Source organism: Mycobacterium genavense ATCC 51234 (genome assembly GCF_000526915.1).
Classification (GTDB): Bacteria; Actinomycetota; Actinomycetes; order Mycobacteriales; family Mycobacteriaceae; genus Mycobacterium; species Mycobacterium genavense.
The window spans coordinates 1-115,343 of sequence record NZ_JAGZ01000004.1 but is presented as its reverse complement, the minus strand read 5'-3'; the positions used below and the strand labels follow the sequence as shown (position 1 = coordinate 115,343).

74 protein-coding genes and 31 pseudogenes (1 of these 105 running past the window's edge) are annotated in these 115,343 nt (G+C 67.6%); 50 read left to right on the top strand and 55 right to left on the bottom strand.

Translation table 11 applies throughout. The annotated features are described in order from the left end of the window. From T428_RS27235 to T428_RS0110845, 5 genes and pseudogenes are all read left to right on the top strand, one after another. A pseudogene (locus tag T428_RS27235) lies at window positions 1–958 on the top strand (nitrate/nitrite transporter); it begins 451 nt to the left of the window's first position. A gap of 279 nt (window positions 959–1,237) precedes the next feature. After that, window positions 1,238–2,635, top strand: a complete 1,398-nt coding sequence (locus T428_RS0110865) for a nitrate/nitrite transporter (RefSeq protein ID WP_025736501.1) — start codon at window positions 1,238–1,240, stop codon at window positions 2,633–2,635. Window positions 2,636–2,712: 77 nt separating this feature from the next. Then, window positions 2,713–3,858, top strand: coding sequence for a uroporphyrinogen-III synthase (locus tag T428_RS0110860; protein ID WP_025736500.1), 1,146 nt, complete (start codon window positions 2,713–2,715; stop codon window positions 3,856–3,858). Beyond that, window positions 3,855–4,588, top strand: a pseudogene (locus T428_RS27230) (sirohydrochlorin chelatase). Before T428_RS0110860 ends, T428_RS27230 begins: the two are co-directional and overlap by 4 nt. Window positions 4,589–4,610: 22 nt before the next feature. Next, window positions 4,611–5,060, top strand: a complete 450-nt coding sequence (locus T428_RS0110845) for a TetR/AcrR family transcriptional regulator (protein ID WP_025736497.1) — start codon at window positions 4,611–4,613, stop codon at window positions 5,058–5,060. On the opposite strand, the pseudogene nirD reads toward T428_RS0110845, so the two are convergent. Beyond that, a pseudogene (nirD, locus tag T428_RS31940) lies at window positions 5,057–5,412 on the bottom strand (nitrite reductase small subunit NirD). The gene T428_RS0110845 and the pseudogene nirD overlap by 4 nt on opposite strands. Before the next feature lie 14 nt (window positions 5,413–5,426). Next, window positions 5,427–7,991, bottom strand: a pseudogene (gene nirB / locus T428_RS27225) (nitrite reductase large subunit NirB). A 225-nt stretch (window positions 7,992–8,216) separates the two neighbouring features. Between nirB and T428_RS0110825 the strand changes: the two are divergent. Then, window positions 8,217–8,657 (top strand): Hsp20 family protein, encoded by a 441-nt coding sequence (locus tag T428_RS0110825; protein ID WP_025736496.1) that lies wholly within the window; start codon window positions 8,217–8,219, stop codon window positions 8,655–8,657. 71 nt (window positions 8,658–8,728) lie between these two features. On the opposite strand, the gene T428_RS0110820 is transcribed toward T428_RS0110825, so the two are convergent. After that, window positions 8,729–9,259: a DUF302 domain-containing protein gene (locus T428_RS0110820; protein WP_025736495.1), complete on the bottom strand. Its 531-nt coding sequence runs from the start codon at window positions 9,257–9,259 to the stop codon at window positions 8,729–8,731. 97 nt (window positions 9,260–9,356) lie between these two features. On the opposite strand from T428_RS0110820, the gene T428_RS27220 reads away from it, so the two are divergent. After that, window positions 9,357–9,851, top strand: a complete 495-nt coding sequence (locus T428_RS27220) for a winged helix-turn-helix transcriptional regulator (RefSeq protein WP_036467788.1) — start codon at window positions 9,357–9,359, stop codon at window positions 9,849–9,851. Here T428_RS27220 and T428_RS27215 read toward each other — a convergent pair. Beyond that, window positions 9,848–10,608 (bottom strand): annotated as a pseudogene (locus T428_RS27215) (isocitrate lyase/PEP mutase family protein). The gene T428_RS27220 and the pseudogene T428_RS27215 sit on opposite strands and share 4 nt — an antisense overlap. A 112-nt stretch (window positions 10,609–10,720) precedes the next feature. On the opposite strand from T428_RS27215, the gene T428_RS0110805 reads away from it, so the two are divergent. From T428_RS0110805 to T428_RS0110790, 4 genes are all read left to right on the top strand, one after another. Then, window positions 10,721–11,017: a hypothetical protein gene (locus T428_RS0110805; RefSeq protein WP_025736494.1), complete on the top strand. Its 297-nt coding sequence runs from the start codon at window positions 10,721–10,723 to the stop codon at window positions 11,015–11,017. 79 nt (window positions 11,018–11,096) lie between these two features. Beyond that, complete coding sequence (locus T428_RS0110800; RefSeq protein WP_025736493.1) at window positions 11,097–11,924, top strand: membrane protein; 828 nt, start codon at window positions 11,097–11,099, stop codon at window positions 11,922–11,924. 40 nt (window positions 11,925–11,964) lie between these two features. Further along, complete coding sequence (locus T428_RS0110795) at window positions 11,965–13,881, top strand: fumarate reductase/succinate dehydrogenase flavoprotein subunit (RefSeq protein WP_025736492.1); 1,917 nt, start codon at window positions 11,965–11,967, stop codon at window positions 13,879–13,881. Further along, window positions 13,881–14,627, top strand: coding sequence for a succinate dehydrogenase/fumarate reductase iron-sulfur subunit (locus tag T428_RS0110790; RefSeq protein ID WP_025736491.1), 747 nt, complete (start codon window positions 13,881–13,883; stop codon window positions 14,625–14,627). Before T428_RS0110795 ends, T428_RS0110790 begins: the two co-directional genes overlap by 1 nt. A gap of 103 nt (window positions 14,628–14,730) precedes the next feature. Here T428_RS0110790 and T428_RS0110785 read toward each other — a convergent pair whose 3' ends face one another. Next, entirely contained in the window at window positions 14,731–15,222 is a 492-nt protein-coding gene (locus T428_RS0110785) for a flavin reductase family protein (RefSeq protein ID WP_025736490.1), read from the bottom strand. Continuing rightward, window positions 15,219–16,265 (bottom strand): annotated as a pseudogene (locus T428_RS27210) (isopenicillin N synthase family dioxygenase). The gene T428_RS0110785 and the pseudogene T428_RS27210 overlap by 4 nt, the downstream one beginning before the upstream one ends. 230 nt (window positions 16,266–16,495) lie before the next feature. Here T428_RS27210 and T428_RS0110775 point away from each other — a divergent pair. Continuing rightward, window positions 16,496–18,331: an acyl-CoA dehydrogenase gene (locus T428_RS0110775; protein WP_025736489.1), complete on the top strand. Its 1,836-nt coding sequence runs from the start codon at window positions 16,496–16,498 to the stop codon at window positions 18,329–18,331. A gap of 298 nt (window positions 18,332–18,629) precedes the next feature. On the opposite strand, the pseudogene T428_RS27205 reads toward T428_RS0110775, so the two are convergent. Further along, a pseudogene (locus T428_RS27205) lies at window positions 18,630–19,974 on the bottom strand (acetyl-CoA C-acetyltransferase). A gap of 129 nt (window positions 19,975–20,103) precedes the next feature. Here T428_RS27205 and T428_RS27200 point away from each other — a divergent pair. Together T428_RS27200 and T428_RS27195 are read left to right on the top strand one after the other, a co-directional pair. After that, window positions 20,104–21,462: pseudogene (locus tag T428_RS27200) on the top strand (3-oxoacyl-ACP reductase). Window positions 21,463–21,485: 23 nt separating this feature from the next. Then, window positions 21,486–22,328, top strand: a pseudogene (locus T428_RS27195) (MaoC/PaaZ C-terminal domain-containing protein); the annotation flags it as partial. An 8-nt stretch (window positions 22,329–22,336) separates the two neighbouring features. On the opposite strand, the pseudogene T428_RS27190 reads toward T428_RS27195, so the two are convergent. The 3 genes and pseudogenes from T428_RS27190 to T428_RS0110740 all read right to left on the bottom strand — a co-directional run bounded on the left by T428_RS27190 (window position 22,337) and on the right by T428_RS0110740 (window position 25,455). Further along, a pseudogene (locus T428_RS27190) lies at window positions 22,337–23,601 on the bottom strand (chloride channel protein). Window positions 23,602–23,619: 18 nt separating this feature from the next. Further along, complete coding sequence (locus T428_RS0110745; RefSeq protein WP_025736484.1) at window positions 23,620–24,249, bottom strand: TetR/AcrR family transcriptional regulator; 630 nt, start codon at window positions 24,247–24,249, stop codon at window positions 23,620–23,622. Between the two features lie 66 nt (window positions 24,250–24,315). Further along, window positions 24,316–25,455: a glycoside hydrolase family 3 N-terminal domain-containing protein gene (locus T428_RS0110740; protein ID WP_025736483.1), complete on the bottom strand. Its 1,140-nt coding sequence runs from the start codon at window positions 25,453–25,455 to the stop codon at window positions 24,316–24,318. A gap of 143 nt (window positions 25,456–25,598) precedes the next feature. Between T428_RS0110740 and T428_RS31935 the strand changes: the two genes are divergently transcribed. The 3 genes and pseudogenes from T428_RS31935 to T428_RS27185 all read left to right on the top strand — a co-directional run bounded on the left by T428_RS31935 (window position 25,599) and on the right by T428_RS27185 (window position 31,619). After that, window positions 25,599–25,772: a DUF2613 domain-containing protein gene (locus tag T428_RS31935; RefSeq protein ID WP_065443914.1), complete on the top strand. Its 174-nt coding sequence runs from the start codon at window positions 25,599–25,601 to the stop codon at window positions 25,770–25,772. Window positions 25,773–25,884: 112 nt separating this feature from the next. Then, the gene (locus T428_RS0110730) at window positions 25,885–30,105 is read left to right on the top strand and encodes a DUF3367 domain-containing protein (RefSeq protein ID WP_025736482.1); all 4,221 of its coding nucleotides are present in this window, start codon (window positions 25,885–25,887) and stop codon (window positions 30,103–30,105) included. 64 nt (window positions 30,106–30,169) lie between these two features. After that, window positions 30,170–31,619, top strand: a pseudogene (locus T428_RS27185) (lipase maturation factor family protein). On the opposite strand, the gene T428_RS0110720 reads toward T428_RS27185, so the two are convergent. Beyond that, window positions 31,616–32,083, bottom strand: coding sequence for a PaaI family thioesterase (locus T428_RS0110720; protein ID WP_025736481.1), 468 nt, complete (start codon window positions 32,081–32,083; stop codon window positions 31,616–31,618). The pseudogene T428_RS27185 and the gene T428_RS0110720 overlap by 4 nt on opposite strands. 147 nt (window positions 32,084–32,230) lie before the next feature. Between T428_RS0110720 and T428_RS27180 the strand changes: the two are divergent. Further along, window positions 32,231–33,172 (top strand): annotated as a pseudogene (locus T428_RS27180) (R2-like ligand-binding oxidase). A 5-nt stretch (window positions 33,173–33,177) separates the two neighbouring features. Here T428_RS27180 and T428_RS0110710 read toward each other — a convergent pair. The 3 genes and pseudogenes from T428_RS0110710 to T428_RS27170 form a co-directional block, all read right to left on the bottom strand. After that, a complete protein-coding gene (locus T428_RS0110710) occupies window positions 33,178–34,332 on the bottom strand; it encodes an NAD-dependent formate dehydrogenase (RefSeq protein ID WP_025736480.1) in 1,155 nt (384 codons plus the stop codon). A 95-nt stretch (window positions 34,333–34,427) separates the two neighbouring features. Continuing rightward, window positions 34,428–35,356 (bottom strand): annotated as a pseudogene (locus tag T428_RS27175) (LysR family transcriptional regulator). Between the two features lie 5 nt (window positions 35,357–35,361). Beyond that, window positions 35,362–37,001 (bottom strand): annotated as a pseudogene (locus T428_RS27170) (acetolactate synthase large subunit). An 81-nt stretch (window positions 37,002–37,082) separates the two neighbouring features. Between T428_RS27170 and T428_RS0110695 the strand changes: the two are divergent. After that, entirely contained in the window at window positions 37,083–38,501 is a 1,419-nt protein-coding gene (locus tag T428_RS0110695) for an NADP-dependent succinic semialdehyde dehydrogenase (protein WP_025736479.1), read from the top strand. Here the strand turns inward: T428_RS0110695 and T428_RS27165 are convergent. The 4 genes and pseudogenes from T428_RS27165 to T428_RS0110675 form a co-directional block, all read right to left on the bottom strand. Continuing rightward, window positions 38,460–39,434, bottom strand: a pseudogene (locus tag T428_RS27165) (R2-like ligand-binding oxidase). The gene T428_RS0110695 and the pseudogene T428_RS27165 overlap by 42 nt on opposite strands. Window positions 39,435–39,453: 19 nt before the next feature. After that, window positions 39,454–40,143, bottom strand: coding sequence for a TetR/AcrR family transcriptional regulator (locus T428_RS0110685; RefSeq protein WP_025736478.1), 690 nt, complete (start codon window positions 40,141–40,143; stop codon window positions 39,454–39,456). A gap of 152 nt (window positions 40,144–40,295) precedes the next feature. Then, window positions 40,296–42,003, bottom strand: a pseudogene (locus T428_RS27160) (acyl-CoA dehydrogenase family protein). A gap of 62 nt (window positions 42,004–42,065) precedes the next feature. Then, complete coding sequence (locus tag T428_RS0110675; RefSeq protein WP_025736477.1) at window positions 42,066–42,962, bottom strand: hypothetical protein; 897 nt, start codon at window positions 42,960–42,962, stop codon at window positions 42,066–42,068. 310 nt (window positions 42,963–43,272) lie between these two features. On the opposite strand from T428_RS0110675, the gene T428_RS33565 reads away from it, so the two are divergent. The 10 genes and pseudogenes from T428_RS33565 to T428_RS34405 all read left to right on the top strand — a co-directional run bounded on the left by T428_RS33565 (window position 43,273) and on the right by T428_RS34405 (window position 51,039). Next, a complete protein-coding gene (locus T428_RS33565) occupies window positions 43,273–43,455 on the top strand; it encodes a hypothetical protein (RefSeq protein WP_211243931.1) in 183 nt (60 codons plus the stop codon). Further along, a complete protein-coding gene (locus T428_RS27155) occupies window positions 43,456–44,514 on the top strand; it encodes an aminotransferase class I/II-fold pyridoxal phosphate-dependent enzyme (protein ID WP_211243943.1) in 1,059 nt (352 codons plus the stop codon). Window positions 44,515–44,516: 2 nt separating this feature from the next. Beyond that, window positions 44,517–45,407 carry an HpcH/HpaI aldolase/citrate lyase family protein gene (locus T428_RS27150; RefSeq protein ID WP_051465207.1) on the top strand — a complete coding sequence of 297 codons (891 nt, stop codon included), beginning with the start codon at window positions 44,517–44,519 and terminating at the stop codon, window positions 45,405–45,407. A gap of 26 nt (window positions 45,408–45,433) precedes the next feature. Further along, the gene (locus tag T428_RS27145) at window positions 45,434–45,958 is read left to right on the top strand and encodes a MaoC/PaaZ C-terminal domain-containing protein (RefSeq protein ID WP_036467783.1); all 525 of its coding nucleotides are present in this window, start codon (window positions 45,434–45,436) and stop codon (window positions 45,956–45,958) included. Window positions 45,959–45,975: 17 nt separating this feature from the next. Beyond that, window positions 45,976–46,098, top strand: coding sequence for a hypothetical protein (locus T428_RS35385; protein ID WP_281173775.1), 123 nt, complete (start codon window positions 45,976–45,978; stop codon window positions 46,096–46,098). Continuing rightward, window positions 46,099–47,244, top strand: coding sequence for an ATP-grasp domain-containing protein (locus tag T428_RS27140; RefSeq protein ID WP_211243930.1), 1,146 nt, complete (start codon window positions 46,099–46,101; stop codon window positions 47,242–47,244). 27 nt (window positions 47,245–47,271) lie between these two features. Continuing rightward, complete coding sequence (locus tag T428_RS0110650; protein ID WP_025736476.1) at window positions 47,272–47,970, top strand: class I SAM-dependent methyltransferase; 699 nt, start codon at window positions 47,272–47,274, stop codon at window positions 47,968–47,970. A gap of 60 nt (window positions 47,971–48,030) precedes the next feature. Next, complete coding sequence (locus tag T428_RS0110645; protein WP_025736475.1) at window positions 48,031–49,008, top strand: phosphotriesterase family protein; 978 nt, start codon at window positions 48,031–48,033, stop codon at window positions 49,006–49,008. Next, a pseudogene (locus tag T428_RS27135) lies at window positions 49,009–50,505 on the top strand (AMP-binding protein); the annotation flags it as partial. Continuing rightward, window positions 50,479–51,039, top strand: coding sequence for a YbjN domain-containing protein (locus tag T428_RS34405; RefSeq protein ID WP_342666204.1), 561 nt, complete (start codon window positions 50,479–50,481; stop codon window positions 51,037–51,039). The pseudogene T428_RS27135 and the gene T428_RS34405, both read left to right, overlap by 27 nt. Here the strand turns inward: T428_RS34405 and T428_RS0110635 are convergent. After that, the gene (locus T428_RS0110635; RefSeq protein ID WP_084298727.1) at window positions 51,036–52,130 is read right to left on the bottom strand and encodes an acyltransferase family protein; all 1,095 of its coding nucleotides are present in this window, start codon (window positions 52,128–52,130) and stop codon (window positions 51,036–51,038) included. The two genes, T428_RS34405 and T428_RS0110635, sit on opposite strands and share 4 nt — an antisense overlap. A gap of 152 nt (window positions 52,131–52,282) precedes the next feature. On the opposite strand from T428_RS0110635, the gene pgfA reads away from it, so the two are divergent. Further along, entirely contained in the window at window positions 52,283–53,560 is a 1,278-nt protein-coding gene (gene pgfA / locus T428_RS0110630; protein WP_169733647.1) for a cell envelope lipid trafficking protein PgfA, read from the top strand. Window positions 53,561–53,578: 18 nt separating this feature from the next. Continuing rightward, a complete protein-coding gene (locus T428_RS0110625) occupies window positions 53,579–55,330 on the top strand; it encodes an MmpA family trehalose lipid delivery protein (RefSeq protein WP_025736471.1) in 1,752 nt (583 codons plus the stop codon). An 87-nt stretch (window positions 55,331–55,417) separates the two neighbouring features. On the opposite strand, the gene T428_RS0110620 is transcribed toward T428_RS0110625, so the two are convergent. Next, on the bottom strand, window positions 55,418–56,572 hold the full coding sequence (locus tag T428_RS0110620; protein ID WP_025736470.1) for a glycosyltransferase family 4 protein: 1,155 nt from the start codon (window positions 56,570–56,572) through the stop codon (window positions 55,418–55,420). Window positions 56,573–56,613: 41 nt separating this feature from the next. Here T428_RS0110620 and T428_RS0110615 point away from each other — a divergent pair, with 41 nt between their 5' ends. The 3 genes from T428_RS0110615 (at window position 56,614) to T428_RS0110605 (ending at window position 60,113) form a co-directional block, all read left to right on the top strand. Then, window positions 56,614–57,378, top strand: a complete 765-nt coding sequence (locus tag T428_RS0110615) for a class I SAM-dependent methyltransferase (RefSeq protein ID WP_025736469.1) — start codon at window positions 56,614–56,616, stop codon at window positions 57,376–57,378. A gap of 41 nt (window positions 57,379–57,419) precedes the next feature. Further along, window positions 57,420–58,889 (top strand): aldehyde dehydrogenase, encoded by a 1,470-nt coding sequence (locus T428_RS0110610; protein ID WP_025736468.1) that lies wholly within the window; start codon window positions 57,420–57,422, stop codon window positions 58,887–58,889. Window positions 58,890–59,477: 588 nt separating this feature from the next. Next, the gene (locus T428_RS0110605; RefSeq protein ID WP_425412022.1) at window positions 59,478–60,113 is read left to right on the top strand and encodes a TetR/AcrR family transcriptional regulator; all 636 of its coding nucleotides are present in this window, start codon (window positions 59,478–59,480) and stop codon (window positions 60,111–60,113) included. Here T428_RS0110605 and T428_RS0110600 read toward each other — a convergent pair. From T428_RS0110600 to T428_RS0110565, 9 genes and pseudogenes are all read right to left on the bottom strand, one after another. Beyond that, on the bottom strand, window positions 60,110–60,406 hold the full coding sequence (locus tag T428_RS0110600) for a hypothetical protein (protein ID WP_025736466.1): 297 nt from the start codon (window positions 60,404–60,406) through the stop codon (window positions 60,110–60,112). The genes T428_RS0110605 and T428_RS0110600 overlap by 4 nt on opposite strands. A gap of 17 nt (window positions 60,407–60,423) precedes the next feature. Further along, window positions 60,424–61,929 (bottom strand): class I adenylate-forming enzyme family protein, encoded by a 1,506-nt coding sequence (locus T428_RS0110595; protein WP_025736465.1) that lies wholly within the window; start codon window positions 61,927–61,929, stop codon window positions 60,424–60,426. Window positions 61,930–61,998: 69 nt separating this feature from the next. Next, window positions 61,999–62,778: a crotonase/enoyl-CoA hydratase family protein gene (locus T428_RS0110590; RefSeq protein WP_025736464.1), complete on the bottom strand. Its 780-nt coding sequence runs from the start codon at window positions 62,776–62,778 to the stop codon at window positions 61,999–62,001. 132 nt (window positions 62,779–62,910) lie between these two features. Then, window positions 62,911–63,396, bottom strand: coding sequence for a WS/DGAT domain-containing protein (locus T428_RS34400; RefSeq protein ID WP_245604878.1), 486 nt, complete (start codon window positions 63,394–63,396; stop codon window positions 62,911–62,913). A gap of 195 nt (window positions 63,397–63,591) precedes the next feature. Next, window positions 63,592–64,258, bottom strand: a pseudogene (locus T428_RS34395) (wax ester/triacylglycerol synthase domain-containing protein); the annotation flags it as partial. Window positions 64,259–64,360: 102 nt separating this feature from the next. Continuing rightward, complete coding sequence (locus T428_RS0110580; protein ID WP_025736463.1) at window positions 64,361–65,566, bottom strand: alpha/beta hydrolase; 1,206 nt, start codon at window positions 65,564–65,566, stop codon at window positions 64,361–64,363. 140 nt (window positions 65,567–65,706) lie between these two features. Then, window positions 65,707–66,186: pseudogene (locus tag T428_RS27125) on the bottom strand (hypothetical protein); the annotation flags it as partial. 1 nt (window position 66,187) lies between these two features. Then, window positions 66,188–67,437, bottom strand: a pseudogene (locus tag T428_RS34390) (molybdopterin-dependent oxidoreductase). Beyond that, on the bottom strand, window positions 67,434–68,090 hold the full coding sequence (locus T428_RS0110565) for a class I SAM-dependent methyltransferase (RefSeq protein ID WP_025736462.1): 657 nt from the start codon (window positions 68,088–68,090) through the stop codon (window positions 67,434–67,436). The pseudogene T428_RS34390 and the gene T428_RS0110565 overlap by 4 nt, the downstream one beginning before the upstream one ends. A gap of 177 nt (window positions 68,091–68,267) precedes the next feature. On the opposite strand from T428_RS0110565, the pseudogene T428_RS0110560 reads away from it, so the two are divergent. Continuing rightward, window positions 68,268–68,582: pseudogene (locus T428_RS0110560) on the top strand (alpha/beta hydrolase fold domain-containing protein); the annotation flags it as partial. A 59-nt stretch (window positions 68,583–68,641) separates the two neighbouring features. On the opposite strand, the pseudogene T428_RS27115 reads toward T428_RS0110560, so the two are convergent. The 3 genes and pseudogenes from T428_RS27115 to T428_RS0110545 form a co-directional block, all read right to left on the bottom strand. Beyond that, window positions 68,642–69,879: pseudogene (locus tag T428_RS27115) on the bottom strand (amidohydrolase family protein). Continuing rightward, window positions 69,873–71,041: pseudogene (locus T428_RS27110) on the bottom strand (CoA transferase). Before T428_RS27110 ends, T428_RS27115 begins: the two co-directional pseudogenes overlap by 7 nt. An 11-nt stretch (window positions 71,042–71,052) precedes the next feature. After that, on the bottom strand, window positions 71,053–72,057 hold the full coding sequence (locus tag T428_RS0110545; RefSeq protein ID WP_025736460.1) for a MaoC family dehydratase: 1,005 nt from the start codon (window positions 72,055–72,057) through the stop codon (window positions 71,053–71,055). Window positions 72,058–72,143: 86 nt separating this feature from the next. Here T428_RS0110545 and T428_RS27105 point away from each other — a divergent pair. Together T428_RS27105 and T428_RS0110535 are read left to right on the top strand one after the other, a co-directional pair. Beyond that, window positions 72,144–73,269: pseudogene (locus tag T428_RS27105) on the top strand (acyl-CoA dehydrogenase family protein). Between the two features lie 105 nt (window positions 73,270–73,374). Further along, window positions 73,375–73,785 (top strand): CD225/dispanin family protein, encoded by a 411-nt coding sequence (locus T428_RS0110535; protein WP_025736459.1) that lies wholly within the window; start codon window positions 73,375–73,377, stop codon window positions 73,783–73,785. Here T428_RS0110535 and T428_RS0110530 read toward each other — a convergent pair. The 7 genes from T428_RS0110530 to T428_RS0110500 form a co-directional block, all read right to left on the bottom strand. After that, a complete protein-coding gene (locus tag T428_RS0110530) occupies window positions 73,779–74,744 on the bottom strand; it encodes an enoyl-CoA hydratase/isomerase family protein (RefSeq protein WP_025736458.1) in 966 nt (321 codons plus the stop codon). The genes T428_RS0110535 and T428_RS0110530 overlap by 7 nt on opposite strands. Before the next feature lie 3 nt (window positions 74,745–74,747). Continuing rightward, entirely contained in the window at window positions 74,748–76,265 is a 1,518-nt protein-coding gene (fadD4, locus tag T428_RS0110525; protein ID WP_025736457.1) for a fatty-acid--CoA ligase FadD4, read from the bottom strand. After that, window positions 76,186–77,391 (bottom strand): alpha/beta fold hydrolase, encoded by a 1,206-nt coding sequence (locus T428_RS27100; protein WP_051465206.1) that lies wholly within the window; start codon window positions 77,389–77,391, stop codon window positions 76,186–76,188. The genes fadD4 and T428_RS27100 overlap by 80 nt, the downstream gene beginning before the upstream one ends. A gap of 56 nt (window positions 77,392–77,447) precedes the next feature. Then, entirely contained in the window at window positions 77,448–77,738 is a 291-nt protein-coding gene (locus T428_RS0110515; protein ID WP_025736456.1) for a hypothetical protein, read from the bottom strand. Window positions 77,739–77,878: 140 nt separating this feature from the next. Beyond that, on the bottom strand, window positions 77,879–79,705 hold the full coding sequence (locus T428_RS0110510; protein WP_025736455.1) for a phosphoenolpyruvate carboxykinase (GTP): 1,827 nt from the start codon (window positions 79,703–79,705) through the stop codon (window positions 77,879–77,881). Window positions 79,706–79,883: 178 nt separating this feature from the next. Then, a complete protein-coding gene (locus tag T428_RS0110505) occupies window positions 79,884–81,422 on the bottom strand; it encodes a DUF805 domain-containing protein (RefSeq protein WP_025736453.1) in 1,539 nt (512 codons plus the stop codon). Further along, the gene (locus tag T428_RS0110500) at window positions 81,419–82,453 is read right to left on the bottom strand and encodes a hypothetical protein (RefSeq protein WP_025736452.1); all 1,035 of its coding nucleotides are present in this window, start codon (window positions 82,451–82,453) and stop codon (window positions 81,419–81,421) included. The genes T428_RS0110505 and T428_RS0110500 overlap by 4 nt, the downstream gene beginning before the upstream one ends. Window positions 82,454–82,675: 222 nt before the next feature. Here T428_RS0110500 and trmB point away from each other — a divergent pair, with 222 nt between their 5' ends. From trmB to mmpL3, 3 genes are read left to right on the top strand one after another with little or no spacing between them, the layout of a single operon-like run. Beyond that, window positions 82,676–83,494 (top strand): tRNA (guanosine(46)-N7)-methyltransferase TrmB, encoded by an 819-nt coding sequence (trmB, locus tag T428_RS0110495; RefSeq protein ID WP_025736451.1) that lies wholly within the window; start codon window positions 82,676–82,678, stop codon window positions 83,492–83,494. A gap of 2 nt (window positions 83,495–83,496) precedes the next feature. Continuing rightward, a complete protein-coding gene (locus T428_RS0110490; RefSeq protein ID WP_025736450.1) occupies window positions 83,497–84,216 on the top strand; it encodes a PIN domain-containing protein in 720 nt (239 codons plus the stop codon). A 52-nt stretch (window positions 84,217–84,268) separates the two neighbouring features. Next, complete coding sequence (mmpL3, locus tag T428_RS0110485; protein WP_025736449.1) at window positions 84,269–87,100, top strand: trehalose monomycolate exporter MmpL3; 2,832 nt, start codon at window positions 84,269–84,271, stop codon at window positions 87,098–87,100. A 9-nt stretch (window positions 87,101–87,109) separates the two neighbouring features. Here mmpL3 and T428_RS0110480 read toward each other — a convergent pair whose 3' ends face one another. Further along, window positions 87,110–88,240: an AI-2E family transporter gene (locus T428_RS0110480; RefSeq protein ID WP_025736448.1), complete on the bottom strand. Its 1,131-nt coding sequence runs from the start codon at window positions 88,238–88,240 to the stop codon at window positions 87,110–87,112. A gap of 121 nt (window positions 88,241–88,361) precedes the next feature. On the opposite strand from T428_RS0110480, the gene T428_RS0110475 reads away from it, so the two are divergent. Beyond that, a complete protein-coding gene (locus T428_RS0110475; protein WP_025736447.1) occupies window positions 88,362–89,573 on the top strand; it encodes a lysylphosphatidylglycerol synthase transmembrane domain-containing protein in 1,212 nt (403 codons plus the stop codon). Between the two features lie 8 nt (window positions 89,574–89,581). Here the strand turns inward: T428_RS0110475 and T428_RS0110470 are convergent, their stop codons facing one another. After that, a complete protein-coding gene (locus T428_RS0110470) occupies window positions 89,582–90,079 on the bottom strand; it encodes a hemophore (RefSeq protein ID WP_025736446.1) in 498 nt (165 codons plus the stop codon). Window positions 90,080–90,409: 330 nt separating this feature from the next. Between T428_RS0110470 and T428_RS0110465 the strand changes: the two genes are divergently transcribed. Together T428_RS0110465 and T428_RS0110460 are read left to right on the top strand one after the other, a co-directional pair. Further along, window positions 90,410–93,436, top strand: coding sequence for an MMPL family transporter (locus T428_RS0110465; protein ID WP_025736445.1), 3,027 nt, complete (start codon window positions 90,410–90,412; stop codon window positions 93,434–93,436). Beyond that, complete coding sequence (locus T428_RS0110460) at window positions 93,433–93,936, top strand: hypothetical protein (protein WP_025736444.1); 504 nt, start codon at window positions 93,433–93,435, stop codon at window positions 93,934–93,936. Before T428_RS0110465 ends, T428_RS0110460 begins: the two co-directional genes overlap by 4 nt. A 4-nt stretch (window positions 93,937–93,940) precedes the next feature. Here the strand turns inward: T428_RS0110460 and T428_RS0110455 are convergent, their stop codons facing one another. Both T428_RS0110455 and T428_RS0110450 read right to left on the bottom strand, forming a co-directional pair. Further along, window positions 93,941–94,630, bottom strand: a complete 690-nt coding sequence (locus T428_RS0110455; RefSeq protein ID WP_025736443.1) for a hypothetical protein — start codon at window positions 94,628–94,630, stop codon at window positions 93,941–93,943. After that, entirely contained in the window at window positions 94,627–95,280 is a 654-nt protein-coding gene (locus T428_RS0110450) for a hypothetical protein (RefSeq protein ID WP_025736442.1), read from the bottom strand. Before T428_RS0110450 ends, T428_RS0110455 begins: the two co-directional genes overlap by 4 nt. Before the next feature lie 77 nt (window positions 95,281–95,357). On the opposite strand from T428_RS0110450, the pseudogene T428_RS27095 reads away from it, so the two are divergent. After that, window positions 95,358–97,207 (top strand): annotated as a pseudogene (locus T428_RS27095) (M13 family metallopeptidase). Here T428_RS27095 and T428_RS27090 read toward each other — a convergent pair. The 5 genes and pseudogenes from T428_RS27090 to ricR form a co-directional block, all read right to left on the bottom strand. After that, window positions 97,191–98,975 (bottom strand): annotated as a pseudogene (locus T428_RS27090) (molybdopterin-dependent oxidoreductase). The pseudogenes T428_RS27095 and T428_RS27090 overlap by 17 nt on opposite strands. Window positions 98,976–98,994: 19 nt before the next feature. Next, on the bottom strand, window positions 98,995–99,573 hold the full coding sequence (locus T428_RS27085; RefSeq protein WP_036467855.1) for a TetR/AcrR family transcriptional regulator: 579 nt from the start codon (window positions 99,571–99,573) through the stop codon (window positions 98,995–98,997). A 201-nt stretch (window positions 99,574–99,774) separates the two neighbouring features. Further along, a complete protein-coding gene (locus tag T428_RS0110430) occupies window positions 99,775–100,803 on the bottom strand; it encodes a L,D-transpeptidase (RefSeq protein ID WP_025736441.1) in 1,029 nt (342 codons plus the stop codon). Between the two features lie 117 nt (window positions 100,804–100,920). Further along, the gene (locus T428_RS0110425) at window positions 100,921–102,159 is read right to left on the bottom strand and encodes an MFS transporter (protein ID WP_025736440.1); all 1,239 of its coding nucleotides are present in this window, start codon (window positions 102,157–102,159) and stop codon (window positions 100,921–100,923) included. Between the two features lie 140 nt (window positions 102,160–102,299). Then, window positions 102,300–102,590, bottom strand: coding sequence for a copper-sensing transcriptional repressor RicR (gene ricR, locus T428_RS0110420; RefSeq protein ID WP_025736439.1), 291 nt, complete (start codon window positions 102,588–102,590; stop codon window positions 102,300–102,302). Window positions 102,591–102,689: 99 nt separating this feature from the next. Between ricR and ilvD the strand changes: the two genes are divergently transcribed. Continuing rightward, complete coding sequence (gene ilvD, locus T428_RS0110415) at window positions 102,690–104,402, top strand: dihydroxy-acid dehydratase (protein WP_025736438.1); 1,713 nt, start codon at window positions 102,690–102,692, stop codon at window positions 104,400–104,402. Window positions 104,403–104,498: 96 nt separating this feature from the next. On the opposite strand, the gene T428_RS0110410 is transcribed toward ilvD, so the two are convergent. Together T428_RS0110410 and T428_RS0110405 are read right to left on the bottom strand one after the other, a co-directional pair. Further along, window positions 104,499–104,939, bottom strand: coding sequence for an SPW repeat protein (locus tag T428_RS0110410; RefSeq protein ID WP_025736437.1), 441 nt, complete (start codon window positions 104,937–104,939; stop codon window positions 104,499–104,501). 136 nt (window positions 104,940–105,075) lie between these two features. Then, window positions 105,076–105,740: pseudogene (locus T428_RS0110405) on the bottom strand (O-methyltransferase). 207 nt (window positions 105,741–105,947) lie between these two features. Here T428_RS0110405 and mymT point away from each other — a divergent pair. Then, window positions 105,948–106,094 carry a copper-binding metallothionein MymT gene (gene mymT, locus T428_RS34385; RefSeq protein ID WP_084298726.1) on the top strand — a complete coding sequence of 49 codons (147 nt, stop codon included), beginning with the start codon at window positions 105,948–105,950 and terminating at the stop codon, window positions 106,092–106,094. Between the two features lie 32 nt (window positions 106,095–106,126). Here mymT and T428_RS27080 read toward each other — a convergent pair. From T428_RS27080 to T428_RS0110385, 4 genes and pseudogenes are all read right to left on the bottom strand, one after another. Next, window positions 106,127–108,180: pseudogene (locus T428_RS27080) on the bottom strand (glycoside hydrolase family 3 protein). A 119-nt stretch (window positions 108,181–108,299) separates the two neighbouring features. Then, window positions 108,300–108,809, bottom strand: a pseudogene (locus tag T428_RS0110395) (TIGR04338 family metallohydrolase); the annotation flags it as partial. Further along, a complete protein-coding gene (locus T428_RS0110390) occupies window positions 108,806–109,555 on the bottom strand; it encodes a DUF2786 domain-containing protein (RefSeq protein WP_025736434.1) in 750 nt (249 codons plus the stop codon). The pseudogene T428_RS0110395 and the gene T428_RS0110390, both read right to left, overlap by 4 nt. Window positions 109,556–109,597: 42 nt before the next feature. Then, window positions 109,598–110,383: an alpha/beta hydrolase gene (locus T428_RS0110385; protein ID WP_425412028.1), complete on the bottom strand. Its 786-nt coding sequence runs from the start codon at window positions 110,381–110,383 to the stop codon at window positions 109,598–109,600. Window position 110,384: 1 nt separating this feature from the next. Between T428_RS0110385 and T428_RS27075 the strand changes: the two are divergent. Both T428_RS27075 and T428_RS27070 read left to right on the top strand, forming a co-directional pair. Next, window positions 110,385–111,514: pseudogene (locus T428_RS27075) on the top strand (sigma-70 family RNA polymerase sigma factor). A gap of 36 nt (window positions 111,515–111,550) precedes the next feature. Then, a pseudogene (locus T428_RS27070) lies at window positions 111,551–112,960 on the top strand (alpha/beta hydrolase domain-containing protein). Here the strand turns inward: T428_RS27070 and T428_RS0110370 are convergent. Further along, window positions 112,939–113,820, bottom strand: coding sequence for a LysR family transcriptional regulator (locus T428_RS0110370; RefSeq protein ID WP_025736432.1), 882 nt, complete (start codon window positions 113,818–113,820; stop codon window positions 112,939–112,941). The pseudogene T428_RS27070 and the gene T428_RS0110370 overlap by 22 nt on opposite strands. A gap of 155 nt (window positions 113,821–113,975) precedes the next feature. Here T428_RS0110370 and T428_RS0110365 point away from each other — a divergent pair, with 155 nt between their 5' ends. Beyond that, window positions 113,976–114,944, top strand: coding sequence for a DMT family transporter (locus tag T428_RS0110365; protein WP_025736431.1), 969 nt, complete (start codon window positions 113,976–113,978; stop codon window positions 114,942–114,944). Window positions 114,945–115,011: 67 nt separating this feature from the next. Next, the coding region (locus tag T428_RS27065; protein ID WP_156942924.1) for a DUF222 domain-containing protein at window positions 115,012–115,343 on the top strand (332 nt) is incomplete at its 3' end.

The following is a 115,343-nucleotide window of genomic DNA, read 5'->3' as shown; positions in this document are numbered from 1 at the left end:
GCAACGCCTGAAGGGCTGGGCGTTGGCAATCAACGCCGGCGGCGGCAACCTCGGTGTGCCGATGGTTCAGCTGGTCGGCCTGCTGGTGATCGCGGCCGCCGGAAACCGCCAGCCATACTGGGTGTGCGCCATTTACCTTGTGCTGCTTACCATTGCCGGCATCGGCGCCGCGCTGTACATGGACAATCTGGCGCACTACCGCATCGATACGTCCACCATGCGGGCGGTGCTGTCCGAGCCACACACCTGGGTGATCACACTGCTCTACATCGGCACGTTCGGCTCGTTCATCGGCTTCTCGTTCGCGTTCGGCCAGGTACTGCAGATGAACTTCGCCGCCAGCGGCGAGAACGCCGCGCAGGCTTTTCTGCATGCCGCCCAAATCGCTTTCCTGGGGCCGCTTTTGGGATCGGTCACGCGGGTGTACGGCGGCAGGCTCGCCGACCGCATCGGGGGCGGCAGGGTCACGCTGGCCGTCTTCTGCTCGATGATCTTGGCCGGCGGAATACTGGTTGGCGCAAGTACTTTCGGTAGCCACGGCGCGGGCCGGACTTCTAATTCCACGATGGTCGGATTTGTGATCGGCTTCGTGGCGCTGTTCATTCTGTCCGGCATCGGCAATGGTTCGGTGTACAAGATGATCCCGTCGATCTTCGAGGCGCGTAGTCATTCGCTGCAGATGGGCGAGACCGAGCGCCGGCAGTGGTCGCGCTCGATGTCTGGTGCACTGATCGGGCTCGCCGGAGCGGTCGGCGCGCTCGGCGGCGTCGGCGTCAATCTCGCACTGCGGCAGTCGTACCTGCACAGCGACACCGCCACATCGGCGTTCTGGGCCTTCACGCTGTGCTATGTGGCGGCCTCGGCACTGACCTGGGCGGTCTACGTCCGTCGTCCGCTCGAGGTGATGGCACTGGAGGCGGGCGCGGCCACATCGGGTGTCGGGCTGGCCACCGTCTAGCCGCGGTATACGCCCCATGGCGCACGGGCGCGCCGCCAATATCGACTCAGCGATTTGCCAGATAACTGGGATTCAACTTACAGCCGATATTGACCCGAATGAGTTGACGCAAATCGGGTCCGAATGTGAGCATCGGAACCAAGGCAGGGCATACCTCATCAATTCGGGGCGTCCCCACGGGCATTGATGCCAGACTCACCACAGCTCTTCCCAGTAATGGGTTGAACTGCTTGGCGCCCACACGATTTCGACCACTCATTGACGAAAGGCGCAGATCGCATGGGCCGCAACCACCAGATCACCGATTGGAATCCCGAGGACACCGAGGCCTGGGCGGCCGGCAACGACAAAATTGCTCGCCGCAATCTGCTGTGCACGATGGCGGGTGATCATGTCGCCTTCTCGATCTGGACCCTGTGGTCGGTGCTGGTGCTGTTCATGCCGATGTCGGTCTACGGTTTCCACGCCAGCGACAAGTTGCTCCTCGGTGCCGTTGCCACGCTGGTCGGCGGGTGCGTGCGCATCCCCTACACGTTGGGTATCGCCAGGTTCCGCGGCCGCAACTGGACCGTGTTGTCCGCGTTCGTGCTGCTGATCCCGACCGGCGGCACGATCGTGCTGCTGGCCAATCCCGGGCTGCCGCTGTGGCCGTATGTGGTGTGCGCGGCGCTGACCGGCCTGGGCGGCGGCAACTACGCGGCATCGCTGGCCAACGTCAACGCGTTCTACCCGCAGCGGCTCAAGGGCACCGCGCTGGCGATCAACGCCGGCGTCGGCAACCTTGGTGTCGCGGCGATCCAATTGGTCGGCCTGCTGGTGCTGGCCACCGCCGGTCACCAGGCTCCCTATTGGGTGTGCGCGGTCTACCTGGTGTTGCTGACCGCGGTCGGAATCGCCGCGGCGCTGTTCATGGACAACCTGGACCACGGCGTCGAGCCCGCCCACATCCGCTCGATCCTGTTCGATCGCGACACCTGGGCGATCTCGCTGCTCTACATCTGCACGTTCGGCTCCTGGATCGGGTTTTCCTTCGCCTTCGGTCAGGTGCTGCAGGTCAACTTCGGGGCCAACGGCGAAAGCGCCGCGCACGCGTCGCTGCACGCGGCCCAAATCGCCTTCGTCGGGCCGCTATTGGGCTCGCTGGCGCGGATCTACGGCGGCCGGCTGGCCGACCGCCGCGGCGGGAGTCACGTCACGTTGGACGTGTTGGTGGGCATGATCGCCGGCGCCGGCTTGCTGGTGGGCATCAGCACCGTCGAGGACCACAGCGGCAGCACGTCGTCGGGCGCGGTGGTCGGCTACGTGATCGGGTTCATCGTGCTGTTCGTGCTGTCGGGAATGGGCAATGGCTCGGTGTTCAAACTGATTCCGTCGGTGTTCGAGGCCCGCAGTCGCTCGCTGGACGGCAGCGAAGCGCAGCGCCGGCAGTGGTCGCGGGCGAAATCCGGCTCGCTGATCGGCGTCTGCTCGGCGGTCGGCGCGCTCGGCGGCGTCGGAATCAATTTGGCGCTGCGCGAGTCTTACCTGCGCAGCGGCACCGAGACGGCGGCGTATTGGGTGTTTCTGATTTCTTACATCGCGGCGGCGTTCCTGACGTGGACGAGGTACCTGCGCCGTCCCATATCTGCGCAGGATGTGCCGGATTCAGTGCTCACAGCGGAGCCGGCGCAGGTGTGACGATCACCGCAACGTGGGCAATGCGTCAGCAATCGTCAGGTAACGCCGCGGAAACGTCGCGGGCATACACAGGTCGTATGGATCAGCCCGACTCAGCACCGCTAACCGGTTACCGGGTAGCGGTCACGTCGTCGCGCCGGTCCGAGGAGTTGTGCGCGTTGCTGAGTCGTCAGGGCGCCGAGGTCTCCAGCGCGGCCGCGATCAACATGATCGCGCTGCCCGAAGATGAAGAACTGCACAGCAATACCGAAGGCGTGATCGCCAATCCGCCCGACATTCTGGTAGCCCACACCGGCATCGGGTTCCGCGGCTGGGTGGCCGCGGCCGAGGGCTGGGGATTGTCCAATCAGCTCATCGAGTCGCTGTCTAAGGCGCGAGTCCTGGCGCGCGGGCCGAAGGTGACGGAGGCGCTCCGCGCGGCCGGTCTGCACGAAGAATGGTCGCCGAAATCCGAATCCTCCCAAGAGTTGCTCAGGTACCTACTCGAGTCGGGGGTGGCCGGCGCGCGGATCGCGGTCCAATTGCACGGCGCCGCCGACGCCTGGGACCCGTTCCCGGAATTCATCGGGGGGTTGCGCGCCGCCGGTGCCGAGGTGGTGCCCATCCGGGTGTATCGATGGAAGTCGACCGCGATCGGCGGCAACTTCGATCAACTGGTCACCGGGATCGCGCGGCGCCAGTTCGACGCCGTCAGCTTCACCTCGGCGCCTGCCGCGGCGGCGGTTCTCGAGCGCAGCCGCGACTTGAATATCGAGGATCAGGTGATCGAGGCGATGCGCACCGACGTGCACGCGATGTGCGTCGGCCCGGTGACGGCCCAGCCGTTGCACCGCAAGGGTATTCCGACGTCGGCACCCGAGCGGATGCGGCTGGGAGCGTTGGCCCGCCACATCGCCGAAAAGCTGCCGGTGCTCGGATCGGCCAATGTGACGGCTGCCGGCCACGCGATCGAGATCCGCGGAAATCGCGTACTGGTCGACGGTTTGGTCCAGTCGCTGTCCGGGTCCGGGATGGCGGAACTGCGCGCGCTGGCGCAACGCCCGGGCGACGTCGTGGCCCGCGGCGAATTGCTGCAAGTCCTGCCCGGCAACAGCAACGATCCACATGCGGTCGACACCGCGGTGCTGCGACTGCGAACAGCGTTGGGCGACACGAACATTATCGCGACGGTCGTCAAGCGCGGTTACCGGCTCGCGATCGACGAACCGGTGGGAACGCCATGAGCCTCATCCTTGCCGCACACGGCACCCGCCGGCCGGGCGGTGTCGCGATGATCGGCGACCTGGCCGCGCAGGTCGGTAGGCAGCTGGGCCGCACCGTGCGGCTCGCCTTCGTCGACGTGTTGGGCCCCACCCCCAGCGAGGTGCTCGCCGACGTCGGGGGCGGGCCGTCCTGGTGCCCGCGTTCTTGTCGCGCGGCTATCACGTCCGCTCCGACGTGCCCGCCCACGTCGCGGCCAGCGGGCATCCCGATGTCATCGTCACGCCAGCACTGGGCCCCGACGGTGAAATCGCTCGGATCGTGGCCGACCAATTGCTGACATCCGGTTGGCGACACGGTGATTCGGTGATCCTCGGGGCGGCGGGAACGTCGGATCCCATCGCCCGCGCGGATTTGCACACCACCGCGACGCTGTAGTCGGCGCTGATCGGATCGCGAGTCACCCTGGGATTTGCGGCCATTGGCGATCCGCAGATCGCCCAGGTCGTCGAGATGGCGCGGGCCGGTGGTGCGCGCCGCGTCGCGATCGCGTCCTATCTGCTCGCCGACGGACTGTTCCAGGAGATACTCCGCAACTGCGGTGCCGATGTGGTCAGCCGGCCGCTGGGCACCCATCCGCGGTTGGCCCGCCTGATCGCGAACCGATTCCGCAGGGCGGTGCCGGTGGCGACCCGGCATCCGGTGCGCAATTACCGGCTGGGCGCGTCGACGCGCGCGATGCTTGATCTTTGATCCCGCGGGCGATCCTGGCATCATGCCCAGTCGCGACGAGCCATCGCGGGGGCTCTTCGACCCGGTCGCGAAGATGCTGCGGTTGTCATTCGGCACACCGGAATTCATCGACCGAATCATCACCGGCAGGGTCAACCAGGTCGGCCGCCGAACGCTCTATTTGCTGATCACGACGTGGGATGCGGCCGGCGGCGGCCCGTTCGCGGCCAGCGCGATCGCGTCCACCGGGATGGCCAAGACCGCCGTGGTTGTGCAAAGCATGTTCATCGGACCGGTTTTCGGCCCGTTGCTGAAAATGCTCGGCGCCGACAAGGCCGCCGTGCGCGCGTCGTTGTGCGCCTCGCAGCTGGTCGGCCTCGGCATCATGCGCTACGGGGTGCGCTCCGAGCCGCTGCACTCGATGCCGGTCGACGCCCTCGTCGACGCGATCGGCCCGACGATGCAGCGCTACCTGGTCGGCGACATCGGCTAGCCGGCCAATCGCGCGATCTGGATCTTTCCGTCGTCGGTGATGCGCACCTGGTACACGGCACCGAAACCCGCGGATCGTCCAGGCACAGACCGTCTTCCAGCGCGAAAGCCTGCTTGAGGATCGGTGATTGGACCGTCGCGCGGCCGCCGCGGTCACCGACGATGCCGCGCGAGATCACGGCCGCGCCGGAGAACGGGTCGACATTGCCGACCGCGTGCACCGACCCGTCGTCGAGGCGGAACAGCGCCGCCTGTGAACCGTCGTCGAGCAGCACGCCGACGCCGCGACCCGGGATGAGGTGGTCGTAACGGCACGCGGTGGTCCAGACCTGGATGTCGTTGAGAATTGTCACGCTGCCTCCTGAACTCACGAACGGACTCGCGGCATGCCAATGGACACAGGGATTTTGCGTCCGGCATGCTCGGTGAATTGGACTGTCGAATCGATTTCGTCGGGTGCGTTGACGAAGGAGACAAACCGCGAGAGCTTGTCCGGATCTTCGAGCACGCCCTTCCACTCGCACTGGTAGTTCTGCACGTGCCGCTGCATCGCGGCCTCAAATTCCTCGGCCAGCCCCAGGGAGTCCTCGCACACGACCTCACGCACGTGATCGAGGCCGCCGTCCAAGGATTCGACCCACGGCGCGGTGCGCTGCAGCCGGTCGGCGGTGCGGATGTAGTACATCAGGAACCGGTCGATGTAGCGGACCAGCGTCTCGGTGTCGAGGTCGCTGGCCAGCAGCTGGGCATGCTTGGGAGTCATGCCGCCGTTGCCGCCGACGTAGAGTTTCCAGCCCTTTTCGGTGGCGATGACGCCGACATCTTTGCCGCGCGCCTCGGCGCACTCCCGCGCGCAGGCCGAGACGCCCATCTTGATCTTGTGCGGGGCCCGCAGGCCGCGGTAGCGCAGCTCCAGATCGATGGCCAGCTGCACCGAATCCTGCTGGCCGTAGCGGCACCGGTCGGTGCCGACGCAGCTCTTCACCGTGCGCAAGGCCTTGCTGTAGGCGTGGCCGGATTCCATACCGCCGTCCACCAGCCGCTTCCAGATCTGTGGCAGCTGGTCCACCCGGGCGCCGAACAAGTCGATCCGCTGCCCGCCGGTGATCTTCGTGTAAAGCGCGAAGTCCTGGGCGATCTGACCGATCAGGATCAGGTGCTCGGGCTTGATGTCGCCGCCCGGCACCCGCGGCACCACGGAGTAGCTGCCGTTCTTCTGGATGTTGGCCAGGAAGTGGTCGTTGGAATCCTGCAGCGAGGCCTGCTCGCCGTCGAGGATGTGGTCCGAACCGTTCGAGGCTAGGATCGACGCGACCACGGGTTTGCAGATGTCGCAACCCTTTCCGCGGCCGAAGCGCTCCAGCAGACCGGAGAAGGTGCGGATCTCGGTGGCCGAGATGATCTCGAAGAGCTCCGCACGCGACTGGCTGAAGTGCTCGCACAACGCCTTGGACTGCGCGACGCCCTCAGCCTCCAGCAGCTGCTTGAGCAGCGGCACGCACGAACCACACGACGTGCCGGCCGTGGTGCACGACTTCAGCGACGCAACGTCACTGCAACCGTCGGCGATCGCGCACTTCAGATCGGCCTTGCTGACGTTGTTGCAGGAGCAGATCTGCGCCGCATCCGGAAGCGCGCCGACACCCAACGCCGAACCGCCGCGGGAGCCCTCCGGGGTGATCAGCGCGAGTGGGTCGCCCGGCAGCTCGCTGCCGACCATCGGCCGCAGCACCGTAGCTGGATGCGTCACCCACCAGCACCCCGCCGAGCAGGGTCTTGGCGTCGTCGGAGAGCACCAGCTTGGCGTAGGTGCGGTTCACCGCGTCGTTGATGGCGACCTCGAGGCAGTTCTCGGTAGCGCCCATCGCGTCGCCGAAGCTGGCGACGTCGACGCTCAGCAGCTTGAGCTTGGTGGACAGGTCGGCTTTGGGGAACTCCGCAGCACCACCGAGCAGCCGGTCCACCACGACCTCCGCGGACGTGTAGCCCGGTCCCACTAGGCCGTAGCAGCGCCCGTCGATCGCGGCGACCTCGCCGATCGCGTAGATGTCCGGATCGCTTGTGCGGCAAGACAAGTCGGTGAGCACTCCGCCGCGCTCGGCGAGTTTGAGCCCGGCCGCCGCGGCCAGCTCGTCGCGCGGCCGCACACCCGCCGCAAAGATCACCGGACCGGCCTCGATCACCTCGCCGTCGGTCAACCGCACCCGCGTGGCCACCGAACCGTCCGCACGCGGGACGGATTCGATCGACTCGGTGCCCGTGCCGACGTGTACGGCAATCCCGAGCTCGGTGATCATCCGGGCCAGCAGCCCGCCGCCGGCCTCGTCGATCTGTCGGGCCATCAGGCGCGGCATCATCTCAATGACGTGTGTTTCCAACCCAAACTGGCGCAAAGCGTTGGCGGCTTCCAGTCCCAGCAGGCCGCCGCCGATCACCACACCGGCGGCATTGTGACCGTCGTCACGGGCGAGCTCGGCGGCGGCGCGGATCGCGTCGAGGTCGTCCAGCGTGCGGTAGACGTGGCAGGCGGGCAGGTCGTGTCCGGGCACCGGGGGGGCACGAAGGCATAGGACCCGGTGGCCAGGATCAGCACGTCGTAGCCGTGCCGTGCGCCGTCCGCGGTCACCACCGACTTTGTCGCACGGTCGATTTCGGTGACTCGCGCGTTCAGCAGCAGCCGCACCCGATCGTCGCCGGGGTAGTCGTTGCCGGGCAGTGCCAGCAGGCTGCGGTCCCAGCTCTCGGTGTACGAGGTCAGTCCGACGCGGTCGTAGGCGGCGTCGGCCTCTTCGGCCAAAACGGTGATGCGCCAAGCCCCGTCGGTGTCGCGGGCGCGCAGCGCCTCGACGAAACGGTGGCCCACCATGCCGTGCCCGACCACAACCAAGTGACGGGCAGCACACTGCGTGCGCGGGTCCGGGGCTGAGGTCATGCCATGAGATTAGGGGGCAGAAATTACGGAAAATTCGCCGAATGTATCGCTCGTATGACGTGGGTCTCACACCTCACAACTTCCTGTGTGATGTGTGTTCGCTCCGAGCGAACAGGTAGGTGGAACTTTAGCGGGGTCAACTCAAGTTTGTCTGTGTAGCCGGCCGGCAAGGCGCCGGTCACAGCAAACTCACAATCAAACTCAAGGAAGCAAAGAGGAGACGACATGAGCAATCGCGCAGTGTGGTCGCGCCCGGCCTGGGACCCCGACCGGTGGTTGCGCGACTTTTTCGGCCCCGCCGCGATCACGGACTGGTACAAGCCGGCTACCAGCGGTTTCAACCCCGCGGCTGAGATCGTCAAGGACGGCGACGACGCAGTGGTGCGTCTGGAACTGCCCGGCGTCGATGTCGAGAAGGACGTCAACGTCGAGATCGACAAGGGTTACCTGGTAATCCACGGCGAACACCGCGACGAGCACGCGGAGGAGTCCGACGGCCGTATTTTGCGGGAAATCCGCTATGGATCGTTCAGTCAGTCGTTCCAGCTGCCCACGCACGTCACCGGCGAGGCCATCAAGGCTTCCTACGACGCCGGCGTGTTGACCGTGCGGGTCACCGGCGCGTACGCCGGAAGCCAGCCGCAGCGCATCGCGAGCACAAAGTAGGTCGCGGCGGATTCGACGTCGAGTTGTTGGGCAAATCGCAGGGAGGTGCCCAACAGCTCGACGTTCGGGTTTTACCGGGAGAACGCCGGCTCGGCCTCAATTCCGATGACCCGCAACAGGTTTACTACCTTGCGATCCAGGCTCTGGCCGACTTCTGCCACGTCGGTGATGCCCAGGCTGGCGAACGCGGGGCCGGGCTGGTCCATCGAAAACACCGCATTGCCTTCGGCGTCGGCGTGGATCAGTAGCCGTAATGGCGCGTACAGCAGGGCTTTCGGGTCGTGGCGGAACATCGTCTCGGCGATCGTGTGGTTGCCGAGCAGATACTCCACCGCTTTGGTGGTGTGGCCGGCCACGCTGAAGAACGGCAGCGCGTCGATCTTCGTGTAGACCATCAGGCCGTGCGGTGCGTTGGTCTCCGCGACAGCCAAAACCTCGTCCCAGCTGCCGCCGCGTTCGACGATCTCCTGCCCCGCCGCCCGGTCGACCGGCGGGGCCGCCTTCTCGAACGCGGCGATGAAGTCGTCGAACTTCACGCCGGTGGCAATGTCGATCCGATTCATGGTGTGCGCCACCACGCTGACTTCGGTGCTTTTTGTCATGACATTCCTCAAGATTCGCTAATGGTTCGGTGAACGAACTTACGAATTTCGAGTATACGGTTCGGTGAATGAACCGGCAAGGAGTAGCATCGGCGGCATGGCCCTCCCCCGCGAATATCCGGACGAGAACTGCCCGATCGCTCGGTCCCTGGAGATCGTCGGCGAACGCTGGACATTGCTGATCGTGCGCGACGCCTTCCATGGGGTGCGGCGGTTCAGCGACTTTCGCAACCACCTCGGCATCCCCAAAGCCGTTCTGTCCGAACGGCTTACCTTTTTGGTCGGCGAAGGCGTGCTGACCAAGAACGGCGCGGAATACGAGCTGACCGCCAAGGGCAAGCAGCTGTGGCCGATGGTGTGGTCGATGATCGCCTGGGGCAGCGAACACCTGCTGGACATGCCCACCCGGACCTACCGCCACGCGGAGTGCGGCGGCGCAATCGGGCCGGATCGCCGCTGCGCCGGCTGCGATCGGGTTCCCGACGTCGCCGAGCTGATCGCGCATCCGCCGCGTCGGCCTCACGATGCCAACCGCGACGATCCGGTCAGCCGGGCGCTGCGCCGGCCGCACCGAATGCTGGAACCGATCTAGGCCCAGCGGTCCAGCAGCTCCCTGGCCCGGCCGGCCAGCGCAGATTGCAGGAACGGGCCGAAGCTGATCCGGGCGACACCCAGCGGGCCGAATGACGACGGGTCGTCCCGGTCCGGCAGCGCGATCGCATTGACCGGCAGCAGTAGCTCAGTTGCCAAGCGCCGCAACGTCTCCGGATCGTGGCGCCCCACCGGGTAGAGCACATCGGCGCCCGCGTCGGCCGCCTCGATCAAGCGCGCGATGGCCCGCTCGACGCGGTCCGAATCGTCCCCGTCGTTGCGCAGAAACAGATCGGTACGGGCGTTGATCACGACGCGCACCCCGGCCGCATCGGCGGCCGACCGCAGCGCGCCCACCAATTCGGCGTGCTCGCGGGCGGACCGCAGCCGCTTGCGCTCGGCGTGCACGGTGTCATCGATGTTGAGCCCGAAGGCACCCACGCTCAGCAGGCCGTCGATCAGCCGCTGGGCCGGCTGGCCGTACCCGGACTCGACGTCCACCGACACCGGAACGTTGACCGCCGCGGTGATCTGGGCGACCCGCGCGAGTACGTCGTCGAACGACATGCCCTCGCCGTCGGGTTTGCCAATCGAGTCGGCCAGCGGATGGCTGCCCACCGTCAAGGCGGCGAATCCCGCCGCGGTGGCGATGCGTGCCGACCAGGCATCCCATACGGTCGGAAGCACCACGGGTTGCCCGGCTGATGCAATTCCAGCAGCGTGGCCGCGCGCTGGGCAGCGGTGGTCTGAGGGGGCATGGGTGTTTGCTCCGCAATCTGGCCGAGTCATCTGTCCGACGTCGGTCCTGCGCGGCAGATAGTATCAAAAGTCATACTGTGATCCTTGACACCCTCAGCCCTAGGAGATCTGTTGTCCACCACGACTGAACTCGCCGAACTGCACGATCTGATCGGCGGTCTGCGGCGGTGCGTGAGCTCCTTGAAGTCGCGCTACGGCGACAACCCGGCGCTGCGGCGCATCATGATCGACGCCGACCGGATCATCAGCGATGTCGATTTACTCGACACAGATGTTTCGGAATTGGACTTGGCGCGAGCAACCGTCCAGCACTCCGGCGAGAAGATCACCATTCCCGACACCGAGTACGACACCGATTTCTGGCGCGATGTCGACGACGAGGGTGTCGGGGGTCACAATCGCTCTTGATATTCCAAGCACCCGTTAAAGCGGAGGGCATGGTCTTGTACCCTTCGACCAACAGCCCTGTTCGAAGAGGAACATTTGTATGAGCGCACCAACGGCGAACCGTCCTGCGTCCGGCATCTTTTCACCGACGCGCGCTCAAATTCCGCAGCGCACACTACGTACCGACCGGTGGTGGATGTCGTCGTTGCGCATCGACCTGGGCTTCGCAGCATTCGTCATCTACGCGACGGTTCGGGCGTTCCAGCAGGATTACTTCTATGTCCCCAAGTACCACTACCTGACGCCGTTCTACTCGCCCTGCGTCAGCAAGGCGTGCGGGCAGGCCAGCGAGTTCTGGCCGCAGATCCTGCCGGACCTGTGGTGGTTGCCGTACGCGGCGCTGACGCTGCCGTTCCTGCTGCTGTTCCGCCTGACCTGTTACTACTACCGCGGCGCCTACTACCGCACGGTGTGGCAGTCGCCCACCTCCTGTGCGGTGGCCGAGCCCCGCGTCCACTACAGTGGCGAAACCAAGTTCCCACTGATCGTCCAGAACACCCACCGGTATTTCTTCTACATCGCCGCCATCATCTCGGTGATCAACACCTACGACGCGATCATCGCCTTCCATTCCGACAAGGGCCCCGGAGGATTCGGTTTCGGCCTGGGCAATCTGATCCTTCTGGGCAACGTGGTCATGCTGTGGATCTACACGCTGTCCTGCCACTCGTGCCGGCACGTGACCGGCGGGCGGCTCAAGCACTTCTCCAAAAACCCTGTGCGGTACTGGATCTGGGAAAAAGTCAGCGTCATCAACACCCGGCACAAGCTGTACGCGTGGATCACACTGGGCACGCTGATGGTCACGGACTTCTACATCGCACTGGTCGCCAGCGGCACCATCGGTGACCTGAGATTTGTTGGCTGATAGGCCGTTTCGCGGAAATCGGAAAGTTGAGTGAGGTTCCATGACTGAGGTCGAACGGCACTCCTACGACGTGGTCGTGATCGGTGCCGGCGGCGCGGGCTTGCGCGCGGTCATCGAAGCGCAGGAACGCGATCTCAAGGTCGCGGTGGTGACCAAGTCGCTGTTCGGCAAGGCCCACACGGTGATGGCCGAGGGTGGCTGCGCCGCGTCGATGGGTAATGCCAACCCGAAGGACAACTGGAAGACCCACTTCGGCGACACCATGCGCGGGGGCAAGTTCCTGAACAACTGGCGGATGGCCGAACTGCACGCCAAGGAGGCACCCGACCGGGTCTGGGAGCTGGAAACCTACGGCGCACTGTTCGACCGCCTCAAGGACGGCAAGATCAGCCAGCGCAACTTCGGCGGTCACACCTACCCGCGGCTGGCGCACGTCGGTGACCGCACCGGTCTGGAGCTGATCCGCACCATGCAGCAGAAGGTCGTCTCGCTGCAGCAGGAGGACTACGCCGAGTTCGGCGACTACGAGGCGCGGATCAAGGTGTTCGCCGAGTGCGCGATCACCGAACTGCTCAAAGATGGCGACCGGATCGCCGGCGCGTTCGGCTACTGGCGCCAGAGCGGAAAGTTCGTCGTCTTCGACGCACCCGCGGTGGTGCTGGCCACCGGCGGAATCGGCAAGTCCTTCAAGGTCACGTCGAACTCCTGGGAGTACACCGGCGACGGCCACGCGCTGGCGCTACGGGCCGGCGCGACGCTGATCAACATGGAATTCGTCCAGTTCCACCCGACGGGCATGGTGTGGCCGCCGAGCGTGAAGGGGATCCTGGTCACCGAGGGCGTGCGCGGCGACGGCGGGGTGCTGAAGAACTCCCACGGCAATCGCTTCATGTTCGACTACATCCCCCCGGTGTTCGAAGGCCAGTACGCCGAGACCGAGCAAGAAGCCGACCAATGGCTCAAGGACAACGACTCGGCGCGGCGCACTCCGGACCTGCTGCCCCGCGACGAGGTCGCCCGCGCGATCAACAACGAGGTCAAGTCCGGTCGCGGCAGCCCGCACGGCGGTGTCTACCTGGACATCGCCTCGCGGTTGACGCCCGACGAGATCAAGGGGCGGCTGCCGTCGATGCACCACCAGTTCATGGAGCTGGCCGGTGTCGACATCACCAAGGAGCCAATGGAAGTCGGACCGACCTGTCACTACGTGATGGGCGGTGTCGAGGTCGACCCCGACACCGGCGCGGCCACCGTCGCCGGCCTGTTCGCCGCCGGCGAATCCTCGGGCGGCATGCACGGCTCCAACCGTCTGGGCGGGAACTCGCTGAGCGACCTGTTGGTCTTCGGCCGGCGTGCCGGACTCGGCGCCGCCGACTACGTGCGCGCCCTGTCCAGTCGCCCCACCGTCAGCGACGAAGCGATCGAGGCCGCGGCGAAGCGAGCGCTGAGCCCCTTCGAAGCACCGACCAACGGTGCCGCCGCGGAGAACCCGTACACGCTGCAGCTCGAACTGCAGCAGTCGATGAACGACCTGGTCGGCATCATCCGCAAGGCGGAGGAGATCTCCGAGGCGCTGGAGCGGCTCGCCACGTTCCGCGAGCGGTTCAAGCACATCCACGTCGAGGGGAGCCGGGAGTACAACCCCGGCTGGAACCTGGCCATCGATCTGCGCAACATGCTGCTGGTCAGCGAATGCGTGGCCAAGGCCGCACTGATGCGCACCGAGAGCCGTGGCGGCCACACCCGCGACGACCACCCGGGCATGGACGCCTCCTGGCGCAAGGTGCTGCTGGTGTGCCGCGCGGCCGGCGGCGACGAGGCGATTCCCGAGATCACCGTCACCCCCGAAGACCAGGTGCCGATGCGGCCCGACCTCTTGGAGCTCTTTGAGATCTCCGAGCTGGAGAAGTACTTCACCGATGAAGAGCTGGCCGACCACCCAGGACGGAGAGGCTAATGAGCTACCACGCGACGATGCGGGTGTGGCGCGGCGACGATGTCGGCGGCGCCCTGCAGGACTTCACGGTCGAGGTCAACGAGGGCGAGGTGGTGCTCGACATCATCCATCGCCTGCAACAGACCCACACACCCGACCTCGCGGTGCGGTGGAACTGCAAGGCGGGCAAGTGCGGATCTTGCTCGGCCGAGATCAACGGTATGCCGAAATTGATGTGCATGACCCGGATGTCCACGTTCGCCGAGGACGAGGTCGTGACGGTGACGCCGCTGCGCACCTTCCCGGTGATTCGCGATCTGGTCACCGACGTCTCGTTCAACTACGAAAAGGCCCGGGAGATCCCGTCTTTCGCGCCGCCCAAGAATTTGCAGCCCAACGAGTACCGGATGGCGCAGGTCGACGTGCAGCGCTCGCAGGAGTTCCGCAAGTGCATCGAGTGCTTCCTGTGCAACAACGTCTGCCACGTGATCCGCGACCACGAGGACAACAAGAAGGCCTTCGCCGGGCCTCGCTTCCTGATGCGGGCCGCCGAGCTGGAGATGCATCCGCTGGACACGCTGGACCGGCGGGACATGGCCCAGGAGGACTTCGGCCTGGGCTACTGCAACATCACCAAGTGCTGCACCGAGGTCTGCCCGGAGCACATCAAGATCACCGACAACGCGCTGATCCCGATGAAAGAGCGGGTGGCCGACCGTAAGTACGACCCGGTCGTCTGGCTGGTCAACAAGCTGTTCCGGCGCTAGACGCCGCTTGGCCTTCGCGTTGTCGCCGAACGTGCTCTGGTGGCGAGATTTTGGCCGATTTTGCGCCATGAGAGCACGTTCGGCGCGAGTGGACGCGCGGAAATCAGTGCGGAGTTAGGCGACGAAATGCGCTGCGGTGGAAGACAATCGGTGCCACATCGGCGTCCACCGTCACCTCATTGACCCGCAATACGACGATCACGTGGTCCCCGGCCGGGATCGTCTGCTCGATCGCGCTCTCCAGCCACAGGCCGGTGCCCTTGATGAAGACAGCGCCGGACTCGGAGGACACCGTCTCCAGGCCGGCGAACCGATCACCGGTCTTGGCGGCCAGGGTCTTGGCGGCCTCGTCGTGCGCCTCGCCGAGCACGCTGATGCCCAGCATCGGCAAATCCTTGAGCTTGGGCCAGGTGGTCGACGTGTTCTGCACGCAGAACGACACCAGCGGCGGCTCCAACGAGACGGGGACAAAGGTGCTGGCGGCCAGCCCTACCCGAACGCCGGCAACCTCGGCGGCGATCGCCACCACGCCGGACGGAAATTGGCCGAAAGCCTCACGCAGTGAGATCGGAGTCAGCTTGTTCGATGCATTCACTGGACTTCATTCGCCCCTTGAGCCGACGACGGATTCGCGCATTCGACCCTACCTGGCGAGTATCCGTGCGCGACGGCCACATCCGGGTGCGCACGCAGCCTGCTCTTCCAGGCGTTGCGACCGTAGACAGCAAAGATCGGATCCGACGGGTTCGCGGTCGGCGTCCAGGTCTTATCGGTGCGCGCCGCGAGTTCGGCAGGTAGCGACAGCACCGGCAGCTGCGCGTCGAGACGGGGATTGAAGAAGAACGGCACCGAAATCCGCTCGGCGACCCCGCCGTGCAGGTTCACCCGGTGTTCGGTGGCGCGCAAACAGCCGCCGGTGGCGACCTCGAGCAGCTCGCCGATGTTGACGATGACCGCCCCGTCCAGCGGCGCGACGTCGACCCAGCATTGCGAGTCGTCCCAGCCGGCCTCGCCGCGCCGGCGCACCTGCAGGCCGCGGCTGCCCGGCTCGGCCAGCAGCAGCGTCAGCACGCCCGAGTCCCGGTGCGCGCCCACGCCCTGTGGGCTGGCCGCGCGGGCGGGATAGCGGATGATCTTGATCAGGGTGGCCGGCGTCTCGGCGAAGGCGTCGTCGAATACGTCCGGCGGGCTGCCCAGCGACGCCGCCTAGTGCCCCAGCAGCGTGCGGGCCACCCGAGACAGCGCGGCATCCCACTCGGCGATGATCGCCGGCAACTCGGGCAGCGCCGCCGGCCACTGGTTGGGACCCTGCAGCCAGAGGTAGTCGGGCCGGTCCGACCCGCCCACCGGCGGACGTTCGGGCCCGATATCGATCTGCTCGCGCCAATCCACCTCGCCCAGCGTCAGTTCACCGCCCAGCCGGGTGTAGCCGCGGAAATGCGGGCTGCGCACCATCGCCACGGCGTCCTTGTCGGACTGGGGCAGCGCGAAGAACGCGCGGGCCACCTCGAGCACCCGCGTCACCAGCTCACGCGGCACGCCGTGGCCGGTCAGGTAGAAGAAACCCGCCTAGTGTGCGGCCGCGCGGAGGCTCGTGCGTAACGCCCCGACATCGGTCGTCAGGTCCACCACGGGCAGCGCCGTGAGGATCTTCACACGGGTCACGGTTCCATTATCGGCGCAGGTAGAACGCCTGTCGAAAGCGTCAACCAGGCCTTCCCAACCGGTTGGTTAATTAGGCAATGAAATCTAGCTCACAAGAACTTGCGTTCGCGTAACGGGCCGATATAGCTTTGGCGGTGTTACTGGTGGGTAACTTAGCCCAAGTACCCAACCACATCGTGGCATTCTCAACGAGGAGGAGAATAGTGAGCCACTACAAGAGCAATGTCCGCGACCAGGTATTCAACCTGTTCGAGGTGTTGGGCGTCGACGGGGCGTTAGGGCAGGGCGCATTCAGCGACCTTGACGCCGACACCGCCCACGAAATGCTTACCGAAATGAGCCGGCTGGCCGAGGGGCCGGTCGCCGAATCGTTCGTCGACGGCGACCGCAATCCGCCGGTGTTCGACCCGCAGACCCATTCCGTGACCCTGCCCGAGTCCTTCAAGAAGTCGGTTCGCGCCGTCCAAGAGGCCGGCTGGGACAAGGCCGGCATCGACGAGGTGCTGGGCGGCATGCCGATGCCCAAGGCATTGGTGTGGGCACTGCACGAGCACATCCTCGGCGCCAACCCGGCGGTGTGGATGTACGCCGGCGGCGCCGGATTCGCCAACATCATCTATCACCTCGGTACCGAGGAGCAGAAGAAGTGGGCCGTGCTCTGCGCGGAGCGCGGGTGGGGCGCGACCATGGTGCTGACCGAGCCGGACGCCGGCTCCGACGTCGGCGCCGGCCGCACCAAGGCGATCCAGCAGGACGACGGTTCCTGGCACATCGAGGGCGTCAAGCGGTTCATTACCTCCGCCGACTCCGACGACCTGTTCGAGAACATCGTGCACCTGGTGCTGGCCCGCCCCGAGGGCGCCGGCCCCGGCACCAAGGGTCTGTCGCTGTTCATTGTGCCGAAGTTCCTGTTCGACCACGAGACCGGCGAGCCGGGTGAGCGCAACGGCGTGTTCGTCACCAACGTCGAGCACAAGATGGGTCTGAAGGTCTCGGCGACGTGTGAGTTGTCGTTCGGTCAGCACGACGTGCCCGCCAAGGGGTGGCTGGTCGGCGAGGTGCACAACGGGATCGCCCAGATGTTCGAGGTCATCGAGATGGCCCGGATGATGGTCGGCACCAAGGCGATTGCCACGCTGTCGACCGGTTACCTGAACGCGTTGGAGTACGCCAAGTCCCGCGTGCAGGGCGCCGACATGACCCAGATGACCGACAAGACCGCACCGCGGGTGACCATCACGCACCACCCGGACGTGCGCCGGTCGCTGATGACCCAGAAGGCCTACGCCGAGGGTCTGCGCGCGCTGTACCTGTTCACCGCGACCTATCAGGACGCGGCCGTCGCCGAGGCGCTGCACGGGGTGGACGCCGACCTGGCGGTCAGGGTCAACGACCTGATGCTGCCGGTGGTCAAGGGGGTAGGTTCCGAGCAGGCCTACGCCAAGCTGACGGAGAGCCTCCAGACGTTCGGTGGGTCCGGATTCTTGCAAGACTACCCGATCGAGCAGTACATCCGCGACGCCAAGATCGACTCGCTGTACGAAGGCACCACGGCCATCCAGGCGCAGGACTTCTTCTTCCGCAAGATCGTCCGCGACAAGGGTGTGGCGCTGGCACACGTGTCGGAGCAGATCCAGAAGTTCGTCGACGCCGAGACCGGCAACGGCCGGTTGAAGAGCGAGCGCGAGCTGCTGGCCAAGGCCCTCGAGGACGTCCAGGCGATGGCGGCCACGATGACCGGCTACCTGATGGCCGCCCAGGAGGACGTCTCCAGCCTCTACAAGGTGGGCCTGGGCTCGGTGCGCTTCCTGATAAGCGTCGGCGACCTGGTCATTGGCTGGCTGCTGCAGCGTCAGGCCGCGGTGGCCGTGCAGGCGCTCGACGCCGGCGCCAGTGGCGCCGAGCGGTCCTTCTACGAGGGCAAGATCGCGGTGGCGTCGTTCTTCGCGAAGAACTTCCTGCCGCTGTTGGCCGGCACCCGCGAGGTCATCGAGACGCTGGACAACGACCTCATGGAGCTCGACGAGGCGGCCTTCTAACCGGCTCGGCTGCGCACGCAAAATCCCCCGCTTCCACGCTGAAGCGGGGGATTTTGGGTCTTGGCGCCGGTGGACGAAAAAGACCGCCGCTGGATCCCCTCAAACCAGCGGCGGCCCTTTTCGTACGCCCGTCTTTTCGTACCGGCGCTCGTCTCGGGGATGACCCGTGTTGCCGTCGGGGTCGGGGGGTCAGACCACAACACGGAACCATCCGGAGACCGGTTACCCATCCCTTGCCGCCGTTAACCGGCTGTGACGAACCTCATTGTCGACCGGCGTGTAGCGACCCAGCTGCAGGTCAGGCCTCCAAAATTGCGGCTACGCCCTGTCCGCCGGCGGCGCAGATCGAGATCAGCGCGCGCCGGACCCCCACCCTTGCGCTCCGCCTTCTTCTCGGCCAGCTGTTTGGCGGCCTGGGCCAGAATCCGCCCGCCGGTGGCCGCAAGCGGGTGGCCGGCGGCCAGTGAGGAGCCGTTGACGTTGAGTTTGGACCGGTCGATCGACCCGAGGGCGGCGTCCAGGCCCAGCCGCTCCTTGCAGTACTCGTCGGACTCCCACGCCTGTAGATGCGCCAGCACCACCGACGCGAAGGCCTCGTGGATTTCGTAGAAGTCGAAGTCCTGCAGGCTCAGCCCGTTGCGGGCCAGCAGCCGGGGCACCGCGTACGTTGGCGCCATCAGCAGCCCGTCCCGCCCGTTGACGTAGTCGACCGCGGCGGTCTCCGCGTCCACCAGGTAGGCCAGCGGGGGCAACGAGTGCTCGGCGGCCCACTCTTCGCTGGCCAGCAGGGCGACCGAGGCGCCGTCGGTCAACGGTGTCGAATTGCCCGCCGTCATCGTCGCGTCGCCGGCCTTCACCCCGAACACCGGACGCAGCGTGGCGAGCTTCTCGGTGCTGGCTTCGGCCCGCAGATTGTCGTCGCGGTACAACCCCAGGAAGGGTGTGACGAGGTCGTCGAAGAAACCCCGGTCGTAGGCGGCGGCCATGTTGCGGTGGCTGGCGACCGCCAGCTCGTCCTGGTCGACCCGCTTGATACCCATCTGCTTGGCGGTGATGGCGGCATGCTCGCCCATCGACAGCCCGGTGCGCGGCTCGCTGTTGGCCGGAATTTCGATGCCCAGGGTGGCGGGCAGCATGCCCACCAGCTTCAACCGTTCCAGATTGGATTTGGAGCGGCGCAATTTCAGCAGCTGGCGGCGCAGGTTGTCACCCAGGCCGATCGGTGGGTCGGACGTGGTGTCCACCCCGCCGGCGGCGGCGACGTCGTAACGGCCCGACGCGATGCCGTCGGCCGCTGCGATCGCCGCCTGCAGGCCGGTGCCGCAAGCCTGCTGAATGTCGAATGCCGTTGTGTACGAAGACAATTCGGAGCCCAGTACACATTCACGCATCAGGTTGAAGTCGCGGCTGTGCTTGAGCACGGCGCCGCCGACGACCACCCCGAGTCGCTGCCCGCCCAGCCCGAACCGGTCCACCAGCCCACCCAGGGCCGCGGTGAACATGTCCTGGTTGGACGCTTCGGCGTAGGCGCCCTCCGACCGCGCGAACGGGATGCGATTGCCGCCCAGCACGGCGACCCGACGCCGGGACTTCAGACTCGTCTGAGCAGCTTGATCACTTGGCTGCGAACTTGCAGGGGCCATCTTCATCTCGGATTTTCAGTTTGGGGGATTGACCGTTGGGACCCATACTACCCACGGTTCTTACTCTGCAGTAAGTTCGTCCCCGATACGGTCGGTTCGTACGGCACTCAAGAAACGGAAGGCAGCTCAGTGGCTCCCAATCGTTCGTCCGATCTGTTCTCGCAACGTGTCAACAGTGGCCCCGGATCCTTTGTCGCAAAGCAACTTGGTATTCCGCAACCTGAGAACCTGCGCCGCTACTCCGCCGCAGACCCACCGCTGTCCGGGTCCCTGCTGATCGGGGGTGACGGCAGGATCGTCGAGCCGATGCGGGCGGCGCTGGACAACGACTACGACCTCGTCGGCAACAATCTGGCGGCCGCTGGGCCGACCGATTCGGCGGCCTAGTTTTCGACGCCACCGGCATCACGGCGCCCAGTGGGCTGCGGGCGCTGCACGATTTCTTCACCCCTGCTGCGTAACTTGGGCCACTGCGCGCGCGTCGTCGTGGTCGGCACCACACCCGATGCCGCGGGCAGCACCGACGAACGGATTGCGCAGCGCGCGCTGGAGGATTTCACCCGCTCGCTGGGCAAGGAGCTGCGCCACGGCTCGACCGTGGCGCTGGTGTACCTGTCGCCGGAGGCCAAACCGGCCGCCACCGGCTTGGAATCGACGCTGCGCTTTATCCTTTCGGCCAAATCGGCCTACGTCGACGGCCAAGTGTTCTACCTGGGCGCCGACGACTCCACCCCGCCCGCGGACTGGGACCGCCCGCTGGATGGCAAGGTCGCGATCGTGACCGGCGCCGCCCGCGGCATCGGCGCGACGATCGCCGAAGTGTTCGCCCGCGACGGCGCGCGTTATCGCGATCGACGTGGAGTCGGCCGCCGAGACGCTGGCCGAAACCGCGAGCCGGGTGGGCGGCACGGCGCTGTGGCTCGACGTCACCGCCGAGGATGCCGTCGACAAGATCACCGAGCACCTGCGCGACCACTACGCCGGACACGCCGACGTGTTGGTCAACAACGCCGGCATCACCCGCGACAAGCTGCTGGCCAACATGGACGATGCCCGCTGGGACGCCGTGCTGGCCGTCAATCTGCTTGCCCCGCAACGACTTACCGAAGGACTAATCGGAAACGGCAGCATCGGCGAAGGTGGCCGGGTGATCGGTCTGTCGTCGATGGCCGGTATCGCCGGCAACCGCGGGCAGACCAACTACGCCACCACCAAGGCCGGGATGATCGGCCTCACCCAGGCGCTGGCGCCGAAACTGTACGAGAAGGGCATCACGATCAACGCGGTGGCGCCGGATTCATCGAAACCCAGATGACGGCGGCGATCCCGCTGGCCACCCGCGAGGTGGGCCGCCGGATGAACTCGCTGCTGCAGGGCGGGCAACCGGTCGACGTCGCCGAGACGATCGCCTATTTCGCCAGCCCGGCGTCAAACGCGGTGACCGGAAACGTAATTCGCGTCTGCGGCCAGGCCATGCTGGGCGCCTAGGCACTGCACCGAAGGAGAACTCGATGAATCAACCAAACGATCTGCGCAACATGTTGCGGGCGGCGGCCGGGGCGCTGCCCGTGGTGTCGCGGACGGATCAGTTGCCCAGCCGCACGGTGACCGTCGAGGAACTGCCGATCGACCAGACGAACGTGGCCGAGTACGCCGCGATCACCGGCCTCCGCTACGGCAACACCGTGCCGCTCACCTACCCGTTCGCGCTGACCTTCCCGGCACTGATGTCGTTGGTGACGGGGTTCGATTTCCCTTTCGCCGCAATGGGTTCGGTGCACACCGAGAACCACATCACCCAATACCGCCCAATCGCGGTCACCGACACCGTCGGGGTGCGGGTGCACGCCGAGAACCTGCGCGAGCACCGCAAGGGCCTGCTGGTCGACCTGGTGACCGAGGTCAGCGTCGGCAACGACGTCGCATGGCACCAGGTGACGACCTTCCTCCATCAGCAGCGCACCAGCTTGTCCGACGAACCCAAACCTCCGCCGCAAAAGCAGCCGAAGCTGCCGCCACCCCCCGCGGTGCTGCGCATCACCCCCGGCCAGATCCACCGCTATGCCGTCATCGGCGGCGATCACAACCCGATCCATACCAACCCGATCACCGCCAAGCTGTTCGGCTTTCCGACCGTGATTGCGCATGGAATGTTCACTGCCGCAGCGGTATTGGCTAACATCGAAGCCCGGATCCCCGGGGCGGCCCGATACTCGGTGCGGTTCGGCAAGCCGGTGCTCCTGCCCGCGACCGCGGGCCTCTACATCGACGAAGACGACCAGGGCGGCTGGGAGCTTACGCTGCGCAATATCGCCAAGGGCTATCCGCATCTGACCGGCAGCGTCCGGCCGCTGCAGCAGGCTCAGCCCGCGCGTTCTGCCTGCTTCTGCGCGCCCACGCTCAGCAGCCTTTTCAGCCCGTGCGCAGCGGTCGAGGTGAGCAGGAAAACCCCGAACAGCCACAGCGGTGGTCGGGCGAGCTCCCAGACGAAGATCGCGGCCCAGATCGGCGAACCCTGGGTGACCGCGAGCACCCCGGCCGCGCCGGTCAGCGCGACGGCCGGCACGTGCAGGTGTATCCCCGCAATCCAGTTGATCGTCAGCACCAGCACGGCCCCGGCCGCCGCGCCGGTCGTCAGCGCCGGTGTGAGCATGCCGCCGGCGCGCAGGAACAGGGCGGTCAGCAGCGGCTTCAACAGCAGGATCGCGGTCGCCGCGGTCAGCGTCAGCCCGCTGGCCAGGCTGACCGTCAGGATCCTGCGGCCGTTGCCGGGCAATTCGGGCAACCAATGCGAGCAGATGCCCATCGCCAGCCCGGTGGCGGCCAGCGCGGGTATCAGCACCCAGCTGCGGATCTGGCGGGCGGGGCGCGCCGCAGCCATCAGTCGGTTGAACGCCAGCCCCACCGCCAGCGCGATCGGGGCGATGACCAGACCGTGCGCGGTCAGCAGATACCTGGACTCCCCGATCGGCCAATGCAGGTTGGGCTGATCGCGGGTGATCGCCGAACCGATCGCGACGGCCAGGCTGGAGGTGAGAAACGCCGCGCCCAGCGCCCGGGGATGCCAGGTGTTGAGCATGATCCGCGCCGAGAACAGCGCGCCGGCCAGCGGCACGGCGTATACCGCGCCCAGCCCGGCCCCGGTCGCGCAGGCCAGCAGGATCTCGCGGTCGCGAGTCGACAGCCGCCGCAGCCAGCCGGTCGCGAAATCGCTTAACGCCGCGGCGAATTGGCGTGGGGCGCCCTCCCGCCCCAGGGATGCCCCCGAGCCGACCAGCAGCGCCTGCAGCATGGCGTCAATGCTCCAGGACAGCCGCGGTATTCGTTCGTGGCGGGCGATGGTTTCGGCCAGCGGCGGCACCTCGGCAGCATCCACCCGCCCAGCCCGGCCAGCGCCGCGCCGACCATCGGCCCCAACACCTCGCGCACCGGGCTGCCGGCGCTGAGCACGGCCGGCAGCGTGCCGAAACTGTAGTTGAAAATCGTGCCGAAACTGTAGTTGAAAATCAGGTGCGGAACGAATCGCAACACGAACGTCGTCGACAACCCGGCGACCCCGGCCAGCAGCCCCACAATGACGGCGGCACAGAAAAAGTCGACATTGCGGCCCGATGTGGAGGCGGGCACGCGGGGCACTGCACGAATCTAGCCCGCGGTACGCGTGGATGCGCTGGCTTCCTGATCCACCGGCACGCCCCGCAGGCCGTGCCAGAACAGGTCGATCATCAGCTCGGCGGCCTCGTCGACGTCGATGTCACCGGTGGACAGCCGGTTGGCCATCGCCTCGCCGGCACCCACCAGCGCGACGGCCATCATCTGATGCTCGGCGTCGGTCCGCGGTGTCCGGCTGTTTTCCCGAACCAGGCCGGCCACCAGCTCGATTATCTGCTCGCGTCCCTCGCGCACGGTGTGGGCGAACGCCTGCGAGCTGATGGCCTGGGTGTACATCACGATCCAGGACGCCCAGTTGGCATCGATGTAGCGCAGGAACGACCCGATGGTGTTGCGCAGCAAGTCCCTAGGGCTTTGGGTGAAGTCGATATCGGCGCGCACCGCGTCGATGAAGCGGGTCATCTCGCGGTTCAGGCAGGCGCCGAACAGGTCCTCCTTGGAGCCGTAGTAGAGGTACAGCATCGGCTTGGAGATCTCCGCCGCGGCGGCGATGGTGTCCATCGACGTCTCGTGGTAGCCGTTGACCGAGAACATCTGCACTGCGGCGTCGAGCATCTGCTGTTCCCGGACAGCGCGCGGAAGCCGCTTGGTGCCACCTGCCATCGCTGCGCCCCTTCAAGCCCGTCGGGCCGTGTCAATCTGACTCCAGGGTAACGATCGAGCGGACGATCAGTGTCCACACGCCCGGGCGGGTCCCTTCATCGCCGCCACCCGCAGCAGCGATTGATCCACCGCCGGCAATGCCAATTCGCCTGCGGATACCGCCTTTTCGAGGCGGTCGAGGACCGCTGGGACCTCGTCGGTGATGACCCACAGCGCGACGTCGACGCCCGCCTGCAAACTGCGTAGCGCCCCCTCGGCAACACCGAATCGATCCGAGATCGCGGCCATGCTGGACAGGTCGTCGCTGAACACCGGGCCGTTGAATGGCGGGGCCCCGTATCCGATGCCGTCACGCAGCAATTGCACCGCGGGCCGGCTCAGGCTGGCCGGGTCGTCGCCGGTCAGCCCGGGAACCTGCAGGTGGCCGACCATGACGGCGACCGGTGTCGCGGTGATCAGCGTCCGGTACGGCAGCAGGTCGCTGGTCTGCAGGTCCGCCAGCGGCGGCGTGAAGACGCCGCCCTTGTGCGAGTCGCCGGACCCGTGCCCGTGGCCGGGGAAGTGTTTGAGCACCGGCAGCACGCCGGCGTCGCGCAGTCCCTGTGCGTAGGCCCCGGCGTAAGCGGTGACGACGGCCGGGTCGTTGCTGAACGAGCGGTCGCCGATCACGGCGTCGTCCGGTTCGTCGGAGACGTCGACCACCGGCGCGAAGTCGACGGTGATGCCCAAGTCGTGCATCTTCTTGCCGCGCTGGGCCGCCAGCTCGTGGACCTGGTCGGGAGTTTGGCTCCGGGCCAGCTCGCGGGCCGAGGGGGCCGTGCCGATCAGCGATTTCAGCCGGGACACCCGGCCGCCTTCCTCGTCGACGCTGACCGCCAGCGGCAGCGGCCCCGCGGCGCCCGCTATCTCGGTCAGCGGTCCACCGAAGATGCCCAGGTCCGTCCAGCTGCCGATGAAGATGCCGCCGACGTGGTAGCCGTTGACCACGGCGCGGGCGTCGTCGGCGTTCTTCACGCCCACCATCAGCAGCTGGGCCAGCTTGTCGCGGGTCGACAGCTTGGCGGTGGGGTCGCCGCAGACCGGAGGCGCCGGCGGTGCGGCGACCACCTTGCTGGTCGTGGTCGCCGGCGGCCGGGCGGCGTCGTGGCCACATGCGACCAACAACGCCGAGGCGGCCAGCGCGGCCAGAATGCGCGGAAAAGGCATCGGGACATGGTGTCACGACGGGTCTGCGCGGCGGTGCGGGGACCGCCACCCTGCTGCGACTCACGTCCGCGGACCGTGCCGGCCGTTCTGCTAGGTTGACCTTTGGATAGTCCCCGCGACGACCGCAAAACCCGAGGAGACCGATGAACCGCATCATTGCGCCCGCCGCCGCCAGCGTGGTGGTGGGTCTGTTGCTGGGCGCGGCCGCGATCTTCGGAATCACCCTGATGGTGCAACAGGACACGAAGCCGCCACTACCCGGGGGCGATCCGCAGTCGTCAGTGCTCAACCGGGTCGAATACGGCAACCGTAGCTAGCGGCGATCGCGAACGCGGCATAGCCGGGCGCAGCGGGTCGTCAGTACCGGAACAAGCCGCGCGCAGCGGGTCGCCGCCAGCGGGCTCAGCGACCGGCCTTTCCGTCACTGCGCTGTCACGCCGCTGGCTTGTGCTGGTTGGCGCGATCTCACTGGCGCTGACGTTCGCACAGTCCCCGGGACAGGTGTCCCCCGACACCAAGCTCGATCTGACCGCCAACCCGCTGCGCTTTCTGGCCCGCGCGACCAACCTGTGGAACAGCGAGCTGCCGTTCGGCCAGACGCAGAATCAGGCCTACGGCTACCTGTTTCCGCACGGCACCTTCTTCGCGATCGGCCACCTGCTCGGGGCGCCCGGCTGGATGACCCAGCGGCTGTGGTGGGCGTTGCTGCTGACGGTCGGCTTCTGGGGCTTGCTGCGCGTCGCCGAGACGCTGGGGATCGGCAGCCCGACGTCACGGCTGATCGGTGCGGCGGCGTTTGCGTTGAGCCCGCGGGTGCTGACTACGCTCGGGTCCATCTCGTCGGAAACCTTGCCGATCATGCTGGCGCCATGGGTGCTGTTGCCGACGATCCTGGCGTTACGCGGCACGTCGGGGCGGTCGGTGCGAGCGCTGGCCGGCCAGGCCGGGCTGGCGGTCGCGCTGATGGGCGCGGTCAATGCCATCGCCACGCTGGCCGGTTGCCTGCCGGCGGTGATCTGGTGGGCCTGTCATCGGCCGAACCGGGTGTGGTGGCGCTACACCGGGTGGTGGTCGCTGAGCTTCGTACTGGCGACGGCGTGGTGGGTCGTGGCGCTTCTGTTGCTGCGCGACGTCAGTCCTCCGTTTATGGACTTCATCGAATCCTCGGGGGTGACGACGCAGTGGTCGTCGCTGGTCGAGATGCTGCGCGGCACCGACAGCTGGACCCCGTTCGTGGCGCCGACCGCGACCGCGGGCGCGCCGCTGGTCACCGGTTCGGCCGCCATCCTGGCCACCTGCCTGGTCGCCGCGGCCGGGCTGGCGGGGCTGGCCGGCCCGGCGATGCCGGCCCGCGGACGGCTGGTGACGATGCTGCTGGTCGGGGTGGTGCTGATGGCCGTGGGCTATAGCGGCGGGCTCGGGTCGCCGCTGGCACACCAGGTGCAGCTGTTCCTGGACGCCGCGGGCGCACCGCTGCGCAACGTACACAAGCTGGAGTCGGTCATCCGGATTCCGATCGTGCTGGGCGTGGCGGCGCTGCTGAGCCGGGTGCCGCTGCCGGGCAGCGTGCCGCGGGCGCGGTGGCTGAGTGCGCTGGCCCACCCCGAACGCGACAAGCGGGTCGCCGTAGCTGTGGTGGTGCTGACCGCGCTGATGGTCGGCACCTCGCTGGCGTGGACCGCGCGGCTCACCCCGCCGGGCACGTTCCGCGCCATCCCCCGCTACTGGCACGACGCCGCCGATTGGCTGACCGCGCATAACACCGGCACGCCGAGCCCCGGCCGGGTGCTGGTGGTCCCGGGGGCACCGTTCGCGACCCAGACGTGGGGCACCACCCACGACGAACCGCTGCAGGTGCTCGGCGGTAGCCCGTGGGGCGTGCGCGACTCGATCCCGTTGACCCCGCCGCAGACCATTCGGGCGCTGGATTCGGTGCAGCGCTTGTTCGCCGCGGGCCTGCCCTCGGCCGGGCTGGCTGATACCCTTGCCCGCCAAGGTATTTCGTACGTGGTGGTGCGAAACGACCTGGATCCCGACTCGTCGCGTTCGGCGCGCCCGATCCTGGTGCACCGCGCCATCGAGGGATCGCCGGGCTTGCAGAAGGTGGCACAGTTCGGCGAACCGGTAGGGCCCGGCACGCTGCCCGGGTTCGTCGCCGACAGTGGGCTGCGCCCACGCTATCCGGCCTTGGAAATTTTTCGAGTGATCTACCGCGTGACCGCGCCCGGCAATCCAGGTGCGCCCTATTTCGCCGACCTGGACGGGTTGGCCCGCGTCGACGGCGGGCCGGAAGTGCTGCTGCGTCTGGACGAACGGCGCCGGCTGCTGGGCCAGCCGCCGGCGGGTCCGGTGCTGCTGACCGCCGACGCTCGACGTGCCGGGCTGTCGGCACCCGTCGTGACCGTGACGGACACCCCGACCGCGCGGGAGACCGACTACGGCCGCGTCGACGAGCACTCGTCGGCGATCCGCGCCGACGGCGACACTCGGCACACCTTCAACCGGGTCCCCGATTACCCGGTCCCCGGCGCCGATCTGGTGTACGGCGGCTGGAACGGCGGGCGGATCACCGTGTCCAGTTCGTCGTCGGATTCGACCGCGATGCCCGACGTCGCCCCGGCGACCTCGGCCGCCGCGGCGATCGACGGCGATCCGGCGACGGCGTGGGTGACCAACGCGCTGCAAGCCGCCGTCGGGCAGTGGCTGCAGGTCACCTTCGACCACCCGGTGACCAACGCGGCAATCACCCTGACACCCAGCGCGACGGCCGTCGGCTCGCAGGTCCGCCGCATCGTCATCGATACCGCCACCGGCAGCACCACGCTGCGCTTCGACCAGCCGGGCAAGCCGCTCACCGCGGCGCTGCCCTACGGCGAAACCCCGTGGGTGCGCATCACCGCCGCCGGCACCGACGACGGATCCAGCGGCGTGCAGTTCGGCGTCACCGACCTGTCGATCACCCAGTACGACGCCTCCGGTTTCGCGCACCCGGTCGACCTGCGGCACACCGTGCGGGTGCCCGGGCCGCCGCCGGGCTCGGCGATCGCGGGCTGGGATTTGGGTTCGGAGCTGCTCGGCCGGCCCGGCTGTGCGGCGGCGACCGACAGCGTGCACTGCGCGCCGTCGATGGCGCTGGCCCCGGAGGAGCCGGTCAATTTCAGCCGCACCCTGACCGTTTCGGCGCCGGTGTCGGTGGTTCCCCGGCTATGGGTGCGGCCCCGGCAGGGCCCGCAGCTGGCCGACTTGATCGCCGAGCCGAATACAACTCGGGCCCAAGGTGATTCGGACACCGTCGACATCCTGGGCTCGGCGTATGCGGCCACCGACGGCGATCCCGCCACCACCTGGACCGCACCACAGCGGGTGGTGCAACACAGGAGCGCGCCGACGCTGACGCTGGTGCTGCCGCGGCCCACCGAGGTCGCCGGGCTGCGGCTGCTGCCCAGCCGCTCGACGTTGCCGGCGCAGCCGACGGTGGTGGCGGTCAACCTCGGCGACGGCCCGCAGGTCCGCAGCTTCACGCCGAGTGACGGCGCCGCGCAGCAACTTTCGCTGCGGCCCCGGGTGACCGGCACCATCACCGTCAGTCTGCTGGACTGGCAGGACGTCATCGACCGCAACGCGCTGGGATTCGACCAGCTCAAGCCCCCGGGGCTGGCCGAGGTGGCCGCACTGGGCACCGACGGCAACCCGATCGCCGCGGCCGACGCGGCGCGCAACCGGCCGCGCGAGATCGTCGTCGACTGCGACCACGGCCCGGTCATCGCGGTCGCCGGCCGGTTCGTGCACACCTCGATCCGGACCACGGCGGGCGCGCTGCTGAGCGGCGAGCCGGTACCGGTGAGCGTCTGCGATCCGAATCCGATCGCGTTGCCGACCGGGCAACAGGAATTGCTGATCAGCCCCGGCGCCCGGTTCGTCGTGGACGGCGTGCAGCTTTCGACCCCGAATACCGCCGAATTGCCAAGCACCACGGCGCTTTCGGTGAATCCCGCGGCGACGGGGGCGTGGGGACCCGACCGTCGCGAAGTCCGGGCCACGGCGTCGTCCACGTCGAGGGTGCTGGTCGTTCCGGAAAGCATCAATCCCGGGTGGGTGGCACGCACCAGCAGCGGGGCCCGACTGACGCCGGTGGCCGTCAACGGATGGCAGCAGGGCTGGGTGGTGCCCGCCGGAGATCCCGGCACGATCACGCTGAGGTTCGAATCCAATTCGCTGTACCGCACCGGCCTGGCCGCGGGCTTGGCGTTGCTGCCGGTGTTGGCCGTGCTGGCGTTGCGGCGGCGGCGCGCACGGTCCGACGACCCACCCGCACGACCATGGTCGCCCGGCCCGTGGGCGGCGGCGCCGCTGCTGGCGTCCGGGGCCGCGATCGCCGGCGTGGCCGGGGTCGTGGTGATCGGCGGCGCACTCGGCCTGCGCTACGCGCTGCGTGATCGCCCGCGGCTACGCGACCGGATCACCGTGGCCGCCAGTGCCGGCGGCCTGATCCTGGCCGGGGCGGCGCTGTCGCGGCATCCCTGGCGATCGGTCGACGGATACGCCGGCCATTCCGCGACTGTGCAACTGCTGGCGTTGATTTCGTTGGCCGCGGTCGCTGCCTCGGTGATCGCCATGCCGGATCGCGGGCGGGCGCCACCCGACGCCTAGCGTTTCGGGCGTTGGAGTGCCGTTCATTGGCTGATTCACTGGATACGTCCAAGGAGTTGTGCCGATGGGATGGTTTGCTGCTCCCGACTACTGGTTGGGCAGGCTGGTGCTGGAGCGCGGCGTGGCGGCCATCTACCTGATCGCGTTCGTCGCGCCGCGCTGCAGTTCCGCGCACTGATCGGCGAGCACGGAATCCTGCCGGTGCCGCGGTTCTTGGCGCGGCAGTCGTTTTGGCGAACACCGAGCATTTTTGCGCTGCATTACTCCGACCGGATCTTCGCGGCGGTGGCCTGGCTCGGCGCCGCACTGGGGGCGGCCCTACTCGTCGGCGCGGCCGATCTGATACCGCTGTGGGCCGCGATGTCGGTCTGGTTGATGCTGTGGGTGCTCTATCTCTCGATCGTCAACGTCGGGCAGGCGTGGTATTCGTTCGGCTGGAAATCGCTGTTGCTGGAACGCGGGTTCCTGATGATCTTCCTGGGCAACGATCGCGTCGCCCCGCCGGTGCTGACGTTGTGGATAGCGCGGCTGCTGCTGTTTCGGGTCGAGTTCGGTGCCGGGCTGATCAAGATGCGCGGTGACCCGTGCTGGCGCGACCTGACCTGCCTGTACTACCACCACGAGACCCAGCCGATGCCCGGGTCGGCGAGCTGGTTCTTCCATCATCTGCCCAAGCCGCTGCATCGAATCGAGGTTGCGGGCAACCACTTCGCGCAGCTGGTGGTTCCGTTCGGGTTGTTCGCGCCCCAGCCCGTGGCCAGCGTGGCCGCCGCGATCGTGGTGGTCACGCAACTGTGGCTGGTGGCCTCGGGCAACTTCGCCTGGCTCAATTGGCTGACGATTGTCTTGGCGTCAGCGCCATCGACGACTCATCGGCCGGGCTGCTGGTGCCGGTTCCGGGACATCCGCCGCTGGCACAGGCACCGCTGTGGTTCGTCGTTGCGGTGGTGGCGTTCGCCGGCGGGGTACTCGTGCTGACCTACTGGCCAGTGCGCAACATGCTGTCGCCGAGTCAGCGAATGAACATGTCGTTCAACCCATTTCACTTGGTGAATACCTACGGCGCTTTCGGCAGCATCGGCCGCATCCGCCGAGAGGTGGTGATCGAAGGCACCGACGAGCCGCGCCTGACCGCGCAGACCGTGTGGCAGGAATACGAGTTCAAGGGCAAGCCCGGCGCCGTCGGGCGGTTGCCCCGCCAATGGGCGCCCTACCATCTGCGGCTGGACTGGCTGATGTGGTTCGTGGCGATCTCGCCGGGCTATGCCGAGCCCTGGCTGAAACCGTTCCTGCACCGGCTGCTGACCGGCGACCGGCCCACGCTGCGGCTGTTGCGGCACAACCCTTTTCCCGACTCACCGCCGCGCTATGTGCGTGCTCAGCTGTACCGGTACCGGTTCACCACACCGGCAGAATTGCGGCGCGACCGGGTGTGGTGGCATCGCGTACTAGTCGGCCAATACGTCCCGCCGACCACACTCAAGGTGCCGACACCCCCGCCCGCCGGGTCTTAGCCCAGCCTGCCGATATCCGTAATGAGCTGGGAAACCACCGTGATCGTGGCGATTTGACGTCCGTTGGCGTCGTCGAGGTCGGCGCTCAGCACGGCATTCGTCTTCGTCAGCTTCAGCACCCGGCCGGACGCCTCATACGATTTCGTCGTTCCGCCGCGCAGGATGGTCACCGTCATGCTCAGTGTCGGGCAAGGACAACCCGTCACCAGCGAACCGCAGTGCGTCGCCGTCTGGTCCAGCATCTCGGCCATGGATCCACCGCTGAGCTGAGCGAAATTGAAGGCGCCGGGCCCGGGTTCGTATGACATCCGCAGCCAACGGTCGGCACGGCTGCCCTCGAGGAACCTTGCGTTCAGCAGCGCCAGGTTGGGCGTCAGATGCTTGTTGGCGTGTGCGACCCACCCCGCATCTGACAAGGCGGTGCCGGGTTCTCCGAAAAGCCCCGGATATCCAGTGGCATCCACTCTCGTCAGGGTAGGACGAATCGGCCTGCGGCCCCGGTTTGTGCGTTTATCGCATCAACCCGTGCGCGTTATGTCTATGAATTTGGCCGTGTTCCCGAGCTAGCGTCACCATCGAATCAATGCACTCGATTCCAGGGGGTCGTTCGGATGACACGCACAAAAACAGGTTCGCTGGCAGCGGGCGGATTCAACTGGGATAGCTTGCCGCTGCGGCTGTTCGCCGGGGGCAATGCGAAGTTCTGGAATCCTGCCGACATCGACTTCTCTCGCGACCGCGCGGATTGGGAGCAGCTGACCGACGAGGAGCGCCTCCTCGCGATCCAACTGTGCGCTCAGTTCGTCGCCGGCGAGGAAGCGGTGACCGAAGACATTCAGCCGTTCATGGCGGCCATGCGGGCCGAAGGTCGCCTGGGCGACGAGATGTATCTGACGCAGTTCGCCTTCGAAGAGGCCACGCACACCCAGGCGTTCCGAATGTGGCTCGACGCCGTGGGTGAGACCGGCGACCTGCACAGCTAATTCGAGCCGCTGTCGGCGTACCGGCAGATCTTCTACGAGGAGCTGCCAAATTGTCTGGGCGCGTTGACAACCGATCCTTCCCCGGCCGCGCAGGTCCGGGCGTCGGTCACCTACAACCACTTGGTCGAGGGCATGGTGGCGCTGACCGGCTACCACTCCTGGCACAAGATCTGTACCAGTCGCAACATCCTTCCCGGCATGCGCGAGCTGGTCCGGCGCATCGGTGACGACGAGCGACGTCACATGGCCTGGGGGACCTTCACCTGCCGACGCCATGTCGCCGCCGACGACACCAACTGGACCGTATTCGAGTCAAGGATGAGCGAGCTGATACTGCTGGCGCTGCAAGCCACCGAGCAGTCCTATGCGATTTTCAGTGACCCCGTCCCGTTCGGCCTGGACATGGAGGAGTCTCGACAGTACGCCTCCGACAAGGGAATGCGAAGGTTCGGCACCATTTCCAGTGCCCGCGGTCGTCCGGTCGGCGAGATCGACCTCGACTACTCGCCGCTGCAGTTGGAGGACGCCTTCGCCGCCGAGGACGAAAAGGCTTTGGCGGCAACAACCTAGCAGCCTCACTTCTGGTAGGACAAGGCTCCCGTGCCAGCGAGTTGACCGCCCTCGACGATCAGGTACTCCTGAAGAATGGGTTTGGCGGCGAACCAGCTTTCCAGGATTTCTCGCGTGCCGGCTGCGTAACGGGCCTGAGCGGACAGAGTGGTACCCGAAACATGGGGTGTCATCGCGTTATTCGGCATGGTCCGCCACGGGTGCTCGACCGGTGGCGGCTGCGGGTACCAGACGTCGCCGGCGTAGCCTGCGAGCTGGCCGCTACGCAACGCGGCCGCGATCGCCTCGGGCACGGTCTCTTCGCCGCGCGCCGTGTTGACGATGTAGGAGCCCCGGCGCATCGTGCCCAGCAGCCGCTCGTTGAACATCTGGCGGGTCGCCTCGTACAGCGGTGAGTGGATGGACACGACGTCGACCGAGCGCACCAGCGACTCGACTCCCGCATGGAAAGTGACGTTGAGCTCCTTCTCGACCTGCAACGGCAGCCGATGTGTGTCCGTGTAATGCAGATTGACGTCGAACGGAGCCAAGCGACGCAGCACCGCCCGCCCAATTCGGCCCGCCGCGATCACCCCGACATCCATGCCCTCCAAATCGTAGGCACGCTCCACGCAATCGGCGATGTTCCATCCACCTTCGGTGGACCACCGGTGCGAGGGGACGAAATTGCGCACCAGGTTCAGGATCTGCATCACCGCGTGCTCGGCGACGCTGATGCTGTTGCTGTAGGTAACCTCGACGACGGTGATGCCGTGCTTCTTGGCCGCTTCGAGGTCGACGTGGTCCGAGCCGATGCCCGCGGTTAGCGCCAGCCGTAGGTTCGGCGCCTTGGCGATCCGCTCCTTGGTCAGGTATGCGGGCCAAAACGGTTGGGAAATCACGATATGAGCGTCGACAAGCTCTCGCTCGAACTCCGAATCCGAACCGTCCTTGTCCGATGTCACCACCAACTGGTGGCCTGCGTCTTCGAACAACTTGCGCAATCCGAGCGCACCCGAAACACAGCCGAGTAGGTGGCCGGGCGTGAAGTCGATGTTCGACGGCGTCGGAACGGTGCTGCCATCGGGGTAGCGCTGGATCACCGGGATGTTGTCCCGAGCGTATTTCGACGGGTATCCGTCGACGGGATCAGGGTAGAGCACCATCACACACTTGGCCATCGTTTCTCCTCTTGCGGGTAGCTACACCCCAGCTTTCGCCGACGACGTCGAATGTGTCCAAGACGCGCTTCCGACTGGCCGATAGGCCGCGCCGATCAGCGCTGGTCAAGTCCGCTGGCCGCCGAACCGAACACCTCACCGATGCCGACGTCGCACGCGACCCGGATCAGCGCACGCGTCACCACCGAGCCCGGTTCTGCCGCGTTCGTGACGAGCGCCATCGGGCGGTAACGGAAGGATCGCGCAGTCGCAGCACTGAGGCCCCGGCCGGTACACCAAGGGCGCGAATCCAAGTATGCGGCATAATACTTGCCCAGCGGCCAGTGCCGACATGCGCGAAGAGCGTTGCGACCGAATCGGTTTCGAGTTGCGGACTCACCGCAAGACCTCGGGTGGCCAATGCGTCGTCGATGACGCGGCGGCCTCGCATCCCTGGGGTCAGCAGGCACAGCGGCTGCGCCAGGGCGTCCGACCAGCTGATGGTGTCCGATTTCCCGGCAAGTAGGTCGGTGCCGACTATCAGCGCCTGGTGCTCCTGATACAGCGGCGTGACCAGGAGTTCGTCGGTATCGTGGCGGTCCGGGTAGAGAACCCCTGCATCTAGCTCGAACCGGCGGATTCGCTCGATGATCCCGGCCGAGCGCAGGTTGGTCTCGACTTGTACCCGCACCAACGGGTGTGCGGCACAAAACGGATCCGTCAGCAGCGCAACGGTGGTCACGGCGTTGGGCACCACCCCCAACCGCAACTCGCCGACGAGGCCAGTCTGCAATGCCGTGACTTCAAGCCGCAGAGCGTCGCAATCTGCCAGTACGCGCCGTGCCCAATGCACGAGACGTTCGCCTTCAGGTGTCAGGCCTTCGAACTTCTGACCACGCTGCACCAACGGGACCTTCAGCTCGCGTTCAAGCTTGCGGATCGCTTCCGACAACGCCGGCTGGGAGACGTGGCAGGCGCTCGCGGCACGGGCGAAATAACGCTCCCGGGCGAGCGCTACGAAGTACTCCAGCTGACGAAACAGCATCGCACCTACAGTGTTTTGTCCAGCTCGCCGAGCCGGTCGGTGAGCCGCAAATTCTCCGAGTAGTCGACGGGACAGCAGATCAGCGAGACCCCGTCGTCGGAGAGTGCGGCCCGCAGCGTCGGCAGCAGCTCGTCGGCGTGCGAGATCCGATATCCTTTGGCGCCAAAGCTTTCGGCGTACTTGACGACGCCGGGGTTGTCGAACTTCACGTAGTAGTGGGCCCCCAGCTCGAGGTCCATCTTCCACTCGATCAGGCCGTAGCCGTCGTCCTCCCAGATCAGCACCACCAGGGGGATCTTTTCCCGCACCGCGGTCTCGATTTCCTGCGAGTTCATCATGAAGGCGCCGTCGCCCACCACAGCGAGCACCTTCGCCTCGGGTCGGGCCAGCTTGACCCCGAGGGCCCCGGGCAGTGCAAAACTTATGGTGGACAAGCCATTGGAGATCAGACACGTGTTGTGTCGGTACGTCGGATACAGCCGGGCCATCCACATCTTGGTGGCTCCGGTGTCGACCAGCACCACGTCGCCGCGGCCCAGCGCCGCCGTGGTGTCGGCAACGACACGCTGCGGCGCCAGCGACCGCGAATCCTGTTGTCCCCGAGCGAATTCCTCGGCCAACAATCCGGATCCGGGAACCTCGGCGTCGTCGAATCGGTGACCGGACAGCGCGTCGGCGAGCTGGTCCAGCGAATCGCTGATGTCGCCGATGATGCCGACGTCCACCGAGTAGTGGGCGTCGACCTCGGTCGGGAATCGATGGATGTGAATGATGTGCTTGTCGGCCTGCGGGTTGATCCGCACCGGGTCGAATTCCTGCAACTCGTAGCCGACCGCGATCACCACATCGGCATGGTCGAAGCCGAAGTTGACGTAGTCGTGCCGCATGAACCCCAGCGTTCCGATGCTGTTGGGATGATCGTCGGGCATCACGCCCTTGCCGTGAAACGTGTTGGCCACCCGAATCCCGAGTTCCTCGGCGAACCGCACCAGGGCGGCCGTCGCGTCGCCACGGGCGGCCCCGTGCCCGGCCAACACCACCGGACACCTGGCGTTGCGCAGGATGTCGACCGCGCGGGCCACCTGGCGGGCGGCCGGCGCGTCGGCCCGGACCACGTTGCGCGGCAACGGCGCCAGCTGATAGTCGGCCTCGTCCTCGTCGATGTGCTCGGGCACGTCCAGGTAGACCGCGGCCGGGCGTTCGGTCTCGGCGGTCTTGAACGCCTTGCGCACCATCTCCGGGATGGCGTGCGAGGTGGGCACCGACGCCGACCACCGGGTGATCGGGACGTACATCGACACCAGGTCGACGTACTGGTGGGACTCCTTGTATTCGCGGTCCTGCCCGACCTGCGCCGAGATCGCGACCACCGGGGTGCTGTTGGTGGTGGCGTCGGCGACGCCAAGTTGCATGTTGATCGCGCCCGGGCCCAGGGTCGCCGAGACCACCCCCGCGCGTCCGGTGACCCGGCCGTACATCTCGGCCATGAAGGCGGCGGCCTGTTCGTGCCGAGTCAGCATGTAGCGGATGTCCGAGGCCGCCAGCGCTTGGATGAACCGGATGTTCTCCTCCCTCGGTATCCCGAATACGACGGAAACTCCCTCGTTTCCAGGCACTTGACGATCAGCTGAGCCGCTGTGCTCATCCGCCACCTCCCTCCTGGAACGATAGTGGCAGGCTAGGTGTTGGACGTTTTACCGACCCACGCAGAGGGAAGGATGTCAGCGTGTCAATCGCGACGATCAACCCGGCCACTGGCGAAACCGTCAAGACCTTCACCCCGGCTACCGACGACGAAGTCGACGCCGCGATCGCGAGGGCACACGCGCGTTTCCTCGACTACCGGCACAGCACCACCTTCGCCCAGCGCGCGCAGTGGGCCAATGCCACCGCCGACCTGCTCGAGGCCGAAGCCGACGACGTCGCGGCGATGATGACCCAGGAGATGGGCAAGACCCTGAAGTCTGCCAAGGCCGAAGCGCTCAAGTGCGCCAAGGGTTTTCGCTACTACGCCGAGAACGCGGAGCGAATGCTGGCCGACGAGCCGGCCGAGGCCGCCAAGGTCAGTGCGAAACAGGCCTACACCCGATGGCAGCCGCTGGGGGTGGTGCTGGCGGTGATGCCGTGGAACTTCCCGCTGTGGCAGGCCGTGCGGTTTGCCGCACCGGCGTTGATGGCCGGCAACGTCGGCCTGCTCAAGCACGCCTCGAACGTGCCGCAGTCGGCGCTGTATTTGTCCGACGTCATCGCCCGCGGCGGGTTCCCCGCGGACTGCTTCCAGACGCTGCTGGTCTCCTCGAGCGCCGTCGAGCGCATCCTGCGCGACCCGCGGGTGGCGGCGGCCACCCTCACCGGTAGCGAGCCGGCCGGCCAATCGGTCGCCGCGATCTGCGGCGACGAGATCAAGCCCACCGTGCTCGAGCTGGGCGGCAGCGACCCGTTCATCGTGATGCCGTCGGTGGACCTCGACGAGGCCGTCAAGACCGCCGTCACGGGCCGGGTGCAGAACAACGGGCAGTCCTGCATCGCCGCCAAGCGGTTTATCGTCCACACCGACATCTACGACGCCTTCGTCGACAAGTTCGTCGAGCGCATGGCCGCACTCAAGGTCGGCGACCCGACCGACCCCGACACCGACGTGGGCCCGCTGGCCACCGAATCCGGCCGCGACGAGATCGCCAAGCAGGTCGACGACGCCGTCGCCGCCGGCGCCAAGGTCCGTCTGGGCGGCAAGACTCCCGACGGCCCGGGGTGGTTCTACCCGCCGACGGTGGTCACCGACATCACCAAGGACATGGCGCTATACACCGAAGAGGTGTTCGGCCCAGTCGCGTCGATGTACCGCGTCTCCGACATCGACGAGGCCATCGAGATCGCCAACGCCACCACGTTCGGGCTGGGCTCCAACGCCTGGACGAACGACGAGGCCGAACAGCAGCGGTTCATCGACGACATCGAGGCCGGCCAGGTTTTCATCAACGGGATGACGGTGTCCTACCCGGAGCTGGGGTTCGGCGGCATCAAGCGCTCCGGCTACGGCCGCGAGTTGGCCGGCCTGGGCATCCGGGCATTCTGCAACGCCAAGACCGTCTGGGTCGGCGCCTCATCCGCCGGGGACGACGGCGGCGACACGAAGGTCGAGTAACCGCCGGGCGTCGGCGAGGCCCGACACGGCGGCCAGCGCCTTTTCGTCCTCCTCGGCGAAGGTGTCCTCGAGCTGCAGCGGCGAGTAGTCGAGGTCGATCTCGCCGACCAGGCGCCCGCGGGTGCTCGAGATGGTGCCGAAGCGTCGCATGCCCTTGTCGGAGGCGTACTGCATGAACTCGTCCACCGACAAACCGAAGGGCATCGGGTCGTACAGCGCGAAGCCCTCTTCGATTCAGGCGCAACCCCAGCGGAATCAACTCGTTCATCCGCGTCTCGAAGACACCCCAGTTGGCGTCGTCGGCGGCGACATCGCGCCGCAGGTGAAGGTGCCCCACGCCATGTGGCGCCGCTCGTCGTCGCCGATGCGCCGCACCAGCTCCTGCATGCCGGGAAGGATGCCGCGGTCCACGCAGATCTTGTGCCAGCCGAAGTAGCCGGTCAGCGCCAGCATGCCTTCGACCATGTGGTTGTAAGTCACCGACGCGCGCACCTGGGCCGCCGGTGACGGATCGTCTGTCAGCGCATTGAGGCAGGCCGGCAGCTCTTCGTAGAAGATCGTCCGGTAAGTCGGGACGTCGTCAAGAAAGTAATGCAGGTCCTCGGTGATGCCGACGGCGTCGAGCCACATCCGGAACACCTGGACGTGCTTGGCCTCCTCGAAGGCGAACTGCGTCAGGTACATCTCGTCGCCGAGTCGGCCCTCGGCGCGCATCGCGGCCATGAACGGCTGGATGTCCTGGGTTACCGATTCCTCGCCCGCGATGAATTCGGCGCACAGCCGGGTCGCGTAGCTGCGTTCGTCGTCGGTCAGGCGTTCCCAGTCCTCGCGGTCCCGGGAGAAATCGATGTCGGCCGGATTCCAGAATTTCGCGTTGCCGCCCGCAAAGAGCTTGAGCGGCAAGCTATCCCAGTTGAGACCGCCTTCGGCCATCGAGGCAACGCGGATCGGTTCATGTGACCTCCTCAGATCGCATAGGGGCTGGTTTGTCGGAGGCTTTCGGCGTCGCGAACGCGGCGATCAGCACCGCGACCAGCCGTCGCACGGCCAGCGCGGGCTGTTCGGGGCTGGGCTCGTCGAGCCCGAGGATAGGATCCAGGCCGCGCATGTAGGGGGCCAGCGCCAAGTGCGGAAAAATCAGCAGCAGCAACGACAGCAGTGCGTCGGTGTCGGCGTCGGCGCGCAGATCGCCGCGGGCCTGAGCGCCGTGCACCAGTGGCCGCAGCACCTCCAGGTAGTGCCGGTGGATGACGCTGCGCACGCTGATGCGGGCGTCGGTGTCGACCTCCAGGGTCGCCGCCGCGTACAGCGATCGTTCCCGCGGATGCTCGGCGAAGTAGGCAACCCAGCCGTCGAGCAGCTCGGTGAGAAATTCGAAGAAGGGGCGGTCCGGGTCGAGCCGGCGGATCAGGTCTTCCATGTACGCGCGCACCCGCTGGCTGCCGATGTCGGCGATGAACGCGAACAGGTCGCGCTTGTCCGCGAAGTACTGGAACAGGCTGCCCTTGGCGACACCGGCCCGGCGCGCGATGACGTTCAGGCTGCCCGCGGAGAATCCGTGTGCCCCGAATTCTGCCTCGGCGGCCTCGATGATCGCGGCGCGACGAGCCGGGTCGACGCGTGCCCATGTCACCGTCGGCATCGAACCTCCCTGTGTCGATGACCAGTGGTCATTTTACTGTGAGCCACGCCACAGTCAAGAGGGTGCGCCGGGGATTCACGGTTCGACGAGCGCGCGGCCAGCCGGGCGCTGGGTCTCGAACGCCCGGCCAGTCGCGCGCTTGAGCAGAGGCGCTACGGCCGCATCTGGTAGGCGCCGTTGATCGGCAGGACGTGTTCCTTCCAGACCTGGTCGTAGCGCGGCGTCGAACGCCGGGCGACGGATCATCCGCATCGCGAAGCGGGCCTGCGCGTCCGTCGTCGCCGACTTGTCCCCCAGTTCGACCGCGTAGCTGTTGAAGTCGTGCACCAGCACCGCGAAGATCTCGTCGATCAGCGCGTCGTCCACCCCGGACAACGGGGCTTCCTCCAGGATCAGCTGCGCGTAGGGAACCGTCGCAAACAGCTGGCCGACGCCGAACGCGAAGTCAATGTCCTTCTGCTGCAGCGCATCTGGAGTCGCTGAAGCCAGCATCTCGGCCAGCACGTCGATCTGCTCACGCAGCAGGGCGACATTGGGCAGGTGCGCGAAGCTGTCGAACGGCGTGCGCCAATCGTGGAACCGCACCTTGCCCAATCCCCCAGTCGGTCCCTGGTTGAACAGGAACGAATCGTCGACGGCCTCGTCGCGGCGTCCGATCAGCGGCAGTTCGCCGTTCGGCGCGAACAGGTAGTTGGGCATGAACTTGGCCAGCAACCCGATGTTGATGTGGACGGTGCCCTCCAGCCTGGGCAGCAGCCCGATCTCGCGGACCATGGCCTCGAAGATGGTGTCCTTTTCGACGCCCTTGGCGGCGATCACATCCCACAGCGCGGTGATCACCCGCTCGCCCTCGCTGGTGATCTTCGCCTTGGTCAGCGGGCTGTACAGCAGGTAGCGAAGATCCTCGGCCGAGGCGCTGCGCATGTAGTCGCTGGCGCGGGTGGCGACGAGCTTCATCGCGATCAGGCGCGCGTAGGCATCGGTGAGCAGGCGCCGCACGTGGCTGAAGTCGGTGACGACGGTGCCGTACAGGTAGCGGTTGGCCGCGTGGGTCACCGCCTCGTACATGGCGTGGGTGCACATGCCGACCGCGCCCCAACCGAGGTTGTACTTGCAGATGTTGACGGTGTTGAGCGCGGCGTGGAAGGCCCCGGGCCCGCGGTGCAGCAGGTCGGCCTCGGTGACCGGGTAGTCGCGCAGCGCGTAGTTGGCGACGTAGTTCTGCGAGTTGACGACGTTCTTGATCAGCTCGTAGCGCTCGTGCTGAGAGTCGGCGACGAAGAACACGTACTCGTCTTCTTGTCCAGGCGTGCCGGCGATCTTGCCGAACGTCGAAACCATCCGCGCGACGTTGGCATTGCCGATGTAGTACTTCTCGCCGCTGGCCGACCAACCGCCCCCGCTCGGCGTCAGGATCATGTCGGTCTGGTAGACGTCGGCGCCGTGGCTCTGCTCGGACAATCCGAAGCCGAACACCTCACCGGCCTCCAATTGGGCCGCGGCCTTGCGGTTGGCGTTGTCGTTGTCGCTCATCCAGATCGGGCCCAGACCCAGGGCCGTGACCTGGAAGGGATACCAGTAGTTGAGCCCGTAGAAGCCGACGATCTCGGCGAATTCGCTGATTCGGTAGGTGTCCCAGCGGCAGTCGCTCGCGCCGTACTGCGACGGGGTCAGCAGCGAGGCGAAGATGCGTTCCCGCCCGACGTGGTCAAGGAAATCGGAGTACCAGACCCGCGCGTGATCGTCGGCCTTCAACCGCGCCTTGCCCCGGGACTCGAAGAAGTCGACGGTGGCGGCCATGATCTCCCCGGATCGAGCGTCGGGGTAGCGGCGTTGCAGATGGTTGGGATCGAGCAACATGCGGCAGACGGTACGCCATCAGCGCGGCCGCGGGGGCCGGCCCGGGATCAGACCGCGGGAACTCATGCCGGTTGTCGCCGGGTGAAAAATATCGCGAGGCTCGCGGGGACGATGAGCAGTCCGAGCAGCAGAGCGGGCCAGTTCACCGCTCGGCCGACCGCCATCTCCACGAAGAGTGCGATGGCCGGTATCAATGCCAGCGCGGCAGTCACCAGGACCGGCGCCAACCGCTGAATGGCGTACTGCATCAAGAAGAATGGCACCACCAACGACGCGAACGCGGCTCCGATCGCCGTGCGCAATGACAGCGTGGGCGCGGCGAGCAATCCGGCCGGGACGAGGACGAGCAAGGCGGTGGCGGCCACGACGACCGTCGCGTAGTAGCGGTGGGCCATCACCTGCCACACGCCGACCCCGTTGCGCGCCAGGTTACGGGACACCACGGCCACGCCGCCGGCGGCGGTGCCGTCGATGACGCCCAGCACGGCTGCGACCAGCATCGCCACCGGGCCGCGAGCATCCGATCCGGCCAGTACGACCACGAGCAGGGCACCCAGCACGGCCAGCAGGCATACGGCCACCCTTTGCACCAGGCCGAGGCCGGTGGCGGCCTGACCGCGACGGGCTTCAACCACCGACCAAGCCGTGATCGCAAGCGGAGCGATAGAGGCGCCCAGCGTGAAGACGACCACCGCGCTGTAGACCGCCACACCCAGCAGGAGGGCGACTAAAGTCACCGCCGTCCACAGATTCAACCAGCCCAAGCTCCGCACGACCGGCGCACCGGCGGGCGCGCAGGACGGGTACCTGCGAGCGGCGACCGCTCCCAGCACCGCCGATGCGGACGCGGCGATCGCCAAGATCAGCAGGCTGTCCGCCGCGGTGATCATCGACAAACCCAGCAACGCCGTGATCACCGCATGCAGCCCGCTACCGGTCAGAAGAGCGAGCCAGGGCATCAGCCCGTCTCCGGGGGGATGTTCGACATGGCGATAAGAGTGCCGACCGCACGCGGGGATGTCTGTCGGCCAAGCGGCCGCCGACGAGGACGATTCGGCTGTCCCTCGATCGGGGGAGACGACATTCATCACGCGCTCCGACCGATCGGCGGATGGCCGGCCGGCGCGGATCTTCCTACCGTGCAACATGTTGCAACGACGATGGCCATCGTTAGTTCACGGATCTTCCGGACAGAGGCGTTCCAGGGCCGCTGGCGAGCCACGCCATTCCGTATTACCCAACGCGTTTCTACAAGGAGACCCGTGATGAATGCACCGGCCCCAGATCCACCGGTTCCAACACAACGCCAAGGCCGTCGCCATCGGCAATCCCGCATGGCAGGCTGCAGCCGACAACAAGCTGCTGGACAACAGCGTGCGTTACGTCGGCAATGACCGGTTGGAGCGGCAAAGCGATGGCCACCGTTTCATCAACATGATCTCGTGCTCCTAACTGGGGCTGCACTCGCACCCTTGGGTTCTGGAAGGCGCTCGCGCGGCCATAGATTCGGAGCAAACGTTCGCCCTGTCCGCCTCACTGCTGCGTATCCGGTTCGCCATCATCGACGAACTCGAAGCCGGACTCTCGGCCTTGTTCAGGGCTCGCTGCATCTCCGCGATCTCCACGGCGGTGGCCAGTTCCGCGGTATTGCCCCTGATCGCGTCGGGGCACCTGACCGACGACGGCGAACCGCGCGTGATGGTGTTCGACAAGCATGCCCACTTCTCGCTGAACTACATCAAGCCCATCTGCGCCGACGAAGCGCCCGTGTATACCTCGCCCCACAACGACCTCAACTACCTCGAAGACATTTGCAAGAAGCACAAGCGAGTTGCCTACGTCGCCGACGGCGCCTACTCGCTGGGCGGCGTCGCGCCGGTCAAAGAGCTGATGGAGTTGCAGGACCGCTACGGCCTGCTCCTCTTCTTCGACGAGGCCCACTCGTTGTCGATGTACGGCGAACGGGGCGAAGTAATCGTGCGCTCGATGATGCCCGAGCAGCTCAACCCGCTGACGATCATCGTCGCCTCGCTCGGCAAGGCCTACGCCGCCAGCGGCGGGGTCATCATGTTGGGTCCCGAGGAACACTATGACGTTCTGATGCGATTCGGCGGTCCGCTGGCGTGGTCCAAGCCGGCGAACGCACCGACGATCGGTGCCTGCCTGGGTTCACTACGGGTACACAATTCACCCGAGCTGGCGGCGCGGCAGCAACAACTGCGCCAAAACGCCGCGTTGTTCGACACCCTGATCGCCACCCCGCAGGCCGGCCTGGACACCCCTATCCGGGTGATCGAGATCGGTGACGACACCAAGGCAGTCGACCTTTCCCGAGAAATCATGGAGCGCGGCTACTACACCTCCGCGGTCTTTTTCCCGGTCACCGCCAGGGGCCACGCGGGACTGCGAATCATGCTCCGGTCGGACAACGACCCCGACGATATCCGCCGCTTCGCCGCAACCGTCAACGAATTGGTGGCATCGAAATCCGAAGAATTGGTTGGTGTTTGACGATGGCTCAGCCACAGTTATTGCAACACAGCATGTTTCGCACCATGCTGATGACCAGCGCTATCACTCCGCGCCGGTACCAGGCAGCACTGCAGTCGGGCGCCGACGTGTGCACCCTGGATCTCGAAGATGCCGTCCCGCCCGCCCGGCGTGAAGAGGCTCGTCGCAACGCGTCTCAGGTGTTCACCCGGTCCTCGACCGAGAACGTCCGCGCCTTGCGGATCAACGGCCTGCGCACGGTCGACGGCTTGCACGACATCCTCGCCCTCGTCTATGGCGCCATCAGGCCCGACGCGCTGCTGGTGCCGAAAGTGAACTGCGCGCACGATTTACTCATCCTGGAAGACATGCTGGGTGACTACCTTGCGGATGTGGCTTTTCTGGCGACGATTGAAACCGCGGCCGGGCTGGCCGCGGTCGAGGAAATCGCCACCGCCACGCCACGGGTGCGTGCGCTGGTATTCGGTGCCGCCGACTTCGCGGTCGACCTAGGCATATCGATGGACTGGGAGCCGTTGCTTTATGCGCGCTCACGGATCGTCACGGCGGCCGCCATCGCCGGCATCCCGGCGATCGATGCGCCCACCTTCGACCTGAGGGACGAGCTCGCGCTCAAGATCGACGTGAACCGCGCGCGAGCTCGGCTTCACAGGCAAGGCCGCGGTGCAACCACGCCAGGTGGCCGTGATCAACGACGGTTTACGCCGCTGCCTGCGGAGGTGGAACGAGCCCGACGTGTCATCGAAATCGCGCACGCACAGTCCGGAGAGATCGGGGTCGTGGACGGGCAAATGGTCGGTCCACCCATGGTTGCCGCGGCACGGCGGCTGCTGGCACGGGTGAAAAACGTTGAGGCACCGGGCCGTGGGCCGGCCGTCACTCCGGTTCACTGAATCTGCTGCGAGTGGAGGGGTTAGTCATGGATCAGGTCCGCGCCTACAAGAAGGTTGGCGATCGCCGCTGGCGGGAATCACCCGGTCTGGTGTTCGAAGATTTCGAGGTTGGGGCAATCGTCGAACACCGACCGGGCCGCACCCTGACCGAGGCCGACAACATCTGGATGTCGTTGCTGTCACATAACTTGCATCCGTTGCATATTGACGATGCCTACTGCGAAAAGACCGAGTGGAAAAGGCCTTTGGTGTCCAGCCTGGTCACTTTGTCCATCGTCTCCGGCATGAGCGTTCCCAGCACCAGCGCCAAGGGTCTGGCGAATCTGAGCTGGGACAACATCCGCCTCGTCGCCCCGGTTTTCGTCGGAGACACCATCTATGCCGAGACCGAGTACCTGGACAAGCGCCTGTCGGAGTCCCGGCCGAATCAAGGCATCGTCAGCTGCGCCACCCGTGGAGTCAAAGCGGACGGCACGGTATTCCTTACCTGCCAACGGGCGTTCCTATTGCCAACTCGCGAACACGATCTCGAGGACCTGGCCGCATACTGAATCGAATAGAGAATCACGTGCCCGACGAATCCACCCGACACGTCGTATTGGTCGATACCTACGCATCCATCGGGACCGAACTGGCCGAGGATTTCCGGCGCGCCGGATATACCCCGCTGCGGGTACAAAGCGGCGCCTAGGTGCCGATAGCCCTGCAGGGTCTACCGGACCACTACCCCTACGACGTCGACGTCGTGCACCGCGGCGACTTGTCCGAGACGTTGGCCGCGTTACTGCCGTGGCGTCCCGTCGCAGTGGTGGCCGGTACCGAGCCGGGAGTGGGACTGGCCGACGCGCTGAGCGAGGCCTTGCATCCGATCACCGGTGCACCGACCAACGGAACGGCGTTGAGCCCCGCGCGGCGCGACAAATATCTGATGATCGAGCGAATCAAGGAGCAGGGTCTGCGCGGAGCCCGTCAGATTCTGGTGGAAGACGAGGACCAACTCCTCAACTGGCACAAGAAAGTTGGCGGCCGCGTCATTCTCAAGCCACTGAGAAGTGCCGGCAACGACGGTGTCGCCTGGTGCGACAGTCCCGACGAGGCCGTGCGGGCCTTTCGGCACCTCAACCGCCGCAGCAATGTACTGTACGAGCGCCATGACGGTGTGGTGGCCCAGGAATGCTTGGTGGGCACCGAATACACGGTCGACACGGTCAGCTGCGATGGCGTGCACCAAGTGTGCGACATCTGGGAGACCCATCGCATCAGTGCGAACGGTGTCCCCGATCTTACGGTCGCCTGGCGGCTGCTGCCCGCGACCGGCGAAGTGCAGGACGAGCTGGTCGCTTACGCGCTCGCCGTGCTCGATGCGCTCGGTATCCGGTACGGCGCGGCCCATGCCGAGATCAAGATGACGGCCGACGGGCCGTGCCTGATCGAAGTGGGCGCGCGCATAGCGGGCGCCAACCTGCCCGCGAGCGCGCGCCTGGCCACCGGACAGTCGCAGATCGAATGGATGGTGGACGCCTACGTGCGACCCGAGCGATTCGCCCAACGCAGCGGGGGCCCATACCGCCTGCACAAGCACGTCGCCCGAGCCGTGATGGTCGCCCCACAAAGCGGCACATTGATCGCCTATCACGACCTGGCGACCATCAAGGAGCTCCCCAGCTTCCTCGACATGCGGGTCCGGGTGAATCCCGGCGACCAACTGCGCCAAACCACCGACGACCTGACCTACCCCATTTTCGTCACGCTGGCACATGAGGTCGGCGAAGTGGTGGCTCGCGATCTTTGGACGCTGCGCTACCTGGACGGCCCGAGCTTCTACGAACTGGCCTAGAAGGGGCGGCTGGAATTGAGAACTCTCATGCCGCAGTGCTACTGCCAAGCCGGCACGCAGGCGGAGCGGACGGCCGACGGTAGCCTCATCGAGCTCTACCGCCACCTGCCGCCGACGAGTGAGCCCGAACAGATCCACGCCCTGCTGCAACCGCGGAGTTCGGTGCTGGAACTCGGCGCCGGCACCGGACGGATTGCCGACCCGCTGGCACAACTGGGTCATCAAGTCACGGCCGTCGACGACTCCGAGCACATGCTCGCCGAAGTTCGGCACGCGCGGACGGTGCGCGCCCGCATCGAGGACCTGCGCCTGATGCAACGATTCGACGCAGTCCTGTTGCCGACCAACCTGATTCACTACCGGGGCATCGGCCTGCGGCGGGCGGTGCTGGCGACCGTCGCGCGTCATCTCAAGCCGACGGGCAAGGCCGTCATTCAGTGGAAACCGCCGTCCTATTGGGCCGCTCGGCCCTCAGGCTGGACCGAACGCAAAGCGATCGGCCGTTCGACCGCTCGTGTCACCGTGCACAGCTCCTTCAACGGGCTGGTCGAAGGAGAATATGCATTGCTCGTGGATGGATTGGAATTGCGGCAGTGCTTTCACCTCGAGGTGCTCACGGTCGAAAAAATCCGGTACGAACTCGACAATGCCGGTTTGCAGTTACTCACCACCCGTCCCGAATCAACGGAATGGCTGGAAATCGTACGCAAAGCGCGGCAGCGCTGACCCCGGACCGCGGAAAAGGAGACTGTTCTTCCACCGGCGGGCGCGCTTAGCATCAGCGACGTGTCCGAATTAAATTCTGCGCGCGGAACCATCGATACCGCCGAGCTCGGCGTGACGCTGATGCACGAGCACGTCTTCATCATGACCACCGAGATCGCCCAGAACTATCCGGAAGCCTGGGGCGACGAGGAGAAACGGGTGGCCGACGCGATCGACCGCCTCAACGAGCTCAAGGCCCGCGGCGTGGACACCATCGTCGACCTCACCGTGATCGGGCTGGGCCGCTATATCCCGCGCATCGCGCGGGTCGCGGCGGCCACCGAACTGAATATCGTTGTGGCGACCGGGTTTTACACCTACAACGATCTGCCGCTGCGATTCCACTACGAGGGCCCGGGCGGCATGCTCGGCGGGCCGGAGATCATGGTCGACATGTTCGTCCGCGACATCGAGGAAGACATCGCCGACACCGGCATCAAGACCGGAATCCTCAAATGCGCCACCGACGAACCCGGCGTCACCCCCGGGGTCGAGCGGGTGCTGCGGGCCGTCGCCCAGACGCAGAAGCGCACCAGGGTACCGATCTCCACGCACACCCACGCCGAGCTGCGGCGCGGGCTCGAACAGCAGAAGATCTTCGAAGAAGAGGGCGTCGACCTGAGTCGGGTGATCATCGGGCATTCCGGCGACAGCACCGACATCGGCTATCTCGAGGAACTGATTGCGCCCGGCTCGTACCTCGGGATGGACCGGTTCGGCATCGACGTGATCTCGTCGTTCGAGGACCGGGTGAACATCGTCGCGCAGATGTGCGAGCGCGGCCACGCCGACAAGATGGTGCTCTCCCACGACGCCAACTGTTACTTCGACGCGTTGCCCGAGGAACTGACGGCGCAGATGATGCCGAACTGGCACTACCTGCACATCCACAACGACGCGATCCCCGCCCTGAAAGAGCGCGGTGTCACCGACGAGCAACTGCACACGATGCTGGTGGAAAATCCGCGGCGCATCTTCGAGACGACGGGCGCTTACTAAATGACCCAGAGTGAGCCGATTCCGCCGATCGGTACCCAGGTTTCGGCGCTGGCCGCGCTAGCCCCTGACGAGCCGGCGGTCACCTGCGACGGCGAGACCCTGACCCGCGCCGAACTGGACTCCTCGACCAACCGGCTGGCCCGCGCCTACGCCGATCGCAGCGTCGGCGTCGGCGACTACGTGACGATCCTGCTGCCCAACTCGGTGGAATTCGTGCAGGCCGCGGTGGCGTACTGGAAGTTGGGCGCGGTGCCGCAACCGTTGTCGGCGCGGCTGCCGGTCGCGGAGCTGCAGGGCCTGCTGGACCTGCGCCCGCGTGCACTGCTGGTCGGCGGGGAAGATCCACAGGGTCAAATTCCCGGTGTGCCAAAAGGTTTCACGCCCGATCCGACGTTGTCGGACGCGCCGCTGCCCAAGGCGGTGTCGCCGGCATGGAAGGCAATGGGATCCGGCGGCAGCACCGGGCGCCCCAAGCTGATCGAGGCCGGTGGTGACAGCCGCCTCTCGCCGCTGGCCGCCTATGCGATGGGCGCACAAGAGGGCGACACCACGTTTGTGCCGGTGCCGCTGAGCCACAACACCGGGATCACGATGGCGGCGCTCGCGCTGATCATGGGCCACCACCTATTGTTGATGAACCGGTTCGACGCGCATCAGTTCCTCCGCCTGATCTCCGATCACGGCGTCACGTTCATGGTGACGGTGCCGACGATCATGCAGCGGGTGCTGCCGGTCTACCACGCCGACCCGTCGGCCTACGACCTGTGGTCGATCCGGCGGTTCTGGCACCTGGCGGCGGTGTGCCCGCCGGCCGTCAAACAGGCCTGGATCGACCTGCTGGGTCCCGAGAAGGTCTGGGAGCTCTACGGCGGCACCGAATTACAAGCGCTGACGTTCATCTCCGGCGACCGGTGGTTGGCCCATCGCGGCTCGGTCGGCATCGTGGTCAGCGGCGAGATGAAAGTGCTCGACGACGACGGCAATCCCTGTCCGCCCGGCGTCGTCGGCGAAATCTATATGCGCCCGGCACCGGGCAGCGCGCCGACCTACCGGTACCTGGGATCGACGGCGAAAACCCGCGACGGCTGGGACTCGCTGGGCGATCTCGGCTACTTCGACGCCGACGGCTTCCTCTATCTGTCCGACCGGCGGGTCGACATGTTCACCGTGGGCGGGCGCAACGTCTATCCCGCCGAGATCGAGAGCGCGCTGTCAGCGCACCCGGAAGTGTTGTCCTGCTTGGTCGTCGGCGTCCCCGATCCGAACGCCGGTGATCTGGGCCAGGTGCCCTACGCGCTGGTGCAAAGGACCGACGACTCCACCCTGGACGCGGCGGGCGTACGCGAGTTCCTGCGCGCCAACATCGCCGGGTATAAGGTTCCGCCCACCCCCGACTTCATCGAATTCGTCGACACGCCCCTGCGCGACGAGGCCGGTAAGGCCCGCCGCTCGGCGGTCCGGGCCGAGATCATGGCGCGGTTACCGACCACCGAGGCGAGCGGAGCCTCGGGCACCAAGAATCCTTTGAGGCCCCGCGGTCACGATCGGGGCATGGAGATCGAGCCATTGAGCACGGAGCTGATCGAACGGTATCTGCGGTCGCGCCAGTTGCGCTTCTTCCGCAGCGACGCCGGCGCGGAATTCATGCTGGTGCTGTCCAACTATCAGCGGGGCAAGTTGCTGGTGAACCTGCGGATCAACGGGTTGCGGCCGGACATTTTGGAGATCTCGGTCAGCCCGGCCGGCTACTACCTCGCCAGCGATCGTCCGCGCCTAATGGAACTGGTGAACGACTGGAATCGCGACACGCATTGGCCCAAGGCGTTTGTCCGCGAGACCGCCCAGCCGAGCCACGTCAGCGTGGCCGGCGAGAGCGCATACCTACTGAGCGACGGCATCCACCTGGCCGGGCTGGGCAACTTCATCAAGTCCACCGTCGAGTACGGAACCGACCTGGTCGAGAAGATCGAGCAGGCCATCAACCTGCCGTCCGCGGACACGTTGGAGGAGTGGATAGACCGCACCGGCTAAGGCGCGATCGCGTCCGCCTCGGCATCTGCCGCCTGCCCATCCGGCATCTGGCGTTTCTCCCAGCGGTGCAACGCTTCCCGGCACGGCGACTCGACCAGGGCGTAGCTCACCGCCGCGATCGCGAACCCGAAGACCAGCGTCAGCACCAACACCGTCGGCATGTTGCCGGTGAACGGAAACGTCCCCACCACCGGGAACACCATGGCCAGCGCGGCCAGGTGCCAGATGAACAGGCCGTAGGACCAGCGGCCCAGGGTCACCATGCCGGTGCTGCCCAACAGCCGGTGCGGGGTGTCGATGCGGTCCAGCACCAACGGCGCGACCAAGGCGAACGCGACCACCGCACCCATGGAGGTCTTCAGCGCGAACTGCGTCGCGGTCCCGGGAGTCAGGCCCTCCGGACCCGCCAGCGGGGACGCCGCCACCAGGAACGCGACCAGCGCGACGACGGCCATCAGCACCCGCCGGCGCGCCAACCGCGCTGCCAGCCCGATGGGGCTGTGCACCCACTCGGCCAGCAGCATGCCCGCGGCGAACCAGGAGAAAAAGGCCGGCGGCCAGTTCAGCGGATTACCGGAATGGATGGGCACCCACCCCCACGCCCAGCTGAGCGCCCCCAGCGCGGCGATCACCGGCACCCGCGCGCCCACCGGGATGCGGCGGGCCAGCAGCGCCAGAATCGGCAGCGCCAGATAAAAACTGACCTCGACCGACAGGCTCCACATCTGGGTCAGGCCGCCGGTCAGGGTCAGCGGTATGTAGATCTGGGTCAGGGTCAGGTTTGCCAGCCACACCGTCGGGCTGGCGTGATCCGAGTCGGGCAGCAGCGTGAGAATCACGACGACGGCCACCAGATAGGCCGGCATGATGCGGACCACCCGCGAACGCAGGTAGTGGCCGGTGCGCGGTCGCGGTGTGAGCTCGCGTGCCGCGGCCGCATGACCACGCCACAGCAAGAAGCCCGACAACGCGAAGAACACCGCGACAGCAAGGTCGAAGCGGCCGAACAACCGGCCGTCCACCCCGCTGGAGTGACCGGTTTGGAAGGCCACGTGCGTGATGACCACACCCATGGCCGCGCAGGCGCGCATACCCTCGACGGCGGGGAGGAAGCTGCGGACTCCGCCCACCTGCTGGCCCTCGGTCACGATCCCAGTTTGCCTGCGCTGTGCTGCCTGGCGAATTGGGTACTGCTGTTAGGGTCAAACCGATTTGCCTAGAGCGTCAGGGAGGGCACGGCCACGTGAACCGAGCGGTCATGTTGCGGTTCGCCGCATGCGGAATCATCGGACTCGGGGCTGCCCTGCTGATTGCCGCGCTGTTGCTGTCGACCTACACCACCAGCAGGATCACCAAGATCCCGCTCAACATCGACGCGACGCTGGTCAGCGATGGCACCGGAACCGCTCTGGACTCGGCGTCGCTGTCGACTGACCACGTCGTCGTCAACCAGAACGTCCCCCTGGTCTCCCAGCAGCAGATCAGCGTCGAGTCGCCGGCCAACGCCGACGTGGTCACGCTGCAGGTCGGCACCTCGCTGCGGCGCACCGACAAGCAGAAGGACACCGGACTGCTGCTGGCAATCGTCGACACCGTCACGCTCAACCGCAAGACCGCGATGGCCGTCTCCGACGGCACCCACACCGGCGGTGCCGTGCAGAAGCCGCGCACCTTCAACGACGAGAACCCGCCCACCTCGATCCCACTGCGCCACGACGGCCTGTCCTACCGCTTCCCGTTCCACACCGAGAAGAAGACCTATCCGTACTTCGACCCGGTCGCGCAGAAGGCATACGACGTCAACTACGACAGCCAAGAGGACGTCAACGGCCTGACTACCTACAAGTTCACCCAGAACATCGGTTACAGCGCCGACGGCAAGCTGGTGGCGCCGGTCAAATACCCGTCGCTGTACGCCGGCGACGAGGACGGCAAGGTGACGACGTCCGCGGCGATGTGGGGCCTGAAGGACGTCGACCCGGCCGAGCAGATCACCATGACCCGCTACTACGCCGCGCAGCGGACCTTCTGGGTCGACCCGGTGTCGGGCACCATCGTCAAGCAGACCGAGCACGCCAACCACTTCTTCGCCCGTGACCCGCTGAAGCCCGAGCTGACGCTGGCCGACTACAAGGTCACCTCCAACGAGGACACCGTCGAATCCCAGGTGAACGCCGCCCGCGACGAGCGCGACCGGCTCGCCCTGTGGTCGCGGGTGCTGCCGATCACGTTCACCGCGATAGGCCTGATCGCGCTGGTCGGCGGCGGGTTGTTCGCGTCGTTCAGCCTGCGGACTGAAAGCGCGCTGACCGACCCTGGGCTGGACCGCGGCGACGAAGAGTTCTTCGGCCGCAGCGGGCTCGAGGAACGCGTGCCCGGCGCCGAGGCCGAGACCGAGAAGCTGCCCGCGCAGCACTCCGAAACCCATGACGATCCGGATCCGCCGCCCGGCTCCGACCCGCCGCACGGCGCCGCGTCCGAACCGAATCCGAATCCGCCCGGCCCGCCCGACCGGGACTAGCCCGCGGTCGCGCCGACGGTGACCGTGCCATGGCGCTGGGCGGTACGGTGGTCTCTTCCCGGATATGCGCTGGTCTTGGCGCTGCTGGTGGCCGCGCCGTTGCTGCGGCCGGGATATCTGTTGCTGCGCGACGCGGTCTCCACGCCGCGCTCGTATCTGTCGGATACCGCCCTGGGTTTGACCGCACCGCCGCGGGCCACGCCGCAGGATTTCGCGGTGGCGCTGGCCTCGCGTCTGGTCGACGGCGGCGTCGTGGTCAAGGTGCTGCTGGTGCTCGGGTTGTGGCTGGCGGGCTGGGGTGCGGCGCGACTGGTCGCGGCCGCGCTGCCGGGCGCCGGGACGCCGGGCCAGTTTGTCGCGGTCACGCTGGCGATCTGGAACCCCTATGTCGCCGAACGACTGCTGCAGGGCCACTGGAGCCTGCTGGTCGGCTACGGCTGCCTGCCCTGGGTGGCGTCGACGATGCTGCGGCTGCGCGCGGGCGCGGCCGGGTTTTTCGCGCTGGCGTTCTGGATCGCGCTGGCCGGGCTGACGCCGACCGGGCTGATGCTTGCCGCGACGGGGGCGCTGGTGTGCGTCCTGTCCCCGGGCGCGGGCCGGCCGCGCTGGCTGTGCGCCGCGGCGGCGTTGGGTGTCGCGCTGGTCGCGGCGCTGCCGTGGCTGGTGGCCGCGGCGACGGGCTCGTCGCTGTCGACCCCCAAGGCGGCCAGCACGCTCGGCGTGCTCGCCTTCGCGCCGCGCGCCGAGCCCGGCCTGGGGACGCTGGGTAGCCTGGCCAGCCTCGGCGGGATCTGGAACAGCGAGGCCGTACCCAGTTCGCGGACAACGCTTTTCGCGGTCGTAGCCGCGGTCGCGCTGCTGACGGTGGTAGCGGCCGGGCTACCCACGGTGCTACGCCGCCCGGCGGCGGTGCCGCTGCTGGTGCTCGCGGCCGCGGCGGTGGTGGTTCCGACCGCGCTGGCCACCGGTCCCGGCCTGCACCTGCTGGCCGCTGTGGTCGACGCCGCGCCCGGCCTGGGAGTGCTGCGGGACGGGCAGAAGTGGGTGGCGCTGGCGGTGCCGGGTTACGCACTCGCGGGCGCCGGCGCGGTGATCACGCTGCACCGGTGGCTGCCCCCGCCGGCGGATTTTGCCACGGCGCTGATCGGCTGTCTTGCGTTGATCGCGGTGTTGCCCGACCTGGCCTGGGGTGTGGGAGGCAAGGTCGCGCCGGCGCAGTACCCGCCGGGGTGGGCTGCCGTCGCGGCGGCGATCAACCGGACGCCCGCACCCGTCGCGGTGTTTCCCGAGGGCTCGATGCGACGATTCGCGTGGTCGGGCCCGGCGCCGGTGCTGGATCCGCTGCCCCGCTGGCTGCGCGCCGACGTGCTGAGCAGCGGCGACCTCGCGATTTCCGGGCGGGTGGTACCCGGGGAGGGGGATCGTGCCCGGGCGGTGCAGGAGCTGCTGCTGTCCGGGCCTGCTCCGTCGGCGCTGGCCCCGGCCGGGGTGGGGTGGCTGGTCGTCGAGTCGGACAGCGCCGGTGACATGGGCTCGGCCGCGCGCACCCTGGACGCGCTCACGCCGGTGTTCCGCGACCAGGAGTTGACGCTGTACCGGGTCGGCGGCGACGCCGCCGGGGTCTCGCCGGGCCGGCGGCACGTCACGCTGATCGCGCACCTGGCGTGGCTGGGGTTGCTGATCCTGGGCGGCGGCGGGGCGCTGATCTCCGCGTGGCGGCGCGGGTCGCTGGTCCCCGCTTGGCGGAGCGGATCGCGCCGCGACACTTAACCCATGGCGACGACACGCCGATAGACGTCGCCAAGGATTAAGTCTCGCGGGGCGCGGGCGAGGCGCGGGTGGGGCGCCCGCGGCGGGTTAGACGACGCCGCTGACGAACTCGCCGGCTTGCACGGTTTCCAGCACGGCGCGCATCGCGTCGGCGCTCTGCGTCCACGAGAACTCGCCGCTGCGCGCCTGCGCCTTGGCCCCGAGCTGATCGCGCAGCACCGGATCGCACAGCAGCTCTTCGAGTCGATCCACCAGCTCAACGCGGCTGTCCACCAATATCCCGGTCACCCCGTCGACGATCGAGTCGGACAGCCCGCCCGAGGAGCGGTAGCCGATGGTCGGCACCCGATGCTGGGCGGCCTCGACGACCGCCAGGCCCCAACCCTCCTTGCGCGAGGGCAGCACATGCACCCAAGCACCTTGCAGCACATGGTGTTTGGTCACGTCGTCGACATGGCCGTGGAAGGTGACCGCATCGCTGATGCCGAGGGCGCGGACATGGTCGACGAGGCGCCGGCGCCACCAGCCGTCACCGACGATGTCCAGATGCAGTTCTGGCAGCCGGGGCCGCAGCTCGGCGACCGTTTCCAGGGCGTCCTCGATCTGCTTGTGCGGCACCAGCCGGGAGAGCACCACCACCCGCGGCACCGCCGAACGCGGGCCTTCCAACGACTGCGCCGGCGCCTCGTCCAGGCCGTTGCGCACCACCGCGATTCGCTCGTGGTCCGCGCCCAGGGCAACCAGGTCGCGTGCCGACGGCAGCGACACCGTCAGGTATTGATTGCGGCGGTGCAGCCGCGGCGACAGCCACGACTCGACAAACCAGCCCAGCCGGCCGAACACCGGGCCGGCCACCGGCCACTGCTCGCGATGGCAGTGATGCACCAGCACCACCACCCGGCGGCCGTAGAGCAGCCGGGCACAGAACGGCAGGCCGTTTTGCGAGTCGACGACCACGTCGGGGCGCACTCGTCGCAGCGGTCCGAGGCCCACCCGGGCCGCGGCCATCGCCAGCAGCGCCCACACATAGACCGAGTAGCGCCCGCCCGAGCGGCTGATTCGAACCCCGTCGACGACCTCGCGGCGCGGTGCGCCCGGATAGCCGGCGGTGCGCAGGGTGACCGCGACACCCGACGCGGCCAGCTGCGCGCCAATGCGCTGCAAGTAGGTTTCGCTGCCACCGCCCTGCGGGTGGCCGGTGTCGCGCCAGCACAGCAGCAGGACGGATCGCAGGTCAGACATCAGTCGCCAGCGTAGCGGTTAGCCGACGTAGGGTCTTTGCGGTGGCGGTGACTGACCTCTTTGCGCGACGAGCTACGCTGGCGCGCTCGGTGCGGCTGCTGTCCGAATTCCGCTACGAGCAGCCGGACCCGGCTCGGTTCTACGGCGCGCTCGCCGCCGACACCGCGGCGATGGTCGCCGACCTCTGGCTGGCCGCCCGCGGCGAACCGCCGGCCGGTCGCACGCTGCTCGATGTGGGCGGCGGGCCGGGATATTTCGCCCAGGCGTTCGCCGAGGCCGGCGTGCGCTACCTCGGCGTCGAGCCCGATCCGAGCGAAATGCGCGCCGCCGGACCTGGCGTGGCGCGGGCGACGCACGTCCGGGCGTCGGGCATGGCGCTGCCGTTCGCCGACGACTCGGTGGACATCTGCCTGTCGTCCAACGTCGCCGAACACGTGCGGCGGCCGTGGCAGCTCGGCGCCGAGATGCTGCGGGTGACCAAGCCGGGCGGGCTGGCCGTGCTGTCCTACACCGTCTGGCTGGGCCCCTTCGGTGGGCACGAGATGGGTCTGAGCCATTACCTGGGCGGTGAACGCGCCGCCGCCCGTTATGCGCACAAACACGGCCACCGGGCTAAGAACGACTACGGGTCGTCGTTATTCGCGGTGTCGGCGGCAGACGGGCTGAGCTGGGCCGAGAACACCGGGGCGCTGCTGGCCGCATTCCCGCGCTACCACCCGCGATGGGCCTGGTGGCTGACGTCGGTCCCGGTGCTGCGCGAGTTCGCAGTGAGCAATCTGGTTCTGGGGCTCTCGCCCCAAGAATGAAACATGTTCTTGTTTTGCGTCGGCTTGGGTAGGGTGGCGGAATGGGCGACATCAAGACCGAATACGACAAGCTTTTCATCGGCGGCAAGTGGACGGAGCCGTCGACCTCCGAGGTGATCGAGGTGCACTGCCCGGCCACCGGCGAGTACTTCGGCAACGCACCGCTAGCCGCGGCGGCCGACGTCGACGCCGCGGTAGCCGCGGCCCGCGCCGCCTTCGACAACGGCCCCTGGCCCTCGACGCCGCCGAAGGAACGCGCGGCCGTGATCGCCAACGTGGTCAAGCTGATGGAGGAGCGTAAGGAGCTGCTGAGCGCGCTGCTGGCCGGCGAGACCGGCCAGCCGCCGACCACCATCGAGACGATGCACTGGATGGGCTCGATGGGCGCGCTGAACTTCTTCGCCGGCCCGGCCGTCGACCAGGTCAAGTGGCGCGAGACCCGCACCGGCTCCTACGGGCAGACCATCGTGCACCGCGAGCCGATCGGCGTCGTCGGCGCGATCGTCGCCTGGAACGTGCCGCTGTTCCTGGCCGTCAACAAGCTGGGCCCGGCGCTGCTGGCCGGCTGCACGGTGGTTCTCAAGCTGGCCGCCGAAACTCCTTTGACCACAAACGCTTTGGCGGAAATCTTCGCCGAGGCCGGCCTGCCCGAAGGTGTGCTGTCGGTGGTGCCCGGCGGTATCGAGACCGGCCAGGCCCTGACGTCCAACCCCGATGTCGACCTGTTCACGTTCACCGGCAGCTCGGCCGTCGGTAAGGAGATCGGCCGGCGCGCCGCCGAGATGCTCAAGCCGTGCACGCTGGAGCTCGGCGGAAAATCCGCGGCCATCGTGCTCGAGGACGTCGACCTGGCCTCGGCGATCCCGATGCTGGTCTTCTCCGGGATCATGAACACCGGGCAGGCCTGCGTCGGCCAGACCCGCATCCTGGTCCCGCACTCACGCTACGACGAAATCGTGGAAGCGGTAAGCCAATTCGTGCAGGCGCTGCCGGTCGGACTGCCGTCGGACCCGGCCGCCCAGATCGGATCGCTGATCAGCGAGAAGCAGCGCGCCCGCGTCGAGGGCTACATCGCCAAGGGCATCGAGGAGGGTGCCCGGCTGGTGTGCGGCGGTGGCCGTCCCGAGGGCTTGGACAACGGATTCTTCGTCCAGCCCACGGTGTTCGCCGACGTCGACAACAAGATGACGATCGCCCAGGAGGAGATCTTCGGGCCGGTGCTGGCGATCATTCCTTACGACACCGAAGAGGACGCGATCAAGATCGCCAACGACTCGGCCGACGGCCTGGCCGGCAGCGTGTGGACGTCCGACGTGCCCAGGGGCATCGCGATCTCGGAGAAGATCCGCACCGGGACCTACGCGATCAACTGGTACGCCTTCGACCCCTGCTGCCCGTTCGGCGGTTACAAGAACTCCGGCATCGGCCGCGAGAACGGGCCAGAAGGTGTCGAGCACTTCACGCAGCAAAAGAGCGTGCTGATGCCGATGGGTTACACCGTCGAGAACTGACGCCATGACGCCGAGCGCGCAACTGGCCGGGCGCTCGGGTTCCAATACGCGGCTGGCCGCGCGTTCGGCGGGTTAGCGGCCGTCAGGCCGACCAGGCCCACCCAGGCCGTCAGGCCCGATCAGCAAACGTGGCCGCCGCGCTCCAGGGTCACGCTGGCGAACGCGGGAAGGATCTGGGCGACTCGGCTGGTGCACGTGTGTGCCATGCCACAGCGATCCCCAGAACCCAGAATTATGCAATACACCATAATCCTTACGGTCTGCTCAGCTTAGACTCACCACGAATAAAGACCTGCGTGACACATTTACCGTGGTCTGCGAGTTTAGTAGCGCTAACAATTTGATTAGTAGACCAATGTCTTATATGATTCTCAGCATAATCATGAGCCGCCGACCCCGGCGCATGAGAGCACCACTAGGCCGGGAGAAAACCATGTAGATCATCGAACTCAACGTCACCGGCTATCAATTCACCCGCGAGATGCCCGACCTGAAACGCCGCTCTTTCCGGTTCAGCCCGCGTAACATGCACTGGCCGGTATCGCGTCATTCGCACGCTGCATGACGTCAGCCCCAGGAGGTACGAGAGTGCCGACCACGAGCGACGTCGCGCCGGAGCCCACGTGGACGAAGCGCGGCGCGACCCGCACCAAGATGCTGGTCAGCGCCGCCGAGGTGATGCGTGAACGTGGGGCCGCCGGCGTCACCATCGACGCCGTGCTGGCGCGCAGCGGCGCCCCGCGCGGGTCGGTCTACTACCACTTCCCCGAAGGCCGCAATCAGATCCTGAGCGAGGCGCTGCGGTATTCGGGGGATTCCATCACCGCGACGATCGACGCCGCCGCCTATGGCACCCGAGCCCTGCTGCGCGAATTCATCGAACTCTGGGAGCGGCTGCTGACCGACGGCGACTTCCTCGCCGGCTGCCCGGTGGTCGCGGCCGCGATCAGCTCGGACGAAAGCGATCAGGACCTGACCAGCGAAGCCGGCATGATCCTGGGCCGGTGGTGTACGGCTTTGACCCGGGCGTTCGCAAAGGACGGCTTCGACGACGACGCCTCGCTGGCGGTGATGTCGATTTCGGCGCTGGAGGGCGCGATCGTGCTGGCCCGCTCGACGCGCTCGATCCGCCCACTCAGCCAGGTCGGCGAGCAGCTCGAATTCCTAATCAAGGCAAGGGAATTCGTCACCCGGAACGGAATGCCAGGCAAGCAGGACAGCTAGTCGCTGGCCGGCAGTGGCTTGACCTCTTTGAGTGCCAATGCGGTCTGACTGATGCTCAGGCTCCCCGCGCCCGGCTTGGTCACCAGCACCTCGGCGCCGGACTCGTCGACGTAACGCTTGCCCATCACGGTGCCCTCGGCGAAGGCCGGGTCGAGTTCGCCGGAGCGCTCGGCGCCGATCGGCACCATCGGCACACCGCCGCAGCGCAGGTCGTCGAGGCTGTCGGAGCTCCTGACGACGATCACCTGGGTGTCACACACCTGGCTGGTGAGACGGGTTCCGTTCTTGATCATGATCTTTCGTCCTCTACTTACTGCTCGGCCGGTGCGGCCTGCAATCCTGCTAGGTCTTCGATGATCTCCCGCCGCAGAACCTTGCCCGTGGGTGTGGTCGGCAGTTCGTCGCGAAACACTACGCGATCGGGGGTACGCGAACCGCGCAACGCCTTGCGGACGTGTTCGCGCAATTCCTCGAGATCGGGGTCGGCACCGGGCCGCGGCACCACCACCGCAACGATGGCCTGGCCCCACTGCGGGTCTTCCACGCCGACCACCGCGACGTCGCGCACCTGCGGATGCTCGACGAGCACCTCCAGCTCGGCGGGCGCGATGTTCTCCCCGCCGCGGGTGATGGTGTCGTCGCTGCGTCCGCCAATGAACAGATAGCCCTCGTCGTCGAGCATCGCAATGTCTTTGGTGGGAAACCAACCGTTTTCGTCGAGCACCGAACCGATCCCGGTGTAGCGGCCGGAGACCTGCTCGCCGCGCACGAACAACTCGCCGGTCTCACCGGCCGGTAGCACGTTGCCCTCGTCGTCGCGGATCTCGATCTCGATGCCGGGCACCGGCCGCCCCACCGAACCCAGCCGCTTGATCGCGGCGGCGTCGGATGCTGCTAGCGCCGCACGGTGGTCGTCGGGGGTCAGCACCGCGATCGTCGAACTCGTCTCGGTGAGCCCGTAGGCGTTGACGAAGCCCACATTCGGCAGCAGCTCGAGCGCCCGGCGGACCAACGGCAGACCGACCTTGGAACCGCCGTAGGCCAGGTTGCGCAGCGAGGTCAGGTCGTGACCGCCCGCCTCGAGCACGGTGACCACGCGGTCGAGCATGGTGGGCACCAGCGTCGCGGTCGTCACGTGCTCGGCACCGATCAGCCGCACCCATTCGTTTGCGTCGAAGTTGGGCAGGTAGACCATCTTGCGGCCGGCGTACAGGTTCGACAGCGCGTCCCCGACCCCGGCGATGTGGTACGGCGGCACGCAGATCAGCGCCACGTCAAGGTCTGCGGCCGAATCGAATTCGACGGTTCCAGTCACGTAGCTGGCCAGGTTGTTGTGCGAGAGCTCGACGGCCTTGGGCTGCGACGTGGTGCCGGAGGTGAACAGCACGATGGCCACCGACTCCGGGTCGGGAAACTCCCCGGCGGGCTCGGCGCTGCGAGCGGCGGTCAGGAAGTCGTCGGACCCCATGACCCGCTTGGCCGAATCGCCGAGCACGTCCGCATAGCGGCTGTCGACGACGACCAGGGGCTCGGGCAGCCGCCCGATCAGCGTCTGGATGCCCTCGGCGGACAGCCGGTAGTTGAGCGGGGCGAACGGCACACCGGCGCGGGCCGCGGCGAAAATCAGCACCGGCAGCATCGCGCCGCCGACACCGACGTAGGCGACGTGCGCCGCACCGGATTCCGCGATGACTCCCGCGCCGCCGTCGGCCAGATCGCTGAGATCCTGCGTCGTCAGCCGGGTCTCCCCCGAGACGACGGCGGTGCGATCGGGGTTACTCGACGCGGCCATCTCGAGAAGCAACGAAATGCTCATACTCGATCCCTAGGAATCCCAACCCTTTTGCGTCCCGACACGGACTCTACGAACATAGTGTATCGAATCTCAGGTGCCGGTCCACTGCGGAGCGCGCTTCTCGGCGAACGCGATGGCGCCCTCCTTCGCATCGTTGGACGAGAACACCGGCGCCAGCAGCTTGTTCTGCTCGGCGAACATCTCCTCGGGGCTCCAGCCGCGGGATTCGACGATGATCCGCTTGGTGGCAGCCACCGCCAGCGGGCCGTTGGCGGCAATCCGCTCGGCCAGATCGATCGCGGCGTCCAGCGCCTTGCCGGGTTCGGCCAGCACGTTCACCATGCCCAGCGCGGCCGCCCGTTCCGCGGAGATGTTCTCGCCGGTCAACGCCAGCTCCATCGCGATCGCCGACGGGATGCGCTGCGGCAGTCGCAGCAGCCCGCCGCCACCGGCGACCAGGCCGCGCTTGACCTCCGGGATACCGAAGGCCGAATCCTTGGACGCCACGATCAGGTCGGTGGCCAGCGCCAGCTCGGTGCCGCCGGCCAGTGCGTAGCCCTCAACGGCCGCGATCAGCGGCTTGACCGGCGGACGTTCGGTGAACCCCATGCCGCGGCCCTCGACGATCGGCAGCTCGCCCCGGGCGAACGCCTTGAGGTCCATGCCCGCGCAGAACGAGCCGCCGGCCCCGGTGAGGATGCCCACCGACAGGCCGGGCTCGGCGTCGAGTCGGTCCACGGCCGCGGCCAGGCCATTGGCCACCGCGGAGTTGACCGCGTTCTTGGCCTTGGGCCGGTTAATCGTGATGATCAGGATCCGGCCGCGTTGTTCGACCAGGACCTCGGGCTCGTTGGCTTCGTCGGTGCTCACGGTAGCTGCCCATCTCCTTTAGAATCGGTGGCAAACCGGTGGCTGGTACCGACTGATGGTAGCCGCCGACGGAAATGGCATTGGCACCAGGAGAGAGTCTCGTTACCAAATCGGCCGGTTGATGCCGACCACTCAGGCCGGCGCCATCGCGGCCCGGACTTGGGTCAGCTCTTCGGGAAGCCCTGCAGCCCTGCGTAATTCGATGAAGTCGGTGACCATGGCCTCGGTCACCTCGTGCGGGTCCTTGACGGTCGCGCCGTCGGTCAGCACGGAGATGTTGAGCTGGTCGACGTAGCTCCACACGGTGATGTTGAGGCCGCTGCCTGCCGTCAACGGCCCCACCGAGTAGATCTCGGTGACCCGCGCGCCGCCGACCCGGCCGTGCTCGCGGGGGCCGGGCACGTTCGAGATCGGCAGGTTGAGCACCTTGTTCTGGCCGTCGCGGCTGGAGGCCCAGCGGAAGAACGACTCGGTGGCCAGCGGCGGCAGGTAGTTCGACCATCGGCTGATCAATTCGGGGCCGACGAGGTGGTGCGCCTCCTTCGCGGATGCGGCATTGTCGTGGCAGGCCCGCAGCCGCTCCAGCGGATCGTCGAGATCGGCCGGCAGTGCGACCATCAACCCGGTGAAGTAGTTGCCCGAAATCCGTTCGGGCGAAAAGTCGAAACTCGCGGGGACCGATGCCAGCAGCGGTTCGGCCGTGCCGTCGTAACGCAGCAGCAAGGTGCGCAACGCCCCGGTGGACATCGCCTGCACCACGTCGTTGATGGTGCCGCCGCACAACTTGGCGGTTTCTTTGATGTCGGCGAGTGCAAGTGTGGCCGAAGCAAACCGGCGTTCCGGCGTGATCCGGTGGTTGAGAAAGGTCGGCGGCGGGGTGAACGGCATGGTCAGTTCCGGTGAGAGCTTGCGTGCGCTGCGCCGAACCCGATTGATGCCCTGCGCGGTGTAGCGGATCGTCGCCGGCAGCTTCGCGGCCTGGCGCAGGTGATCGGCGAACGCCGAGCGCACCAACTGCCTTGGACGGCGCGGGGTCGGTGATCTGCGGGCCGCTTTCCGGGGTGGGCAGCAGGTCCATCCCGCGGGCCATCAGGTTGGCCGACGCGACGCCGTCGGCGAGCGCGTGGTGGATCTTGCCGACCACCGCGACCCGATTGTTGGCCAGCCCCTCGATGAAGTACATCTCCCACAGCGGACGGCCGCGGTCCAGCGGGGTGCTGGCGATGCGTCCGATCGCGTCGTCGAGCTCGCGGCGACCGCCCGGCTCGGGCAGCCGCGTCGGGCGGATGTGGTAGTCCATGTCGACCTCGCAGTGCTCCCGCCACATCGGATGGTGGAACTTTTACGGGATGTCGACGAGCTGGTAGGTGAACGGCTCGAGCTTGTTCAGCCGGGCGCCGATGACTTGGCGAAACGAGTGGACGCCGAAATCTCGGCGATCCGGGTCGATCTCGACGACGGCGACCTTGATCGTGTGCATGTGCACGTTCGGGGTCTCGCTGTACAGCAGTACCGAGTCCCAGCCGCTCAGCCGTTTCATCGCTGCCCCTTCCCCTTAGCAGGACCTTACTCAGCGACCGGGCTAGATAACCTCTTTTGAGCTGATCTGTACTTTGCTGCGGTAAATCTGGTTGAGGAACAGCGAAGTCGCGTGGGCCGCCACCCCGGCGCGCTCGCCGTCGATCATGTCGAAGCCGTGTCCGGCCCCGGGCAACTCGAGGTATCCGACCGTCGAATGCGAAACCGCCCGCAGTCGCTCGACGAAGCTGCGCGCCTGCGCGGCGGGAATGACGCTGTCCTTGCTGCCGTGAATCACCAAGAACGGCGGGGCATTCCGGTGCACCCGCGCGATCGGGGAGGCGTCGCGGTAGACCTCGGGGTGACGGGCGATGGACTTCTTGACCACCACCCGCTCCAGGAATTCGACGAACCGGTCCCGCTCGGGGGTGGAGCGGTCCTCCCAGTCGTAGCGGCCGTAGATGCCGACGACCGCGTCCACCGAGCTGTCCGCCCCTTCCGGCAGCCTGCGCTGGAACTGCGGGTCGTCGGGGGTGAGTCCGGCCAGCGCGGACAGGTGCCCGCCGGCCGAACATCCCGCCACCGCAACGAAATCGCGGTCGCCGCCGAACTTGTCGACGTTGGCGCGCGCCCACGCGATCGCGGTCTTGACGTCGGTGATGTAACGGGGCCAGCGGTAATACGGCGCGACGCGGTAGTCGATCGCCACGCACACCCAGCCCTGCTCGGCCAGTCGCGACAGCAGCGCGGTGCCCTGCATCATGGCGCGCCCGTGTACCCAGGCGCCGCCCGGGACGAAGATCAGAACCGGGGCGGGCTGGGCCGGCAGCTCCTTGCGCCGCCACACATCCAGCACCTGCGCCGGGTGGTCGCCGTAGTGCACCGCCCGGCGGTACAGATAGCGACGCTGCCGCAACGCTTCCCAGATCGGCGGCGTCTTCTGGGCCGCCGGCCATTCGGCGTCGAGGTCCGCGGCCGACACCACCGGTCGCAACGCCGCGACGGACACGTCGTGCGTGCTTTCCCGGTCCCGCCGGCGTATGTCGTTGATGCCCGGCGTCAGCCAGTCCTTCGTCACGGCGGCGAACGCCTCCGGCGCGTGTCGCGCGCCCCAAACCCCCATCGCCGTCACACCGTCCAGCGGTTCCAGGTGCTTACCGACCACCGGCAGCGAAGCACCGGCAACGCTCAGTGCCAGCGCATAATCGGCGGGGCGGGCCCGCAGCAACCACTTGAGGCACGGTGTCATGCCCGGGACCCTCGCCGTCATGTACGGGACTGTACCCCCACCTCGGCGGCGGAAACTGACGTTTGTGTAGAACTCCCGAAGTCGTCGGTTCGAATATTTGCTGGATTGCCGGACTTGCCGCTCTAGACCGGGGTTGGCCCTTCGCTGCGCGGGTCGCTCCGACGCGCCGCGACCAACCGGATCAGGTAGCAGATGGCGCTCAGCGCGAACATCGCCGCGGTGAGCAGCAGCCACCGGCCCAGGAAGGGCTGCTGGGTCTGACCGGTAGCGGCTTCGTACGTGGGCCCACCCTGCTCGATGATGCCGGGCAAAAAGATCAGCAACGTCAGCCCGGCTCCCATCGCCGGCACTCGAATGTAGTTGCGGGCGGGCACTTTTGGACGGATACCGGTGGGGTGCCGGCGCCCCGTCAGCGCTCGGTCGGCCAGCGTGTAGAGCGGGTAGAGCAACAGGTCGTGGCCGACCACGGCGGCGGCGAACCACACGGCGATCGACTGCTACCAGCTGTCGGGATGCCACAGCGTCGCCGGTTTGAAGGTGGCCAGGATGTAGCCCAGCAGCGCGAAACCGGACAACATGGTCAGCAGATGCAACGGATGCGATCCGTAGACCGCGGCTAAACGTGTTGACAATCTTGACATCTCAACCGGCCTCGAACTCGATTGCGGCCACCCATTTGGTGTTGTGCACACCCGGCAGCGCGGGAACGATGATCCGGGCCGGATAACCGTGGTCCAGGGGCAGGTCGGTGCCATTGACCCGCAGCGCCAGCAGCGCCTCGGGATCGCGAATCTGGTTGGCTTGCAACGTTGCCCGCCCGAAGGCGCCGCCGCGCTGCAGGGATATCACCCGGGCCGAACGCAGCGCGGGTACACCCGCGATGCAGGCCAGCTCGGCCAGCCGCACCCCGCTCCAGGTCTGCTCGGTCGACCATCCTTCGACGCAGGCGATCGGCAGGCGCGCGGTGGTCTGCGGCATGCCGGTCAGCGCGGCGCGGTCCAGCGTGACCTCCGCGGGACCACCACGCAGCGCCAATCGCCAAGTCTCGCCGACACTTTCGCGGCTGATGCCTACGGCGGCGGTCTTGTTGACCGGGAAGTCGCCGCGGCCGCGTGGCACTAGTAGGGCCGCGCCGCGGGCGGCCCCGCCGCGGTCTGGCCGACGGTGAGCGCCGCGATCAGCACCACGCCGCCGCCGACCAGCGCCAGGGCGCCCCGCCTGCTGATCGTCGGTTCCGCCGGATCGGCGGCCACCAGGCCGTCGGGATCCGGCGGTTCGGGACGGGTGTCGGCGCGGCCGGTGCGCAGCACGTTGCGCAGCGGCAGCGACCGCAACCCGGTGACCATGCGCGGCAGTTTGACCGCGATGTGCATCAAGAATCCGGTGATGAAGACCCACGCGCCGAAGTAGTGCGCGTCGTAAAAGCTGAACCCGAAGATGTAGTCGTACTGGATGTTCAGCACGCCGGTGACGATCTCGAACAGGATCCCGCCGACGAGCATCACCAGCGACGCCCGCTCCAGCAGCTGGGCCAGCGACCGGGCCGGCGGCCAGGCGAACAGCCGCGGGATCATCGACCACAGCTTGGCCAGCACCACCGGGATGACCACCAGCCCAAGGCCGACATGGATGCCCTGCGTCAGCCGGTGCAGCCACGACGGGCGGGTGGGCCAGACGAACAACGGCAGCCGCAGCCAGCCGACGTCCGCCGGGATGGCCTGGCCGAATTGCGGCGCGAAGGCGATGTAGGACAGCAGCCCGGTCAGCGCGACGACCGGCAATGCCACCAGCAGCACCAGCCCGAACACCGAGGTCAGCCAGGGGCCGCGCAGCGGGCTGCGAAACCGGACGAGCGACCGGACCGGGGGCAGCCGGCCGCCCCAGCCGCTCACGGCGCGGCCAGGCTCGCAATCACCCGCCCGCCGATCAGCCGAACGCTGGTCAGCGTCAGTCCGACTTGCGCCGCGAGCGTGGCGGCGCTGTCTACCCCGACCGACGCCCAGCGGAACCATGGCCCCACATCGCACGCCGATTCCAGTCGCACCCACCGCGCGCGCACCCCGATCGCGTCGGCCTCGAACTCGGCAACACAGCGGCCGCCGCGGCCCAGCAACTCGGCGGCGCGCGCCAGAATCCGTCCCGGGTCCCCGCCCAGACCGACATTGCCGTCGACCAGCAGCACCGTCTGCCACCGCCCCATGTCGGGCAGCGGCTCGAACACGTCGCCCAGCAAGGCGGGTGCGCCGCCGCGACCGACCAGCCGGACCGCGGTCGCGGACCGGTCGATGCCGAGTGCGGGTATCCCCCGCTCGAACAGGCGCGCGACCAAACGCCCCGGCCCGCAGCCGAGCTCGATCGTCGGCCCGCTGCACATCTCGGTGACGGCTTCGTCGAAGTCCTCGTCAAGGGCATCGACCAGTCCGCCTTTCGAGGAACACCGGGCGCCCAGCCACCGATGGGCGGGCAGCACTCGGATTTCGCCATCCTCATGGCGGATCCAACATCGCTCGCCGCCCAGTGCCCGTTCATACAGATGCCCCAGCATGTCACGTCCCCCGCGTCGCGGCCGACCGAGCGGGCGGCCCTCCGACCGATACCCCGATCGCGCGCGGGTTAACCACACCGATCGACGCTGTTCACTGGGCGGGACGACGGCGGACGGGGATGTTCGAGCCGGGGACGGGTCGCGGTCGGGCGGGACTTTCGCGACGTCAGGCGGCGGAACACCCACAGCAATCGGTTCGGCTGGGCGGCGTACCTGGGCGATGCCGATCCGCGGGTCGCCGTGCCGGCCCGCCGCGACGACCTCAGCGGGCTGGCCCCGGCCTGGATCGAGGTGGGGACACACGATCTGTTCCACGACGAAGACCTCGCCTACGCCGAACGGTTGCGGGCCCCCGGGGTGCCGTGCGAGGTGGAGATCATCCCCGGCGCCTTCCACGGCTTCGACCTGGTGGCACCGAAAGTGCAAATGTCGCAGCGATTTTTCAACAGCCAGTGCGAGGTGCTGCGGGCCGCGCTGCCCGGGGCCCGCTAGTCCGCGGAGTAGGCGATCTGGCCGCCGATGATCGTCGCGGCCACCAGTGCGGCGTCCAGCTAGGCCAGCACCGTCGCGGGCGGTGCGGCCAGCACGCACAGGTCACCCGGCTGTCCGACGTCGACGGTCCGGGGCCCGCCGGGCTGATCGGCGTGGCCCAGAAACATCGTCAAAGCTTCTGTCGCCGAGACACATTCGTCGGCGCCCAGCACCGCCCCGCTGGGTGTGGTGCGCTGCACCGCGGCCCGCATCGCCGCCCACGGGTCACCGTGCCCGAATGGCATATCGGTCGATAAGGCCACGCGCACCTTGGCTTTTCGCAGCGACGCCACCCGCCACAGCGCGGCGTGCTCGGCAGCGGGAATGTCGGACAGATACTGATCGCCGCGTTCGGCGACGAAGTTGGGCTGGGTCACCACGGTGAGCCCGAGTTCGGCCAGGTCGGCGAGATCGTCGTCGCCGACGACCGCGGCGTGTTCGATGCGATCCGTGGATGGCTGCCGGCGGCACGAAGGGCCGCGATGGCGACCACCAATTGCGCCGCGGTCACGCAGTGCACGGCAACCGGTTGCCCGTCGGCGTGGTGATCGGCGATCCATCCGGTCAACGCGTCCAGGTCCAGGCGGTCGTCGTGCAGGATCAGCTTCCCCGGGGCCAGGAAAGACAGCAGCGGCCGGAACTCGCCGTGCCGGTGCGCCACTAACAGCGACACCATGTCGTCCGCGTCGAGATGCGGTGTGGCGTCGGTGACCCCGGTGACGCCGAGCGCGGTGAGGCGGCGGCTGAGTTCGGGCAAGTCGGTGTGGTGACGCCGCAGCGCCTCGGACCATCGGTCGCTGGCGCGCAACCGCCCGTCGGGACGCTCGGCCATCCCGAGCAGTTGCAGCGCCGCGGAATTGAGGATCCACCGGGCACCGCTGCGATGCTGCACGCGCACCGGAGTGCCGGGGAGCATGGCATCGAGCGTGGCGCGGTCCAGTTCACCGGCGACCGATTCGTGATAGCCGATCCCCCGGATCCAACTGTCGGCGTTCGGAGCAGCGTTCGACAGTGCTTCTCCCAGTTGATCTTTGGTGTGCACGCGCGGCGGTCCGAGCGTCAGCGAATCCATCGCAGCGGCGGCCGAACGCAGGTGCACGTGGTGGTCGTGCAGGCCGGGCAGCACGGTCCCACCGTGCGCGTCCAGCACGGCCTCCCCGGGTTGGGGTTGCAGGCGGTCGCCGATCTGCTCGATCCGCGTACCCACCCGGATGTCGATCACCGTGCCGTCCAGCAGCGTCGCCCGCTGAATCAGCATGACGGCACCCGTCTTTCGGCGACCAACCGGCGCACGGCCTCGCCGTCGGCGCCCAGGGCGGCGGTGCGGGCGGGGGCGGCGTCGGGCATTCGGAGGACGACGCCGCGGCGGGCAGGGCCGCGTAGCCGGCGGCAGTCTCCGCCATCGACACCTGGATGAACTCGCCGCCGCCGCGGGCCAACGATTCGGCCACGGCCGACGCCGCTTCCAGGCCGGTGAGCGGATCGGCGATGGCGTCCCCGCAGAACACCGGCCCCGCACCGACCAGACCGCCGGCCACCGCGGCGTCGTCGCCGAACGCGGGCCGGCTGTCGTCGCGGCCATACCCGCTGATGCGCAACCAGATTCGGCCCGGACGCGGGGCAATGTGTTCCGGGCCCAGGCCGCGCCGGGCCAGCGCCGCGGGCCGAGAGCCTTCGATCACGATGTCGGCGACCACCAGCAGCTCGCGCAGCTCGTCGGCCTGGCTTTCGAAATCCAGGCAGTAGGACAGCTTTTCACCGCTCATCCAGTCGAAGAAGGCACGATTGCCCGCGCGGGTGCCGTCCGGGCGCCGGGGGCTTTCCACTTTGACGACGATCGCCCCGGCCCGGGCCAGCAGTTGCCCGCACAGCGGGCCGGCCCACATCGACGACAGGTCGGCCACCAGCAGGCCGGTGACGCGACGGGCGGCGACCCCGGTTGCCATTCGCTCGATCCGCGGCGGCGTGTGAGCCACTTCGCCCAGCGCGGCCGCCGGAATGGCCAGCAGGCTCGCCCGCTCGGTGATCGCCGATACGAGACGTGTTGCGGCCCAACGCTGCAGCATCGGCCAGAGCTGGGCGGGCGTCTCGTCGATTTCCAGCAGCGCGGGAACGACGGCGACGTCGTCGGGGCGCGACAGCGTGAACGCGCACCACCCGTCGCGGGCCCGCAGCAGCCGGGTGCCGCCGCCGGCCGAAATCCGGCCGCCCCGCGTCAATCCGAGCAATCCGGCCCGCCCGGCCAGCAGCGTGGCCGCGTCGACGGCAATGCCGAAATGACCGCCCACCGCCGCGGCGACCCGATCGGCGCGGGCCAGCACCTCGGCGCGGGAGAAGTCGGGCGGCCCGTCGGGCGGGCCGGTCAGCCGAGCCAGCCCGCTGCTGCCCCACCGGGACGCCGCGTCGCTCACCTGGACCATTGTCCTCCGGGTCAGAAGTGCAGCGCGCGCAGTCGCCAGTCCAGAACCGTGCGGTCGGGTTCACCGACCGCGTAGACGACCGACCGAAGCCCCAGCACACCGCCGTGATCGCCGGGCTCGGCCGACTCCACGTGCAGCTCGCTGTAGAGCGTGTCACCCTCGTACACCGGCCCGGTGTGGTCGCACGACTCCCAGCCGAGCACCGTCGCAAGGTTCGGCAACAGCCGGTTGGCCTGCGCGAACGCCAGCCCGATGGTGTGTCCGCCGTACACCAGCCGGCGTCCCCCGGACCGCGAATCATGATGCGCGGCAGCGATGTTCAGGGTCAGCCGGGCCAGCTCGGGCGCATTGCTGACGACGTCGCCGGTGCTGCGCATTACCGCCCCAGCCAGGCTGGTGTCGAAATGCGGTCCGGGCACCCGCTTTCGGAAGGCCTCGCCGTTCCACTGTGACGCCGGCGGCACGGCAGGCGGCGCCGCATCGGCTCCGATCGTGGAGAGATCGTCGGCGGGCGCGCCATCCGGATCGAAGTCCGGGCTGGCGGGCAGCATCGCGCAGCGATAGAAGTCGAGCACCAATCGGTCGGCCTGGTCGATGGTGGTCATCCGCAGCGCGGCCATTCCGGTCGGCGGGCGGCCGGGCTTGACCGAATTGGCACGCAGCCCAACGACTTCGGTGCGGGTGTAGAGCGAATCGCCGATGACCGGGAACCGATGAAACGTCAGCCCGCGATAGAACAGGTTGGCTTTGACCCGCTGGGTCACCAGGGTGCTCTGCCCGATCGCGACATCGCAGACCAACCCCGGATGCGCCAGCGGCCCGGGCCCGCCGATCACCGCGGCACACAGGTCGGCGTCCAGCGCCAGGCGCAACCGGTCGCCGACGATCGCCTGGTGGGCGGCGACCATACCCGCCGACAGCGTCGCCACCGGTGCCCAGTCGAAGACCTGGCCCCTCGCCAGATCGTCGAAGTACGGCCCGCCGGCGCGGATCCCCGCATACCCGTTGTCGGTCACAACGCCACATGCTGGCACACTGTCGAATCGAAGCGCAACGCCGGAGGTGACAAAAATTGGGATCAGTGGTGGACGACGAAGAAGACATGCTGGTCGCCACGGTGCGAGCGTTTATCAACCGTGAGGTCAAGCCGACGGTCCGCGAGGTCGAGCACGCCAACGCCTAGCCCGAGGCGTGGATCGAGCAGATGAAGCGGATCGGCATCTACGGCCTGGCGATCCCGGAGGAATACGGCGGGTCGCCGGTGTCGATGCCGGGGTATGTGCGGGTAATCCAGAAGCTGGCCCGCGGCTGGATGAGCCTGGCCGGCGCGATGGGCGGGCACACCGTGGTCGCCAAGCTGCTGACGCTGTTCGGCACCGAGGAGCAGAAGCAGACCTACCTGCCGCCGATGGCGACCGGCCAACTGCGCCACGATGGCGCTGACCGAGCCCGGCCGCGGCTCCGACCTGCAGAACATGGCGACCACCGCGCTGCCCGACGGTTTCGGTGGCCTGCGGATCAACGGCGCCAAAACCTGGATCAGCAACGCGCGGCATTCCGGGCTGACCGCGCTGCTGTGCAAGACCGACCCGAATGCCCAACCGCGGCATAAGGGTATCTCGATCGTGCTCGTCGAACACGGCCCGGGGCTGACGATCTCACGCGACCTACCCAAGCTGGGTTACAAGGGCGTCGAATCCTGCGAGTTGTCCTTCGACAACTTCGCCGTCCCCGCGTCGGCCGTGCTGGGAGACCGTAAGGGCGAAGGCTTTTCGCAAATGATGAAGGGCCTGGAAACCGGTCGCATCCAGGTGGCCGCCCGCGCGCTGGGCGTGGCGACCGCGGCGCTCGAGGATGCGTTGGCCTATGCCCAGCAGCCCGAGAGTTTCGGTAAGCCGATCTGGCACCATCAGTCCGTGGGCAACTATCTGGCCGACGTGGCCACCAAGCTCACCGCCGCCCGCCAGCTCACCCGCTACGCCGCGCAGCGTTACGACAGCGGCGAACGCTGTGACATGGAAGCCGGGATGACCAAACTGTTCGCCTCCGAGGTCGCAATGGAGATCGCACTCAACGCGGTACGCATCCACGGCGGCTACGGCTACTCCACCGAGTACGACGTCGAGCGCTACTTTCGCGACGCGCCCCTGATGATCGTCGGCGAGGGCACGAATGAGATCCAGCGCAATGTGATTGCCGGGCAGCTGGTGGCCCGGGGCGGGATCTGAGCGCGGCTGAATTCGGCGCTTGGCCTCCCACGGGTGCGCTATATTTGCCTGACTTGTGACCAGCAAAGCGGCTGGACCGGAGGAACCCGAAGGAAGGCAGCTGCCATGAGTTATCCGCCAGGGCCGTACGAAGGTTCCCCCGAGTGGCAAGGCCAGCAACCGGAATGGCAAGGGCAGCCCCAGCAACCGGGTTGGCCGGGCCAGCAGCCAGGCGTCTGGCCGGGGCAGAAAGAACCGGACAACTACCTGGTCTGGGCGATCCTGTGCACGGTGCTGTGCTGCCTGCCGTTCGGCATCATCTCGCTTGTCTACTCCAACAAGGTTTCCGGATTGTGGGCCCAGGGCCGCGCCGCCGAGGCGCAGGACGCGTCGAACAACGCCAAGAAGTGGGCGATCATCGGCGCCATCGCGGGCGGTGTCACGTATGTGATCATCGCGATCCTGTACATCGTCATCGCCGTGGTCGCCGTGTCGAGCATCCCGTCGACCACCAGCACCACCTTCGGCGGCTACTGAATCGGTTGCGCGCCAACATAAGTCGCGTCCACTAGGCCCCAGCTCAGCGCGGTGTCGATGCCGATTGTCCGGCCGGACAGCACCAGATAGGCCGTACGCCAGCGGCCGATTCGGCGCGTGATGCTGACGGTGCCGCCGGCCCCCGGGATCAAGCCCAGACTCAGCTCCGGCAGCCCGAAGAGCGAATCCTCTTGCGCCTCAACCCATCCACAAAAGGCGGCCATCTCCAAACCACTGCCCAGCACCCGGCCCTGCACCTGGGCGCGGCAACACCGGCCGAGCCTGGCGGTCAGCGCATCCAGCGCCAGGGCCGGGCTATGACGGGTGCGGGCCAAATGCGCGCTCGCGGGATCGACGAACGTGCCGAACTCGGCGAGATCTCCGCCGCTGCAAAACGATGGACCGTTGCCGCTCAACACGATCTCGGTCATCGATGGGTCCAGCTGCGCAACGGTCAGCGCCTCCAGCAGCGCGGCGCGCGCGTCGGTGGAAAACGCGTTGTGGCGTTGCGGGCGGTTGAACGTGATCCGCAGGGTGTCACCGTCGCGCTCGGTGAGCACCGGGTCGGGGATCTCGGGCATCCGGACCGGCCCACGTTCGGCGAGCCAACGCGCGAACTCCGGGCCCGCCTGCAGGGTGGAGTAGGCCAGCGACTCGGCCACCACACCGGCCAGCGTCGGACCGGCCGGAGTGACCGAGCGCAGCACGTCGTCACAGACGCTGCTGGCGTGCGGCCAGTGTTCACATCGCTTACGCAGCTCGGCCAGCGTTTCGGGGACCGAATCGACGGTGATGACCCGACGGTCGGCACACGGCTCCTCGGTCAGGGTGAAAGTCGCTGCATCCAGCCAGTATTGGTGCTGTTCGAGCTCGGCGGCCGAGCCGACGGCGACGATCACGCCGGGCGGCGACGGCAGGCCGGCCTCCGGTGCGCTCGACAGATCGGCCACCCGAAACATCGGTCAGACCGAGTACTTCTCGATCAGCCCGTTCTTGTAGAGCTTGCCGGTGTCGGTGCGCGGCAACTGCGCCTCGAACGCGATCGATCGCGGGCATTTGAAGTGCGCCAAGCGGTCTCGCAGCCAGGCCAGCAGCTCGTCGGCGAACTGGTCGGTGGCGTCGGCCTGCTCGACGGTTTGTACGGCCGCCACGACCCGCTGGCCCATCTCGTCGTCGGGGACCCCGAATACGGCGGCATCCAGCACCTTCGGGTGGGTGACCAATAGATTCTCGGCTTCTTGCGGGTAGATGTTCACCCCGCCTGAGATGATCATGTGGTGGCGCCGGTCGGTCAGGTACAGGTAGCCCTCGTCGTCGAGATAGCCGATGTCCCCGACGGTGGTCCATCCGTGCTTGTCGCGGGATGAGGCGGTTTTCGTCGGGTCGTTGAGGTACTCGAACGACGCTCCGCCTTCGAAGTAGATCTCGCCGGCCTCCCCGGGCGGCAGCTCGTTGCCGTTCTCGTCGAGGATGTGCACGGCGCCGCCCATGGGCTTGCCCACCGAACCCGGGTGTGCCAGCCAGTCCTCGGCGAAAATCATCGTGGACCCGTGCGCTTCCGAAGACGCGTAGTACTCGTCGACGATCGGTCCCCACCAGTCGATCAGCTGTTTCTTGATCTGTACCGGGCACGGCGCCGCGGCGTGTATCACCCGTTTGAGGCTGGACAGGTCATACGAATCACGCACCTCCTGAGGAAGTTTCAGCAGCCGGACGAACATGGCCGGCACGAACTGGGCATGCGTCACCCGGTAACGCTGGATGGCATCCAGCGTCCCTTCGGGATCGAAGCGCTCCATGACGACCGTGGTCAGACCCGCGTCTTGCACCGTCATCGACCACACCGACGGCGCGGTGTGATACAGCGGCGCCGGGCTCAGATACACCGTGTCGGCGTCCATCCAGAATCCGACCAGTGCCGACATCAAGCCCGGAGCGTCTTCCGGTGGGACGTGCGGCAATTCGCGTTTGATCCCCTTGGGCCGGCCGGTGGTGCCCGAGGAGTACTGCAGCAGGTCGCCCTCGATCTCGTCGGCGATGGGGGTATCCGGTTGATTGGCAACGCATTCCGGGTAGCGATCCCAGCCCGGCAGATCGCCGTCGGCGATCAGGAGCAGCTCGAGTAGGCCGTTTGGCAAGTGCTCGGCCAGGCCGGCGAGGGTGTCGCGCAGCGCCGCCGAGCCGACGATCGCCTTGGCGCTGCTGTTGTCGATGATGTAGGCCGCCTCGGCCGCGGTCAGGTGGGTGTTGATCGGCACGTAGTACAAGCCGCTGCGCCGAGCCGCCCACATGACGGCGTGCATGTGCTGGTTGTTCTCCATCAGGATCGCGACGCTGTCGCCCTCGCGCAGACCCGCCTGACGGAATCGGTGCGCCAGCCGGTTGGCCCGCGCCTCCAGGTCATCGAAGGTGACGACCGTTCCGGATGGGTACAGGATGATCGCCGGTTTGTCGGCGCCGACGTAGGGGCGGATCTGCATGCGAAGAACTGTACCGCCGCCGAATTTGACGGGTGTCAAGTGGCCCGTCGCGGTCGTCAGGAGAGGAATTCCAGCACGGCCGAGCTGAACGCGGCCGGTGATTCCAGATGCGGGACGTGGCCGGTGTCGGGCACCCCGACGAACCGGGCCGCGGGCATCCGGGCCGCGAAACCCCGGGCCAGTGCGGCGATATCGCCCTTTGCGGCTTGCTCGTCGGCCGCGGTGTACTTCGCGCCACGTAGGTGCGGTCGGACAAGCCGCAGACGAACAGCGTGCGGGCGGGCAACGATGCGACGAAGTCCACGGCCGGTTGGTTGACCAGCATGTCGGTGGCCGCCGCCGAGCTTTGCACCCAACGCTCGAACTCGGGCGAGGCTGCGACGGCCGTGCGCACCGCGACGAACGGCTCGATGAGTCGGGGCTCCTTGTTGACGAAGTAGTGCGCCATGTACTGGCGGATCTGGTCGGCGGTCGCAGACCGTTCGTCGGCCGCCCAGTCTTCATGCCCCACCTGGCGGGTCAACCCGTGCCGATAGTCCTCGAGCCCCATCGGGTTCTCCAGCACCAGCGCGGCCACCCGTTCGGGTAACAGCCGGGCCATGTGCATGGCCACCAATCCGCCGGTCGAATGCCCAACGACGACAACAGAATTCACCATGAAAGCATCGAGTAGCGAGCGCAGCTGTGCCACCAGCGATTCCGCGGTCAACGTCGAGGGCTTGGTGGACTTACCCCAGCCGACCAGGTCGGGAACGATGACCCGGTACCCCCGATGGCGCAACGCCGCGATGACGTCCCTCCAGTACGCGCCGAAGAAGTTCTTGCCGTGCACCAGCAGGGCGGTTCCCCGCGGCCGGGCGCTCTCGGGCGCGATGTCCATGTACGCCAACCGAGCGCGCCGTTCCAACTCCGGGGCAACGCGATCGATCCACGGTGCCTGCGCGACGTGCGTGACGTCGAGATGGCGCACCGGGTACGGGTAGGGATAACCCTCCAGGCCGATTCCCAGGCCGTCACCGGTGGGCCAGGGCACCGGCGGCCTGGCCTCCGGCGCCCCGGTGTGGCAGCCGGAGGCGAGCAGTCCCACCGCGGCCACACCCAGCGCGCGCCGCCGATCGACGATCACGCCTCGAGGATCTGCAGCGGCGCCTGCGGCGCGCAACTTGCGCTGGTAGGCGAGCGTCAGCCGTGCGGCGCCTCGGAGATCTTGCTGTCCGGCTTGCCGACGGTCTGGCAGTAGGTCTGCGCGGACAGCCGCGTCGCGGAAATCTCCAGATTGTTCGGGTCTTGACCGCTCTTGTCCTTCAGCATTTTGCTGACTTCGTCGTTCTGATTCTTCTCGTCCTGGGTGGTTAAGTCCTTGCACTTGGTGTCGCCGCCGGTGTTGATCACCTGCGACGCCGAGCACCCGCTGAACAGAATTCCCGCTGCCGCAACCACAATCGTGAGCGCGGAGGTTTTCGTTGAGTTCATCGTCGCCTTTCCAGGATTCCAGTGTTAGCTATTAATAGACCGAAGCATGCCGTTCCAAACAACTGCCTGTCGCCTTTTGCCCACAAAAAATCGGGCCGGCGCGACTTGCGCGCCAGCCCGATTCGAAGTTTCGGCTCGCCCTAGTCGGACTCGGCCAGCCGCTGCTTGAGCGACTCGAATTCGTCGCGCACGCCGGTGGGCAGCTTGTCGCCGACGAACTCGAACCATTCCTCGATCAGCGGGATCTCCTCGCGCCACTCGGCCGGGTTGACCGCCAGCGCCTTGGCCACGTCCCCGCCCTGGATGTCGAGCCCGTCGAGGTCCAGGTCGTCGGCCGTGGGCACGATGCCGATCGGGGTGTCCTGGCCGCCGGCCTGGTGTTCGATGCGGTCGACGATCCACTTGAGCACCCGGCTGTTCTCGCCGAAGCCCGGCCACAGGAAGCCACCGTCGGAGTCGCGGCGGAACCAGTTGACGAAGAAAACCTTGGGCAGCTTGGACTCGTCGGAGTTCTTGCCCAGGTCGATCCAGTGCTGGAAGTAGTCACCGACGTGGTAGCCCAGGAACGGCAGCATGGCCATCGGGTCGCGGCGCACGGTGCCGACCTTGCCCTCGGCGGCGGCGGTCTGCTCGCTGCCCATCGTGGCGCCCATGAAGACGCCGTGCTGCCAGTCGCGGGCCTGCGTCACCAGCGGCACCGTCGTCTTGCGGCGCGCGCCGAACAGGATGCCGGAAATCGGCACCCCCTGCGGGTCGTCCCACTCGGGCGCCAGGATCGGGCACTGCGACATCGGGGTGCAGTAGCGGGAGTTCGGGTGCGCGGCCTTCTCGTCGGAGTCGGGTGTCCAGTCGCGGCCCTTCCAGTCGATCAGGTGCTGCGGGTCGCCCTCCAGGCCCTCCCACCACACGTCGCCGTCGTCGGTCAGCGCGACGTTGGTGAAGACGGTGTTGCCGGCCTCCATCGTGCGCATCGCGTTCGGGTTGGACTTCCAGTTGGTGCCCGGCGCGACGCCGAAGAAGCCGAACTCGGGGTTGACCGCGTAGAGCCGGCCGTCCTTGCCGAACCGCATCCAGGCGATGTCGTCGCCGAGGGTCTCGGCGCGCCAGCCCGGGATGGTCGGCTGCAGCATCGCGAGGTTGGTCTTGCCGCACGCCGACGGGAACGCGGCGGCGAAGTAGTAGGCCTTGTTCTCCGGGGAGATCAGCTTGAGGATCAGCATGTGCTCGGCGAGCCAGCCCTCGTCGTGGGCCATCGCCGAAGCGATACGCAGCGAGTAGCACTTCTTGCCCAGCAACGCGTTACCGCCGTAACCCGACCCGTAGCTCATGATTTCGCGGGTCTCCGGGAAGTGGGTGATGTACTTGGTGTCACTGCACGGCCACGGCACGTCTTTCTGCCCCGGCTCCAGCGGCGCGCCCACCGAGTGCAGCGCCTTGACGAAGAATCCGTCGTCGCCGATCTTCTCCAGCGCCGCCTTGCCCATCCGGGTCATCACCTTCATCGACATGACGACGTACTTGGAGTCGGTGATCTCCACGCCCAGCTTCGGGTCGTCGGCACCGAGCGGTCCCATGCAGAACGGCACCACCCACATGGTCCGACCGCGCATGCAGCCGCGGTACAGGTCGTTCAGCGTCGACCGCATCTCGGTCGGGTCCATCCAGTTGTTGGTCGGGCCGGCGTCGGCCTCGCGCTCCGAGCAGATGAAGGTCCGGGATTCCACGCGCGCCACGTCGGACGGGTCGGACAGCGCCAGGTAGGAGTTGGGACGCTTCTTCTCGTTCAGCTTCTTCAGGGTGCCGGCCTCGACCAGCTGCTCGGCGAGCCGGTTGAACTCCTCGTCGGAGCCGTCAGCGAACACCACCCGGTCGGGCTGGGTCAGCTCGGCGACCTCCTCTACCCACGCCAACAGCCCACGATGATTGGTGGGTGCGTTGTCCAGACCGGGAATGTTCGCTGAGGTCATCGAACTCTCCTGAATTCATCTCCGTACGCGTGGGCGCAAATTGGTGTTCGCGTATGCGGTCGCCCACACAGATATTGACATGGTGGCGTTAGCTACAGGTTATCGTGATCCACTTGCTGGGGAAGGCCCGGGCGGGTATAAGCCTTCTCACAACAACGATTCAGAAGCGATCAAACGGTCACGAATTTTTCTCATCCGCGCTCCTCGGGGCCGATTTGGTGTTTTCTGGCCCGCCGGTGTCGGGCGCGGGGCCATCGGGTGCAGGAATACCCGGTTCGCCGAGTTCTGCACGTACCAAGTCCAGCGCCGCCCGAACGGTGGGCATTTCCCGGTCCCGGGCCGCGGCGGCGCGAGCCGCGGCGATGGCGTGCTCGCGCAGTTCGGTGTCGATCGCGCTGACCTGCTCCGACACCCGCGTGTTCTCGGCCTCGTCGCGTGCGAGCAGCCCCGTGCTCAGCGCCGACTCGGCGGCCAGCACGCGGGTCGCCACCAGCTCCTCGACGACCGAGCGCAGCGACGACGTCAGATCACCGGTCCAGCGGTCCAGCAACGACCGGTCGTGCAGCAGGGCGCGCAGTTTGACCACCAGCACGGTGACCGCCAGACCGAAGGCCACGCACAGCACGGCGCCGGCGATCTGCAGCGCCGGATTCAGCCGCTGGGCCACGCCGGCCAGCAGCCGGGACAGCGTCAGCGCGACGCCCACCCCGAACCCGACGCCCAGCAGCAGCATCAGCCAGGTCTCCTGCCGCCGGGATCTCAGCGGCGGGGGCGCGACGTCGACCGAGGGCAGCTGCTCGACGGGCGGTAACTGCAACGGCACCTCCAGCTCGCGTGCGACGTCGTCGAGCTGGGTGGTGGTGCCCTCGTCGACCTCGCTGACCACCTCGGCGGCCCGGCCGCGCGCGTGCGCCTCGAATCCGGCCATGTCCCGCCGGGGCAGCCGCGCCACGTCGGACTGCAGCTCGCTGCGCACCGACGAGCACCGGTTGAGCGCGAAGTGCGACAGCTGCACCCGCGTCTGCTGGGTCTGGCTGCGCATCCGGATGGTGCGCTCGGATTTCGCCTGCCGGCGCTCACGCAGGGCGGTGCTGCGCTCCTCACGCAGCGCGTCGACCCGGGCCCGCCGCCCGGCGCCGTCCGCGTCGCGGTCGAACCGCTGCGCGACCGTTTGCAGCCAGGATTCCCAGGCCCGCAACCGGTTTCGTCGTGCGACGTCCGGGGCGGCGAGTTGCGCCGCGACGGTGTCGACCAGTTCGTCCAGCTGGGGCTCGCCCAGCTCGGGCGCGGCGGCCACACCGACCCACGGCACCCGGGCGTAGCGCGGCGCGTGCGCGGCCAGTGCGTCGCGGTTGGCGCCGAGCACGTCGCGCCAGGCCCGGTGCACGTCGATCTTGGAGACCACCGCGACCAGCACGTCGGTGTGCTCGCAGGCCGCGTCGAGCAGGGCACAGTCCGATGCGGTGAGTTCGGCGGCCGCCGAGACGACGAACATCACCGCCGTCGGCGCCTCGCCGGGCTGCAGATCGGTCGACTCGACGAACTTGTGCTCGGGCAGCCGCTCGCTGAGCGCGGTGGCCACCCCGGTCACACCGGCCATCCACGGGCCGGTCACCAACACCACGTCGCGGCGGGTGATGGCCGGCGGATCCAGCCGCGGCCCGATCGCCGCCACCAGCTCGTCGACCTCGGCCGCACCCGACGCCTGTTTGCTCATGACGACTCCCGCGCCCACAGCCGCAGCGATCCCCGGGCGATGTCCGCACCGCAGGCCCGGTGCAACTCGCCGGCTGATTCGCGGCCGTACCGCTGCCACCGCGCCGCCCGGGCCAGGTGCCCGGCCGCATCGCCCCCGGCACCGGCGTCCAGCCCCGCCGCCTCGGCCACCTCGATCGCCGCGGCCATCCGCGCCAGCACGGTGTCGTCGCGGGACAGGAATTCGCTGATCCGCTCCCCGATCGAGCGGCCGACGGCCAGCGCCTCCAGCTCCACGGTGGCCGCCAGCACCCGTCGGTAGCGCACCTCGGCGCCGAGCGCCGACAACCGGGCCAGCACCGCGTCGATGCCGCTGACCCGGCGCAGCAGTGCCCGGACCTGCGGTTCCGTACCGCCCCGGCGAATTGCGGCGATGCCCAGCGCGGTGCCGAACAGGTCCAGGGTGTCCAGCAGCCGCAGCCGCGCCCGCGTCGGCACGGGGTTGTCAGCCGCGACGAAGTCCTCGAACGAGCCGTCCAGGCAACCGGGATGGTCGGCCAGCGTCCGCAGCGCCGCCCACGACGCCGCGGCGAACCCCTCGACCGCGGCGACGGCCAGCAAAGCGCTGATCGGTTCGACCGGGACACCGACGACCTTGCCCAGCCGCGCGCATCGGGTGCGCGCGGCCTGCAGCGGCCCGTACCCGGTGCGACCCGACAGCGAGCCGCCCAGGTCGGCCTTGTTGAGCACCGCCAGCACCGGGCACCCGGCAGCCGCGATCGCGTCGGCGTCCTCGGGTTTGACCACTTCGGCGAGGACCTGGCCGACGACGTCGGCGTCGCTGGCGGCCGGCATCAACGTGATTGCGGCCGGGCTTTCCGGGTGCGCCAGGGCGCGGGCCACGGTGCCGCGACCGGCCCCGGCCCGTCCGCGCACCGCCACCCGCAGCGGCGCGAGAACCCGCTCGGCAATCGCGTTCACCCGCGCGTCGTCGCATTCGGCAGCAAATCGCTCCAGCTCGTCAACGAATGCGTGGCTCCCCCGCACCTTCATTGCTTGCCTGCTCGATCCGATCGGCCGGCGCCCCACTGCCGGCGTTGCTCCCGTCGCATGCGGGGCCGTCGCCGGTGCCGAGCCTGTTTGCCTTGCCGACGATCCGGCCCCACCGCATAGTGGCACTTGCGTCTTCGAGTTGCGAACCACCGTCTATCTGTTACCAGTTGAAGTCAACTGTTGGGTATCAATCTGGACCAGGGGCGGCTACATCGGGGATTCATAGGCCACCATGGACAAATGCATGCGCAACCCGGGGTCGGGACGTGTCCCGATGCACCGGTGGAGGTGGGAGCCGGCCTGGACACCGAAGAAGGCCTGACGCCCGGGTCGGACCCGGACGGTTCGGGCGCCCCCGGACGGGGCTATCTGCCCGCCACCGGCTTCCGTTCCCGGCGTTCCACGCTGTCCGACGGCCAGCGCGAGACCTGGGAGCGACTGTGGCCGAGGCTGGGCCGCTCCGAGATCCCGCGGCGTTTCGAACCGCTGGACACTGCGGCCTGGTTCGGCCGGGAGGCGCCGCTGGTGCTCGAGATCGGCTGCGGCAGCGGCACCTCGACGCTGGCGATGGCCCGCGAAGAACCCGACATCGACGTGGTCGCGGTGGAGGTGTACCGGCGCGGCCTGGCGCAGCTGCTGTGCGCGATCGAGCGCGAGCAGGTCGACAATATCCGGCTGATCCGCGGCAACGGGATCGACGTGCTGCAGTATCTGATCGCACCGGCTTCGCTGACCGGGTTTCGGCTCTACTTCCCCGACCCGTGGCCCAAGGCCCGCCACCACAAGCGCCGCTTCCTGCAGCCGGCCACGGTTGGCCTGATCGCTGACCGGCTACTCCCTGGTGGTGTCCTGCACGCGGCGACCGACCACCCGGGCTATGCCGAGCAGATGGCCGAGGTAGGCGACGCCGAACCGCGACTGTGTCGCGTCGATCCCGGCAGCGACCTGCCGATCTCGACCGCGCGCTCGACGACCAAATACGAGCTGAAAGCCCAGGCAGTGGGCAGCTCCATATCCGAGTTCATCTGGAAAAGACGATGAATATGAGCCTCGCTGAAGAAACGGCCTCGCCCGCCGGCGACACCTCGCCGGTGACGCCGTCGGATGACCTGGACGGCTTCGCTGCCGCGCCGCGGCGCGTGCTGCTGGTGTGGGACGCCCCCAACCTCGACATGGGCCTCGGCTCCATCCTGGGCCGTCGACCCACCGCTTTGGAACGCCCGCGCTTCGATGCGCTGGGCCGGTGGCTGCTGACCCGCACCGCGGAGGTCAGCGCCGCCCGTCCCGGCGTCGTGGTCGAACCCGAGGCCACGGTGTTCACCAACATCGCCCCGGGCAGCGCCGAAGTCGTTCGACCCTGGGTGGACGCGTTGCGTAACGTGGGGTTCGCGGTCTTCGCCAAGCCGAAAATAGATGAAGACAGCGATGTCGACCGGGACATGCTGGCCCACATCGAACTGCGGCGGCAAGAAGGGCTCGCGGCGCTGGTGGTGGCCTCCGCCGACGGTCAGGCGTTCCGCCAGCCGCTGGAGGAGATCGCCCGCGCCGGGGTCGGTGACCCGACCCCCGTCCAAGTGATCGGATTTCGCGAACATGCGAGTTGGGCACTAGCGTCGGATACCTTGGACTTCGTTGATCTGGAAGACATCGAAGGTGTTTTCCGGGAACCGCTGCCGCGAATCGGCCTCGATTCGCTGCCCGACCGGGGAGCGTGGCTGCAGCCGTTCCGGCCGCTGTCCGCGCTCTTGACCACGCGTGTGTGACACTGGAAAACCGATGCGCGGGTCGCTGCTAGTGATCCAGTAAGGAGCTTACGTGTTCGCCTGGTGGGGTCGAACCGTGTACCGCTACCGGTACATCGTGATCGCGGTGATGGTGGCTCTGTGCCTTGGCGGCGGCGTCTTCGGGATGAGCCTGGGCAAACACGTCACGCAGAGCGGTTTCTACGACGACGGCAGCCAGTCCGTCACGGCCTCGATTCTGGGCGACAAGACCTATGGCCGGGACCGCACCGCACAGGTCGTGGCGACCTTCACCGCGCCCGACGGCAAGACCGTCGACGACCCGGCGTGGCGCCAGCAGACCGTCGACGAACTGAACAAGTTCGTCAAGGACCACCCCGACCAAGTGCTCGGCTGGGCCGGCTGGCTGGCGTTGGCGCCCGGCACCGCGCCCCCGAACGCCCAGATCAAGGGGATGGCGACCGAGGACCGCAAGCACACCTTCGTCACGATCCCGCTCAAGGGCGACGACGACGACACCATCCTCAACAACTACAAAGCCGTCGAGCCCGCCCTGCAGAAGCTGGGCGGCGGCAAGGTCGAACTCGCCGGCCTGGAGCCCGTCGCCAACGCCCTGACGGGCACCATTGCCAGCGACCAGAAACTTCTGGAATACCTGGGGCTCCCGCTGGTCACGGTGGTGCTGTTCCTGGTGTTCGGCGGCGCGGTGGCCGCCGGCCTACCGGTCATCGTGGGTGGGCTCAGCATTGCCGGATCGCTGGGCATCCTGCGGTTCGCCGCCATCTTCGGCCCGGTGCACTTCTTCGCCCAGCCGGTGGTCTCGCTGATCGGTTTCGGTATCGCGATCGACTACGGCCTGTTCGTGGTGAGCCGGTTCCGCGAAGAGATCGCCGAGGGCTACGACACCGAGGCCGCGGTGCGGCGCACGGTGATGACGGCGGGCCGCACGGTGGTGTTCTCGGCGTTGCTCATCATCGCGTCCAGCGCCAGCCTGCTGGTGCTGCCGCAGGGCTTCGTGCACTCGCTGACGTACGCGATCTTTGCGGCGGTGGGGCTTGCCGCGCTGCTGTCGATCACGTTGCTACCGGCCTGCCTGGGCATTCTCGGGGCCAACGTGGACGCGCTGGGCGTGCGGACCGCGTTCCGGGTGCCCTTCCTGCGTAACTGGAAGTATTCGCGGGCCTCGCTCAACTGGCTCGCCGACCGGCTGCAGAAGACCAAGACCCGCGAAGAGGTCGAGGCCGGTTTCTGGGGCAAGCTGGTCAACTGGGTGATGAAGCGTCCGCTGGCGTTCGCCATCCCGATCGCCGTCGGGATGATCCTGCTGGTCATCCCCCTGGGCAACCTGTCGCTGGGCGGCATGAGCGAGAAGTACCTGCCGCCGGACAACCCCGTGCGCATGGCCCAGGAACACTTCGACAAGCAGTTCCCCGGGTACCGGACCGAGCAGCTGACCGTGGTGATCAAGAGCAACAACCACAGCAAGGTCACCGACCAACAGGTCGCCGACATCCGCAACCGGATCTCGGGGATCACCGGATTCACCGACAAGACGTGGGAGGAGCGCCCGTGCCCGGTCATCGCGGGCAACCCCTGCGTCGCCGGGCCGAACGGGACCACCGTGCCCAAGGACGACTCGGTACGGGTGATCCAGAACGGCCTGGTCAACAAGAACGACGCCGAGAAGAAGATCAACGAGCTGCGGGCGATCAGCCCGCCGAAGGGGTTGACCCTGCTGGTCGGGGGCACGCCGGCGCTGGAACAGGACAGCATCCACAGCCTGTTCGCCAAGGCGCCGCTGATGCTGGTGCTGCTGCTGTCCGCCACCTTGTTGCTGATGTTCCTGGCATTCGGCTCGGTGGTGTTGCCGATCAAGGCCGCGCTGATGAGCGCGCTGACCCTCGGCTCCACACTGGGCATTTTGACCTGGATCTTCGTCGACGGGCACTTCTCGAAGTGGCTGAATTTCACGCCGACGCCGCTGATGGTGGTGCTGATCGCGCTGGTCGTCGCGGTGGGCTTCGGTCTGGCCACCGACTACGAGGTGTTCCTGGTCTCCCGCATGGTCGAGGCGCGCGAACGCGGCATGTCGACCGCGGAGGCGATCCGGATCGGTACCGCGACCACCGGGCGGCTGATCACCGCCGCCGCATTGGTGCTCGCCGTGGTCGCCGGCTCGTTCATGTTCTCCGACCTGGTTATGATGAAGTACCTGGCGTTCGGCTTGGCCGCGGCGCTGCTGCTGGACGCGACCGTGGTCCGGATGTTCCTGGTGCCCTCAGTGATGAAACTGCTCGGCGACGACTGCTGGTGGGCCCCGCGCTGGGCCCGGCGCCTGCAGAACAAGATCGGCCTGGGCGAGATCGACCTGCCCGACGAGCGCAAGCGCAGCTCTGTCAACGGTCGGGCCGTCCGGCCGCCGGTCGCGGCCAGCCTGGTCGCCGCGAAACCGCGGGCGCCGCACGACCCCACCCACCCGGGCGCGCCGCCCGAGCCGTCGCGGCCGCAGCCTTCGGAGCCGCGCCCTGCCAGCGAGCTGCCGCCCGGCCCGTCCGCCGCCCGGCCCCAGCCCCGGCCCAGCCAGCCGACGGAAGCCAAGACGACGCGCTTCGCGGCGCAGGGCAACCCCGAGACCGCGCGCCCCGCGACGCCGGCCACCCCCGCACCACCGCCGTCGGCCGGGCAGACCCGGGCCATCCCGGTCCCGGGCAATTGCGAGGGCACCGCCGACCCGGCCGAGCCCACCACCGCGCTGCCCGCGATGCGGTCGGACGACGACGTCTCCGACGCCGCCACCGAGAAGATGAACGCCCGCGGCGACAATGGCGACAATTCGCGTCCGCGACGTCGCGCCGGCGGCGGGTTGTCCGCGCAGGATCTGCTGCGCCGTGAGGGACGGTTGTAGACCCGAGCCCTAGTCGGGGTGGTCGGCTTTGGCGCGCAGCACGGCCGGGTCTTTGGCATCGTCGAGCTGCTCGGCTTCGGCGGCCGGATCCCGGGCGAGTAGCACCTGAATCGCGTTGTTGAGGAACGCCACCGTCGGGACAGCCAGCAGGGCCCCGACGATGCCGGCCAGCACACCGCCGGTGGAGATCGCCAGCACCACCCCGAGCGGGTGAACCGACACCGCACGCCCCATCACCAGCGGCTGCAGCAGATGCGACTCGATCTGGTTGATCACGACCAGCAGGCCGAGCGTGATCAGCGCGTAGACGATTCCCTTGGTCAGCAGTGCGACCACCACGGCCACCAATCCCGAGATCAGCGCGCCGATCAGCGGGATGAAGGCACCGAGAAACACCAGCGACGCCAGTGGCAACGCGAGCGGCACGCCCATGATGGCCAGCCCGGCGCCCACCCCCGCCGCGTCGGTGAAGGCCACCAGGAAGGTGGCCCGCACGTAGGCGATCAGCGAACCGTATCCGGCGCGGCCCGCTTCCATCACCCGGTCACGGACGCCGTCCGGGACGATGTTGGTCACGTAGGCGAAGATGTTGCGGCCGCCGTAGAGGAAGAAAATCAGGGTGAACAGCACCAGCACCGCGGCGGTCAGCAGTTCGGTGAGGGTGGCCGCGGTGGACAGCGCGCCGCTGGTCAACTTCGACTGATTGTTGTGCAGCGCCTGGATCGCGGCGTTGCCCGCGTTGGTGATCTGTTCGCTGCGCAGATGCGCGGGCCCTTCGATCAGCCACCGCCGGGTGCTGTCGATGCTGCGGGTGACCTGCTCGGTCAGGTCGGGTAGACCGACGATGAACTGGGTGATGACGAAGGTGAGGATGCCGCCCAGTAGCGCGAATCCACCCAGCAACACCAGCGCGACGGCGCTGCCGCGCGGTAGCCCGCGCTCGTCCAGCCAGTCCACGACGGGCACCAGCAGCGCGCTGATCATCAACGCCAGCAGCACCGGCACGACGATGACCTCGAGTTTGGCCACCACCCAGAGGAACGCGAGCGCCGCGGCGAAGATGACCAGCAAACACCACGCCCACGCGGCGGTGTGGCGGATCAGGGGCGTGACCGAGGCGTCGTCGGGGCTTGCCGGCATCCGGCCAGCCTATCGGGCGTGCGCCGTCGGGTGATGACGTCGGCACGATCCGGTTACGACGGCGACACGCGCGGAGTTTCGCCTCGATTGCCTCGCCACCTGCGCGGTTACCCTAAATTACGTGCCGCACGACGCGCCCATCCGCAACCTCCGCTTCCCGGGCGGCGGCGCTTTCGCGCACCAGGGTGAACCGCCGGCTTCCGCGCGCGCCGGCGAGACGCCGCGGGGCAAGTACTGGTGGGTGCGGTGGGCGGTGCTGGCCGTGGTCGCGGTCGTGCTCGGTATCGAGGTCGCGCTGGGCTGGGATCAGCTGGCCAAGGCCTGGACGAGCCTGTTCCAAGCCAACTGGTGGTGGCTGCTCGCCGCGGTGGCCGCGGCGGCCGCATCGATGCACAGCTTCGCCCAGATCCAGCGCACATTACTGAAGTCCGCCGGGGTGCACGTCCGACAGCTGCGCTCCGAGGCCGCCTTCTACGCCGCCAACTCGCTGAGCACCACGCTGCCCGGTGGCCCGGTGCTGTCGGCGACGTTTTTGCTTCGGCAGCAACGTATTTGGGGCGCCTCGACCGTGGTGGCGTCCTGGCAGTTGGTGATATCGGGCGTGCTGCAGGCGGTCGGTCTGGCACTGCTCGGGTTGGGCGGCGCCTTCTTCCTGGGCGCCAAGAACAACCCGTTCTCGTTGCTGTTCACCCTGGGCGGATTCGTCGCACTGCTGCTGCTTTCCCAGGCGGTGGCATCGCGCCCGGAGCTGATCGAAGGCATCGGCACCCGCATCCTGGCGTGGTTCAACTCGCTGCGCGGCAAGCCGACCGACACCCACCTGGCCAAGTGGCGCGAGATCCTGATGCAGCTCGAATCGGTCAGCCTGGGCCGGCGCGACCTCGGGGTGGCGTTCAGCTGGTCGATGTTCAACTGGATCGCCGACGTCGCCTGCCTGGCCTTCGCGGCATACGCGGCCGGGGACCACGCGTCGATCGCCGGGCTGACGGTGGCCTACGCGGCCGCACGCGCCGTCGGCACGATTCCGCTGATGCCGGGCGGGCTGCTGGTGGTCGAGGCGGTGCTGGTGCCCGGTCTGGTGTCCAGCGGTATGTCGCTGCCCAACGCGATCTCGGCGATGCTGCTCTACCGGCTGATCAGCTGGTTGCTGATCTCCGCCGTCGGCTGGGTGGTCTTCTTCTTCGTGTTCCGCACCGAGCACCCGGGCGGCTCCGACGACGACCCGCCGACCGGTCCGCTGCCGTTGATCGAGCCGCAGCTGCGGTACTGGAACGACCCCGACGCCGCCGCCTTGCAGGGGCCGCTACCGCCGCCGGGGAAGGGTGCCGGCTAACCGACCCGCTAACCGACGTTGTTCTGCCGCGACGGGCCGGGCAGCGCGCCCCCGACCGCGGGCGGGGCCGGCACGGTCGCCGCGGGCGCGCCGCCGAGACCGGCCGCCGGCGAGACGGGCAGGCCGCCGGCGCCCTGCGCCTGCTGCGTGATGCCCATGGCCTGGGGAATGCTGATCGGCAGCTTGCACTGCATCGACAGGTTGGTGAGTGGCTGCGCGATCCCGGCCATGTCGGCGGCCACCTTCGGGTTGCCCGCGAAGTAGGACTTCAGCCCGGTGACCGACTCCGGGCCGGCCGGCTGCTGCAGCATCGTGGTCATCGCGTGGTTGGTCTCCGGATGCGAGTCCAGGTAGTCGCCCATCGACTTGGAGACCGAACCGATCGTCCGGGCGACCTCACTGGCCGCGCACGGGTCGGTGGCCCCGGTCGCCGGCGGCCCCGCCATCAGCGCGACGGCCACGGCGGGCACTGCGGCGGCGAACAAACCTGCGGCGAACATCTTCATGCCTGAACTCCTCACGGTTTGCCACGGCTGCCGGGGCTCGGCGCGGTGCAAACTGCTGCGATGGACGGCCGCCACGACTGCGGAGTTCCCCATCCCCCGCGCGGCCCAGCGACATCCTGCCACCGGGGTTCGTGCCCTGCCACCGGGTGTGACCAGATCCCGCTTAGTCACCGGTTGACAACGACTGGGTCGCGACTCGGCTACGACTTGTCCGAGGACCCGTCTGCGCAGCTCACGAATTCGCGAAGCCCAACTAATGCATAGGCTGCTGCGGTATCGTCGCCCTCACGCGTAAGCGAGATACTCGGGGAGCCTGAAATTCAGCAGTTTATGATGCGCCTCAGCCGCAGCCTGCGCAGATACCGCTGGCTGGTCTTCACAGGCTGGTTGCTGGCATTGGTCCCGGCGATCTACTTGGCCTTGACGGCGTCCGGGAATCTCACCGGCGGTGGTTTCGAGGTGGCCGGCTCGCAGTCGCTGAAAGTCCACGATCAGCTGGAGGGCCAGTACCACGATCTGGGGGCCTCGTCGCTGGCGCTGGTGGCCGCGCCCCGGCCCGACGCCAGCTACGAGGACATGAACAATGCCGTGACGCAGCTGCGGCAGATCATCGGCGAATTCCCCGGTGTCACCGAGAAGACCAACCCCACCCAACGGCCGCCGCAGCCCGACCGGCCGTATGTGCTCACGCTGCGGCTCGACGCCCGCAACGCCGGCACCAGCGACATCGCCAAACAGCTGCGGCAGCGCGTCGGCGTCAAGGGCGACCAGTCCGGGCAGACCGCCGACGGTCGGGTACGGCTGTACGTGATCGGCCAGGGCGCGTTGTCCGCGGCGGCGGCGGCGAACACCAAACACGACATCGCCAAGGCCGAGCAGTGGAACCTGCCGATCATCCTAATCGTCTTGCTCGCGGTGTTCGGTTCGCTGGCCGCCGCGGCGATCCCGCTGGCCCTCGGCATCTGCACGGTCGTGGTGACGATGGGGCTGGTCTATTTCCTGTCGGCCTACACCACCATGTCGGTCTTCGTCACCTCGACGGTGTCGATGTTCGGCATCGCGCTGGCGGTCGACTATTCGTTGTTCATCCTGATGCGGTTCCGCGAGGAATTGCGGTCCGGACGTCAGCCCCGCGAAGCCGTCGACGCCGCGATGGCCACCTCCGGGCTGGCGGTGGTACTGTCCGGGTTGACCGTCGTGGCCTCATTGACCGGGATCTACCTGATCAACACCCCGGCGCTGAAATCGATGGCCACCGGGGCGATCCTGGCCGTCGCGGTCGCCATGCTGACCTCCACGACCCTGACGCCCGCGGCGCTGGCGACGTTCGGCCGGGCGGCCGCCAAGCGCTCGATGCTGCTGCACTGGTCGCGACGACCGGAGAGCACGCAGTCCCGATTCTGGAACCGCTGGGTCGGGGCCGTGATGCGCCGACCGTGGATCTCATCCATCGCGGCGGCGACGATTTTGCTCGTGATGGCCGCACCCGCAGCGTCGATGATGCTGGGCAACAGCCTGCTGCGCCAATTCGACTCCGCGCACGAGATCCGCGCCGGCGTCGCGGGGGCATCCCAGGCCCTCGGGCCGGGAGCGCTGGGCCCGATCCAGGTGCTGGTCAGCTTCCCCGACGGAGCGGCGTCGGCACCCGAACACAGCCAGACGCTGGCCGCCATCCGCCAGCGCATGACGCAGGCCCCGCACATCGTCTCGGTGACCCCGCCGCAATTCGCCGACGACAACAGCAGCGCCTTGCTGTCCGCGGTGCTGTCCGTCGACCCCGAGGACATGGGCGCCCGGCAATCCGTCGACTGGATGCGCACCGAGCTGCCCAAGGTTCCCGGTGAGGGCACGGCACATGTCGACGTCGGCGGGCCCACGGCATTGATCAAGGATTTCGACGACCGGGTCTCGGCGACCGAGCCGCTGGTGTTGCTGTTCGTCGCGGCAAACGCGTTCGTGATGCTGTTGCTGTCGATCCGCTCGGTGTTCCTGGCCCTCAAGGGCGTGCTGATGACGCTGCTGTCGGTCGCCGCCGCCTATGGCAGCCTGGTCATGGTGTTCCAGTGGGGCTGGTTGCGGGACCTCGGGTTCGCCCACATCACCTCGATCGACAGCACCGTTCCCCCACTGGTCCTGGCGATGACGTTCGGGTTGTCGATGGACTACGAGATCTTCCTGCTCACCCGCATCCGGGAACGCTTCCTGCGCACCGGAAACACCCGCGACGCGGTCGCCTACGGCGTCAGCACCAGCGCCCGCACCATCACCAGCGCGGCCCTGATCATGATCGCGGTGTTCATCGGTTTCGCGTTCGCCGGCATGCCGCTGGTCGCCGAGATCGGGGTGGCATGCGCCGTCGCGATCGCGGTCGACGCCACGGTGGTGCGGCTGATCCTGGTGCCGGCGCTGATGGCGATGTTCGCCCAGTGGAACTGGTGGCTGCCCGGGTGGCTGCGCCGCGTCTTGCCGTCGGTCGACTTCGACCGGCCGCTGCCCGACGTCGACCTCAGCGACATCGTCGTCATTCCCGACGACATCTCGGCGCTCACCGCGCCCAGCGCGGACCTGCGGATGGTGCTCAAGTCGGCGGCCAAGCTCAAACACCTGGCGCCCGACGCCGTCACCGTCGCCGATCCGCTGGCCTTTACCGGCTGCGGGCGCAACGACTGCAAGGACGCCGAGGAACCCCGCGGCCAGGGACCCGGGCAGATTCCGCACCAGGTCAACATCGGCGACAACGACACCGTCGCGGTCACCCTCGCCGCCGAGAAGAACGGCAGCAACGGACAGACCCGGGCCCCGTCCGGGGCCAAGAAGCTGGTCGACGGCCTGGCGTCCCGCAACGGCATTTCCCGGGCCATGCCGTGGAGCGACCGGACGGTGCACCCGGTGACCCTGTGGCGGGGGCGGTTGTCGGTTGCCATCGACGCGCTCGAGGCGGACAAGCGCGGCCACGACCGGCCGCGCTACCAGCGGCGCAGCCCGGTGGAAACCACCCATGTGCAATTGCCCACCGGCGACCGGCTGCAGGTCCCCACCGGCGCCGAGACGCTGCGCCTCAAGGGCTACCTGATCATGTGCCGTAACAGCAGCCGCGATTATGCCGAATTTGCTGACATGGTCGACACATTGGAACCGGAGACGGCCGCGGTGGTGCTGGCCGGAATGGACAGGTATTACTGTTGTAAACCGCCCAAGCAGCAATGGATCACCTCGCAGTTGGTCCGACAGCTCGCGGATCCGAATCCATCCGATCTGCCTGAGGCGGTGTCGGAGCCGGGCACAAAGGCAGACTGGGATCAGGTCAGGCAGCGCTGCCTTTCGGTGGCCGTCGCAATGCTGGAGGAGGCGAGGTGACGTTGGCAGCCGACCGACGACGCGAGCCGCCGCCCCAGCAGCCCGCCGCCGAACGTTATCCCGATCTCGATCAGCCGGTCGAGTTCTGGCCGACCGCCGCGATTCACTCCGCGATGCAGGGCGGCGATATCGACACCTGGAAGCGGATCGCCGCCGCGCTCAAGCGCGACCCGTTCGGCCGCACCGCCCGTCAGGTGGAGGAAGTCCTCGAGGGCACCCGCCCGTATGGCATCTCCAAAGCGCTGTGGGAGGTGCTCGAGCGTGCCCGCACCCACCTGGAGGCCAACGAACGCGCCGAGGTGGCCCGCCACGTGGGGCTGCTGATCGAGCGGTCCGGCCTGGCCCAGCAGGAATTCGCCGCCCGCATCGGGGTGGCGGCCGAGGAGCTGGCCTCCTACCTCGACGCCAGCGTCAGCCCGTCGGCCTCGCTGATGATCCGGATGCGCCGGCTCTCGGACCGGTTCGTGAAGGTGAAGTCGCCGCCCGCCGACGACAACTGACCCGTCAGCGGGCGTTGATCGGCAGCACGTCGGTCACCAACCAGTCGCCGCCCCGTTTGACCAGTGCCACCCGCAACGCCGGCGCCGCCCGACTGGGCGGCTGGCCGGGCGTGTTCTGGGTAACCCGCAGGATGACCGCCACACTTGCCGCCGCCGGCCCCAGCGCCTCCACCCCGGCCGCCAGCGTCGCGGCCTGCGCCGTGACGTGGCGTTGGGCGAGATCGGCGCTGGACTTCTGGTACTCCTGCTTGAACGCGTCCGCGCGCTCGGGCACCATCATCGCCGCCGCCCGATCGATCGAGCTGGTCGGGGAGCTCGGGGTGAACGACGCCATCGCCTCGGTCATGCCGCTGGCCACCTGGGCCACGTCGCGGGTGTCCTTGTTGAAGGCGCGGTCGGTGCTCGTCCAGTGGGTGTAGCCGGTCACCACCGCGGCGGCCAGGGCGGCCGTGCACAGGACGACGACCGCCAGCCGCAGCCCGGGCGCCTCGTCGTCGGTGCCCACGCTGACCGAATCCCGGCGCAGCAGCCAGAAATCGACCGCGACCCCCTCGGCGATCAGCACCAGCAGCACCGAGCAGGCCGACACCCACCACAACGGCCAGCCGAGGATCACGCCGATCATCAGCAGCGCGCCGATCGTGGCCAGCGGCGCCAGGACATCGAAGGCCAGCAGCCGCCACAGGTTTCTCATCGGATGGACTCCAGGTGGGAGATCATCAGCTTGCCGTCGACGTCGGAGACGTCCAGACGCAGATTCCAGTGCACCGTCTGCGGCTTGGCGCCGACGTTCTCGCTGACCGACGTCGCGACCAGCATCACCGAATCCGTCCGGCTGGCGAACGGCGGCAGCTTGGTCGTGGTTACCGGGCGCGCCATGCCAGGCTGGCTGTCCAGGTCGTGGTGCACCGTCTCGATCGCCACCGACTCGATGCGCCCGCTGCTCTGTGATTGCAGTTTCTCGACCACCTGCCGATAGGGCTGCACGGTCGCGTCGAAGTCGGTGTTGAGTTCGCCGACCGTGCCGTCGTGCAGGCGCTGCAGGCTGGCGTCGATGTTGGTGCTGTTCATGTTGATCAGCACGCCGGTCCAGTCGGCGGCGGTCTGCATCACCCGGCTCAGGTAGGTGCGTTCGGCCGACTCGGCCCGGTGGTCGGACCAGATGATCCCGACGAGCACGACCGCGGCGACCGACAGCACGCCCAGCACCGCCGAGGCGATGCCGTACGGGGAAAACATCGGGCCGCCGATGTCTTCGTCGGCTTCCGCCGCGCCGGCCTCGGCGTCCTGCACGTCTGCCGGGTCTTCGGTGGTGGCCGGCTCGGTCTGTTCGCCCTCGGGCATGGGCGCGAGGTTACCCCGCTGCCGGTCGCGATCGGCGCAGCAGGAGCCCACACGGGCGAAGATGGAAGGATGGTCCGGTGACGTTTGCTGCCACCCGCTCGGGCCTGAACCTGAGCCACATCGACGAAAACACCCGCCCACAGGACGACCTGTTCGGTTACGTGAACGGTCGCTGGTTAGCCGACTACGAGATCCCTCCGGACCGCACCACCGACGGGGCCTTCCGCACCCTGTTCGACCGGGCCGAGGAGCAGGTCCGCGACCTGATCGTCGAGGCAAGCAACAGCGGTGCCGCGCCGGGCAGTGACGAGCAGCGCATCGGCGACCTGTACGCCAGCTTCCTCGACGAGGACGCGGTCGAACGCCGCGGCCTGCAACCGCTGCACGACGAGCTGGCCGCCGTCGACGGCGCGGCCGACGCGGCGGCGCTGGCCGCGGTCGTCGGCGCCCTGCAGCGCACCCGGGTCGGCGGCGGCGTCGGCGTCTACATCAACACCGACGCCAAGGACTCGAGCCGCTACCTGGTGCACGTCAACCAGTCCGGGATCGGGTTGCCCGACGAGTCCTACTACCGCGACGAGCGGCACGCCCAGGTGCTCGCGGCCTACCCGGGACATATCGCCCGGATGTTCGCCTTGGTGTACGGCGGGGAGGACCAGGACCACGCCGACACCGCGGCCCGCATCGTGGCACTGGAGACCAAACTCGCTGCCGCGCACTGGGACGTGGTCAAGCGCCGCGACGCCGAGCTGACCTACAACCTGCGCACCTTCGCGCAGTTGCAGACCGAGAGCGCGGGCTTCGACTGGACCGGCTAGGTCACCGCCCTGGGCAGCACGCCGGATGCCGTCGCGGAAGTCGTTGTGCGCCAGCCTGATTACCTCACCGCGTTCGCGGCACTCTGGGACAGCGAAGATCTCGATGACTGGAAGCGTTGGGCGCGTTGGTGGTTGATCCGTGCCCGCGCCGCGTGGTTGACGGACGCGCTGGTCGCGGCGGACTTCGACTTCTACGGGCGTCTGCTGACCGGCACCGAGCAAATCCGGGACCGCTGGAAGCGCGGAGTGTCACTGGTCGAGAATCTGATGGGCGACGCCGTCGGAAAGCTGTACGTGCAACGGCATTTCCCGCCGGACGCCAAGGCCCGCATCGACGAACTGGTGGAAAACCTGCGGGAGGCGTACCGGGTCAGCATCGGCGACCTGGACTGGATGACGCCGCAGACTCGGGAACGCGCGCTGGCCAAGCTGGGCAAGCCGGTGGACCGTGACGAATGGTTCATGACACCGCAGACCGTCAACGCCTAACTACAACCCCGGGATGAACGAGATCGTCTTTCCCGCAGCCATTTTGCAGCCGCCGTTCTTCGACGCCCAGGCCGACGACGCCGCCAACTACGGCGGGATCGGGGCGGTGATCGGCCACGAGATCGGGCCGGCTTCGACGATCAGGGCGCCAAGTACGACGGCGACGGCAACCTCGTCGACTGGTGGACCGACGACGACCGCCGCGAGTTCGGTGCCCGCACCCAGGCGCTGATCGAGCAGTACGAGGCCTACATCCCGCGCGAGCTGGACGGCGCTCACCACGTCAACGGCGCCTTCACCGTCGGTGAGAACATCGGCGACCTGGGCGGGCTGTCCATCGCGCTGCTGGCCTACCAGCTGTCGCTGAACGGCGGCCAGGCCCCGGTGATCGACGGCCTGACCGGCGTGCAGCGGGTGTTCTACGGCTGGGCTCAGGTGTGGCGCTCCAAATCCCTTGTGGCAGAAGCGATCCGGCGTCCTGCGGTAGTCCACACTCGCCACCGGAGTTCCGCTGCAACGGTGTGGTCCGCAACCTCGACGCCTTCTACGAGGCGTTCGACGTGGCCGAAGACGACGCCCTGTTCCTGGCGCCGCAGCGCCGGGTCAGGATCTGGAACTGACCCCCACGAGGGCTTCGATGCACGCCGGCACGTGCTTGTGCCACGGTGTTCCGGCGTACGAGTCGCGCCACCCGGTCGACGTCAGCGCGTTGGGAGCCACACCGGGAAGCACCATTTTCCCGTCCGCGTCGACGTAGTCGAGCCCAAAGCCGTTGGGCAGGGCCGCATGTCCGGGCAGCATCGTCTCGGTGATCTCGACGGTGGCCTCGGCGCTGCCGGCCGCGGTGGTGATGCGCGCCCGGCAGCCGTCGACGAGCCCGAGGTGCTGGGCATCCTCCACACTGACGCGCAGTGCTCCGTCGGCGTCGCGCTTGCGCCAGGACGGGTCGCGGAAAATGTCATTGGCGGTGTAGGCGCGCCGCTCGCCCACCGACAGCACGATCGGCAGCTCCGCCGTGGTCAGTTGCGGCGTCGGGACGGACAGCGCCCGCAAATCGCGTAGCATTTCCGGGATTTCGAGGGCGATCTTGTGGTCGGAATGGCTGATCAGCGCGAAGTCGTCCTCGTAGTTGTGCGCGGTGAAGACGACACCCGACGGACTGTTCAGGATGGCCTCGAACAGTGCGTTGCCGTCGGCGTGGCCGGCTCGTCGCACCGCCTCGGGGTAGGTCATCGCCGTCTTCTGCGCCAGCCCCCACACCGCGGCCGCCCCGGCCATACCGTCGGGCAGCGTCGGACCGAGCGTTTCGTAGAGCACGTACGGAACCAGCCGCGCCATGGTCGGATTGCCCGCGACGGCACCCAAGAATGCCTCGGCGTACGCGTCGAGGCCTCGTGCGGCGGCCTCCCGCAGCGGCCGTAGCTCCGCGTCGTCGATGACGCCGAGTGCGCGCACCAGCCGGGCCCAGATCTCCGGCTCGGGCAGCGTTCCTTCGAGCGGCTCCAGCAGTGGGCGGCGCAGATGAAAACCGTTGTGCGGGAATTCGAAATTGAAGCGCCGCGGCCCACACCAGCTCCTCGTCCACCCCGCAGCGATCCGCATAGTCGGCCACCGAGACGTCGCGCAGCGCGTCGCGTACGCCGTCGGCGCCGTGCACGTGTTCGGCGAGAAATGCTTCGTTGCAAAGGTTTTCCTGGACCAGCACCGCTGCCAGGGCGGCCAGGCACCAGGCGTCGGTGCCCGGTCGAACCCGCAAATGAAAGTCGGACATCTTCGCTGTGTCGGTCACGACAGGATCGATCACGATCAGCGACCGGTTCGGATCCTTGGCGATCTCGTTGAGCACCACCCGGGCCCGGGGGAAGCTCTGCGACATCCACGGGTTCTTGCCGACGAACACCGACACTTCCGCGTGCTCGAACTCGCCACGGGTGTGGCCGCCGTACAGCTGCGCGTCGACCCACGCTTCGCCGGTCTTCTCCTGCGCCAACGCATTCGACCGGTACTTCGACCCCAGCGCCTTCAGGAACGCCCCGCTGTATGCCCCGCCCAGGTGGTTGCTTTGCCCGCCGCCGCCGTAGTAGAAGATCTTGTCCCCACCGTAGGTGTCGCGGATGTGCTTGAATCCCTCGGCGATTTCGACAATCGCGGTGTCCCAATCGATTTCCTCGAAGCTGCCGTCGGCACGACGACGCATCGGGGTCCTCAGGCGGGCGCGGTTGTTCTGATAGTGGTCCAGCCGCAGCGCCTTGTTGCAGGTGTAGCCCTGCGACGCCGGGTGGTTCTTGTCGCCGCGAATGCGTGACAGCGTGCGGCCTTCGACTTGTACGACGATGCCGAATTGCATTCGCAGAGGATGCATGCGGTCGACTGCCATTGCTCGGCCATCGCGGGACTTCCTTTCGGGCTACTTCTTCTGCAAGGCGGCCTGCAACAGATTGCGCAGCTGACGGTGAATGAGATCCAGCGGCGCCACGTCGCGCCGCACCCGAGCCAGGACGATGGCACCCTCGAGAGCCGAGGTCGTCAGCACGGCCAGCTCACTGGCCTGGACGGCGGGTATGCCGTCGGCGATCAAGCGCTCCGCGACCTGGCCGTTACATCGGTCGAACACCGCGGCCGCCCGCTCGATGACGGGGGCCATTCGCTCCCGGTCCTGTTCGTCGCCGGATTCGACGGAGACCGCCACGATCGGGCAACCGGCGCGGGAGTCGCTGTCGATCAACTGGCGGCGGTACTTGTCGATCAGCGTGTCCAGCAGGTCGAGGCTGCTGTAGGCCTTCTCGATGATGGCGCCGACGTGCTCGCCGGCGTAGTCGACCGCCTCGCAGAGCAATTGGGTCCGACCACCCGGGAAGTAGTGATAGGCCGACCCGCGCGGCGCACCGCTGTGCTCCAGCACGTCCGAGATCGCGGTGGCGTGGGCGCCCCGTTCCCGGATCAACAGCGCAGCGGAGATGACCATCCGCTCGCGTGGACTACGCATCGCCACCCCTTTCGACTTATGTATGGTGCTATACATAATCGCGTGGCACGCGAAAGCTCTGCCCAGAAATTCGGTGGAAGTGACCTACCGTCGGTTCAGTCGACTCGGGCCGGCCGGCGATGTTGCGCCCGAGTCCCCCTGCGGGCCAACAGGATTAGGCCGAAGTGCCCGCCGACCACCGCGCTGTCGTCACGACAGCGGCTAGTTGGTGATCCAGTCGCTGGAGCCGTCGTTCTTCTTGTACGTGCCACCGCTGGAGTTCTTCACGATGATCGGATCTCCCGGGCCGAAGTTGTCGAAGAACCACTTGGCGTTGCTGGGGCTGATGTTGATGCAGCCGTGGCTGACGTCGCGCTTGCCCTGGTCGTCCACCGACCACGGTGCGCTGTGCACGAAGTCGCCGACATTGTCGAACCGCACGGCCAGCTCGACGGTCACCTTGTAGCCGTAGGTCGAGTTGACCGGGACCCCGTAGCTCGAGGAGTCCATCACCACCGAAGGCATCTTCTCCTGCACGTAGTAGGTGCCGTTGGGGGTTTGGTGATTGCCGGCCGACATGCCCATCGACATCGGGATGGTCTTCTCCAGGGTGCCGTTGCGGGTGACGGTCAGCTGGTGGGTGGCGTCGTCGGCGGTGGCGATCAACTGGTCGCCGGTGTGAAAGCTAGACTTGGTGCCGCCGGCGTCGATGTTCACCGCGGTGTTGGCGGGCCAGAAATTGATCGGGCGCCAGCGCAGCTGGGTCGGCGTCATCCAGTAGAACTTCCCGGGGACCGGGGGGATCGACGACACGTGCACGGCGGCCTGCGCGGCGCCGGCGTCGTCAACCCGACCGGGGAAGTTAATGATGATCGGTTGCGCGACACCCACCATCGAACCGGTCTTCGGGACGAACGTGGGCGTTCCGAACGGCGCCGTGCCGGTGAACGGCGTCGGGTCCTGCCCGTCGGCGGCGCCCGCGGCGGCCGGTACGACGCCGGGGGACGCCCACGGAGCCGGCGGCGGCGCGTCACCCGGCGGCGCGGCGGGCAACCCCGGCAGCGGCGGCAGCTCGAAGGGCGGCGGCGGAGGCGGGGCGGGGGGCGCGGCAACCACGTTCGGATCGCCCGGAACGGGGTCCGGATCCGCCACGGCGGGGGCGGCGCCAAGCACCAGGACAGTGGCCAACCCCAAGGCGACACCGGCTGCGTTCAGAGCCGCGAAGAGGCCTGCCCTCGTCCAGCCCGACATATGCATCCCTCCAGTCAGTTGCTGGACCCAGTGTGGCATAGCGGCGCCCCCAGCTACCTAATTTGCGCGGGGCGCGGGCCCGGTCAGGCTGGCAGTTAGGTGCTGTGAGCTGCGGGACTATGAATCGCGTGAGGTTGGCGGAGCAACGTCGAGCATCCGCCGGTTGGCCGCAATGCCGGCCAGCGCGATTCCCATCAAACCGGCCGATGCGGCGAGCATCGTGGCCACGCTGTGCTCGTACAGCAAGCCACCGGACAGCGAGCCGGCCATGATGCCCACCTGAAAGGCCGTCACGTACAGCCCGGACGCGCCGTCGGGGTCGTCGGCGCCGTTGCGCATCGCGGCGGATTGCATCATCGGCGACACCGCGGTGGCCATGGCGCCCCACAGCACGATCGCGGCGGTCCCCAGCAGCGCGGTCGCCCCGGTGGTGGTGCGGTCGCCGAACGCCAGCGCAGTCAGCACCACGAACGCGGCGGTCAGCCCCGCCATGCACAAAATGACCGCGCCCAGGGGCCGGCGGTCCAGCGGCCGCGCCACCAGCGGCACCGACAGCAGGCCCGCGATGCCGTAGGCGGCCAGCGCCCAGGCCTGATTGGGGCCGCGCACGCCGACGACGTCGCGGATGACCACCGAAATGTAGGTGTAGGAGACGAAATGGCCGGTGACCGCCACCATCGCGAGCAGGCTCACCGTGATCAACCGCGGGTTGCGGTGATGGCGCGACCGAGGGCCGACACAGGCCAGCTGGTCCTGGGTGAGCACCAGCTGCGGCAGGATCACCCGGGCGGCCACGGTGACGATCACCGCCGCGGCCATCACACACACGACCGCCAGCCGCCAGCCGAACACCAGGCTCATCGCCGCCGTGAGTGGACTACCGATCACCAGCGCCAGGCTGGTCCCGACGTAGATCGAGGTGGTCGCGCGGCCCGCGTGGCTGGGCGGCACCAGCCTGGTGGCGATCGGGGCGATCACCGCCCACAGCAGGCCGTGGGTGAACGCGCACAGCACCCGGCCCGCGGCCAGCACCGCGAAGTTGGGGGCCAGCGCCGAGATGACCTGCGAGGCGGTCAGGCAAGTCAGGCTGAGCATCAGCGCGCACCGGCGCGGCCAGTGCGCGGTCCAGCGCACCAGCGGGAACGTCGTCAGGGCAGCGACCAGCGCATACCAGGTCAGCAGGGTGCCGACGTAGACGACACTGACGTGCAGGTCCCGGGAGATCGCGGACAGCGTCCCCACCGGAAGGATCTCGGCCGTCACATAGATGAAGGCCGCCGCGGCTAGCACTGCCAGCTGCGCGGCGATCCGTGGCGTCCACGTTCGCGCGGTGGCTGTTCCGGTTTCGGCAGTCATGGCGTGGGATACGGTATCGGCCGGGCTCCCCAGTTCCTGGGTTGTCGTGCCTAATGCGATCACACTGCCTTACCGTACGCACCGCAACAATGGGTTCGGCCGACATAGCACCGCAACATCGCTCTCAACTACATCACCGATCAGGAACGAACCAGACGCGCAATCGCCGCGGACGCCTCGGCCAGCTTCTGGTCGGCTTCGCTGCCGCCCTCGCCGACCGCGCGGGTCACGCAATGTCCGAGGTGCTCGTCGAGCAAGTTCAACGCCACCGACCGCATCGCGCTGTTCACCGCGCTGATCTGGGTAAGGACGTCAATGCAGTACTTGTCTTCCTCGATCATCTTCGCGATGCCGCGCACCTGACCCTCGATGCGCCGCAGCCGCTTGGCGTAATTGTCCTTCTGCTGCGAGTATCCGTGCGGAGTCGTCACCTCGGCCTCCCTGCGGCTTGTCAAACTTCCAGAATACCCTATACCCCAGCGGGGTATGACCGGTGAAAATGGCTTGTCCGCCCCGCGCATACTTGATCAATGGCCCTGCGCACCGAGGCGGCAACCGCCGACATCAAACCCCGTAGTCGTGACGTCACCGACGGTCTGGAGAAGACCGCCGCCCGGGGAATGTTGCGCGCGGTAGGCATGGGCGACGACGACTTCGCCAAGCCGCAGATCGGCGTCGCCTCGTCGTGGAACGAGATCACGCCGTGCAACCTGTCGCTGGACCGGCTGGCCAAGGCCGTCAAAGAGGGCGTCTTTGCCGCCGGCGGTTACCCGCTGGAGTTCGGGACGATTTCGGTCTCCGACGGCATCTCGATGGGCCACGAGGGGATGCACTTCTCACTGGTGTCCCGCGAGGTGATCGCCGACAGCGTCGAGACCGTGATGCAGGCCGAGCGACTCGACGGTTCGGTGCTGCTGGCCGGCTGTGACAAGTCGCTGCCCGGCATGCTGATGGCCGCCGCTCGCCTGGACCTGGCGTCGGTGTTCCTCTATGCGGGCTCGATCCTGCCGGGGGTGGCCAAGCTGTCCGACGGCAGCGAGCGCGAGGTGACGATCATCGACGCGTTCGAGGCGGTGGGCGCCTGCTCGCGCGGGTTGATGTCGCGCGCCGACGTCGACGCCATCGAACGCGCGATCTGCCCCGGCGAGGGCGCCTGCGGCGGGATGTACACCGCCAACACGATGGCCAGCGCCGCCGAGGCACTCGGCATGTCGCTGCCGGGCAGCGCGGCGCCTCCGGCCACCGATCGCCGCCGCGACGGGTTCGCCCAGCGCAGCGGGGTGGCCGTCATCGAACTGCTGCGCCGCGGGATCACCGCCCGCGACATCCTCACCAAGGAGGCCTTCGAGAACGCGATCGCGGTGGTGATGGCGTTCGGCGGCTCGACCAACGCGGTGCTGCACCTGCTGACCATCGCCCACGAGGCCGAGGTGGATCTGTCCCTGGACGACTTCAGCCGGATCGGCTCCAAGGTGCCGCACCTGGCCGACGTCAAACCGTTTGGCCGCCATGTCATGTCGCACGTCGACCACATCGGCGGCGTCCCGGTGATGATGAAGGCGCTCCTGGATGCGGGGCTGCTGCACGGTGACTGCCTGACGGTGACCGGACATACCCTGGCCGAGAACCTGGCCGCCATCGAGCCGCCCGACCCGGACGGCAAGGTGGTGCGCGCGTTGAGCGACCCGATTCACCCGACCGGTGGGATCACCATCCTGCGCGGGAGCCTGGCACCCGAGGGCGCCGTGGTGAAGTCGGCCGGTTTCGACTCCGACGTGTTCGAGGGCACCGCAAGGGTTTTCGACGGCGAGCGGGCCGCGCTGGACGCCCTCGAGGACGGCACCATCACCAAGGGCGACGCGGTGGTGATCCGCTACGAAGGCCCCAAGGGCGGCCCCGGGATGCGCGAAATGCTGGCCATCACCGGGGCGATCAAGGGTGCCGGGCTCGGCAAGGACGTGCTACTGCTGACCGACGGCCGGTTCTCCGGCGGCACAACCGGCCTGTGCGTGGGCCACATCGCACCCGAGGCGGTGGACGCCGGGCCGATCGCCTTCCTGCGCGACGGCGACCGGATCCGGCTCGACGTCGCCGGTGGCACCCTGGACGTGCTGACCGATCCGGCCGAATTCGCTTCCCGACAAGAAGGTTTCACGCCTCCACCGGCCCGCTACAAGACCGGCGTGCTGGCCAAGTACGTGAAGCTGGTCAGCTCGGCGGCGAGCGGAGCGGTCTGCGGGTAGGCAGCGCAATACCGCCTCACCGAGTGTGGAGCTGATTGCACGTTTCACACCGAAAAACGATGCACAACACCCACACTCGGTGTTCGGTTGGCGCCGCTACGCGTGGTCAGCCGTGGCGCGGGTGCGCATGCCGAAGTAGGCCGCGTTGAGACCCAGGAAGGTCAACAACACGCCCGCGACCACATGCGACCAGACCATCCCGGTCGTCACCGCGACGCCCGACACTACCCACGGCGAGATCAGGACCCACACGCCGAGCACCGGCAGTGTCCAGGTCATGCCATGCGCGCGGTCCAGTGCCGTCGCGAACCCATACGACATGAACGCCACCGCGATACCGGCGATGAAGTCGGATGTGGCAAGCGATGTCGTCCCGCCGAATCCAACGATCCACGGTGATGCGGCGACGTAGAGCCCGGTCAGCAGAGCCAGACCGAAGGTGAAATGCGCAGTCATCGACTCGGCGACGCGCTCGTAGCGTGCCCGCAGATCCAACAGATCCGGGTGGTGATCAATTGATGAATGGACCGTACTCATTTGGCTACCTCTCTGTAAGGCAGCAAGCCCGTTACGCAACAAGCACTCTGGGCTCGCTGCAACCATCCATCTTGTCCTAGGTTACGCTCGATTACGGCCCGCCAGCAACGAAATCCGGAGCCGCCCGACCTGCGGTTTAAAGCTCCTTCACCAACGCGATGGCGAAGCCGTCCCAGTGCTTGGCTCCGACCGTCTGAATCACCGCGGTGTCCAGCTGCGCGTGCTGGCCCATCACCTGCAATGTCTCACGCGTCGCGGCGACCTTGGCGTCGTCGGATTCCGGCGAGAGGATGGCGCCTTCGCGAATTACGTTGTCCACCACGATGACTGCGCCGGGACGGGCGAGCTTGACCGCGAACTGCAGGTATTCGACATAGTGCTCCTTGTCCGCATCGATGAACACCAGGTCGAAGGGATCACCCCTGATGGTCGGCAAAGTTTCCAGTGCCGGGCCGATCACCACCTGCACCCGATCGGCGACACCGGCCCGCTGCAGGTTGGCCCAGGCGACGTCGGCGTGGTTGGGCTCGTACTCCAAGGTCAGCACTTGCCCGTGCGGACCCACCCCGCGCGCCAGCCAAATGATGCTGAAACCACCGAGGGTGCCGATCTCGAGAACGCGCCGCACCTGAACGGCACCGGCCAGCAGAGACAAGAACTTGCCCTGCTGCCATGACACGGCGATTTGCGGCAGCCCGGCCGCATTGCTGGCCTCCAGCGCGGCGGCCAAGTCCGGATCGTCACCGATAACCGCGCTGTCCAAAAGGCATCGACGTCTTGCGGGGTGGGGTTTTCGGTCATGCATCCACGCTAGCCGCGCGGGCTGCCCCGCCGCGTCGCGCCTGGTCATGCGTCCGGTCGATAACAGACACCCGCCGAGTCTTTACCAGATACCCGTATGGGGTATACATTGGGCGTGGGCGGCCCGCCGGGGCCGGCAACCACCGAAGGTAACCACTGGATTGCGGCGAGCCAGCCGGAATCCCGTACTAGATAAGGGTGATTCAGATGGCGCATTACGAAGAGGGGACACAACTGACCTGCGGTCACGAGAGATGCGGCTGTCGCGTCCGCATCGAAGTCGCATGCCACTGCTCGGACGCAGACGAGGACTACCGCTGCTCTTGTGGCGAAGCATTGGTGCCCGTCAAGTAGATTTCGCCGGCCGGTCGTTGCGTTCGCGCCGGTCAGCGCGCGAACGCTCGGCCGGCCAGCTCGACCTCGGCGGTAAGCGGTAACGCGACGGCCGAGGCGCCGACCGCCACCGGGTAGCGGCCCGGATCGATGCGCCAGCTCCCAGCCTCGAAACGGGCAAGCAGGCGCGGGTCGGCCGCGATCGTCACCCGGCGCGTCTCGCCCGGGTCGAGCTCGATCCGCTCGAAGCCCAGTAGCCGTTGGCGTTGTGCACCGGTCAGATACAGCTGCGGGACGTCGGCCCCGCCACGATCGCCGGTGTTGACGACGGTGAAGCTCGCCGTGACCGTGTCGCCACCGCTGACCTTGAGGTCGCGGTACGCAAAGCTGGTGTAGGACAAGCCATGACCGAACACGAACAACGGCGTACGGCCCCGGCCGGCGAACCATCGGTAGCCGACCTCGGCCCCCTCGAAGTAGTCGATCGTGGTTGGTATCCCGAACGCGGCGCCGAGGCCGGGCAGCGTCGGGCGTGGCGTCTGGTCGAGTCCGACCGGGAACGTGATCGGCAGCCGTCCCGACGGGTTCACTTGGCCCGCAATGATCTCCGCGATCGCTTGACCGCCGGCTTGGCCCGGATACCACGCCTGCAGGATCGCGTTCACCTTGTCACGCCACGGCATCACCACCGGGTTGCCGGTCTCGAGCACCACGACGGTGTTCGGGTTGGCGGCCGCGACCGCTGCGATCACGGCGTCCTGTCCCCACGGCAGCGACAGGTCGGCGCTGTCGAAACCCTCGCCTTCGACCCGAATCCCGAACATGATCGCGACATCGGCCCGCCGCGCGGCCAGCACCGCCTCGGCCGGGCTCAGGCCGGGATCGAATTCGACCTGCGCGCCGGGGAATTGCTTCCTGAGATCGTCGACCGGGCTGGACGGCAACAGGTACAGGTTGCGGGTGCCGCCGGTCAGGCCCGGCCCACCGATCGGGACGACTTGGGCATACCCGCCCGGGGGAACGACGGCGCTGGAGCCGCAGCCCGTCGGCACCCCGAGCTGCGCGTAGCCGCCGATTACCGCGATGCGGGCATCCGGTGCCAGCGGCAGCGCCCCGCGATTCTGCAGCAGTACGATCCCCTGGCGCGCGATCTGCAGCGCAATGTCGTTGTGGGCGGCCATATCCGGCTCTAGTGTCGCGTCGCCGCGGTCGACCCCGACCGCGAACATCGAACGCAGGATCCGCCGAACCATGTCGGACAGCCGGTCTTTGGGTAACCTGCCGTCGGCGTAGGCCGTCCGCAAGGGTTCGGTGAATGCCTCAGCGCCCCAGAACACGGTGTCGATCTGCGCGCCGCACTCCTGGTCCAGGCCGTGCAGCGCGCACTGCCAACTCGGTGTGGCGCCCCAGTCGGACATGACCCAACCGCGGTATCCCCACGCGCCCTTCAGGATGTCGTTGAGCAGCACCCGATTCGCCGACGCGTAGTCACCGTTGACCTTGTTGTAGGCGGTCATCACCGCACCGGGGGCGGATCGTTCGATGGCGATCTCGAAGGCCAGCAGGTCGGATTCGCGATGAGCGTCGGGATCGATGATCGCGTCCAACCAGTGCCGGTTGGTCTCGTTGCAATTCAGCGAATAGTGCTTGACCGTCGAAATGACGCCCTGTTGCTGGATCCCGATGACGGACTCGGCGGCGATGGTGCCGGTCAAAAGCGGGTCTTCCGAGACGTATTCGAAGTTGCGGCCGTTGCGCGGGTCGCGCGCCAGGTTCATCGCGCCCGCCAACTGCACGTTGAACCCGCGGCTGCGCGCCTCGCGGCCGATCACCTGTCCCGCGGCGCGCGCGAGGTCGGGATCGAAACCGGCGGCCAGCGCCAGACCGGCCGGCAGCGCCGTCGCGGTGTCGCCTTGCCGGTAGCCGGGATTGGTGACGCCGAGGCCTCCATCGCTCATCCGCAGCGCGGGGATGCCGAGCCGGGAATCCCCGGTACGTAGCCGGCACTCATCGGGGTTCCGGGCGGGATGCGGTCGTCGGGCAGCGGCCACAGCTCCGAGCGCCCCATCACCGCGACCAGCAACGTAAATCGCTCGTCGTCGGTCATCTGGCTTTCGACGTCGCGCGCCCTGGTGTCCGGATCGTCCCGTTCACCCGGGCTCACTTGTCCGGCTCTCCCCCGCCAGCGGGAGGTGTGCTCCCAGCGGCCCGCGTCGTCGCCGCCCATTTCACACCCTCTTTGGCGTAGACCACCCGCAGCACGTGCCCGAGCTCCGGTCCCATCATCAGCTCCGCCAGGGTGCAGACGGTGTCGACGAATTCCGGACCGTGCGCGGGTTGGGCCCGGCACAGGTGGTGTGCCACCTCGTGCAGCACCACCAGCTCACGCAACGCCCAGTCGGCGGCGTCGCGGTCGGGAATAGCGATAACGCCTGTGCCCCTGTAGTTTTCGTAGTGCGCCGCGGTGGCGGCCCGCCGCGACCGCACCCTCAGCGGCGACGGCTCGGGCCAGCGATCCCGCACCGCCGGTAGCGCAAGCACCTCGTCAACATAGCGCTGCACCGACGCCACGGAGCCGAATCGGCCCTCCGGCGGCAGCGTCAACTGGGTGGCGAAGAACTCCACAGTCGAAGAGCCGTGCTCGGCGGCTCGGTCGAACATCCTGCGGACGAACTCCTCGGCCGCATATACCTTGGAGCGCTGAAAATCCCGCGTCGGCGCACCGTCGGCGCTCACCTGCCCAGCGCGCTCCGCGCCCCGGGCAGCTCGGGGCTGTTGCCCAGCCGCGCCCGCCTGCCGGCCCGATCTCCCGCCCGACGTGCCGCCAACGAATACCCCGCCGTCGCCCGGCTGACTTGATAGGTACCGCGCGCCTTGGACGCCCTGCGGTAGTGGTCGCTCAGCTCGATATCCTTGTCCCGCAACGCAATAGCGGTGCCGGGACGACGGCTGGTGTCCTTGGTGGCCTCCCGCCGGGCCTCTTCGCGCGCCTCGCTCAACCGTTGACCGATGCGCGCCCCGAAGGCCAGCTGGAAGTTGAGCCGGGCGGTGATCGTCGGGGTGGGCCGGTGGGCACCCGAGGCGAGGTAGGCATCCGAGGCCCGCACCATCTGAACGACCAGGCTGGCGTACAGGGCATGGCTGGCGTCGATGTCCTCGGCGAACCCATAGGCGTAGACGAACGTCGAATTCGACGCTACGTCGCAGCGCACGTCGTTGGCCGCGGCGATCACCACGAACAGCTGCACGTACGTCCGCAGTCCCTTGGTGCCGGCCGCCCCGATCGTGATGGTCCGCTGGGTCGGCGCCTGCGCGGCCGAGCGGTTGGCGGAATGCGACCGGGCCACCGCCAAGTCGATCGACGCCGCCGTCGCCAACCGCTGTGCGGCGGCCATGAAGGCGTCGGCCTCGTGGGTGTTGTCGGTGCCTTCGGCCTGACGCAACAGCGCGGCGATGCGCGCCAACATCTTGTCGTCGGTCATAGGCGCCAAACTACAAGAGCCTACCGACAGTTCGCTCGAGGCTTACAGCCGGTCGGTGATCCACGCGACGACATCGCCCAGCACCTGGTCTTGCTCGGGCTCGTTGAAAACCTCGTGGTACAGCCCCGGATAGACCTTCAGCGTGACGTCGGTGGATCCCACACATTCGACCAGGCGCCGACTTCCGGCCACCGGCACCAGCCGGTCGCATTCACCGTGCACCACCAGCAGCGGGGCGGTCAGTGCCGGTGCCCGCTGCGGCATGGTCTCGCTGACCTCGAGCATCGCCCGCCCGACACCGAACGGGATCTTGCCGTGGTAGACCAGCGGGTCGGCCTTGTAGGCCGCGACCACCGCGGGGTCACGCGAGATGGCGTCGACGTCGAGGTCCTGCACCCGCACGCCGGGCAACACGGCGCCGAGGAATTTCGCCGCGAATGCCACCAGCCCCGGCACCGCATCCTGAGCCGCCACCACCGGCCCCGACAGCACCATCAGGTCGTAGTTGTCCGGACGCTCGACACCGTAGGCGAAGACAATGCCTCCGCCCATGCTGTGCCCGAGCACGACGCACTTGAGCCCGGGGTGTTCCCGCGTGGCGATCCCGACCAGCGTGTCAAAGTCGGCGGTGTACTCCGCGACATCGCGAACCAGCATCCGCTTGCCCCCGGAGCGGCCGTGTCCGCGGTGGTCCAGCGCGTAAGTGACCAATCCGACCGCTTCGAAGCGCTGGGCGACGTGGTCATAGCGGCGGGCGTACTCGCCGAGACCGTGCGACAGCACCACCACGGCCCGCGGCGGTGCATCCGGCGTCCAGACGTCGTACACGATGCGCACGCCGCCCAGGCCGTCGAAATTCCGTTCACTGCGGGTCATGGGACGTCCTAGTCATTAGGGGCAGCGTAATGGCTCCTGGGCTGCCTTGTCCGAGGCGCTGCGTAGGCTCATCCGGGTGAGAGTGCTCGCGGAGAACTCTGGCGACGCAGAGCTGCCCGCCGCGGGCGGGGGCAGCCCGACTTCTCGGCGCGTGCCGAGCCGTATCGCCGCGAACTGCTGGCGCACTGCTACCGGATGACCGGGTCCCTGCACGACGCGGAAGACCTGGTGCAGGAGACGCTGCTGCGGGCCTGGAAGGCCTATGACCGCTTCGAAGGCAAGTCCTCGATGCGGACCTGGCTGCACCGCATCGCCACCAACACCTGTCTGACCGCGCTGGAGGGCCGGACCCGCCGACCGTTGCCCACCGGGCTGGGCGGGCCCAGCTCGGACCCGACCGCCGAGCTGGTCGAACGCCGCGAAGTGCCCTGGCTGGAGCCGCTGCCCGACCCGACGGAGGACGCGGCCGACCCGTCGGTCATCGTCGCGTCCCGCGGGTCGGTGCGGTTGGCGTTTGTCGCTGCGCTGCAGCACCTCTCGCCCCGGCAGCGGGCGGTGTTACTGCTGCGCGACGTGCTGCAGTGGAAGGCCGCCGAAGTGGCCGACGCGATCGGCACCACCGCCACGGCGGTCAACAGCCTGCTGCAGCGGGCCCGGTCCCAGCTGGATACCGTTCAGCCCAGCGCGAGCGACCGCCTGGTGGCGCCGGATTCGGCCGAGGCGCGGGATCTGCTGGCCCGCTACATCGCGGCGTTCGAGTCCTATGACATCGACCGGCTGGTCGAGCTGTTCACCGCCGAGGCGGTCTGGGAGATGCCGCCGTACACCGGTTGGTACCATGGCGCGCGGGCCATCGTCACCCTGATTCACCAGCAGTGCCCCGCCGAGCATCCCGGCGATATGCGGATGATCCCGCTGATCGCCAACGGCCAACCAGCCGCCGCGATGTACATGCGGGCCGGCGATCGGCACGTGCCGTTTCAGCTGCATGTGCTGGATGTCCGCACCGACGGGATATCGCATGTGGTTGCATTCCTTGACGACGCGTTGTTCACGAGATTCGGGCTGCCCCGCCCCCTGTGACGGGCAGCTGCCGATCGGTGAGAAAGGGTGTGACCAATGACGGAGGCCCCCCGCATCACGGCGGTACCCGGCAAGCCGCTTCTACTGTTGGGCGGCTTCGATATTGGCGATCTGGGCTATGTCGCCGAGGAGTTCTTCGTCTCCGGAACGGCCTCGTCGTACACCCCGGACTCCGAGTTGAGCCCGGACGGCCGGTGGGCCGTAACGCCGTCCGGCACCGCCGATTACACGACCCGGATCGTGGTGCTCACACCGTCGGATGCGGCGCAGTTCAACGGCACGGTGCTGGTCGAGTGGCTCAATGTCAGCGGCGGTATCGACGCTCCGACGGTGTGGATGATGGCGCACCGCGAAATAGTCCGGGCGGGCTACGCCTACGTCGCGGTCTCGGCGCAGCAGGTCGGGGTCGACGGCGGTGCCAGCCTGCTCGGTTTCGACATGTCCCTCAAGACCCAGGATCCGACGCGGTACGCGGCGCTGAGCCACCCCGGCGATGCGTTCTGCTACGACATCTTCTCGCAAACCGGTGCGCTGGCCCGCGGGACCGACATCCTGCGTGGGTTACACGCGGAACACGTTGTCGCCCTGGGTGAATCGCAGTCAGCGATGTTCCTCACCACGTATGTCAACGCCGTCGACCCGATTGCCGCAGTCTACGACGGTTTCCTGGTGCATTCCCGATTCGCTTCTGCCGCACCGCTGGACGGCGGCTCCGTCCTCGACGAACTGCAAGCCAACGTGCCGCAGGCGGTCAACTTCCGTGACGACCTGCGCGTCCCGCTCCTCACGATCATCACCTAGACCGACCTGTTCGGCGCCGTACGGCATGGCTACTACTTCGCCCGCCAACCCGACAACCAGTGGCTGCGGGTCTGGGAGATCCCCGGCGCCGCGCATGCCGACAATTACACGATCCAGGTGGCGGCGATCGACACCGGCTCGGCGCCGCTGCAGGACATCGTGGCCGCCTATGCGCCCACCAACATGCTGATGGGCCAGCAGCTCGATCACTTCATCAACTTCGCGCCGCAACACCACTACGTCGTGCAGGCCGCGATCGCCGCGCTGGTCAGGTGGGTCCGCACCGGCGAGGCGGCCCCGTCCGCGCCACCCATCGAGATGACGAAAACCGAACTGCCTCAGCCGATCCTGGACCCGAACGGTCTGGCGAAGGGCGGCCTGCAGACACCCTGGGTGGATGTGCCGCTGGCCCGGACTTCCGGTGAGGACAGCACGCCGGAGAACGTGATGTCGGCGATCTTCGGTTCCGGCGAACCCTTCGACGACGCCACGGTGCGCCGGCTCTACCCGGGTGGGGCCGCGGAGTACCTGCGCACCTTCACCGCGGCACTGGACACGGCCATCGGGTCCGGCTTCATCTTGCCCGCAGACCGTGCCGAAATCCTCGAGCTGGCCCGCGCCACCTATCCCGCTGAGGATTCGTGAAGTCCGCGTTCACTTTTCGCTGCCAGCACGTCGCGCACCGCGGTGTCGACAGTGACCAGCACGTCCGGGTCGATGCCGGAGCGACCGCGAACCAGTATTGACGCGCTGTTGGGTGCGGGCAGCCCCTCGGCGGGGCACACACCGTCGGGAAGCTTGCCGATCTTGGGCAGCAGCGCGAGCCCCAGGCCAGAGCGCACCGTGGCGTAAAGCCCGGCCAGATCACCGCATTCGTCGACAACCTCGTATTCGACGCCGTGCTTTTCGAGCAACGCGAAGGCCGGCTCACGCAACGTGCACGGTTCGGAATAGATCACCAGCGGCAGCGGTCCTGTCTGCTGGACGCTGAATGTTCGCGCCGAAACCCACTGCAGCTGAACAATTCCCGAGGCGTTGGAGCGATCCAGCCCCGACCTGTCGAGCATGATCGCCAGGTCTACCTGCCCACGGTCGATCGCGTCGGCCAGGGAAACGTTGCGGTCCAGCCGGAATCGTGGTCGACGGTCGGGAAGACGCTGACGCAGCACGCTGGTCAGGGCGGGCAGCATCACGTCCGCGCCGTGCTCGGTGGCACCGACCGTCAGCACTTTGTGTTCGGTCGCGCCGAGGTCGTCGAGCGCCGCGTCGTGGGCGGCCAGAATCGTGCGAGCGTGCCGCCACACGCGCTGCCCCATCTCGGTGAACGAGACCCCGCGCCCCGAGCGTTGCACCACGGGCTCGCCGACCACGCTTTCGACCTTGCGCAGATGCTGGCTGACCGCGGACTGACTGAGGTGTAGTGCGGCGGCGGCGCGGTGAAATCCGCCACAATCGGCGACCGCGACGAGGCTGCGCAGCGGCGCGATATCGAGCACCTGGGCCATGCCGCCACCCTAATTCGATCAGCAAAATTGATCAATACTGCGACAATTGCGTTGAAATGCCGCCCCGGCCAACACCGGCGATAAGGCTTTGCAATCGGTTCTGATCGCCAAAAATCGTTGGACGGAATGAGTGACGCTTCGCGACCATGGTGGGCATGCAGCTGGCCCGCATGCCGTTGAGTACCGCTTCGGCGGTGACGCTGACCTATGCGATCGGATATCCGATCGGGGCGCTGGCCGTGACCGCGATGACCCCGATGGCCGTGCTGGTGCTGCGCTTCGGCTTCGCGGTGGTCATCCTGGCGTCGTGGGCCCTGCTGGCCCGGGCATCGTGGCCCCACGGTGCCCAGTTCGGTCACGTCATCGTCGCGGGCCTGCTGATCCAGGCCGTCCAGTTCTGCTGCCTGTACGAGGCGCTGCTGCTGGGAGCGTCCGCCGTGCTGTGCGCGGTCGTGATCGCGATGAACCCGGTCATGACGGCCATTCTGGCCACGCTGTTCCTGCGCGAGCCGCTGGGTCGGCTGCGGGTCGTCGCCCTGGTCCTCGGCATCATCGCGGTACTCGCCGCTTGCGCTAGAAGGCTGACGGGCATGCACGGGGTCGACCCTGTCATGTTGCTGCTTGTTGTTGGGCTGCTTGGTCTTTCGGCCGGCGGGGTCTATCAGCAGCGGTTCTGCGCGGGGGTCGACTTCCGCACGATCAGCGCGGTACAAAACTGCGTGGCGTTTTTCCCTGCGGCGGCACTCGCGATGCTGACGCCGTTCGCCGTGCACGATGCGGGAAGAGCCGCCGCCGCGGTCGCAGGCATGGTACTGCTCAACGCCACGTTGGCGGTCAGCATTTACCTGCGCGCCATCAGCATTCACGGCGCTGCCGCCGTGGCGATGCTGTTCGCGATCATTCCCGCGGCCGCCGCGGTGCTGTCCTGGCTGATGCTCGGTCAGCGCCCGGACGTCGGCGTCGCGATCGGCCTGCTCGTCGGCGGCCTGGCCTGCTGGCTGAACAGCCGCGCAGCCGACCGGCGGCGCGCCGCACAGCCAACACCCGAGCCGGAATTCGCGTCCGCGGCACCGAACATGGTGAGCTGTTCAGCGGCCAATCCGGCTGTTCCTCTTGACGGTTGACGACGGCTTGGCCCCGGGGCGGATCTCGCGGCCGAAACTTGTCGTACCCCGCTGTGAGGATGGGGTTATGTCTTCGATCGCTTCGTCTTCGGCGGTGGTGGTGAGCCCGAAGGAGCGGTTGGAGGTGTTGTTTGGTGAGTTGGCGGAGTTGGCTGGTCAGCGCAATGCCATTGATGCCCGCATGGTGGCGATCACCGCCGAGATTGACCGTGATGGGTTGTGCGGGATGACCGGTGCGCGGTCGGTGGCGGCGTTGGTGGGCTGGAAGACCGGGTCGTCGCCGGCACACGCCCAGACGATCGCCACCGTGGCGCATCGGCTCGAGGAGTTTCCCCGTTGTGTGGCGGGCATGGCCGAAGGCCGGCTGTCGCTGGATCAAGTCGGGGTCATCGCCGCTGG

What these genes read in the sequence shown, in the direction of transcription:
- T428_RS0110800 (WP_025736493.1), top strand. Translation starts at nt 11,097, where the DNA reads ATGAGCGCACCAACGGCGAACCGTCCTGCGTCCGGCATCTTTTCACCG.
- T428_RS0110795 (WP_025736492.1), top strand. Translation starts at nt 11,965, where the DNA reads ATGACTGAGGTCGAACGGCACTCCTACGACGTGGTCGTGATCGGTGCC.
- T428_RS31935 (WP_065443914.1), top strand. Translation starts at nt 25,599, where the DNA reads ATGAACCGCATCATTGCGCCCGCCGCCGCCAGCGTGGTGGTGGGTCTG.
- T428_RS0110565 (WP_025736462.1), bottom strand. Translation starts at nt 68,090, where the DNA reads ATGCTGGGGCATCTGTATGAACGGGCACTGGGCGGCGAGCGATGTTGG.
- T428_RS34405 (WP_342666204.1), top strand. Translation starts at nt 50,479, where the DNA reads ATGGCGCGGTTACCGACCACCGAGGCGAGCGGAGCCTCGGGCACCAAG.
- T428_RS0110860 (WP_025736500.1), top strand. Translation starts at nt 2,713, where the DNA reads ATGGATCAGCCCGACTCAGCACCGCTAACCGGTTACCGGGTAGCGGTC.
- T428_RS0110825 (WP_025736496.1), top strand. Translation starts at nt 8,217, where the DNA reads ATGAGCAATCGCGCAGTGTGGTCGCGCCCGGCCTGGGACCCCGACCGG.
- T428_RS0110365 (WP_025736431.1), top strand. Translation starts at nt 113,976, where the DNA reads ATGCAGCTGGCCCGCATGCCGTTGAGTACCGCTTCGGCGGTGACGCTG.
- T428_RS0110845 (WP_025736497.1), top strand. Translation starts at nt 4,611, where the DNA reads ATGCCCAGTCGCGACGAGCCATCGCGGGGGCTCTTCGACCCGGTCGCG.
- T428_RS0110580 (WP_025736463.1), bottom strand. Translation starts at nt 65,566, where the DNA reads ATGACGGCGAGGGTCCCGGGCATGACACCGTGCCTCAAGTGGTTGCTG.
- T428_RS0110740 (WP_025736483.1), bottom strand. Translation starts at nt 25,455, where the DNA reads ATGCCTTTTCCGCGCATTCTGGCCGCGCTGGCCGCCTCGGCGTTGTTG.
- T428_RS27145 (WP_036467783.1), top strand. Translation starts at nt 45,434, where the DNA reads ATGGATCAGGTCCGCGCCTACAAGAAGGTTGGCGATCGCCGCTGGCGG.
- T428_RS0110535 (WP_025736459.1), top strand. Translation starts at nt 73,375, where the DNA reads ATGAGTTATCCGCCAGGGCCGTACGAAGGTTCCCCCGAGTGGCAAGGC.
- T428_RS0110515 (WP_025736456.1), bottom strand. Translation starts at nt 77,738, where the DNA reads ATGAACTCAACGAAAACCTCCGCGCTCACGATTGTGGTTGCGGCAGCG.
- T428_RS0110410 (WP_025736437.1), bottom strand. Translation starts at nt 104,939, where the DNA reads ATGAGTACGGTCCATTCATCAATTGATCACCACCCGGATCTGTTGGAT.
- T428_RS33565 (WP_211243931.1), top strand. Translation starts at nt 43,273, where the DNA reads ATGCACCGGCCCCAGATCCACCGGTTCCAACACAACGCCAAGGCCGTC.
- T428_RS0110500 (WP_025736452.1), bottom strand. Translation starts at nt 82,453, where the DNA reads ATGAAGGTGCGGGGGAGCCACGCATTCGTTGACGAGCTGGAGCGATTT.
- T428_RS0110455 (WP_025736443.1), bottom strand. Translation starts at nt 94,630, where the DNA reads ATGAGAAACCTGTGGCGGCTGCTGGCCTTCGATGTCCTGGCGCCGCTG.
- T428_RS0110490 (WP_025736450.1), top strand. Translation starts at nt 83,497, where the DNA reads ATGAGCCTCGCTGAAGAAACGGCCTCGCCCGCCGGCGACACCTCGCCG.
- T428_RS0110595 (WP_025736465.1), bottom strand. Translation starts at nt 61,929, where the DNA reads ATGAGCATTTCGTTGCTTCTCGAGATGGCCGCGTCGAGTAACCCCGAT.
- T428_RS0110430 (WP_025736441.1), bottom strand. Translation starts at nt 100,803, where the DNA reads ATGTCGGGCTGGACGAGGGCAGGCCTCTTCGCGGCTCTGAACGCAGCC.
- T428_RS0110480 (WP_025736448.1), bottom strand. Translation starts at nt 88,240, where the DNA reads ATGCCGGCAAGCCCCGACGACGCCTCGGTCACGCCCCTGATCCGCCAC.
- T428_RS0110425 (WP_025736440.1), bottom strand. Translation starts at nt 102,159, where the DNA reads ATGACTGCCGAAACCGGAACAGCCACCGCGCGAACGTGGACGCCACGG.
- T428_RS27085 (WP_036467855.1), bottom strand. Translation starts at nt 99,573, where the DNA reads ATGCGTAGTCCACGCGAGCGGATGGTCATCTCCGCTGCGCTGTTGATC.
- T428_RS0110635 (WP_084298727.1), bottom strand. Translation starts at nt 52,130, where the DNA reads ATGCGCGCCTGCGCGGCCATGGGTGTGGTCATCACGCACGTGGCCTTC.
- T428_RS0110450 (WP_025736442.1), bottom strand. Translation starts at nt 95,280, where the DNA reads ATGCCCGAGGGCGAACAGACCGAGCCGGCCACCACCGAAGACCCGGCA.
- T428_RS0110675 (WP_025736477.1), bottom strand. Translation starts at nt 42,962, where the DNA reads ATGCCCTGGCTCGCTCTTCTGACCGGTAGCGGGCTGCATGCGGTGATC.
- T428_RS0110530 (WP_025736458.1), bottom strand. Translation starts at nt 74,744, where the DNA reads ATGTTTCGGGTGGCCGATCTGTCGAGCGCACCGGAGGCCGGCCTGCCG.
- T428_RS27220 (WP_036467788.1), top strand. Translation starts at nt 9,357, where the DNA reads ATGGCCCTCCCCCGCGAATATCCGGACGAGAACTGCCCGATCGCTCGG.
- mymT (WP_084298726.1), top strand. Translation starts at nt 105,948, where the DNA reads ATGGCGCATTACGAAGAGGGGACACAACTGACCTGCGGTCACGAGAGA.
- T428_RS0110790 (WP_025736491.1), top strand. Translation starts at nt 13,881, where the DNA reads ATGAGCTACCACGCGACGATGCGGGTGTGGCGCGGCGACGATGTCGGC.
- T428_RS0110610 (WP_025736468.1), top strand. Translation starts at nt 57,420, where the DNA reads ATGGGCGACATCAAGACCGAATACGACAAGCTTTTCATCGGCGGCAAG.
- T428_RS27150 (WP_051465207.1), top strand. Translation starts at nt 44,517, where the DNA reads ATGGCTCAGCCACAGTTATTGCAACACAGCATGTTTCGCACCATGCTG.
- T428_RS0110390 (WP_025736434.1), bottom strand. Translation starts at nt 109,555, where the DNA reads ATGACCGACGACAAGATGTTGGCGCGCATCGCCGCGCTGTTGCGTCAG.
- T428_RS0110710 (WP_025736480.1), bottom strand. Translation starts at nt 34,332, where the DNA reads ATGGCCAAGTGTGTGATGGTGCTCTACCCTGATCCCGTCGACGGATAC.
- T428_RS0110510 (WP_025736455.1), bottom strand. Translation starts at nt 79,705, where the DNA reads ATGACCTCAGCGAACATTCCCGGTCTGGACAACGCACCCACCAATCAT.
- T428_RS0110600 (WP_025736466.1), bottom strand. Translation starts at nt 60,406, where the DNA reads ATGATCAAGAACGGAACCCGTCTCACCAGCCAGGTGTGTGACACCCAG.
- T428_RS0110865 (WP_025736501.1), top strand. Translation starts at nt 1,238, where the DNA reads ATGGGCCGCAACCACCAGATCACCGATTGGAATCCCGAGGACACCGAG.
- T428_RS34400 (WP_245604878.1), bottom strand. Translation starts at nt 63,396, where the DNA reads ATGGTCGCACTGCCGGCCGATCTCGACGATCCGCTGGAGCGGCTGCGG.
- T428_RS0110820 (WP_025736495.1), bottom strand. Translation starts at nt 9,259, where the DNA reads ATGACAAAAAGCACCGAAGTCAGCGTGGTGGCGCACACCATGAATCGG.
- T428_RS0110650 (WP_025736476.1), top strand. Translation starts at nt 47,272, where the DNA reads ATGCCGCAGTGCTACTGCCAAGCCGGCACGCAGGCGGAGCGGACGGCC.
- T428_RS0110685 (WP_025736478.1), bottom strand. Translation starts at nt 40,143, where the DNA reads ATGCCGACGGTGACATGGGCACGCGTCGACCCGGCTCGTCGCGCCGCG.
- T428_RS0110470 (WP_025736446.1), bottom strand. Translation starts at nt 90,079, where the DNA reads ATGAAGATGTTCGCCGCAGGTTTGTTCGCCGCCGCAGTGCCCGCCGTG.
- fadD4 (WP_025736457.1), bottom strand. Translation starts at nt 76,265, where the DNA reads ATGCAGATCCGCCCCTACGTCGGCGCCGACAAACCGGCGATCATCCTG.
- T428_RS0110745 (WP_025736484.1), bottom strand. Translation starts at nt 24,249, where the DNA reads ATGGCAGGTGGCACCAAGCGGCTTCCGCGCGCTGTCCGGGAACAGCAG.
- ilvD (WP_025736438.1), top strand. Translation starts at nt 102,690, where the DNA reads ATGGCCCTGCGCACCGAGGCGGCAACCGCCGACATCAAACCCCGTAGT.
- T428_RS0110370 (WP_025736432.1), bottom strand. Translation starts at nt 113,820, where the DNA reads ATGGCCCAGGTGCTCGATATCGCGCCGCTGCGCAGCCTCGTCGCGGTC.
- T428_RS0110465 (WP_025736445.1), top strand. Translation starts at nt 90,410, where the DNA reads ATGATGCGCCTCAGCCGCAGCCTGCGCAGATACCGCTGGCTGGTCTTC.
- T428_RS0110505 (WP_025736453.1), bottom strand. Translation starts at nt 81,422, where the DNA reads ATGAGCAAACAGGCGTCGGGTGCGGCCGAGGTCGACGAGCTGGTGGCG.
- T428_RS0110620 (WP_025736470.1), bottom strand. Translation starts at nt 56,572, where the DNA reads ATGTCTGACCTGCGATCCGTCCTGCTGCTGTGCTGGCGCGACACCGGC.